Genomic DNA, 102389 nt, shown 5'->3' on the forward strand with positions numbered 1-102389 from the left:
TTGAGTCGGTTGTTCTTCACCACGCGGCGGGTAATCGAGATGCTGCGCCCGGAGGCCTTGAGTCGGTTGTTCTTCACCACGCGGCGGGTAATCGAGATGCTGCGCCCGGAGGCCCGCGTGATCAGCACAGAACCGGCGTAGGTCCTTCAGCGAACGGGCGTCGGTGAACCGCTCGCGGTCGTCGCCGATCTCGCCGAGCACCCGAGCGCCGGAGAGGTCAGCCAGGCCAGGAAAACTGGTGATCACCGCGTAGTCGGGGTACTGCTGGAATGCCTCGGTAGTGGCCTCGGTGAGCTGATCCACGGCGGCGCATTCAGCATCGACGCCACCCAGCAGCGCGAGGGCCTGGCGGCCGAAGGCATCCGCTGATCTACAGATCGAGAGTCAGGGTGGCGGTGCGCGCTCGAGATACGCACGGGTAGATGACTCCGGTGACGAGCGCTACTGACACGAGTGACGAATCCCCAGGTCGCCAACTGACATCCAAATGACGGATCTCAGGCCACGTGTTGCATCTGATGCAATATGCAGGGGCTTACTTGACATAAGGTACATTATCGGCACTGAAGCAGCCAAGGTGCCGGCTCTCCGCTGAACCTCGAAGCTGCGACGCGACCCATGTCGTCGTCCGACGAACGCATCGGCAACGACCTTGCCTCACGTTCCGATGAGTTCCTACTTTTACAGCGCAGCGGGCCGGCGTGATGAACATCCAGACGTCTCGTGCGCCGTCCAGTCGGCCGACAGGCGTGACGAACAATTTGGCGTCTTGTCCGCCGAACCCGACGCTAGCCGCTCTTAGGCCGATTCCTTGCCTATGTCGTCAACATGACCGCATGTTGTCTTTCGTCACGTGTGACGAAACGGATGTGTGGCCGCGCGTTGCGGCGAACCACCCGACAGGCTTTGTCGAAGTACAGCATCCGGAGTCTGTCGAGCGATGTGACAGTCGGCGACCAGGATGACCTACCATGCCTGTGGTCGGTCTGGTTCACCGTTCGTCCTCGTCCGCCGGCCGTGTGTCCGCACACGAACCCGAATTCCGTTGAAATCAAAAGACTGCTGCCGTCAGCACTCGCCAGCGCTACCGGTTTCGACGGTGAGCTTTCGCTGCCGAACACACACATGGAGGGTAATTCCTATGCCGCACAATGAGTCACGGTCCGAACGGTCGCCGATGGCCGACAGGGTCGCCCAGACCACCGGGGAAGCCATCCGCGCGGCGCGCGCCCACGACTCCGAGGCGTTCGGTGCCGCGACCGACCTTCTCGCGTTGCACCCCGAGTCGCGGGAGGTGCATGCACTCATGATGCGCGAACTCCTCGAGACAGTGTTCCCCGATGGTCTGACCGGCGATGATGTGTCCGAGGTGATAACCAGCACCAGCCGTGCCGCCGCCTCGTGGACTTCCGCCGTCAGTCCCGCAGCGGTAGCCCTCGTGCTGACCGGCGCGTTGGGAGTGGGCGACACCGCCGACCCCGATGCGCTGCCGTCCGCCGGCCTACTGGACGCCGAGACCACCGCCGCTGCCCTCGTGGTCATCACCGACCTCACGGCACGTGCCGATGTCGACCCGATGGAGTACGTGACCCGAGCTGTGGACGAGATTCGTCGCACCCAGACAATGGAGATGCCTTGATCGGTGGTCACACGGTGACCGCGAGCCGCCTGTCGTGTTGGATGACGACCTGCACACGGGACCGACTGCGAGGGCCCAGCGGGGTCGAACGCACCTACGTGCAGAGGCGAACCTCGACTAGATGACCTGTGCTGTCATCAGCTCGCGACGCGTATGACGACCTTGCCGCGCACGTGACCGGACTGGCTCCGCTCGTGCGCGTCGGAGGCATCAGCGAGATCGAACACCTCCGCGATCTCCGGCGTGAGATCGCCTGCGTCGGCGAGTCGGGCGAGTTCGGCAAGATCCGCGGGGTCGGGACGCACCCAGACGTAGTGGCCGCCGAACTCGTCGCGCGCCCGCGCGTCGGTGATCGAGGCGACCGTGCCGCCGTCGCGCAACACGTCCTCGACCGAGTCGAGTGCGTCGCCGCCCACGTAGTCGAGGATGACGTCGACACCCTGGGGCTCGAGTGCCCGTACCCGGTCGGTGAGGCCCTCGCCATACGTCGTGGGCTCGGCGCCCAGACTGCGGAGATAGTCGTGGTTCGACTCCGAGGCCGTCCCGATCACGCGTGCGCCCAGGGACCGGGCGATCTGCACGGCGAACGTTCCGACTCCGCCCGCGGCGGCGTGAACCAGCACGGTGTTTCCGGACTGAACTCCTGCCCGGCGGATGGTCTGCAGAGCGGTGAGACCGGCCAGCGGGAGCGCCGCAGCCTCTTCGAAGGACCAGTTCGACGGCTTGTGTGCCAGGGTGCGCACCGGGGCGGCGACGAACTCGGCGAACGTCCCGCCCGCCACTTCCCCACCGACGACGTCCTTACGGACGTAACCGAACACTTCGTCRCCGACCTGGAACTCAGGTGTGTCCAGGCCGACCTGCTCGACCACTCCCGCGACGTCCCAGCCCGGGACCACCGGGAAGACGGTGTCCATGATCTCGGCGAGATAGCCCTCGCGAACCTTCCAGTCCACGGGATTCACACTGGAGGCGCGGACGCGCACCAGCACGGAGTCGGGTCCGACTTTGGGCGTGGGCAGGTCGGTCAGTTCCAGGACGTCGGGACCCCCGAAGCGGTCATAAGTGATTGCTCGCATGGTGGCACCAACGGGACGCTCGTCGGAATGATTCCAACAGCTCGGCGATGTCTGCTGACGTCCCATCGTCGTGATGCGTACCGAATGCGCCCGTTATCCGGCAGGCCGGGACGTGGTCCATCGCGGGAGCAACCAGCGCAATCCCGGCCCGAGCCTGCTGGACGAAGCCCGGTCGCAGCATGAAAAACATTGTGCCGTAGTGTTTTCACCCGTGAATTTCGCTGCTGCCGACGCCATCGTGACCGACTCCACTACCCACGCCTGCGTGTGGTGCTCATCCAGCGACGACATCGCCGAACTCCGCGGCGAACCGCGGTGCGGGCGCTGCCGCGCGGCAGAACAGACCATAGCGGCGGCCCGCGAGTTCGTCGGCTTCTATGGTCTGCGACCCTTGGGCGCGTCAATGACCTCGGACGACGACGAAGAACGCGAACACCGGGTGGCGGCCCGTGACGCCTGGGCAGTGCTGAATCGGACCCGCACACAGCCCCCACCGCGCGTCCGGTCCAGCCGGCGCGGTGTCACACGATCCGCGTCCACCACCACAAACAAGGACGGCAGCACAACGGCTCGCAAAGCCAAGAACGTCGGGGCCGGAAGCGCCCGCCCTGCGGACGTCTCCCGACCCGACCACGAGGAGCTCATGAGCCGTGCGCAGTCCTTGCTGGCGCAGCTCGCCGAGATCGAGGAACGGCTGGCAGTCGCGCAGGCGGACTCGGGCCTGAGTGGCAAGGCGAAGGTCTCCGACTTGACCGCCAAGCGCGATTCGGTGCTGCGTACGCTCGCCGCTCTGGAAAAGGCCAAGCGGGCCCTGGAGCCGGCCTGAGTTCTCACGTGCCAGGACGGTTGTGATCCGAAAGGCGATGAACCGTCACCCGATCCTCCTCACGGAGTAGCGAACGGGGATTGTGCGGTCCACAGCGATTCCACCGTCACCGCCACAGCGACACGATCAGGACGAGGGTGAGCAGCTTCAGGGCCCAATCCCCGAGGTGTACAGCTGCCGCGGACAGGGCCGTTCCCTCGTGGAAGACCGCGCCCGCGAACAGTACCAACGGGATGAGGAACAGCCCCGCGGCGAGCAGAAGTGCACCGGTGGCATCCGGATCGAGTTGCGCGACCAGACCGGCGACGAGGAGTACGAGCAGTGCGTTGCGGATGAGTTCGACAACCGGCGTCGCCCAGGTCGGTCGGTGTACTTCCGCCGCGGCGGGTGCACCCACGACGCCGTAGTACACACCGCTCACCAGGAACGCGGCGACCGCTGCGGCCACGCACGCCAGTACGTTCACGCTGCCCAATGTCTCATCCGATCGGTAGGTGCAGGGTCTGACACCACCCCGATACAACACTCATCGGTGGTAGAAGTGTTGCCCCGACCCAAAGCCCACGCGTGCGTCGGCTTCTCAGTCGGCACCGACTCCGGAGAAGAACGTCCGGACGGCGACATCGGCGGCGCGGCGACGCGACATCACCCCGCCGGCGATCGAGACCGCACCGACAAAACAGAGTGAATAGAACACCCCGGCCAGCCATCTCGTTTCGAGATCACCGGCGATGGCACCGTCTTTCTGCGCCCGAGAAAGGACCTCCGGAAGCATCTGGTCCTCTTCCTCAGCCCACTCCGGGTGGCCGTCGAACCGGTGTGGGTCGGCGAACAGGAACACGATGACGTCGTCGATGCCGATGATCACCCGCATCAGCGATTCGAGTGCTGCGCGAGCCGATTCGCACCCGTCGACCGCTTCGCTCGCCTGCCGCTCGAGAACGCTCCTCGCCTCGACGAGCGCCGCATCGACGAGAGACTGACGGTCGGGGAAGTGGCGGTGCAAGGTGCTGCGGCTGACGTCCGCCCGGTCGGCGATGTCGCCCAGGGACGTCGAGAAATCAGTTGCCCACGCCGCGATGGCGGCTGACACTATGGCCTGTCGGGTGCGCAGGCGCACGCCCGAGACGGCAGCCGGTTCCGGCGCATCGTTCACCTGGCCGAGACTATCCACCACACTCGGGTCTCTGCAACACACTTGATTGAAAATGGGACATCAATGTGTCATTGTAGAGCTTGCATGTTCCGCTCGGGAGGGCTCACACCATGACGACTTCGACAACCGCGGCCGATCCCGGGCAGACCCCGGATATGCCCATGCGCGCCAAACTCGTGATCCTCTGGGACTACATACGCCCCTACCGGGGCGTCCTTGCCGTGGGCGTCGTCCTCGGGTTGCTCGGCACCGCTGCCGAACTCGCGACCCCGCTGGTCACGAAGTGGGTGCTCGACGGTCTTGCCGTGTCGGAATCTCTGGCGGCGCCGATCACCGTGTTGGCCGTGTTGCTCGTCGCCAGGTCGGTGATCGGTCTGATCCAGACGATCATGCTGGGGACCCTGGCCGAACGCATCATCCTCGCCACCCGCACCGGACTGATCGGTCACCTGCTCCGCGTCGAGGTCCCCGAGCTCGCCCGTAGGTCGAGCGGCGAGATGGTCGCGCGCGTCACCTCCGACACCCTGCTGATCCGCGAAGCGACGACGTCGAGCATTGTCAACGGTGTCAACGGTTTCGTCGGTATGGTCGGCGCGCTGGTACTGATGGCGTTTCTGGACCTCCCGCTGTTCGCGACCACGATGGTCGTCGTGGTCATGGTCGGGATCGCCGCCGCCGTACTGATGCCGGGGTTGGCGAAGGCGCAGCAGGACGCGCAGGCCGAGATCGGTTTCCTGGGTGGCCGATTGGAGGGGATTCTTCGATCGATTCGCACCGTCAAGGCGAGTCGGGCCGAGGCGCGGGAATCCGACCGGATCGGAGAGTTTGCGCACCGGTCGGCGAGCAAGGGAATCCGGGCCGTGCGTATCGAAGCATGGGCCTGGACGATCACCGGGTCCGGGATCAATCTGGCGGTGATGGTCGTCCTGGCGTTCGGGGCCTGGCGCGTCGCCGACGGTTCGATGGCCGTCAGTACTCTGATCGCATTCCTGCTCTACGGATTCCAACTGATGATGCCTGTCTCGCTGCTCACCCAGAGTGTCACGGCCTTACAGTCGGGATTGGCCGCGGCTGCGCGGATTGCCGAGATCTCCGACCTGCGAACCGAATCCGACGACGAGGTGGTGGCGAATCGCACGTCGGCTCGGGTCGACCGGACCGCGTCCGCACTCGAACTGCGCGACGTGGTGTACCGATACGCACCAGACTCCCCCGCTGCGCTCAACGGCATTGACCTGACGATCCCGCGCCGCGGACACACTGCCATCGTCGGACCGTCGGGTGCCGGGAAGACGACCATCTTCTCCCTCTTCCTGAAGTTCCTACGACCGGATCGCGGCGAGATCGTGCTCGACGGCCGGGCGCTCGACCAGTGGACACTCCACGACCTGCGAGCACGCATCGCCTACGTGGAGCAGGACACCCCTCTGGTCCCCGGAACGGTCCGCGACAACCTCGTCTACGCGGCGCCCGAGGCGACAGACGACGAGGTGTGGCGTGCCCTGTCGGCCGTACGGATGGATGAGCGTGTCCATTCCATGCCCGACGGCCTACTCACCGACGTGACCACGTCAACGCTGTCGGGCGGGGAACGGCAACGGATCGCGCTCGCCCGCGCGCTGGTGGTCGACCCAGAACTCCTCCTGCTCGACGAGGTGACCGCGCAACTCGACGGGTTGACCGAGGCGGCTGTGGCCGAGGGCATCCGTCGACAGGCCACTCGCGGAGCCGTCGTCACCATCGCGCATCGGCTCTCGACGATCATGGACGCCGACCAGATCGTCGTCCTCGAAGCCGGTCGGGTGCGGGCGGTCGGCAACCATCGGAGCCTGCTCGCCACCGATGAGCTCTACCGAGAACTGGTGGCCGCCATGCGTATCGACACCGACGTGGACGCTGCCGAGCTGACTTGATCCGACACCCGCCCACCCGGCACAGGCCGGGTGGGCGGGTGTCGGGCCGGCGGGTCGGGTCAGAACCGCCCGACGACCACGTTGGTGGTCTGGACCCGTGCCCGGCAGTCGCCGTCGGTGAATCGGACCCGGGTGAACACCTCGTCAGCACCGTCCCGGTCCTCGTTGAGAACCGAGCTCGGAACGACGAACTCCCGGAGATACTCGAGCCCGCGGTCGGAAGCCCGGAGGAACCCTTCGGTCCCGACCGAGGTGCCCGGGAAGTTGCGGTCGTAGAGGTACTGCTCCCGGCCGTCGTCGCCCAGCACGATGTAGTGCATTCCACCGCAACCCCGATCGTTGATGTGGGTGACGAATCCGACCGCGTCCGCTCGTGTCATCGGATACAGGCCCTGGATGATGATGCGGTTCTTGCCGGCACCGGTGATGTTCTGGTCGACGATCGTCAGCGTCGCGCCCGGTGTGCGCGCGGGTGCTGCCGAAGCCGTCGTCGCAAGCGGCGCGGCGACGCCGATGACCGCGGCGATCGACAGTGTCGCGCCGAGGCGAGCGATGACCTTGCCACGACTCCGGGGCGCGCTCATGACCGCACCGCCTCGACGACGCGGTACTCCCAGTCGATGGAGATCCCGCCGGGGACCGGTTGCTGCCGAGACTCGGCGAGGGAGATCAGATCGGCACGCAGTGCGTGCTTGCCGCCCTCGTCGAGCTTCGACGCCGCGGAGAACGTCGGACCGTAGTAGCCGAGGAACAGGTCCGCGAAAGCGGCCGCGTCGACGAACCGAACGGTCAGCACGGCGGTGTGCGAATCGACCGAGTGCACACGATCGCCGAACAGCGATGCGACGTACTGCTGATCGCCCCACCGGGTGGCGGGACGCGCGCCCGGCGGCGGCGTCACGTGGCGGCCGACCGCGGCGAGCATTCCACCGACGAAACCGTCTGCGGTCCAACTCGTGACCACGATCTTTCCGGCCGGGCGGACGACTCGGGTCAGTTCGCGCGCGGCCTGCTCGTGATCGGCGGCGAACATGATGCCGATCGACGAGATACCGGYGTCGAACGCGGCGTTGCCGAACGGCAGGACCTCGGCCGGGGCTTCCACGAAGTCGACGTCGAGATGTTCTGCGGCTGCCCGACCCCGGGCGATGTCGAGTAGTGCCGGCACGTAGTCGATCGCGGTGACGTCGCCACCCTGGCGGGCAGCGGCGAGCGCGGAGTGGCCGGTGCCGGTCGCGACGTCGAGGACGCGTTCGCCGGGGATGACCGATGCCGCGACCACGGTCGCTTCATTGACCGGCACGGTCAGCGCGGCGATACGGTTGTAATCGCCGCTGCGCCAGACCTTCTGCTGCTTCTCCCGCAGCGATACCAGGTCTGGTGAGAGAGATGTCGTCATCGGATTGTCCATTTCTGTGTGGTGGGACGACTGGCCGTCGGTGACCGTTGTCGGTACCGGCGCACCACAACAGTCGGTCACCGGGCATACGGACGGCATCGGTGAGGACCTCCCATCTTTCGCCGAACGTCCTTCCCATGAATGGGTAGACCCACCTATTCGAGCGACGGGCGGCCTACACTCGGACGGTGCGATTGTTGGAGAGAACCGAGCAGTTGTCGCAGATCAGCGCGGCATTTGACCGGTTGCCGGTGGGTTCGGCATTCTCCATCGCCGGCGAGAGCGGTGCAGGCAAGACGACGCTGATCGCGCAGGTGTGTGCGACCGCCCGGGACGTGCGTGTGCTGCGGGTGGCCTGCGATCCACTCGACACACCACGTCCACTGGGTCCCGTCAAAGACCTGGGCATCGGTGTGCAACCGATGATGCTCGCCGACGTCTGCGAAGCCGCTTTCGCTCATCTGGGGGCTGAACCGACGCTTCTCGTGGTCGAGGATCTGCACTGGGTCGACGCCGCGTCGACCGATGTACTGAGGTTCCTGTGTCGACGCATCGAGTCGATGCCGCTCGTTCTGCTCCTGACTCATCGAGAGCTCGAGCCCCAGGCGGCAGCGCGTGCCCTGCTCGCCGAGGGCGTGTGCCGGATCGAGCTGCCGCCGCTCAGTGTCGAGGCGATCGCGGAATTGGTCGAGGTACGGGTCTCGATCCCGTGCGGGTCCATGCCGCGACCGGAGGTAACCCCTACTTCGCGACCGAGGTCTCCCGCGAACCCGGCCTGCCGATCCCGTCGTCGGTGCGCGATGCGGTCCTGGCGCGGACGACCAAGGTCAGCGCGGCCGATTTCGAAGCCCTTCAACTGATTGCGGCGTCGCCGGAACGGGTGTCGGATACCGCGCTGCCGGTCCTGCGGATCGGTTACCCCACTCTGCAGCGTCTCGCCGACACGGGACTTCTGGAATGGGGGCCCGACGGCACTCTTTTCCGACACGAATTGGCCCGTCGGGCAATCGAATCCACGATTCCGCCGGGTGGGGTGGCCCATCTGCACGCGCAGCTCCTGGACGCACTCGAGCAGCTGGGCACCGTGCACCCGTCGGTGTTGACCCACCACGCCGTCGCCGCCCGGGACTCCGACCGCGCCGTCCGTCATGCCTGCGCCGCAGCCGAGGACGCCATCCGCGGCGGAGCGCACACCGAGGCCGTCGCGTACTACGAGATCGCCAAGCAGCACCAAGTCAATGCTCCGGCTCGCGAGCGTGCCGAACTGTTGTTGGCGCTGGCCAACGAGCAGTACATGGTCAGCCGACTGCGCGATGCGATAGCCAGTGTGAACGAGACCTTCCCGTTGTGGACCGAACTGGGTGACGACACCGGGTTGGCCACGGCACATGTGGCCGTCGGGGTCTACGAGTACTACAGCGCGCATCGGCAGAGCGCGGAATCGCACCTGGGTCGTGCAGCGGAGATCGCCAACGGGACGGGGGCGTCGGCGGTGTACAGCGAGGCGCAGATCCACCGCGCGTTTCTCGCGTTCATGCGGGGCGACGTGTCGGGAACGGCGTCCCTGCTGGCCGACACCGCGTCGGCATCCGACGAGGAACTGCGGCTGTGGAACAAGGTCGTCTCGGACTCGGCTGCGCTGTCCACCGGCGAAGTCGACTCTCGCAGAAGACTTCTCGATCACATGGAAACCGCCCGCACCCTCGGCTTCGACGAACTCGCATCAACCGTCTATTCACAGGTGGCCAGTCTCGATGTCGAACAGGGAAGGTACCGGGCTGCCGACCGGATCCTCGACGCGGGTCTCCCGTTCACGGTGGAGCGCGACATCCAGATCTGTCGCCACTGGCAGACCGCGGTGCGGAGTCGCCTGCATCTGACCCGCGGACACTGGAACGGAGCCCTCGAGGACGCCGGGGCGGTCATCGACGCCGACGGGATGCCGATCGCCACGCTGTGGCCGCTCCTGGTCACCGTGCTGGTGCCGCTCCGATGCGGCGCGTCGTTCGACATCGACGAGATCGAGAACGCCTGGACCCTCGCCAACCAGATCGATGAACCCCTCCGACGGCTCGCGGTCCTGACCGCCCTGGCGGAGATCAGTTGGATGACCGGGACCGAGGACGCCCGGGTCACCGCGGCGCACACCCTCGACGATGACGGAACAGAGTGGGGCTCAGGGAGTCTCGCCGTCTGGCGTGCGAGGCTCGGGTTGTCGACGCAGACCGGGCCGATCGCGGCGCCGTACCGATTGTCGCTCGACTGTCGGCACGCCGATGCCGCGCGTTGGTGGTCGGACGCGGGTGATCCGTTCGCATCGGCGATGTGCTGGTTGGATTCCGACGACCCAGCCCGTGGTGTGACGATGCTCGACGGACTCGGCGCCGCGGGTACCGCCGATCGTGCGCGTGCGTTGATGCGCGAACGGGGTTGCGCCACCGTCCCGCAGCGCCCTCGGTCCACGACACGAGTGAACCCCGGTGGCCTGACGAACAGGCAACTCGAGGTCGCCCGCCTGGTGGCGGAGGGACTGTCGAATTCGGAAATAGCCAAGCGGCTGTACATCTCGTCGAAAACCGCGGACCATCACGTGTCCGCGGTCCTGGCGAAGCTGGGTATGACCTCGCGTCGTGAGGTGCTCGCGCAGGGCGTCGAGTTGGGGCTCCGGTAGCGCGAACCCGCGGAACGAAAAAGAAGTGGTGGGCATCGCCCGGCGGTGTTAGCGTGAGCCGCGCTGTCCGGTGGGGGCAGCACGAGACCTGGAGGTGAGTCGATGGTTGCCGTCGAGATCGCTGGCATCGTCAGCATCCGAACCATCCCTGTTCCTCCAGCCCGTTGCTGATCCTCGAACACCGTTCTCGCACAACCGACTGAGCTGCGAGTCGGATGACTCCTGGGGTCGCGGGCTTTCCTCGAAAGTCCCCAACAGTGAATTCTGCAAGTAATTCGTCTTTTCCCGTCGAGCTCGCCGCTCTCGGCTGGGACAAGCATTTCTCGACCCTGTACACCGACCGCGCGTCCGACGACGAGCTACCAGCTCGCGTCGTGCGGGTGGATCGCGGCGGGTGCGACACCATCACCGCATCAGGTCCGGTCCGCGCCATCCGCGGTGTCGGGCGCACTGCGGAGCGCGAACAGTCCGTGTGCACCGGCGATTGGGTGGTGCTGCGCCGAGACGACGGGCAGGCCCGGATCGTGCACCTGTTGCCGCGCCGGACGGCGATCGCGCGCGCGAGTTCGGATCGGACATCGGAACGGCAGGTACTCGCCGCCAACGTCGACACGGTGATCATCGCGGTGTCGGTCGCGAACAGGGTGAATGTCGGTCGCATCGAACGCCTGCTGACGTTGGCCTACGACGCCGGCACCCGGCCGATCATCGCGTTGACCAAGTCGGATCTGGTTGACGATCCTCTTCCGGGTGAGGCGATGGTCGCCGCGGTCGCTCCGGGCGCCGACATCGTGACGACGAGTACGATCACCGGCGCAGGCGTCGACCTCCTCGAGTCCACCATGACCGGTACCGCCGTCCTGCTGGGCTCGTCCGGCGCCGGCAAGTCGAGCCTGGCCAACGCATTACTCGGTCGTGAACAGATGGCGGCCAACGAGATTCGGGCGGTCGACGGAAAGGGTCGGCACACGACGGCGCACCGCGAGCTGCTGCTCCTGCCGGGAGGCAAGGTACTCATCGACACACCTGGCCTGCGTGGGATCGGGGTGCAGGATGTCGCCGAGGCGGCCGGCCGTACGTTCGCCGACATCGAAGAGCTGGCTCGTGAGTGCGCGTTTCGCGATTGCGAACACCGCAGCGAGCCGAGATGCGCGGTGCAGGAGGCGATCCGGGACCGCCGACTCGACGCCGGCCGGCTGGAACGCTATCGCAAGCTGCTGAGGGAAAGTGAGTGGTCGGCCGCTCGGGGCGACGCCCGACAGGCGAGCAAACGGAGCAAGCGGGACAAAGCGATCACGCGAGACATTCGCGCGATGTACCGGTTCCGGGACCGGCAGGCCTGACGGGGCCCTTCGTGACGCGCCCTCCGCAAGCTCCGGGCGCTCCTCAGGGAGCAGAGGGGCGCCCTTGCAAGCTCCGGGCGCTCCTCAGGGAGCAGGGGGTCGCCCTTGCAAGCTCCGGGCGCTCCTCAGGGAGCAGGGGGTCGCCCTCGCGAGCTCCGGGCGCTCCTCAGCGAGCGAGGCCGCGCTGGTCGTCGACGGACCCGTCGAGGTTGGCCAGCGCGGCCCGCGCGGCTTCGAGTTCCTGACTGAGTTCGTCGATGCGGCGTTGCGCGGCCGTTCGGGCCGATTCGATGACGGCGTCGACCGCGGCGATCGCGGTCTCGTCATCGAGCTCCCGCATCGCCCGGGCCACCCGGTCGGCGGTGATCTCGACGGGTTTCGCCAGCTTTCTGGTCCCGACCGCAACCGACAGCGTCCACGTGCTCTCCCCTGCCGCGGTGATGGTGACCGTGGTCGGCGCGGTCGGCGTCTTGGCCTTTCGCGACGACCTGGTCGTCGCAGGCGCCGACTCCGCCGCCCTCGGCGGGGCATCCGTCGCAGGACGCGCCTTTCGGGACGGGCGGGCGGAATTCGATTCCTCGACATCTGTTTTCGATGACGACGTCGGTTGTGGCTTCGGGGGCGCCGGTTCCGGTGTGCGTCGACGAACCGCAGCGGTCGCAGTGGTGGCGGCCGCCGGTCGGTGACGTCGCAGTTCGTCGGCTTCGAAGGGCAACTGGTCGTCGACGCCCCTCGGGCTCACCGTCACTGTCGTACCGTCGATCGACACGACTCGCGCCGAGGCGCCGGCCTCCAGGTTCAGCGATGGCATCGCATCGCGCAGATAGACCGTGGCTCGCTTACCGGCCGCGAGTGCCGCGGACAGCGACTCCAGGTCGTCGGGACTCAAGCCGGCCCTCGTCTGTGAACTCACCGCGCCATTGTCGCACATGCGTGCGAATCAACGTTACCCATCCCTGCGTCGCGCCATTGGCGCTTCGCCGTTTGCGCAGTTCAAACCTAGTAGCTATGACCGTTATCGTTTCGTGACCCTTCGCATCGGTGTGGCCTCGAACGTCGCCGCCGGGTCTCTGCGAAACGTTCGCGGCCCTAATGTTCTCGGGGAAGGTAACGGGTCTTCGGAGGGACAACTTGTGACAGAGGCCAGCACCCCGACACGCACATCGTCGGTCAAGGCACGCGAGACCCCGATTGCCGATCACGCGTATGCAGGCGTCACGATCGCGGCGCTGCTGTGCGCGACCTCGGCAGCGACATTCCTGACGCTCTTCTCCTGAACCTGCCGTCCCTCAGACCTCAAGTGGAAAGCACCACAAGTGCTCATTGCCGGTGTGTCACCTGCGTCGACTTCGGTCCGCAGGTGGCACACACCACTTGACGATCGCACATCGGCGCCGGGAGGCCCGTCTTCAGCCCGCTGTCACCCGGGTGAGCTGTTCAGACACCGCCCACAGACGCGATGCCGCTTCGCGATCACGGAACGGTTGCCAGGGTTGCCGTACTCCGGGCGGCCCGCCGGCGTCACCGGGCCACCGTGGTCCGAAGAACGCATCATCGGGCGTCTCCGGCTGCGTCGCCGCCATCAGTGCTGGGAGGGCAGCGGTTTCGACGGTGCCCACACCGACGCCGTGCCGCGACATCCACTCGATCACCCGCCGGCCGCTCGTCGGCGCGGTCCTGCCGACCTCAGGACGAGCGGCGAGAAGGCTGGTCGGGGCGACGCCCGGATGGGAGATCACGCTCGTCACATCCCAACCGGCAGCGCGACTTCGGCGTCCGAGTTCGAGTCCGAACAGCGCGCACGCGATCTTGGACTGGCGGTAGGCCTTCATTGCGTCGTAGTGGCGCTCCCAGTTCAGATCATCCCAATTGATCGAGCCTCGTTTTGCCGCGATGCTCGTCTGCGAGACCACCCGTGCCTTCCCGGACCGGAGCAGCGGAAGCACCGCGACGGTCAGGGCGAAGTGTCCTAGGTGGTTGGTGCCGAACTGGACCTCGAATCCATCGCCTGTGGTCAGGCGTTTCGGCGGAGTCATGATCCCGGCGTTGTTGATCAGGATGTCGATCGGTGTGCCGTCCGCCCGGAGCCTGCCGGCAAGCGCCTCGACCGATGCCATCGATGACAGGTCGACTTCCTCCATCGTGAGTGTGGCGGCGGGGTGACGATCACGAATGCGCTCGACCGCCCTCGCCCCCTTGTTCGGATCACGCACCGGCACGACCACTTCCGCACCGGCGCCGGCGAGCGCATTCGCGATCTCCCACCCGATGCCGTCACTCGCGCCGGTCACGACCGCTCGACGGCCCGTGAGATCGGGGATGGACAGGCTGTATCTGCTGTTTCGTGTCATGCGGAGCTCCTGACGGACTCGGAATGTTCTCGCTTCCAGTCTTGTGGCGGGTCGCACCGTTATCCACGGCCTGTCGATCCGTGGCTCCGCGGTTCCGGGCGCGCAAGAATGGCCGAATGATCGATCGACCCGGTCTCGCTGGCTTCCTTCGGGTGAGGCGTGCCGCCCTTCAGCCCGAAGACGTCGGACTGCCTCGCGGGCAGCGCCGTCGCACAGGTGGACTCCGTCGCGAAGAGGTGGCTGCCCTGTGTCACATGTCCGCCGACTACTACTCACGACTCGAACGCGAGCGCGGCCCGCAACCGTCGCCACAGATGGTGGCCGCCATCGCTCAGGGCCTCCACCTCTCCGTCGAGGAGCGAGACCACCTGTTCCACCTCGCCGGCCACCGGCCGCCCATGCGCGGACCCGACCGCGAGCACATCTCCCCGGGCATGATGCGGATCTTCGACAGGCTCGCCGACACCCCGGCCGAGATCGTCACCGAACTCGGCGAGACGTTGCGCCAGAACCGACTCGGGGCGGCACTGGTCGGCGACCTCATGCGGTTCGACGGGCCGGCGCGGAGCATCGGCTATCGGTGGTTCACCGATCCGCGGGCTCGCCAATTGCACCCGTCCGACGACCACGACTTCTACTCACGTATGTACGTATCCGGACTACGAGGAGTGGCTGCGCTACGAGGCCCGCAGTCGTATGCGGCGTCGCTCGCGGAACGGCTCACAGGCGAGAGCGAAGAGTTCCGCGAGATCTGGGCACGGCACGAAGTGGGTATAGCGCCTCGCGAGATCAAGAGGTACGTGCACCCCGACGTGGGTTTGCTCGAGCTGAATTGCCAGATCTTGGTCGACCCGCGGTGTTCGCATTCGCTGCTCGTCTACACCGCGACCCCGGGCAGTGCGAGTGTCGAGAAGCTCCGGTTGCTGTCCGTCGTCGCGGCACCCACGGCGACCTGACACCCGGCAAGCGAAGCCGAGTCACGCGGAGGGCGGCCGCTCAGAACCCCCCGAAGTCGCCACCGCCGAAGTCGCCTCCCCCGCCGAAGTCCCCGCCACCGAAATCTCCGCCGCCGAAGTCGCCGGAGTCACCACCGCCGAAGTCGCCGGAGTCACCGCCTTCCAAGGCGCCACCGTCGGAACCGTCGCCGGCGCCACTCTCGAAGGACTGCGCGTCATAGGGGACGCCCGCCATGCCGGAGAACATCGCCGAGAACAGGAACATCGATCCGAGTCCCCAGGCGCCGGCGACCAGAGCCGGTTTCCACCACGGCTCGGAGTACCAGCCGGCGGGCACCGGCCTGCCGGCGACGCGGCCGCCGGGATAGTAGTTGGGCGTCTGCTCCGACGGGTTGGGCGATGCGGCGACCTTTCGTCCCTCGAACTCCACGGTCCGGTCCTCGGTGACCGCACCGGCACTCTTCTGCCCGTCGAGCTCGGGGATCGCCGGACCGGGGTCGAGGTCCATGGCGGCCCGAGCCGCACGGATGTAGTAGAGCCCCTCGATCGCAGTCTGTTTGGCCAGCCGCGCCTGCACCGGCGAATTGGCCTGCTCGATCTGAGACCCCGCCGCGGTGTATCGCTCCCCCGCGTCGGCCAGCGCCTGTTTCGATGCCGGGCCGTCGCCGACCAGCATGAATACCTGGCCGCCCAGACGTTCGATCACCTGTCGTGCGTCGGCTTTCGCGTCCTCGAGGGTGCGGGCCGCGTTGGCGCCGGAACGCTGTTGGGCGAACACCACCACCCCGACGACGATCACGACGATGACGGCGATCAGGATCAGTGCTTCCATGCTTCCCTCCGGTTTCGCGAGTCCGCAGCCCGGTGGCGGTGACGTCAGGCCGACAAAACGGACACCACCGAGCGTACCGATGCCCGCCGACCCGATGCGTCTCGACAGATGGCGAGCACCTCCGGCCTCGTCCATTCTCCGCGAGGCCGGCGGTGGTCGCGGAGTTTCTGCGGTGCCGCACGCGCAGCCGCCGACCGTCATCGGTCACCCTGGGTGGGTGACCGGTCGACACGCGGTACGAATTCAACCTTCGCAGAACTCCCACCTTGTGGCCGAGCTCCGCTGGGAGTGGGCGTACGAAGACGATCGCTCCGTCGGGCCGTGGCTTGGCGATACCGCCTTCGCCGCCGCGGTTGCGAGTTGGTTGGACGATGAGCGACGAACGGTCTGGACCGCGGGCACGGACGACATGACCGTGGGAATGGTGTGCTTGACCGAACACGCCCGGATGCCGAGTCCCCGGCAGGGCGCCGGCGGCCGATGGGGTTATCTCGGTCATCTGTACGTCCGCCCGGCGTTCCGCGGTTCCGGGATCGGACGTGAGCTGGTCCGGCATACCGTCGCGACCGCGGACGGCCGTGGATACGCGAAGGTGGTGCTCAACCCGACCGAAGCATCGACAGACCTGTACAAGCAATGCGGTTTCACAGCCGAGAACGACCTCTTGGTCCGCCGCCCGTGATCGACTACCGCGGCGCGTGACCGGCCGCCGCGAGCCGCGAACTCTACGATGGCGGCGTGTTCTTCTTGTTCGGATATGGCCGTAGGCAGAAGCCTCTCGGTGCGGGTCAGACCCGCACCTGTCCCCGCTGCCACAACACCACCCAGTGGGCGCGGATGCGTGAATACAGCCAGTTCAGCGTGTTCTTCATCCCGATCGCCCGGTGGAATCGGCGCAACTTCGAGGCCTGCGGCATCTGCGGCGCGGCGCTGGCGGCCTGATCGCCGTCCGAGGCGAGTGAGGTGGACACTCCTCCCTCGCCCCTTCTGCGCAGCCGGTTTGCCGGTCCGGAAACTGGTTACCCTCGAGGGGTGTCCGTCTCTCCCGATACTCCCGCCCGCACGAGCGCCGCGATCACCGGCTTCGAGCGCACCTTCGTCGACGAGCTGACGCCTTTCACCGTGCCGTGGCAGGGTGCCGAGACGCCTGACCCCCGACTGCTCGTCGTCAACGAGTCACTCGCCGACGACCTGGGCCTCGACATCCCGGCACTGACATCCGACGACGGTGTCGCACTTCTGTCGGGTGCGGCCGCGCCCGCCGATGCCGTCCCTGTCGCCACCGCCTACTCGGGGCATCAATTCGGCGGTTACACACCGCTCCTCGGGGACGGCCGGGCGTTGCTGCTCGGGGAGCTGATCGACCGCGGCGGTCGACGAGTCGACCTACAGCTCAAGGGTTCTGGGCGTACTCCGTTCTCCCGAGGTGGCGACGGATTCGCGGTGGTCGGGCCGATGCTGCGCGAGTATCTGATCAGCGAGGCCATGCACGCCCTGGGGATCCCGACCACGCGTTCGCTGTCGGTCGTGGCCACCGGGCGGGACATCCAACGCACCGGGGCCGAGCCCGGCGCGGTGTTGGCGCGGATCGCCGCCAGCCATCTCCGTGTCGGCACCTTCGAGTACGCAATCCGGAACACCGACCTGACGCAACAACTCGCCGACTACGCGATCAGCCGCCACTACCCGGAGCTCGCGAAAGCGTCGGAGGCCGGCGGCGGCAACCGGTATCTCGCGTTCTTCGAAGCCGTACTCGAACGTCAGGCCGCACTGGTGGCCCAGTGGATGCTGGTGGGGTTCGTGCACGGCGTGATGAACACCGACAACACGACGATCTCGGGTGAGACCATCGACTACGGGCCCTGCGCCTTCCTCGACGCCTTCGACCCGTCGGCGGTGTTCAGCTCGATCGACCACGCGGGCCGATACGCCTATGGGAATCAGCCCGCCGTCCTGAAGTGGAATCTGGCGCGGTTCGCCGAAACCCTGCTCAGGCTCATGGCCCCGACACCCGATGAGGCGATCGCTGCGGCGTCGGACGTGCTCGCCACGTACGAGGCGCGGTACGAACACCATTTCGCCACCGGCATGGTGTCGAAGATCGGTCTGACAGAAGCGCTTTCCGAACCCGAACTGGTCGCCGACCTGTTGACCCTGATGCGTGATCATCGCGCGGACTGGACAGGCACCTTCCGGGCACTGGCCGACGAACTCCGCGGAGATCAGGTCCCGATCATCAGCCTCATGCCGCGCGCGCAGATCGGTCCGTGGCTGGAACGATGGCGCCGTGAACTCGCCCGTCTCGGGCGCGAGCCCGCTGCGGTCGCCGAGACGATGGACACCGTGAACCCGGTGTACATCCCGCGCAACCATCAGGTCGACGCCGCTCTGCGCGCCGCGACCGACGGCGATCTGGAACCGTTCACGCGGCTGATGGATCCCGTCACGCATCCGTTCGAACGCCGCTCCGAATGGGCTCACTACGCGGCGCCGGCCCCGCAGGCGTTCAGCGACAGCTTCCAGACCTTCTGCGGCACCTGAGCGAGACGACTTCGGTGGGCCCACGGTGACCTCGAGCCAGGACGACGAGTCGCGAGATGCGCTGCTCGCAGAACGGGAACGAACCGCCGCGCTGATCGAATCGTTGTCGTCCCGGCTGGCCGCGGTGCTCGAGGCGACGAGCGACGCGGCGGCCGACGACGAGCACGATCCGGAGGGTTCGACTCTCGCGGTGGAACGCGGCCATCTGGTTGCGCAGCTGGAACGGTCGCGAGTCCGGCTCGACGAGATCGGTGCCGCCCTGGACCGGGTCGGCGCGGGTGCCTACGGCCGGTGCGAGGACTGTGGCGAACCCATCGGTGCCGAGCGCCTCGAAGTCCTGCCGGCCACCCGGCAGTGTGTGCGGTGCGCCGCGCGGAATCAGTCGCGACGATGGTGACCCGGAGTCGCAGCGTTGTCCGGTCCACCCGTACTCCAGAGTGCATCCGGTCCTCTTCCGACTCCGGCTGTCGTCTCGGCTGATTGACTCTGCCCCAAGGGGTTTGATGCACCCGACACGCCGCGACATCGAACTCCGTGGTCCGTCCCGGCTTCTGATCGGCTTGTCCACCTGTGCCGCGGTTCAGCAGGAATTCGCGTCTCATTTCCCGCCGACGTATGCGCGTACAGCCATACGCGGGTAGACCGGAAGGCGGGAGAGCACGCAAACGACTCGAACCGAGAGGTGTCCGGCATGAAAGCCATCCAGATCGTCAAGCCAGGAAGTCCGCCCGAGCTCCGCGAGGTCGACAAGCCGACACCCGGCCCCGGCCAGGTGTTGTTGAAGGTGACTGCAGCCGGTGCGTGCCACTCTGACGATTTCGTGCTCAACATGCCCGCCGAGGGTTTTCCCTATCCGTTACCCATGACGCTCGGGCACGAGGGAGCCGGTGTGGTCGCCGAGATCGGAAGCGGTGTGACGTCGCTGACCGAGGGAACCGCGGTGGCGGTCTACGGCCCCTGGGGTTGCGGGGTCTGTCACTTCTGCTCGCGTGGGTTCGAGAACTACTGCAGTCGTGCGGCCGAGCTCGGCATCACTCCACCCGGGCTCGGCAACGAAGGCGCGATGGCCGACTACATGATCGTCGACGACGCCCGGCACCTCGTTCCGCTCGGTGATCTCGACCCGATTGCCGCGGTACCGCTCACCGACGCGGGGCTCACGCCGTATCACGCGATCAAACCATCGCTACCGAAGCTCGTCGGCGGCACCACGGCAGTCGTCATCGGTGCGGGCGGACTGGGGCACATCGGGATTCAGCTGTTACGCCATCTGACCCCGGCGCGCATCATCGCCCTCGACCTCAGCGAGGACAAGCTTGCGTTCGCACGCGAGGTGGGTGCCCACGAGACCGTTCTCAGCGATGCCGACGCCGTGGCGAATGTCCGGAAGATCACCGGAAACGACGGCGCCACCGCGGTATTCGACTTCGTCGGCTTGCAGCCGACCATCGACACCGCGATGGGAATCGTCGGCACATTGGGCGACGTCGTGATCGTCGGCATCGGTGACGGTGTCGCCGCTGCGAAGGTCGGCTTCTTCACCCAGCCCTACGAGGTGTCCGTTCGGGCGCCGTACTGGGGTGCGCGGCACGAACTGATCGAGGTCCTCGACCTCGCGCGCGACGGTGTCCTGGAGGTCGCCGTCGAGAAGTTCTCCCTCGACGACGGGCTCGAGGCCTACCGTCGGTTGGCCTCGAACGAACTGCGTGGCCGGGCGGTCGTCGTCCCCGATTGACCTCGGAGCTGTACCCGGGCTGTCATGTGTAGTCCCGTTGCGGCACCGCGGGGCCGCAACCTACGGTACCGTAACTTAGGTGAAGGTCGAGCTGTCCGAGGCACAGGCGGTATACGAGCACTACCTGACCCATCAGCAGGACCGCGCCCGGGCGCGAATGATGTACGCGGTGCTCGCCGCCCGAATCCGGCCGGTCGTGCGCTTTCGTTCGCGGGAGGCGATCGTCCGCGCCGTGCGCAGCGGGGCTCCGCTGCTCATTGCGGCGAATCATGTCTCCGAGCGCGACCCGTTGGTCCTCGCAGCTGCAGGCTTCCGGTCACCGCTGCGGCACCGGATAGGCAGCCTGCGTGTCCTCGCGAAAGACGAACTGTTCCAGGATCCGGAACAGCGAAAGAAGATCGACACTCTGGGCGGGATCCCGGTGTTTCGCAGCAAGGACCACGGAGTGCGAGCTGCGGCCGACGCCGGGCGTCAGATGATCGCCGTCTGCGTCGAACGAATGGCGCGCGGGGACAGCATCGCGGTGTTTCCGGAGGGGACCTGCAACGAGGGCGACCCGACGGAGGTTCAGCGGCTCGGCACCGGGATCGGCCACATCGCCCATCGAGCCCTGCGTGACGGTGTCGGACTGTGGTTGGTCTCCGCCGGGATCGCCTACCCGGCCGGTGGTGGCCGGCCCGTTGTCGCTCTGGGCGAACTGGTGGACCTCGGCGCCCGTCGAGACGACACACCCGCCGCCGTGACCCGCTGGATCCAGCGAGATCTGCAGGGCGCGGTCGACGACGCCTGCGGCCACGTGCGCTGACCCACAGGTGACGGGTGCGCCGACGTCGGCCGGGTTTGGCTTGCGCGTTCGCCGGTTAAGCGTAGGGGATGAAACGAGATGACGCCGCTGAACGAGCTGACAAGGAACCCGCCTCAGCTGAACCGGACGTTCGCGACGACCCCGGATCCGCCGACCCCGATGACCCGCGCAAGCCGGACTCCCCCACGGACCTGACCAAGCCGTCGCTCCTCTTCGTGCTGAAGAAGACCGCGCGGGAGTTCTCGCGCGATCAGTGCACCGATCTGGCAGCGGCGCTCACCTACTACTCCGTGCTCTCACTGTTCCCGGCGCTCCTCGCGCTGGTCTCGCTGCTCGGTGTGTTCGGTCAGGGCGAGAAGACGACCGACGCCGTCCTGCAGATGGTCGACGACCTCGGACCGTCGTCGGCCGTGGACACGTTGCGGGGCCCTGTCGAACAACTCGTGGCCGCCCCCAGCGCCGGTTTCGCGCTCGTACTCGGTCTGCTCGGCGCGCTCTGGTCCGCGTCGGGTTATGTGGGGGCGTTCGGACGCGCGATGAACCGGATGTACGAGATCGACGAAGGTCGTCCCCTCTGGAAGCTGCGGCCGATCATGCTGCTCGTCACGCTCGTAGCACTTGTCCTTGCCGCCGCGGTGGCACTCATGCTGGCAGTCAGCGGACCGATCGCGAAATCGATCGGAGACGCCATCGGTTTCGGCGAGACCGCGCTGACCGTGTGGAACATCGTCCGTTGGCCGATCCTCCTGCTGTTCGTCATCCTGATCGTCGCCATTCTCTACTGGGCAACCCCGAACGTGCAGCAGCCGAAGTTCCGGTGGATCAGCGCCGGTGCGGTGCTGGCCATCGTCACATGGATCGTCGCGTCGGCGGCATTTGCGCTGTACGTCTCGAACTTCGGCAGTTACAACAAGACCTACGGCGCACTCGCGGGAGTCATCGTCTTCCTGCTGTGGCTGTGGCTGACGAACCTCGCGCTGCTGTTCGGGGCCGAGTTCGACTCCGAACTCGAACGTGGCCGACAGCTACAGGCGGGGATGCCGGCCGAAGAGCACCTGCAACTGCCGCCTCGGGACACCACGGCGTCGGACAAGAACGACGAGAAGGACCAGAAGTACATCGAACAGGCTCGGGCCCTGCGTAACTCGCACGGGAAGTGAGCGACCGGCCGGCACCCCGTAACGTCAGTGGAACCGGCCGGGCACCAGATCGGTCGAACGGCGGAAGGAACGTGGCGCGATGAGCCGCAATCAAGTGACCGGCGCGGTCGACCGCGCCACCGACAGCCCTTGGTTCGAACGCTTGGCGCGTGCCGGCCACGCCGTCAGCGGCCTGCTCCATCTGCTGATCGCCTACATCATCCTGCGCCTCGCGTTCGGTGGGGGCGGGAACGCCGACCAGTCGGGTGCGTTGGGGATCTTCGCCGACTCGTCCGGCGGCCGCGTCGTCCTGTGGGTGGCCGCGGTCGCGTTCGCAGCACTCGCGCTGTGGCGACTCGCCGAGGCCGTCGTCGGACCCCACGCCACCGAACCGGGCGAGGACAGTGATGGCGCCGAGCAGTGGTTCGATCGCGGAAAAGCGTTGTCGCTCGCCGTGGTCTACGTCGGGTTCGCTTGGTCGGCAATACGTTTCGCGACTGGCCAGGGCAAGTCGAGCGGTCAGGAGAACGCCGGACTGACAGCGCGACTCCTGCAGTCCGGTGGCGGCAAGTTCGTCCTCGTCGCGGTCGGCCTGATCATCATCGGCGTCGGCGTCTACCACGTCTACAAGGGAGCCAGCCGGTCGTTCCTCGACGATCTCAAGATCTCCGACGACAAGGCGGCGACAATCGCGGGCGTGATCGGTTACTGCGGCAAGGGTGTCGTTCTGGCCGGCACCGGCATCCTGGTCATCGTGGCTGTTGCCTCTGCCGATCCGTCGAAGGCCACGGGGATCGACGGCGCGGTCAAGACACTGGCCGGCCTGCCCGCCGGGCAGGTGCTGATGATCCTGGCCGCGGTGGGTATCGCCGCCTACGGCGTCTACTGCTACTGGCTGGTGCGGTTCGCGCGGATGTGACTCAGCCCGCCGTCCGGCGAGTCGTCACCGCTACCCGACCGTCGACCGCACCCGCTCCCCCGCCCGCGCGAATCGGACGTTGTCGTCGGCGACGTCACCACGGAACAACTTGCGGTCGGCGTAGTAGCTCATCGACATCACCCAGGGCTCCTCAGCTCCCTGCTTGGGCAGGGTGTCGAGGGCTCGTTGGACGTAGCCGGCCCCGAAGTCGAGCAGTGGCCGAGTCGGCATATCGGGGTCCGCGACCGCCCACACACTGTCGTATCCGTGAGAATCCATGTGCGCCAGAAGTTTGCAGAAGTATTCGCACAACAGTCCGATCTTGAGGGTCCACGACGCATTGGTGTAACCGATCGCCAGCGCGAAGTTCGGGACACCGGACAGCATCATCCCGCGGTAGACGACGGTGTCGGGAAGGGACACCGGTTCACCGTCGACGCTCAGCTCGATGCCGCCGATGATCTTGATGTTGAGCCCGGTGGCGGTGACGACGATGTCGGCCTCGAGTTCCTCCCCGCCCACTGTCCGGATGCCGTTCTCGGTGAAGGTGTCGACCCGGTCGGTGACGATCGAGGCCTTCCCGGAGCGGATGACACGGAACAGGTCGGCGTCGGGCACCACACACAGCCGCTGGTCCCACGGGTTGTACGGGGGGTTGAAATGCGTGTCCACCGGATAGTCCTCGGGCAGCTGAGATTCGTTGATCTTGCGGATCACCCGACGGGCGACCGATGGGAATCGCTGGCACAGTTCGAAGAGCACCCGCTGCTGCGCGACGTTCTTGTGTCGGGTCAGTGCGTATCCGCGTTCGGTGCCGAACACTTTCTTGAGGGTGTTGGCGATGGCGTCCTCACGGGGCAGCGGGAGGATGTAGGTCGGTGTGCGCTGGAGCATGGTCACGTGCGCGGCCTGTTCCGCCATCGCGGGAAGCAGCGTGACCGCCGTTGCGCCGCTGCCGATGACCACGACCCGCTTGCCCGTGTAATCGAGGTCCTCGGGCCAGTGCTGCGGATGCACGATCTCGCCACGGAACGTCTTGGTGCCGGTGAACTCCGGCGCGAACCCCGCGTCGTAGTCGTAGTAACCCGAGCCACAGAAGATCCATCGCGCACTGATCTGGCTTCGCGTTCCGGTGTCAGTGTGTTCGACGTCGACCGTCCACCGCGCGGCGTCCGACGACCACGCGGCCGCCACCACCCGATGCCCATACCGGACCAGCGGAGCGAGATCGTTCTCGTCGATCGTCTCGTGGAGGTAATCGAGGATTCGCGGGGCGTCGGCGATCGCCTGTCGATCGGTCCAGGGCTTGAAGTCGTACCCGAAGGTGTGCAGGTCCGAGTCGGACCGAATCCCCGGGTAGCGGAACAGGTCCCACGTACCGCCGGCGGTATTCCGGGCCTCGAGAATCGCGATCGACTTGCCAGGGTGTTCGGTTCGCACCCAGCGGGCCGCACCGATGCCGGAGATCCCGGCACCGACGATGAGGACATCGACTTCGTCTGGGATCGTTGTCACCCGGCACTCCTTCGGTCGGTCTGTCGGTGATCGGCATCCAGGATGCCTCGCCGGTCGTTGTCGGCGCCAGACCGGGTGGCGACACTACCCGTCGACGCGTCGCGCGGTGCGTTCGGTTGTCGGTCGCGCAGCTGCTGCGTCGTTTGCGACCGCTGCACCGAGCAGTTGTCCACCGCTGGTCAGCAACGCTCGACGCCACGGCGCCACGCCCTCGATCTCGATCTGGATGGACATCGACAACACGGTACGGATGAGCACGATGAGCCCGAGGATGAGCGCATCCTCGATCGACGGTTTGGACGTGATGGTGCGGATGAGATCCGCCGCGACCAGGACTTCCAGCCCCAGGAGAATGGCTGCTCCGAGTGTGTTGCGCAGTACCGAGAAGGCAGTGTTGCCACCCTCTCCCCGACGGAGCGAACGTGCGCCCAGCACGCACGCGATGATCGCTCCCACGATCATCGCGAAGGCTCCGACTGCCTCGAACCCGACCGCTACCGCTGTGAAGAGTTCCTCACCGCTCATGCGGTGGAGAGTACGGGACCGGGGCGCAGCCGGTGTCCCGTGTAGTCAGTCGTTGTCGGACTGCCGTCCGGGTAGGAACTGGCGGATTCCCTGTCTGGCTGCGTTCTTGGCGACGGCCCATGCATCGTCGTCACCCTTGACCAGCGCCTCGCCGAGGGCGAGGACCTGCTCGCGGGTCGCGTGCGGCGGGACGGGAGGCACCGTCGGGTCGCAACGCACGTCGAGCAACGCCGGTCGATCGGCGGCCAGGGCGGTGTCCCATGCGGTACCGAGACCATCCGGGTCGTCGACGTTGATCCCGACGAGTCCGATCCCCCGCGCGAAGGCCGCGTAGTCGACGTCGGGGAGTTCCTGTGAGGCAGCGAATTTCGGCGATCCTGACATCGCGCGCTGTTCCCACGTGACCTGGTTCAGGTCGTTGTTGTGCAACACCACGACGACGAGCCGCGGATCCGTCCACTGCTGCCAGTAGTGCGCCACGGTGATCATCTCGGCCAGGCCGTTCATCTGCATCGCACCGTCGCCCTCGAAGGCCACCGCGGGCCGGTCGGGGTGCGCCCACTTGGCGCCGATGGCATAGGGCACCGCCGGCCCCATCGTGGCCAGCGTCCCGGACAGCGACCCCCTCATCTCGGCGCGGAAGACGATGTGCCGTGCGTACCAGTTGGCGGCACTGCCCGAATCCGCGGTGATGATGCAATTCGACGGGGCGCGTGGCGAGAACTCGTGAAAGATGCGCATCGGATTGACCGGATCCGCGTCGGTCATCGCCTGGCCGGCCGCATTCGTCCACCAGCGCTCGACGTCGGCTTCGACCTTGTCGCGCCACGAGCGGTCGGTCTTGGGTTCGAGCAGCGGGATGAGAGCTTGCAGCGTGGCGCGTGCGTCGCCGACGACATTGAGCTCATTCGGGTAGCGCATGCCGATCATCTCGGGTGAATGGTCGATCTGCACTCCCCTGGCCTGTCCGAACGACGGAAGGAACTGCGAGTACGGGAAATTCGATCCGACGGTCAGCAGGGTGTCGCAGCCGGTCATCAATCGATGGCTGGCCGTCGTGCCGAGCAGGCCGATGGATCCCGTGACCCACGGCAGCGTGTCGGGGAGGACATCTCGCCCGAGAAGGGCTTTCGCGCAACCGGCGCCGAGGATGTCCGCAACCGTGATGAGCTCGGGCGCACATCCCCGTGCGCCCTGGCCGACCAGCATCGCGACCCGCTCCCCGGAGTTGAGAATCTCGGCGGCACGCGAGACCGCGTCTGGGTCCGGCGCGGGAGTCGCCGACGTGACCCCGAGGCTGGACGGGACCTGCTTGAAGGCCTGCCGTGGCGGCTCGTAGGTCAGGTCGAGAACATCCGAGGGAAAGATCAGGGCCGTCGGCGCGCGTTCGGCGAGCGCGATCCGGATCGCCCGGTCGATGAGATTCGGAAGCTGTTCGGGCACCATGCACACCTGCACGAAGTCGCTGCAGACGTCCTTGTACAGCGCCAACATGTCGATTTCCTGCTGATACGCACCACCCATCGCGGATCGCTCGGTCTGACCCACCAGCGCGAAGACCGGTACGTGGTCGAGTTTGGCGTCGTAGAGCCCGTTGAGGAGGTGGATACCGCCGGGACCACTGGTCGCGGCACATACGCCGACCTCACCGGAGAATTTCGCGTACCCGACGGCTTGGAACGCGCTCATCTCCTCGTGGCGCGATTGGACGAATTGCGGATCGTTCTCCGCGCGAACCCAGGCCGACAGCAGGCCGTTGATGCCGTCGCCGGGGTAGCCGAAAACCTGCCGGACCCCCCACTCCCGAAGGCGTTGCAGCACGATGTCGGCGACGGTCTCGGACATGGGTTCTCCTCGGGACGACGTCCCGGACGGTGACGGTGACCGCCGGGCTGTCGCTCGACTACCCGGGGAGAAGCCCGGCGACACCGGACGGGCTGGGCCGACCGAGCACTCGCCCGTGGGTCACCTCGATTCGTGCCACACGGCGTCGAACGGTGCGTTCGAGGCGAGACGGCCGACGATGCCGTCGTGGGTGAACTGCTTGGCGGTCCGGATGGCGTCGAGGACCCCTGCGCCCTTGGTGAGTTCGGCGGTGGTGGCGGCCGCGAACACGCAGCCGGCTCCGGAGACCCGCTCGTCGCCCACCTTCGGGGCACGCAGGACGGTGACCTCGGAGCCGTCGAAGACGACGTCGATCGCCTCCTCGCCGGGGAGTCCGACCCCGCCCTTCACGACGACGACCTTCGGCCCGAGATCATGGATTCGCCGCGCCGCCTCGGCGAGGTCGTCTGTGCACGTCAGTTCGTCCATGCCGGCCAAGGTCGCGGCCTCGAACAGATTGGGGGTCACCACGGTGGCGAGTGGCAAGATCTCGGAGCGGAGGGCGTTGTCGGTGTCGAGTGCGGCGCCGGGTTCCTGACCCTTGCAGATCAGCACCGGATCGACGACGACGTCGCGCCACTGTCGGGAGCCGAGCGCCTGCGCGACGGTGGAGATGGTGGCCGGGGTGCCCAGCATGCCGATCTTCACGACCTCGGGTTCGTGCGCGGCGGTGGCCACCTCGATCTGATCGGCGATCACCCCGGAGTCGATCGGTACGAACCGATGGGACCACTCGTTGTTCGGGTCGAAGGACACGATGCAGGTGATGGTCCCGACACCGTAGGTACCCAGCTGCGCGAAGGTGCGCAGGTCGGCCTGGATGCCCGCTCCCCCGCTGGCCTCCGAACCGGCGATCACATAAGACACCACTGACATCGACGATCTCCTCCCGCGGCCTGTCCTGGATTCGGGTTCCTTTTCTACACCCCCGCGCGTGACACCAGTCTGCGCCCATTGCGCCGTCGCCGCGGTTGGTACGGCACCCGTGGGGGTATCCGAGCGCGCATGAGTCCAGACACCATGCGCGCAATGGTCTACCGCGGCCCCTACAAAGTCCGCGTGGAGTCCAAGCCCGTCCCCGCCATCGAACATCCCAACGACGCCATCGTGCGGGTGACGCACGCCGCCATCTGTGGGTCGGATCTGCACCTGTACCACGGCATGATGCCCGACACCCGGCCCGGCATGACCTTCGGACACGAGTTCATCGGCGTGGTCGAGGCAGTCGGGGGCTCGGTCCAGAACCTGCGCGTCGGCGACCGCGTGATGGTGCCCTTCAACGTCTACTGCGGAACGTGCTACTTCTGCGCGCGCGGCCTCTATTCCAACTGCCACAACGTCAATCCGAACGCCACCGCCGTCGGCGGGATCTACGGCTATTCGCACACCTGCGGTGGATACGACGGCGGCCAGGCCGAATTCGTGCGGGACCCGTTCGCCGACGTCGGCCCCGCTGTCATTCCCGACTGGATGGACCCCGAGGACGCACTCCTACTGACCGACGCCCTCGCGACCGGCTACTTCGGAGCCCAGCTCGCCGACATCCGTCAGGGCGAGACCGTCATCGTGTTCGGTGCCGGACCGGTCGGTCTGTACGCCGCGCGGTCGGCCTGGTTCATGGGTGCCGGACGGGTCATCGTCATCGACCATCTGCAGTATCGCCTGGACAAGGCGGCTCAGTTCGCTCACGCCGAGACCTACAACTTCGCCGAATACGACGACATCATCGTCCATCTCAAGAACATCACCGACAACATCGGTGCGGATCGGGTGATCGACGCCGTCGGCGCCGAGGCCGACGGCAATTTCCTCCAGCACGTGACCGCGTCCAAGTTCAAGTTGCAGGGCGGGTCACCGATCGCCCTCAACTGGGCCATCGATGCGGTCCGCAAAGGCGGCACCGTTTCGGTCATGGGGGCGTACGGGCCGATGTTCAGCGCGGTCAAGTTCGGCGACGCCATGAACAAGGGACTCACCCTGAACATGAATCAGTGCCCGGTCAAACGGCAGTGGCCGAGACTGTTCGACCACATCCGCAACGGCTATTTCAAACCGAATGACATTGTCACACATCGAATTCCGCTCGAGCGCATCACTGAGGGCTACCGTATCTTCTCCGCGAAGCTCGACGACTGCATCAAGCCCATCATCGTCGCCGACGCCGCCTGAGGAGGACGCCATGCCCGCTTATCCCGCTGACCGACCCAACGATCCCGACACCACCGCTCTCGTCGACCGCATACCCGGCTGGGGAGTCGATCTGGACACCGCGAACCGCCCATCGGTGCCCCGTGAACTACCCGTCGAACCGGCGCCCGGTGTCCACTGGACCGTCCCGGACGACCAGCCCGAACGCTGGCCGCGCGAACGATCGAATGAACACGCTTTTCTCCCAACGGTTTTCGGCACGTCTACCCCGCCACGCGGGCTCTCCGGAGCGATTCGGAAGTTCGCTTATCGCTACAGCGAGGGCCGCGCGGCACACTGGCTGATCCTTCTCTACGCCGACCGAGTGGCGTCGGTCGAGGCGCACCTTACATCCTTCGCCAGTGCGCGCCCCGACAACCCGATCACCGAAACCGGGATCGCGTCCGAGTTCAGTCACAACGGGTGGTCGTCCCGTCGTGGCAGCGCCCGAGTCGACACCAACCACACCTGAATCGATCCGCTGATCGTGGGCGGTCCGTGGGTGATCACCGGGGCCCTGGCAGGCGTCGCGATCCGGAGGCTGTTCGGACTGGCTCGACGATCCCGTCGGTGAGCGAGCCCGGCGAACGACACTCTCACCGAGAGTGGTGCGGATGGCCCACATAGGAGCAGAGCGGTTCGTGCCCGATTCGCGCGACCTCGACAAGCTGTCGACGGCGACCCGCGTTTGCCGCGGTTGTGACCTGTATCGCGATGCCGACCAGACGGTCTTCGGGGCGGGCTCGCCCGGTTCGACGATCATGTTCGTCGGCGAGCAGCCCGGTGACCAGGAGGATCGTGCTGGCGAACCGTTCGTCGGTCCGGCCGGCCGCTTGTTCGACCGCGCACTCGACGCCGCCGACATCGACCGGGAGACCACCTACGTCACGAATGCGGTCAAGCACTTCAAGTTCACCCGTGCGGCGGGCCAGAAGAGGCGCATCCACGAGAAGCCGAACCGCGGCGAGGTCATCGCGTGCCGGCCGTGGTTGCTGGCCGAACTCGGTGCGATCTCGCCGCGCATCGTCGTGTGTCTGGGCGCCACGGCCGCACAGGCCCTGCTGGGCACCGGCTTCCGGCTCACCCGGCACCGTGGCGAACGCTTCGATCTCGGCGCCGACGGAGACCTCGGCCCCGACCATTCCGAGTCCGTGGTGGCGACCGTTCACCCGTCGTCGATTCTCCGCGGACCCACTGATCAGCGCGAGCGGGCCTTCGACGCCTTCGTTGAAGATCTCCGCGTCGTCCGGGATCTGGCGAGCGAAGCCGGCTCGGAGGCGTCTCACTAGTACCGGCTCGGTGGAGTGGCACCAGCGCCTCCGCGGCGCGCATCAACGGTCGCTCCGCATGACGCCACCCACCAGCGCGTCGACCGCTGCTGACTCCTGCTCGGGTGGCATCGGCCATGTCGCCAGGGCCATGAAGCCACGAATGATCCACTGAGCTTGTGCGATGTCACGCTCGGCGAGTCCCAACAGCGTGATCGCGGCTTCGGTTATGGCCGGGGATGCCAACGCTTCCGGGGCAGTGCTGAAGAACCGTTGTGATGCCAGGAGCTGCTGGATCACTCTGTCACGGCGCACCTCTTGCAGGGCCACAGTGATGGCAGCTACCGAGCGCTCCGCGCCTTGCAAGCGCGCCGTACGCGCGGCGACGGTGGTGGTGATCCGTATCGACGACGCGGCAAGCACTGCGTCGATGATCGCCTTCTTGCCGCCAACATGTCGGTAGACGGTCGCGCGTGAACAGTGCGCACCGCGGGCCAGCTCGTTGATGTCGAAGTTGTCGACACCGTTACGGCGAATCAGTACCGCCGCTGCGGCAATGAGACGGTCTCGAGCCCGGTCGGATCGGTGCTCGTCCAGCAGCCAGTCGTGCGCCATATTCTCATCCTGAGACATTTGGCGGATATGTCGCAACCGATCGATGCAGTTGCCGACAGTGCGATGAGAAGTACGCGCGCCGATCTCGACGCGCTGCCGTATCGATCTTCTGAGAAGCGTTGCGCTGCCGGTTTCGCGGCGTGCACCCTTGTGCCGTGCTTGATCTCGATGATCCGTATCCCACACTCGCCAGACTGACCCGGGCAGAACCGGTCAGCCGCATCGCGGACTCATCCTTCTATTTGGTGACGAGCTGGGACGCGATCGCAGAGGCGGTGGCGCGGACCGACGACTTCTCCTCGAATCTCACCGCGACCATGGTGTGGAAAGGCGACGGAACCGTCGAGCGACACCCGATCGCCGAGCTCGGATCCCCGCTCCACGTGCTGGCCACGGCCGACGACCCCGACCACAAACGCCACCGCGCGATGGTCATGCCCTCGCTGGTGGCCAAACGGGTTCGCGATCTGGAACCGTTCATCGACCGCACCGTCCAGCAACTGTGGGACGACGGTGTGGTCGACGGGCAGATCGACTGGGTGAGCCGGGTCGCCCAGCGTCTGCCGATGGCCGTCGTCGCGGAGTTGCTCGGGTTTCCCGTCGTCGACATCGACGACCTCGTTCGGTGGTCGTTCGCAGCGACCATCCTGCTCGACGGGGTGGTCACGACCGCCCAACTCGAGACAGCGAGCGAGGCTGTCGGTGAACTGAGCGAGTACCTGTCGAGCTCGTTCGACAGCTCGCTGAGTCAACCGCGAGAGAACGTGATGGGCGACCTGGCACGACTGGTCGAGGTCGGCACTCTGGACCGCGACACCGCCGTCATGATCAGTCTCCAACTGGTGGCGGCCGGCGCGGAATCGACAGTGAGCCTGCTGGGTAGCGCGGTCTACCTACTCGGCCGCAACCCGCACATCGTCGACAGGCTACGCGGGGACCGTGAGCTCATCCCGCGGTTCATCGAAGAGGCCCTGCGCTTGGAATCGCCATTTCGCGGCCACTATCGGCACGTCGTCGCGGACACCGAGCTTCATGACGTCGACCTGCCCGCGGGGTCACACCTCTACCTGATGTGGGGAGCGGCCAACCGCGACCCGGACACCTTTGATGATCCCGACGAGGTCGACCTGAACAGCTCCGCGCGGCGTACACACATGGCTTTCGGAAAGGGCCTTCACCTGTGCGTGGGAGCGGCGCTGGCACGGCTCGAAGGCCGGGTGGCCATCGAGTGTCTTCTCGACAGAACGCCACGCGGCTTCACCGTCGACACTGCAAATCCCGCGTGGGAGCACAGTCTTCTCGTGCGACGTCTGCGGAGCTTGCCGATGCGGATCTTCGCGTGACGCTCTCGGCAGAAGCGGCGATCACACATCTGCTCCAGCGTTATGCACGACTACTCGATGCCGGCGAGCTGACGGCCGTCGCTGAACTGTTCGACCGTGCGGACATACTCGTTTCGGGCACGCAGATAGGCGCCGGAAGCGACTTCGTCGAGCAACTGTTACGAGACACGGTGATCATCCACGCGGACGGTACGCCCGGCACGCGTCACATCGTGACGCCCCGGTCGTTCGACTTCGAAGGCGACGGTCGCGTGACCGTGCACTCTGACTACACGGTTCTACAACCTGTCCTCCGGCCGGGAGAAGTGGTCATGGTCGGCCGTCATCACGACACGCTTGTTCTCGATGCCGGAGGATGGCACTTCGGCAGCCGCGATTACGGTGACATCACCTACGTGGGTGACACTTCGGCGCATTTGCGACCGTGACGCCATACCGGCGCAGTGATCCAGGCTCACGGCGAAGAGCCGGCGAGTCGCTACGGCCCCCGCGAAAGTCCGACGTGCGTCCGGGTCGGTGTCTATAGTCGGCGAGGCGGTGCTCGGCCGTGCGAAACACCGCGTCGCGGCGTGCTGGACCGCAGATCGACGGACTGGAGAACGATGGACCTGCAGGAGATCAGCGACCGGTTCGGCATCGCGGACACGTTGTACCGGTACTCACGTGCGGTCGACACCAAGAACTGGGAACTCTGGCGCTCGGTGTTCACCCCGGAGGCGGTGGTCGACTACTCGTCGACGCCCTACGGTCAGGCGGGCTCCCGGGACGAGATCGCCGCGTGGCTGGAAGAGAGTTTCGCGTTCGTGTCGGTGAGTCAGCACTTCATCACCAACATCGAGTACACATTCGACGGAGACCGGGCCGACGTGCGCGCCATGTTCTACAACCCGATGCGTTTCGTCGGCATGCCCGAACTCAGCACCTGCGGCGGCAACTACCACCATTCGATGGTCCGGACCGCGGATGGCTGGAAGAGCGCGGGCCTCCTGGAGGAGTGCCTGTGGTTCGAGAATTCGCCCGTTCCGTCCGGTGACGAATGACGCGCCCGCAGCGGCGGTTCCGGGCACCGAGCGGCCGTCCTGCAGACTTAAACCTGTAGAGGTTTTAACCGGTCGCGCCTCTTGACGATGTCGGTCGAGAGATCTCCGGCGCCCCGTCATCGCCGCCCGCGCCCGGCGATGTCCCAGTTCGCCGGCCCCGGACCGGTACTCGACGCCCCTGTCTGCGGGTCCTCGTCCCGTGGTCCGATCAGAGATCGTCGTCACGACTCGCGCTGAACGATCGAGTCGTGTCCGGCGCTGGGTAGTTTGTGCCCACGACCCCATCGGCCCCTGCGCCACATCTCGACAGGATCTGCGATGACCCAGACATCTCGAGCGATTCCGCTCAGCGCTTTCGGACCCGACGCCCGTAGCGTCGACACCCCGGTACTCGACTCCCACATCCACCACATCGAGCACGGTGACGGCGATCCCATCGTCTTTCTCCACGGCAGCCCCACGAGTTCCTACCTGTGGCGTCACGTGTTCACCCGCCTGGCCGGGCGCGGGCGTCTCATCGCGGCCGACCTCATCGGATTCGGCGACTCCGGCCGGCCGGACATCGCCTACGAGCTCGACGACCACGTGCGCTACCTCGACGCCTGGTTCGAGGCCCTCGACCTGCGTCGCGTGACCCTCGTCCTCCAAGACTACGGGGCTGCGTTCGGAATCGACTGGGCGGCAAAGCATCCTGATCGCGTCAAAGCGGTTCTGCTCGCCGAGCCGGTGCTTCGCGACATCGCCTCTGCCGACCTGCCGGAACCGTTCGTGCAAGCGCAGCAACTCATCCGGACCCCGGGGGACGGTGAGAAGTTCGTGGTGGACGACAACCTCTTCCTCACTCAGGTCCTCCCCGGCGCGTTTCTCGAGCCTCCGGCCCAGGAAGACCTCGATGTCTATCTCGCGCCCTTCCCCACCGCCGAGGGCCGTGGACACCTCATCCGGTTCCCCCGCAACCTCCCCATCGACGGCGATCCCGCCGGCACCGTGGAGTTCCTCGATCGCAGCGTCGAATGGCTGGGGAACAGCACCGACGTGCCCAAGCTGCTGTTGACCTTCGAGCCGGGATTCCTTCTCACGCCCGAGATCCTGGCCTGGGCGACCACGCACATCGCCGATCTCGAGGTCCGGGCCGCCGGTCCCGGGGTGCACTTCGTCCAGGAAGAACAACCGCAGGCCATCGCCGACGGTGTCGTCGACCTCCTGGCCCGGGCGGGAGATGCTCGGTGACGATCTCCGCAGAACCGACTCTGTCCCCGGTGCGCCCGGGCTCGGCCGAGCTGGACGCCCTGTTGGACCGCATCGCCGCCGGCAGTTTCGAGCGTGAGCGCACCGAGACGGCTCCCCACGAACAGGTCCGCTGGCTGAAGGCGGCCAGCGTCGGTGCCTACCGGCTCTAGCCGCCGACGGGGGCGCCGGCGCCAGTATCCGCGAACTCTTCGATCTCGTCATTCGCCTCAGTCGCGCGGATTCCAACCTCGGCCATTTGCTCCGAGCGCATTTCGGCACCGTCGAGGACATCCTGCTGTGGCCGCAGTCCCCCCGTCGCGAGCTGTGGTTGCGGCGCGTCGCAGCCGGCGAGCTGATCGGCAACGGGAACAACGAACTGAACAACCGGCATGCCGGGGACTTCAACAAGGCGACCACGTTCACGCCCGACGGCGACGGCTATCGGCTCGACGGCGTCAAGTACTACTCGACCGGAACCCTGTACTCCGAGCACACCTTTGTCACCGGGGTCACGCCTGACGGGCTACCCGTGCAGGCCCTGGTTCCGCTGGAGCGGTCCGGAATCACCGTGGAGGATGACTGGGACGGGTTCGGTCAGACCCTGACCGGTACGGGCACAACACGTTTCGACGGGGTCCGGGTTCTCGTCGATGAGGTGACCTTCCCACCCGAGGATCTGACCTCGATCCCGCGCTGGCACCTCGGGCCGTTCTATCAGCACTACCTCAACGCCGTCGTAGCCGGCAACGCTCTCGCAGTCGTCGACGATGCAGTGGATCTTCTCCGGAATCGCAAGCGCAGCTTCACCCACGGGTCCGCGGACCTCCCGCGAGAAGACCCGGTACTGCTCGAGGTCGTCGGCGAGATCGAGTCCCTGGCACAGGCGACGCGGTCGGTGGTTCTCGACACCGCCGATACGCTGGCGCGTATCCCCGACACGGTCGTCGACGGCCGAACCGACGACACGGTGGTCCACGAGGCAGCGTTGCGTGCCTCACAGGCACAGGTCGTCGTCGACGACCTGGCGCTCCGTGCGGCCACCCTGTTGTTCGACGTGGGCCGCGCGTCCGCGGTCAAGCGGTCGGCCAATCTCGATCGGCACTGGCGCAACATCCGAACGGTTGTGTCGCACAACCCTACTCGGTTCAAGAACCGTGCCATCGACGATCTGCTGGTCAACGGTGCGACGCTGCCCGACAACACCTATTTCTGACCCCGCTCACCCCTTCGGTAAGGAACACCGCGTCACCCATGGTTGATCGTCGCCAACTCCATCTGAACCTGTTCATCCTGTCCTCGGGACACCACGAGGCGGCGTGGCGGCACCCGAACTCGACGCCTGAGCGAATGTTCGACCCGGCTTTCTACACGGAACTGGCTCGGGCCGCCGAGGCGGCAGCTCTGGACGCGGTGTTCCTTGCCGACATCCCGAAGCTCGATGCGAACATCGAGTTCAACGCCGCAGGACGGCTCGATCCGTTGCTGACGTTGGCGACGATCGCCGGTGCGACCGACCGGATCGGTCTCGTCGCCACCGCCTCGACCACGTACTCATACGCATGGCATCTTGCCCGGGCCCTGTCGAGCCTGGACCATCTGTCTCGCGGGCGCGCGGCGTGGAACATCGTGACCACCGATTCTCCCGACGCCGCACGCAATTTCGGGTTGCCGGGCAACCCCGATGCCGCGCTGCGTTACGAACGAGCGGAGGCGTTCGTCCAAGCGGTGCTCGCACTGTGGGATTCGTGGGATGACGACGCGATCCGCCTGGACCGGGATGCCGGACAATACGTCGATCCCAGCCGGATCACCGCACCCGGCATCAGCGGCCCCCACGTCAACGTGGCAGGGGCGCTGACCACTCCGCGTCCGCCCCAGGGTCATCCCGTACTGGTACAAGCCGGCTCCTCCAACCACGGCAGGGACTTCGCGGCTCGCCACGCCGAGGCGATCTTCACCGCCCAACAACGCATCGACGATGCCCGGTCTTTCTACGCCGACGTGAAGAGCAAGGCGACCGCGTTGGGTCGCGACCCCGAGCACATCAAGATCCTCCCCGGCCTCAGCCCGTTCATCGGTGGGACCGAAGCCGAGGCGCGCAGACTCGAGCACGAGTTCAACGAGCTCACCATCCCGGCCTTCGGGCTCATGCAGTTGAAGGACTTCGCCTATGTCGATCTCGACGGCCTCGACCTCGACGCGCCGGTACCGATCGATGCCTTCGGAGATGCCGGCGACGTCACGAACAACAAGAAGTCCCGGACGCAGGTGTACGCCGATATCGTCCGGCGCGAACGCCCGACTCTGCGCGAACTGTTGCATCGGCTCGCCGGTGCACGTGGGCACCGGGTGGTGGCGGGCACCCCCGAGCAGATCGCGGACACGATGGCGGAGTGGCTGAACACCGGTGCGGCGGACGGATTCAACATCATGCCCCCGTATCTGCCCGGCGGGTTCGACACCTTCGCCGACACGGTGGTCCCGATCCTGCGCGAACGAGGACTGTTCCGCGAGGGGTATGGGGGGCGTACCTTGCGGGACCATCTCGGACTGCCTCGTCCCGGCAGGGTTCGCGACTGGACGCGCAGCGCCGACTGAGGGTGATGACCACGAGCGGGACCATCGCGTCGTTATCGAATCGTGGCCACGGAGAACGATCCGGCACCGACCGCGCCGAGGCGACGGCGCCGAGCGGCTTCGCTGCATAGCCTGGGAGGCACACCCAAGAGCGGAGGAGTCAGGTGGACGAGTCGCGAACCTGTCTGGTCACCGGAGCGACCGGTTACGTCGGCGGCCGATTGGCGCCCCGGTTGTTGGCACGCGGGCACCGTGTGCGCGCACTGGCGCGGACACCGGAGAAGCTCGCCGACGCACCGTGGTTGTCTGATCCGACGGCCGAGGTGGTCCGGGGTGATCTGTCGGATCGCGATTCTCTGGTCAAGGCCTTCGCGGGTGTGGACGTCGTCTACCACCTGGTCCACTCGATGAGCACCGACGCGGACTTCGCGGCCGAAGAGCGGCGTGCCGCGGAGAATGTGGTGGCCGCGGCTCAGCAGAACGGCGTGTCGCGCATCGTCTACCTCGGCGGTCTCCATCCGTCGGGCACCGACCTGTCCGAACATCTGGCCTCACGCGCCGAAGTCGGCGACATCCTCATCGACTCACCCATCGAGACCGTCGCCTTGCAGGCCGGGACGCTGATCGGCTCGGGGTCGGCGTCGTTCGAACTCATCCGGCACCTCACCGAGCGACTGCCCGCGATGACCACGCCGCGGTGGGTGCACAACAAGATCCAACCGATCGCGGTCGACGACGCCCTGCACTACCTCGTGGAAGCCGCCACCGCCGCCGTCCCGTCGTCGAGGACCTGGGACATCGGCGGTCCCGACGTTCTCGAATACGGCGACATGATGCAGGTATATGCCGAGGTCGCCGGTCTTCGACCTCGAGTCATGGTGGTACTGCCGTATCTCACGCCTGCGCTGGCGAGCCGCTGGGTAAGGTTCGTCACGCCGATCCGCGGCAAGATCGCTCGACCGCTGATCGAGTCCCTCGAATGCGACGCCGTCTGTCGCGACCGGGCCGTCGACGCGATCATCGATCGTCCGAAAGGGGGGTTGACCTCCTACTCGGAGGCGGTTGCCCACACGCTCGAACGCTCGGCGCGCGGCGATGGCCGTGCCTCGTGGGCCAACGCGTCCGTAGACGTGTCGCCGGCCGAACCTCTTCCCACCGATCCACGGTGGGCCGGTGAGGAGATGTTCGAATCGGAGACCCGGGTCAGTGAGCGCGCGAGTGGTGCGACGGTCTGGGAGCGGCTCGAGCGGGATGCGCGGCACCGCGGTGAGATCGTGCTCGCGCAACGACCGGATCGACTTCGTATTCGTCTGCGCGACAACCGATTCGGCAGATCGTATCGCGACTACCGCCTCCAGGCCGCGGACGACGCGGACGGGTCGGTGACGGTCACGACCACCGAACGCTACTTCCCGCGCGGGCTGGCGGGGCTGGCCTATTGGCGTCTGGGAACACCCTTCCGCGCCCTCGGCATCCCGGGTTTCGATCCGTTCCGGTGAACCCCCGATCCGATGACGTGTCCCGAATCGACTCGTGCTCGGGTTAAAGTCGGCACCACCGTGGTAACTCCCGGTGAACGACTCGTGCAACGGAACGGGGAACAGGCACGGGCCGGCGAGGAGAAGGATGATCGGGTGTCGTTGACCGAGAGGGTCGACCGTTTTCAGCGGCGTCATCCGGCGACCGGCTTCCCGCTTGCCGTCATCTACAAGTTCGTCGACGATCAGGGCGCCTACCTGGCCGCGCTCTGTGCCTATTACGCGTTCATCTCGTTGTTTCCGCTGTTACTGCTGTTCGCGACCGTGCTGGGGATCGTCCTGGCCGACAACCCCGACCTCCAAGACCGCATCTTGGACTCGGCGATGAGCCAGATCCCGGTGATCGGTGGGCAGTTGGGCGAACCCGAGAAGCTCAGCGGCGGGGCCACCGCCATCATCATCGGGGTTGTCGTGTCGCTGTACGGAGGCCTCGGAGTGGCCGTCGCCGCCCAGAACGCGATGAACACGATCTGGGCAGTGCCGCGCAACGAGCGTCCCGACCCGATCTTCGCCCGTTTGCGTGGCCTCCTGTTGTTGTCCACGATCGGTGTTGCGGTCATCGGCCTGACCGTCGTCAACGGCGTCTCGGCCGCCTTCGAACTCGGCATCGTCGGACGCTGGCTGGCGATCCTCGGATCGGTGGCGTTGAGCACGCTGGTGTTCACCGTGGCTTTTCGGATCGGCACGGCGCGCGACGTGTCGATCCGGGACGTACTGCCGGGCGCCTTCGGGGCGGCGGTCTGCTGGCAGGTCATCCAGACCTTCGGCGCGGTCTATGTGCAGCACGTCATCGGTAACGCCAGCTCCACCAACGGCGTCTTCGCGATCGTGTTGGGCCTGCTCGCCTTCCTCTACGTGTCGTCGATCGTGATCGTCATCTGTCTCGAGACCAACGCGGTTCGCGTCGACCGGCTCTATCCACGTTCGCTGCTCACCCCGTTCACCGACAACGTCAGTCTGACGAAGGGCGACGAGGCGGCGTACTCGGCGCAGGTTCTCGCGCAGCGCAACAAGGGTTTTCAGGAGATCGACGTCTCCTTCGACAACCCGCGTGACGTCGAGTCCGGCGCTGAGGTGGACCAGCGCTCCCCCGGTCCAGAACGCGGCTGACAGTCGGCGCTCGCGGCGCGACATCAGCGACGCCGGAACTCAGTGCAGCGCGCCCAATTCGACGAGCAGCACACCGACGATGATCACCCCGATGCCGGCGACCATGCGTCGGTTGAGGCGTTCGCGGAACAGGAAGTGTGCGGCGACGGCCGTGGCTGCGACCCCGGCCGCCGCCCAGATGCCGTACGCCACACCGAGGGGCACGCCGTGCCGCAGCCCGAGGGTCAACGCGACGAACGCCGTCAGATACCCGAGGACGACGACTCTGTAGAAGGTCGGTCGACCGGTCGCGGCGGCACGCAGCGCGAGGGTCCCGGTGACCTCGGCGACGATGGCGGCGACGATGAAGACATATCCCACGGTCAGACCCCCGAAGCGGCGGAGTCGGCGCCCTCGTCGACGGGTGGCCGGTGGCCGGTCTCGACGAGGAGAACCCCGATCATGATGCACACGATGCCGATTCCCATCAGGAATCCGAAGGGCTCGTCGAATATCCAGGTCGCCAGTACCGCGGTGAGTGCGACGCCCGACGCCGACCAGATGCCGTAGGCCACGCCGATGCCCATGCCGCGCTTCAGGACTGCGGCCAGGAGTATGAACGCGAACGTGTAACCGACGGCGACCACCGCGTACAGCATCGGTTCGGTCTGTGAACCCTTGAGTGACAACGTCGCCGCGACCTCCGAGGCGATCGCCGCGATCAGCATCAGCCAGGTCATATCTCTCATTCCACTCGACGCTCTACTGGGACTGTAGGCGAGGACCGCGGACAGCGAACGCCCCGGTCCGCAGGGTGGGCGGACCGGGGCGCATGAACCGGGCGCCGGTAGCGGAGCGGGGTCAGCGCGAGGTGCCGACCAGGTCGCGCGACCGGGTGTCGTCGGCGGCGAGCCAGCGGACCTTCGACCCCAGCACGGCGTCCACGCTGAAACGTCCGGCGCCGATCACGGCCAGCAGCAGTGCGCCGGCACCGAGGGCGAGCACGAACTCGTAACCACCGTCGGAGACCCAGATGCCGTTGTCGACGTGTGCGATGAACAGCGCGCCGATCATGTCCAGCGTGAACAGGGCGGCGACGACCGGGGTCAGCAGCCCGACGATCAGGGCGATGCCACCGAGGATTTCGAGCCACGTGACGACGAACGCCGAGAAGGACGCGGCCGGAACACCCATCATGTCGAACCCGGTCTGCGGTCCCGTCCAGCCGTTCTGCTGGAACTTCTGCAGGCCGTGGGCCAGGAAGATGACGCCGAGAGCGACGCGTCCGATGAGGATGCCCGCACTGCGGACGATGGGGTTGGTCATGACTGAGCCGCCTCACTAGATGGTTGTGACTTGAAGTATCAAGTGAAGGCTAGGTGTTGACACTTGATGCGTCAACCTGATCACGGAAGTGTTCACTTCGTATACACTGCGCAGATGTCCACTGCCCCAGAGCCGAACTGGCTCGACGACGAGGAAATGGACGCCTGGATCCAGGTGGCAACCGCGCTCGCCCGTCTCCCCCACGCCCTCGACGCCCAGCTTCTCCGTGACGCCCAGATCACCCACTTCGAGTACGAGGTGATGGCAGCGCTGTCCGAGGCCCCTGACCGCACCCTGCGGATGAGCCAGCTCGCCGAACTGTCCTACGGTTCGCTGTCCCGGCTCTCGCATGTGGTCGGCAGACTCGAGAAGAGGGGATGGGTTCGGCGCCATCCGTGCCCCGAGAACGGTCGATTCACGAATGCCGTTCTCACCGAGTCGGGTTGGGAGAAAGTGGTGGCCACCGCTCCCGGGTATGTGACCAACGTGCGTGAGCTCGTCATCGACCGCCTCACGCGTGCGCAGCTTCGCCAGGTGTCCGCGATCGGGAGGCGGATCAACGCTCGTGAGACCGGGTCGACGTAATCCCCCGGCGCCAGACGGTCAACGTGGATCGAGTCCTAGCTCTTGTGTGCCGAGCACGTTGAGCAATTCGATCTTTCCCGCTGCGTCCGTTCGCGGCGCTGCCGTCAGCACGAGCAACACCTGGGTTTCGTCCTCGGTGAAGAGCGCCTGACAGTCGACCTCGATCGCGCCGACCTCGGGATGGATCAGGATCTTGTGGTCCTCGAAGCGTCGGCTCACGATGTGGGTGTCCCAGAGTGTGGCGAACTCGCTGCTGCGGCGTCGAAGTTCCGTGACCATTGCTCCGGCACGGGAATCGGCGCCCATGATGCCGTATGCGGCACGGAGCGAGGAGACCTGCGCATGGCTCTGCCGCTCGTGATCATCAGCCGGGTAGCGGCCACGTTCCTCGGCGGGATACACGAACCACCGGTAGATGGCACTGCGGTCCATTCCGACGAGATGGTCGGTGTCACCGAACAGCGCTCGCGCGCAATGATTCTGGACCAAGGCCTCCCCCAGTGCCGAGAGGATGAGGGCGGGGGTGTCGGTGAGCCGGTCGAGTACTCGCAGGAGTCCGGGCGCAATGTGGTCCGAGGCCGCCATCCGGTCGGGCGCGCTGTGTCCGGCTACCCGGAACAGGTAGTCCCGCTCGTCGGCCGTGAGGCGGAGTGCGCGAGCGAGCGCCGCCAGCATCTGGGTGCTCGGTTGTGTGCCGCGTCGCTGTTCGAGTCGGGTGTAGTAATCGGTCGACATCGTGGCGAGCTGCGCCACCTCTTCGCGTCGAAGACCCGTCGTGCGTCGCCGGGCGCCCCCCGGCAGACCGACATCCGATGGTTGCAGACTGTTGCGTCGGCTCACGAGGAACCCGGCCAGCGCATCACGATCCATGAGGCCAGTATCACGGCGTCGGTACCGCGTTGCCAGGGATCGGCGATCCCCCGATGGTTGCGCTCTGGATGACTCGCCCGCCGGATCCGAGACTCGATGACATGAACCTCACCGGAAACACCATCTTCATCCCCGGAGCGACCAGCGGGATCGGCTTGGCGCTGGCGACCCGCCTGCACGACAAGGGCAACACCGTCATCGTCGGCGGGCGGCGCACCGAACTCCTCGACCGTATCCGTTCGGAACACCCCGGGTTGCACACCGTCGCGATCGATGTCGCCGACCCGGCCAGTGTCGAGTCCGCCGCACGGAAGATCATCGCCGAACACCCGAACCTCGACGTGCTCGTCGCGATGGCCGGCATCATGCGGGTAGAGGATTGGTCGTCCCCGGAAGGCTTCCTCGACGCTGCGGAGGCAATGGTCACCACCAATCTCCTCGGTCCGATCCGTCTGATCGGCGCGTTCATCGACCACCTGCGGTCTCGACCGTCCGCCACGATCATGACCGTGTCCTCGGGTCTGGCATTCGCCCCGCTCCGGGTGGCGCCGACCTACAACGCCACGAAAGCGGCGATCCACATGCTGAGCGAATCGTTGCGCCTACAGTTCGCCGATACCGCAGTCGACGTCGTCGAACTCGTGCCGCCGGCGGTTCGCACCGACCTGCTGCCGGGACAACGGGACAGCGACTTCGCCATGCCCCTCGACGAATTCGTCGATGAGGTCGTCCATCTCATCGGCACGCAACCCGCCGCCACCGAACTGCTCGTCGAGCGGGTGAAGTTCCTGCGGTGGGGTGAGGCGCGCGGCGACTACGCCGACGTCGTGGCGACGCTGAACGAGCAGGACCCGCACTGAGGTGGCAGGAGCGCGACCCCTTCGCTCCCTGATTCGAAAGAAGCCCACCACCCCTGCTCCCTGAGGTGCGAGGAGCGATAGCGACGAGCCTCGAAGGGTCCTGGCGAGATGCGTGGCAGACCCTTCGTGACGCGCCCTCCGCAAGCTCCGGGCGCTCCTCAGGGAACAGAGATCTCCTCGATCACCCGAGCCGGGCGATGGTATCGACGGCCGACTCCTCGACGGCGTCGCGGTATCCGCTCCCGGCCCAGAGGTTGATCCCGTCGGGGTCGTTGCTGGCGGCGCGTCGGATGCCACCGGTCAACGTGTTGACGGCCGGGTACTCGGCCACCGCGGCGTCGGAGAACCTGTCGGTGAACAGGTTTCGCAGGGCGCGTGCCGGTCGGCCGCTGAACGCCCAGGTGACCACGGTGTCGGTTCGGTCCGGATCGGCGAGAGCCGCCCCGTGCGCGGGTTTGGTGCCGGCCTCGGTGGTCCGCAACAAAACCGTACCCACCTGCACCGCAACGGGTCCCGCGGATCGGACCTCGTCGGCCCGGGCCGACGTGGAGATCCCACCCGCCGCCACGATCGGCAGCGGCACCCGGTCGGCGACCGCGCGGATCAAGTCGTCGAGCGGCTCTGTGGGAGGAGTGGTCCGGCGGTCGAAGACCGATCGATGGCCACCGGCGTCGGGACCCTGCACGCACAGCCAGTCAGCACCGGCTCGACCGGCGATCTCGGCGTCCGTGGCCGTGGTGACCGTGACCCCGACACTGCACCCGTGCCGGTGCAATTCGGCGACGACCTCGGGTGCGGGACACCCGAACGCGAAAGACACGAGCGGGATCCGCTCGTCGCACACCAGCCGGATCTTGTCGTCGAAGTGGTCATCGTCCTCGCCCAGGTCCTCGACCTCGGGAAGCGTCACGCCCAGACTTCGCGCATACGGGACGAGTTCGGCGCGGTAGCGGGCGAGGTCGTCGCGGTTCACCGGCTCCGCCTCGGGAACGAAGATGTTGACACCGAAGACCTCGGTACCGGCCGTCCGCACGGCCGCGATGTCGGCGCGCACCTTGTCGGGAGTCTGGTACCCGGCGGCGAGCTGGCCGACACCGCCGGCCGATGCCGCGGCCACCACCAGTTCCGGGGTGCTCGGACCACCGGCCATGGGGGCGGCGACGACGCGGCTGGAGAGCTCACGCAGATCGAACATTCAGGCTTTGTCCTTCGCCGCACGGACCGCAGTGAACTGCGACAGTCGCGCCTCTGCCACCGAATCCATCTGCTCGAGCTCCATCCCCTTGGTCTCCTCGACCTTCCGGAGGACGTAGAAGAACGAGGCCGCGGCGCAGAAGGCGAAGAAGCCGTAGATGATTCCGAGTCCGACGGCTTCGGTCATCGGCGGGAACAGCATCGAGATGGTGAAGTTCGCGACCCAGTTCACGGCCGTGCAGACGCCCAGGGCGACACCGCGGATGCGGTTGGGGAACATCTCCCCCAGCATCACCCACATCACCGGGCCCCACGTCGCGGCGAAGGCGACCACGAACAGGTTGGCGCCGATCAGTGCGACCACACCCCACGGGTCGGGCAGCGTGATGTTCTCGCCCTCGCCGATCTGCTGGGTGAACGCGATACACGCCATGAGCAGGCCGATGAACATGCCCACCGAACCGCCGAGCAGCAGTTTCCGCCGCCCGATGCGGTCGACGAACAGGATCGCCACGAAGGTCATGACGACGTTGATGACGGCGGTGATCACCGATGTCTTGAACGAGTCGGCCTCGGAGAAGCCGACGGACTGCCACAGCGTCGTCGAGTAGTAGAAGATCGCGTTGATACCGACGAACTGCTGGAAGACTGCCAGCCAGATGCCGACCCAGACGAGCGGGTGCAGCCCGAATGACGGTCCGGCGATGTCCCTGATCGACGACTTCGCCTCGCGCTTGACCGTCAGCTTGATCTCTTTGACCCGCTCGAGGGGGTTCTCCTCGCCCGTCACCTCCTGCAGGATCCGGGCCGCCTCGGCATCACGGTTGCGGCCCACCAGGTATCGCGGCGACTCCGGGATCAGCAGCGCCAGCACACCGTAGACGACGGCGGGCACGACACCGACGAGGAACATCCACCGCCACGCCTCGAGGCCCCACCAGAAGTCGTTCGACGCGCCGCCCGCGCTGTCCGCGAGGAGAGCGTCGGACAGCAACGCCGCGAAGATGCCCATCGTGATCGCCAACTGCTGCAGAGACCCCAGGGCGCCGCGGAAGCGGGCCGGAGCGATCTCGGCGATGTATGCGGGAGCGATCACCGATGCGATACCGATGCCGATACCGCCGAGCACACGCCACAAGAGCAGGTCCGGGATGGTCTGTGTGAAACCGGTGCCGATCGAGTTGATGATGAAAAGCGCGGAGCCGAGCAGCATCACGCGCTTGCGGCCCCACACGTCGGCCAATCGGCCCGCGAACCATGCGCCGAGCGCACAGCCGAGCAACGCGATCGCGACGGCGAAGCCGGTCATCAGCTTGCCGAGGCCGAAGTCCGCTTCGATCGAGTCGACGGCGCCGTTGACGACCGAGCTGTCGAAACCGAACAGGAAGCCACCGACCGCCGCGGCGACCGTGACACCGATGACCTTCGCCGTGTGTTGCTCGGCGACTTGCCGCTCCGCGTCGGTCATGACGCCGTCCAGAGCGTTGCAGGAGTCCACCGCAGAATGTGTGTCATGTCCGTGACCTCGCTGTCCGGTTGCATGGACGCCGGGTGATCGACGTGGCGATCAATCTACTCGCGTGCATCGCCGAGTCTGACGGTAACGGACACAGTCGCATGCATAGCGCAGATACGCCCCACGGTATGGCGTGGGACGCCTCGGTGACAGTGTTGGTCTGGCGCGGACAGGTCAGCCGGTCTCCCAGACACCGGGATTCGCCCGGATCCGGACTCCGGACCCGATCACGTCGGCCAGCGGGGCGGGACGCCCGAAGTGATAGCCCTGCGCGAGGTCGCAACCGACCTCGGCGACCGTGGCGGCCTGCGACTCCGTCTCCACTCCCTCGGCGACCACCCGCATCCCGGCCGCGTGCGCCATGGTGACGATGCCGGCGAGGATCGATGTGGCGCTCGGGTGCTCGTCGAGAGCGTCGACGAAGGACTTCGTGGTCTTCAGGACACTGACCGGCAGGCGGTAGAACTCGCTCAACGACGACGCACCGGTCCCGAAATCGTCGAGCGACACGTGTGTTCCGAGTTCGCGCACGTTGCGCAACAGGGTGAGCAGGTCTCCGTCGAGCGGGTCCAGTGCACTCTCGGTGATCTCCAGGCAGAACGCGGCGGGGTCCATGCCCGAGCGGGTGATCGTGTCCCGGAGCCGGTCGGGGAACTGGCCATTGGTGAGCTCCCGTCGGGAGACGTTGACGCACAGCATCACCCGACGGAGTTCGGCGACAGCGGCCACCTCGGCGGCCGCTGTCTCCAGCACATAGTTGCCCACCCGGTCGATGAGATTGGATCCTTCTGCGAGCGGGATGAACTCGGTGGGCGAGATCGACCCCAGTTCCGGGTGACGCCAGCGTAGAAGGCTTTCCAGGCCCACCAGGGCGCCGTCGACGGTCGACACGATCGGCTGATAGTGGATCTCGAGTTGATCGGTGTCGGTGTCGAGAACGCGCCGCAGTTCCTCTTCGATGCGCTGCCGGCGCTGCAGTTCCTCCCGATGCTGCGTCTGGAAGCGGACGTAGCGCGCACGAGAAGCCTTGCGTGCTTGATACAGCGCGATGTCGGCATCGCGCAGCAGGTCGGTGGCGGTGTAGTCGTCACCGGCCTTGACCGTCGCCACGCCGATGCTCGCCTCCACCTTGAGCGGTTCGGTGCGGGTGCTCACCGCGATCGGCTCGTACACCGTCCCCCGGATCTTGTCGATCTGCTGCTCGATCTCGTCGGCCGAACAGGCGATCCCCAGGGTGGCGACGAGAACGAATTCGTCCCCACCAATCCGGCCGACCGAGGCCTCGTCGGGCGTTGCCGCCGCCAATCGCTGTGCGACGGTGTGCAGCACCTCGTCACCCACGGCATGGCCGAGCGAATCGTTGACCAGCTTGAAATTGTCGAGATCGATGTAGAAGATCGCGACGCAGCAGGCGTTGTTTCCGTCGTCGAGTCCGGCCATGTGCGACTCGAGTTCGCGGATGATCCCCGAGCGGTTGTACAGACCGGTCAGCGGATCGTGTACGGCTTCCCACGCCAGCTGGGTGCGTTCGCGGTAACGGTCGGTGATGTCGGCGAACGACACCAGGACGACCACCTCGGCGCCGTCGTCGTCGATCGGCCGGCAACTGCACGAGAGCCAACGCTCGCCGGCGGGCGTGGTGATCGTCGCGGTCGCGTCGGTGACCGCCTCACGGGTGCGCAGGCAACGTGCGATCGGTGATTCGTCGCCGTCGAAGTCCAGCGGCAGTTCGTGGACCCGGGCACCCGGGACCGCCTCGGAACCGAGCATTGTCCCCGCGGCCGGGTTGGCGAGTTCGATGTCGCCGTCCTCGCGAACGACGATGACCGCCTGGTGCAGCGCGGCGAGGATCGTCCCCAGCCGCTCGATGAGGGGACGACGGGTGGGTTCGGCGACGATGAGGAAACCGTCATCCATCGTCGTCACCGAGGTGTGGGCGAGAAACGATCGCCCGGTGTCGGAACGGCGGTGCAACTGATCGACGGTGCCGCCCAACGACACCGCCGCGTGCGGGTCCACGTGCGCTCCGACGACGTCGTCGATATTTTGTCCGATCGCCTCGGACGCCCGCAGGCCGTACATCTGCTCAGCGGCCGGGTTCCAGGAACTGACCGTCATGTGGTCGTCGACGGCGATCACCGCGTTGCTGACGTGGTCGAGGAGCGCCGCCTGTCGTCGCAGGGCCGATTCGATCGCTTTCTGAGCTGCGATGTCCCGCAAGATCACCTGATACGCAGGCTTGTCCTGCCAGACGGTGCGCACCGACGTCACCTCCATGGGGCGGGTGACCCCGTGCGCGTCGACCATCACCACTTCTTCGGGCACGGTCGACGCGCCGGCCTCCTCCCCCATGCCGATGATCCGATCGAGCATCTGTGGCAGTTCGTCGGGATGGACGAAGTCGGCGATGGACCGTCCGAGCATGGCGTCGCGTTCGTCGACGCGAGCGAACGCCAGCGCTGCCGAGTTCACGTAGACGATCAGGCCGTCTTGATGGACCGCGATGGCGTCCGGGCTCAACTCGAGGAGTAGGCGATACCGCTCGGCGACGGCGGCGTCACTGGGACGGGCCATGGGTTCGGCATCCGGCGCGACGAGTCCGGGCCGGTCATCGCCGTCAGCCCTCGGTCGTCCCACCGCGCCGCCCCCTCCGATCGTCATCCCCCCGACGCCCATCCTCCCCCACGCGGCTTCGAAATATGGGCGCTGCGTGATGCAAGTGTGCGCCAACTGGGTATTTGAGCGTCGAATACCTGCGTGAACTGGTCAAATGTCGGGTTTGCGCGGGATCCTGAGGGCGGGTCGCCCACGAGGGCTGCCGCGATGGATCTCACTACATCGCATATCGCACAGAAAGTTCACGATCATGACGATTCAGCGCTCGACCATTTCAGGCCTGGGAGCCGTGAGCGGCTACGGATGGGGCCGCGATGCACTGTGGAACGGTCTCACGTCCGGGAAGTCGGCAGCCGCGTTGCACCACGGTTTCGGCTTCGTCGGCGGGCAGCCTTCCGAGACGCGCGAGGGCGTCGGCGAATCCGGTCGGGATGAGCCCGGGTGGATCGTGCGGGTACCCGACGGCGGCGACCCGTCCGACGGACGCACGCGCTTCTCACGCGCGATGCGTGCTGCCGCACGAGAGGCCATCGAGGACGCCATGGCTCGGGGCTGGAAGCCGGGTGCGCGGGTGGGACTCGTACACGCCTGCGTGCTCGGCGATCTCGACATGTATCCGATGGTGACCTCGGGCGTCGGTCGGTACACCGGACGGCAGTACCTCTCGGTGACCCCGTCGACGCCGGTCTCCCTGCTCATGCAGGAGTACGGATTTCACGGACCCGCGATCAACGTGTCGGCGATGTGCACCTCGGGCTCGGCAGCGGTCGTCACCGCGAAGTCGTGGCTGGACTCCGATCTCGTCGACGAAGTCGTCGTGGTGGCCACCGATTTGTCGGCCAAGCCCGAGGTGGTCGCGATGTTCGTGCAACTCGGCGTGGCGATCACCGACACCGATGCGCTCAGCGCCTGCCGCCCGTTCCAGGAGGGCAGCCGCGGATTCACCTTCGGTGAGGCCGCCATCGCGTTCACGATGACGAACCGGTCCGGTGACGGATACGCCGACGTGCTGGGCGGCGCGATGTCCCATGACGCTTTCCACGTCACATCCATCGACCCGGAGCTGACCAACGTGCGGTCGTGCGTGGAGCAGGCGCTGTCGATGTCCGGTGTCGACGGCGCGAGCATCCGCTACCTCAACGCGCACGGCCCGGGGACCCGCCAGTGCGATCACGCCGAGGCCACCATCGCCGAGACCATGCTGCCCAACGCCGAGGTGTTCTCGGTGAAGCCGCTGGCCGGGCACTGTCAAGGCGCTGCCGGGGCCGTCGAACTCGCTGCTTCGCTGCTCGGATACGAGCGGGGTGAGGTACCGGCGACCCCGCGCACCGCCGACGCGATCATCCCGCAATTACTCGACGGGCGTACCGATCTCGACCATGGGATGACCTTGAAGACCTCCCTCGGCATGGGGGGACACAACGCGGCGGTTGTTCTCGCGCCCCGTGGGTGAGGGCCGCGACCCACCTGCCCTGCCGCGATGCGGCCCGGCCCATCCGGGCCGCATTTCACCGGCGGGACGTACCGCGTCAAACGGGCGAAACAGTCCCGATAGTCGGACTTCGCTGCGGATTGTCGCCTCGCACCCCACAATTCAGCCATGAGCAATGACCCGAATCCTCCGGTGGCCGACTCGACGAGGACCGACCCGCCGCCGACGTCGGGCGCTCGTCGGGCACTGACCCTGTTCCTCAACTCGCCGTTCGCGGGTATGTCCCCGTGGATCCTGATGGCGCTGCTCGCCGGACCCGGTAGGTTCGAGGAAGCTGCGGCGACGGCATTCGTGCTGTCGCTGTTGCTGGTGATCGGCGGCCACAAACGGGGTTCGAGCGTCAAACTGCTCGAGGTCTTCGACGTCACGTACTTCGGTTCGATGGCGCTCATCGCGTTGTTCGCCTCCGACGGCGTCATCAACTGGCTGGAGCGGTGGGGCGGGGAGATGACGAACATCGCCCTCGTCGCGTTCGCGTTCGGCTCGATCGTGATCCGTCAGCCCTTCACGCTGCAGTACGCGCGGGAGAGCACCGAGAAGGAGTTCTGGGACAGCCCGCTGTTCATCCACATCAACTACGTCATCACCTGGGCGTGGGTCGTCGGCTTCGGCGTCGCCGCGATCTCGGGCGCATTCGGCGATCTGGTGCTCGACGACCCGAACAACTTCTGGACCGGATGGATAATTCAGATCGGCGGCACGATCTTCGCGATCGCCTTCACCGAGTTCTATCCCGACTACGCGACCTACCGGGCTGCGGTTCGTGAGGGTTGGGCCACCGACGAGAAGCCCGAGAGCATCATGCATCTGTTCGGTTGGGTGCCGATCTACGTTCTCGCGATCGGCATCTCCGGACTGGTCACCGACTCCCTCGGGACAGTTGCCGGCGTCGTCCTCATCGTCGCGGGCGTCGTCGCGATCAACGTGTTCAAGCGGATGACGGCCGCCATGGACGCACGACTGGAGGCGACGGCGGGACGACCGACACAGAGCTGACTCGGGTCGGACGCTTCGGCGCGGCCCGATCGCTCGATCGGTAGTGTCGACGGCATGAAACTCGACGGCGTAGGAATCTGGAGTTCACCGCTACGGTACGGAGACACCGGGGAGGCCGCCGAAGCGGCTGCCGAGCTCGACGACCTGGGATTCACGGCCCTCTGGATCCCCGATGTGGGGGGTCCGGTGCTCGACTCGGTCGAGAACCTGCTCGGCGCGACGCGGAAGGCCGTCGTCGCCACCGGCATCCTCAACATGTGGATGCACGAGCCGCACGATGTCGCGGCCGCGCATGCGCGCCTCACCGAGCAGTTCGGTCCTCGCTTCCTCCTGGGCCTCGGGATCAGCCACGCGCCGTTGATCGACGCCCAGGAAGCCGGTCGCTACCAGAAGCCGCTCGCGACCACCAAGGCGTTCCTCGACGGTCTGGACGACGCACCGCAGCCGGTGCCGGCCGATGCACGAGTACTGGCCGCCCTCGGGCCGAAGATGTTGCAACTCTCGGCCGACCGGACCGCCGGTGCCCACCCCTACCTGGTGACCCCGGACCACACCAAAGTCGCCCGGGAGACCCTCGGCGACGGTCCGCTGCTCGCACCGGAACAGACGGCGATCTTCGCCACCGACCGCGACGAGGCGCGCGCCGTCGGCACCAAGTGGCTGAAGGGCTACCTCGCGATGCCTAACTACGCGAACAACCTTCGACGCCTCGGGTTCTCCGAGGACGACCTGAGCTCGGTGAGCGACCGCCTGTTCGACGCTCTGATCGTCTGGGGCGACGACGCGGCGATCCTCAAGCGGATCGACGAGCATCGGTCCGCCGGCGCCGACCACGTGTGCGTCCAGGTGCTCCAAGCCGACCACCGGGGCTTCCCGCGCGAGCAGTGGCGCCGCCTCGCGGCGGCGCTGGGCTGATGCGTACGGTCCTTGCGGTGCGAGCCACCCTCTGCTCCCTCATCCGAAGGAACGACATAACCTTTGCTCCCTGAGGTGCGGCCACCCTCCTGCTCCCTGAGGTGCGAGGAGCGTTAGCGACGAGCCACGAAGGGCCTGGTGAGACAGGTTGCGGAGCCCTTCGTGGCTCGCTTCGCTCGCACCTCAGGGACCAGTTATTGGGCTCGCACTTCAGGGAGCGGGGTCGGGCTCGCACATGAGTAAGGTGCGACGCCGTCACGGGATGTCCCGCCGGCGGAAGCCGGCGAACCCCAGCGCGACGAGCAGCACCACGACGACCCCCACCCAGACCAGTCCCCACCAATCCGGCTGGGCAGCAGACACATCCGGTACGTGATGAAACGGGCTGAAGCCCAGCGCCCAGTCCGGGAGTTTGAAGCTCGGGCCCAGGATCGTGAGCACGAAGGACACCAGGACGCCCAGCCAGATCGCGGGCCGCACGCGGGGTCGGGCGCCGATGACGGCGACGGCGATGCCGACGACCGCCCACACGGCGGGGATCGTGGCGATGGACTGGAGGAACACGTCGCCGAAGCCGAGGCCGAGATCGGCCGTGGCGGCGAAGACGCCGACGACCAGCCCGGCAATGGTCACGAGCGCGGCGGGGACAACGAGGGCGACACCGGTGACGGCGCCGAAGTACCTCGGACGGCTGACGCCGGTCGCGAGCACCGCTTCCGCGCGGTCGTCGAGCTCCTCGGTCCGGATGCGATTGACGATCTGGACCCCGGCCACGGATGCGATGATCCCGACCAGGCCGAGAATCGTTGTGACGAAGGCCGATACCAGGTCCGCGGGCGACGCCGCGCCGGAGGCGAAGATCTGGGCCATGGCGGGATTCGCGGTCAGCAGGCCGCGGACCGACCGGGTGAAGTAGCCGAAGATGACGCCGAGTCCGACGAACGCGACCGTCCACGCGACGATCGGCGCCCGGTTGAGGCGGATCGCCAGCGCCAGTGGCGAGCCGATGCGGCCCCGTGCCGGGCCCGGCCGGGCCGGTATGAGTCCCTGACCGAAATCCCGTGCACGCTGCAATGCGAAAGCCGCTGCGCCGACGACGACCGCGAACGCGACGCCGATCAGCAACGGCCACCAGTGATCGCCGGTCGCGGGTCTGGTCTCCTGAATCCATCCCAGCGGATTGACCCATGTGGTCCACGTCGGTGCGTCCACCGAGAACAGAAACCCGCGCAGCACGAACAGGACGCCGAGCAACGACACGGCGATCGTGGTGGCGGCCCTGGCGTCGGAACCCACCTGGGCGCTGACCGCGGCGATCGCGCCGAACATCCAACCGGTGACCGTGAACCCGGCGCCCAGCAGGAACGACGACCCCCAGGCCCCACCGCACAGCGACGTCGCCAGACCCGCCAGGATGCCGATGGCGATCGAGCACACGCCGGCCATGATCAACGCGGTCGACAGTCGGGCGGCACGTCCGAGCACCCCCGCGGCGAGAAGTTCGGCCTGGCCGGAGTCCTCCTGTCCACGTGCGGCTTTCACCACGATCAAGATCGCGCCGAGCGCGGCGATGAACCCGCCGAGTGCGAGGCTGCGCCACGCGACGAATCCGTCGACCGTTGCCAGGTCGTAGGCGGGTCCGAAGATCAGCCCGAGTGCGGGATTCGAGCCGATCGTCGTGGCGAATGCGGCGCGTTCCGCCGCGTCGGGAAACAGCAACGGGTAGGCGATGACCGACGACACGGCCAGTGCGGTGGGCAAGACGATCCACGGCGCGAAGCTGCGACCTTCATGGTGCAGGGAGGCTCGCAGCAGTGGAGCGGTGCCGATCGTCGACGCCGTCATGGCCTCACCGTTCTCCGGCGGACACGTCGTTCTTCTCATACAGCGACAGGAATAAGCTCTCCAGTGAAGGCGGCTCGACCGTCAGCGACCGCAGGCCGCAGGCGGTCAGCGCTGACATCACCGGACCGATCTGATCCGAGTCCACGGTCGCGCTCAGTCGGAGCCCGCCGGAGTCGTGGTCGTGCGAATCGATATCGTGTACCTCGGCGTTGTGCAGCTGGGCCACGAGGTCCGGGCTGGGCGCCGAATCCAGCTCGGCCCGAACGGAAGTGCGGGTGTGCCCACGCAGCTCGGCCAAGGAGCCGGTCGCCACGACGGCCCCGTCGCGGATGATGCTGAGCCGGTCCGCCAGGGTCTCCGCCTCGGCGAGGATGTGACTCGACAGCAGCACGGTGGTACCGCGAGCGGTGGCCTCCCCCACGACCTCCTGGAAGACGTTCTCCATCAACGGGTCCAGGCCCGACGTCGGCTCGTCGAGGATGAGCAGCTCTACGTCCGACGCCAGCGCCGCCACGATCGCGACCTTCTGCCGGTTTCCCTTGGAGTACTGCCGTCCACGTTTGGACGTGTCGAGCTCGAACCTGGAGACCAGGTCGGCCCGGCGCCCCTCGTCGAGTCCGCCGCGCATCGAGCCGAGCAGATCGATCATCTCCCCGCCGGTCATCGTCGGCCACAACGCGACGTCGCCGGGTACGTACGCCAGCCGGCGGTGCAGCTCGACGACGTCACGCCAGGGGTCGCCGCCGAGGAGTCGGACCTCGCCCCCGTCCGCGCGCAACAGACCCAGCAGGACCCGGATCGTCGTCGACTTGCCCGCGCCATTGGGCCCGAGGAAGCCGTGGACCTCCCCTCGCGCGACTTCGAGGTCGAGTCCGCGAAGCGCCTCGAACCTACCGAACGACTTACGCAGACCCCGGACGTCGATGGCGGGCTCGGTTCTCTGAGAGTTCTCGGAACGTTCGACGCTCATGCGTACCTCCGGCTCGACACGACGTGATGATCGTTCCACAGCCACTGTTGCAGCGGAGAAGGTTTGACCGTCGTCGCCGGCGGGGCACACTGCCGCCATGGCGATCAAGAAGAACGACACCGTCCGCTGGAACACCTCTCAGGGCGAGACCGAGGGCACTGCGGAAGAGAAGCGCACCAAGGAATTCACCTTCGAGGGACAGAAGTTCAAGGCCAGCGAAGACGAGCCCTACTGGATCGTCAAGTCGTCGAAGACGGGCTCGAAGGCCGCCCACAAGGAGTCGTCCCTGTCGAAGAAGTAGGCCGGCACACGCAGGTCCGAACACCCCTATACCTAGAACTGCTATGCTCCTAGCAGTTCTAGGTATAGGAGTGCTATGTATATCGAGAAGGACTTGGTGGCGGCGTCCGCGACCCCGCTGGTGCTGGGGATCCTCGCCGAGGGCGAGTCCTACGGGTACGCCATCTTGAAGCGCGTGCGAGAGATGTCCGGTGGTCGGATGGAGTGGACCGACGGCATGCTGTATCCCCTTCTGCACCGTTTGGAGCGCGCCGGCCACGTCGAGGCGAGCTGGGGTGCAGCCGACACCGGGCGGCGTCGCAAGCACTACTCGATCACTGCATCGGGGTTGGCCGCGCTCGCCGAGCGGAGGTCGCAGTGGGAGGTCGTGGCCGACGCGCTCGACCAGGTGTGGCGGACGGTCGCCCTGCCGCCGGCCGCGGAGGGCCTGGCATGACCGCGGAGACCGAGCTCGAGAGCCAGATCGACCGATGGCGCGGATACGTTCTCCGACACCAAGCCATCGCCACCACCGACGCCGACGAGATGGAAGACCACCTCCGCGGGCAGATCGCCGACCTCGCCGCCGGCGGCCTCGACGACGACGAAGCGTTCCTGGTCGCCGTCAAGCGTATGGGCCGCGTCGATGCGCTGTCGCGTGAGTTCGCCCGCGAGCACTCCGACCGGTTGTGGAAGCAGCTGGTGCTGACCGCGGAACCATCCGGCGATCTGGGCCGACGACGTCATGAACTCGGAGTCGTGATCGGCCTCGTCGTCGCGGCCGCCACGACCGTCCGCGTCGCCGTCGAGGTCATGCCGGAATGGGTGCTCGTCCGCAATGCCGCGTTGCTCGTACTTCCTTTCATGGCACTGTATTTCGGTTGGAAGCGCCGCATCTCGGCGCGAACCGCGCTCACGGCGATCGGTGCATTCGTCGTGACCGGAATCGTCGTCAACGTCTACCCGTTCGTCGACGACGGCACCACCCAGGCCATCGTCGCGATCCACGCGCCGATCGTCCTGTGGTTCCTCATGGGGGTGACCTACGTCGGCGGCCGCTGGACGTCCGGACCGCGTCGGATGGACTTCATCCGGTTCACCGGCGAATGGGTCGTGTATGCAACGCTTCTCGGCCTCGGTGCGGGAGTCCTCACCGGCCTGACCGCGGGGGCATTCGGTGCGCTCGACATCGACGTCGACACCGTGATCTCCCAGTGGCTGGCGCCCATCGCCGCGCCCGGCATCGTGCTGCTGGCGGCATGGCTGGTGGAGGCGAAGCAGAGCGTGGTCGAGAACATCGCACCGGTGTTGACGAAGGTCTTCACGCCCGTCACCGCGGTGATGCTCGTCGTGCTGCTGATCGCGATGGTGACCAGTGGCGACGTCGTGGACGTCGACCGCGAACTGTTGATCCTCGTGGACCTGATCCTCGTCGTCGTGCTCGGCTTGCTGCTGTACGCGATCTCGGCGCGCGATCCGCATCTGCGCCCGGAACTCTTCGACCGCTTGCAGCTGATTCTGGTCGTGACCGCACTCGCGGTCGACGCGGTGATGCTGACGATCATGGCGTCGCGGATCGCGGAGTTCGGGTTCACGGCCAACAAGACGGTGGCGCTCGGTCTCAATCTCGTCCTGCTGGTGAACTTGTCGTGGGCGGCGTACCTGCTCTTCGGTTTCGTCCGCCGCCGCCGCGGGTTCGATGCGACAGAGCGGTGGCAGACCGACTACCTGCCGGTGTTCGCACTCTGGGCGGCCGCGGTCGTCGTAGTGGTGCCGATGCTGTTCGATTTCGCCTGACCGCACCAAGATGCCGCGCCGACTAGGCGGCGCCGGGAGCGAAGCGGGCGGGCCGAATACATGCGAGCCGCGTAGACTCCGCGACCATGGCGATCGTCAACCGAGGGTTCGTGGGGCGCCGCGACCGCGACGCGCGGCGTCTCCCTCCCGGTCAGTACACGACACTCGATTTCCCGGTCCTGTCCGCGGAGCCGACACCCGCGATCGTTCCGAACGACTGGATGCTGGCCGTGCAATCCGCGGACCACCGGGCCGCCACGTTCGCATGGGACCAGTTCCAGGAACTGCCGCACGACGACATCACCACCGACATCCACTGCGTCACACGGTGGTCGAAATTCGACACCCGGTGGCGCGGGGTCTCGTTCGACACCTTGCTGCAGGCGCTGCCGTGGGAACCGGCCCCGTTCGTGATGGCGCACTGTCACGGCGGGTACACCACCAACGTGCCGCTCGCCGATCTCGTCGACGGCCGCGGCTGGATCGCCGACACCTACGACGGCGAACCCCTGTCCGCCGAGCACGGCGGCCCGGCTCGCCTCCTCGTGCCACACCTGTACTTCTGGAAGAGCGCCAAATGGGTTCGGCGACTTCGTTTCATGGCCGAAAACGCGCCTGGATTCTGGGAGGAACGCGGGTACCACATGTATGGCGACCCCTGGCGCGAACAGCGCTACTCGTGACGACCTGGCATCTCACGACGGTCACCGCGGTCGTCGACCTCACCCCCACCGCGCGAGCCCTGCGCCTCGCTCTCCCCGAAGCAGTGCATGCGCTGCCCGGCCAGCACGTCGACATCCGGTTGACCGCCGAGGACGGCTACTCCACCGCGCGCGCCTACTCGCTGTCCGACGTCCGCGAGACCCGGTCGATCGAGGTGACCGTCGAACGACTCGAGGACGGTGAGGTGTCGCCCTACCTCGTCGACATGGTGGAGGTCGGCGACCCGTTGGAGATCAGCGATCCGCACGGATACTGGTTCACCTGGCCGTCCGGCGACGACCGTCCCGTCCAATTGATCGGCGGTGGCTCCGGGATCGCGCCACTCATGTCGATGATCCGCAGCCGCGAGGTCGAGGCGCCGCAGACCCCCTTCTCCCTCGTGTACTCGGTCCGCAGTCCCGAACGCGTCTACTACCGCGATGAGATCCGGCAGTTGATCGCGCACCGCCGCATGGATGTTCACCTGATCCACACCCGGGTGGCACCCGACGACGCGACGCGGCCCGCGGGACGTCTCACCGCCGACGAACTCGCCGCGCTGACCATGGATCCGGCCACTTCGCCGACCGTGTTCATCTGCGGTCCGAACCGGTTCGTCGAGAACTGCGCACAGTGGATGGTCGAGGCCGGACACGACCGCACCCGCATCCGGACCGAGCGATTCGGTGAGTGACCCCGCGACGCTTCGACGATTTTCCCAAGCAAGTGCTTGATCGGCACGTAGCGTAGCGGCATGACCTCTGTGTACGACTTCACCGCCACCGGCATCGACGGCGATCCCGTCGAACTCTCGCAGTTCCAGGGCTCTCCCCTGCTCATCGTGAACACCGCCTCGCAGTGCGGGTTCACCCCGCAGTACCGCGGTCTGGAGGCACTGCACCGGGATTACGCCGACAAGGGTCTGCGAGTGCTCGGCTTCCCGTGCGATCAGTTCGGGCACCAGGAGCCGGGCGATGAGGAGGAGATCAAGAACTTCTGCTCGCTGACCTACGACGTGACCTTCCCGATGTTCGCGAAGGTCGATGTGAACGGACCCGACGCCCACCCGCTGTTCGCGTGGTTGCGGGACCAGAAATCCGGCGTGCTCGGCGGCCGGATCAAATGGAACTTCACCAAGTTCCTCATCGGACGGGACGGGTCCGTCGTCGCGCGATACTCGCCGACGACCAAGCCGCAGAAACTCGCCGGATCCATCGAAGAACAGCTGTGATGGAGACGCCCGTGAGCACCGACAGCACCATCAGCCGAAGCGGTTCGTTCGTCCGCGTGACGATCGCCTACGTGCTGGCCTTCGCGGTCGCCGCCGCCTGGCTAGTCTGGGGTCCGGCCACCGCCTACCTCTGGCTCGACACCTTGATCGCCGATCTGCTCGCCACCCTCGTGATCTTCGCGTTCAGCCGGTTCTACGGGAATTCGAGCTTCTACGACGCCTATTGGAGCGTCGTGCCGCCCGCGCTGTTCATCTACTGGTGGGCCGCCGGTGACGTCGGGATCGACGCGGTGCACTGCTGGGTCATCGCGATCGTCATCGGCGCCTGGGCGATCCGTCTGACTGCGAACTGGGCGATCGGCTGGCCGGGTCTCCACCACGAGGACTGGCGCTACCCGATGCTGAAGGCCGGTGCCGGCCGGGCGGAACTGCCCCTGGACCTGATGGCGATCCACGTCTTCCCCACGATCCAGGTGTTCCTCGGAATGATCCCGATCTACGTCGCGGTCACCCACACCGGCGGCGTGCTGGCCTGGCTGACCGCGGTTGCGGCCGTCGTCGGACTCGCCGCGACGGCGCTCGAGTACGTCGCCGACGGGCAGCTGCGACGGTTCGCCGCTCACCGAACACCGGGCGCCGTCCTCGACACCGGAGTGTGGGCCTGGTCGAGACACCCGAACTACTTCGGCGAGGTCCTGTTCTGGGTGTCGATGGCCCTGTTCGGGCTCGCCGCCTCGCCCGGTGACTGGTGGTGGCTGTTCGTGGGCGCGGTCTTGATGCTGGCGATGTTCCTCGGCGCGAGCATCCCCATGATGGAGAAGCGCAGTCTGGAGCGGCGCCCCGGTTACCAGGACGTCATCGACCGGGTGCCTCGCTTCGTCCCCCGACCCCCGCGCTCGGCCGCACATCCGCCGGATCAGGTCACTGCGTGAGCCGACCACGCGTCGTCGTCGCCGGCCTCGGTGATTCCGGGGTACTGACCGCGATTCATCTCGCCCGGCATGCCGACGTCGTGGGCATCTCGTCGAAGCCGGGGCTGGTCAGCGGGCAGGAACTCGGGCTGCGGATCAGCCGGCCCGATGCGTGGTCGCGCGACTACCGGATTCCGTTCGGGCGCTTCCGGAAACTCGACGGCATCCGGACCGTCCACGGCACACTGACGGGTGTCGACCTCGGTGACCGCACCGTCACCGTCGTCGACGCCAACGGCACCGAGAGGGTCGAGCGTTTCGACGCGCTGGTCATCTCCACCGGCGTGCGGAACGGGTTCTGGCGACATCCGGAACTGCAGTCGGAAGCCGACGTCGACGCCGAGTTGCGCTCGGCTCATGCGCGGTTCGCCGATGCCGAGACCATCGCGGTGATCGGTGGCGGTGCGGCAGCGGTGAGTGCCGCCGCCAACCTGGCGCAGACCTGGCCGGGCAAGCGAATCGACCTGTATCACCCGGGCGAACGTGCTCTGCCGCAGCATCATCCGCGGACATGGGCGACCGTCTTGGCGCGGTTGCGCCGGCTCGGCGTCGGCGTGCACGGCGGCCATCGTGCGGTCGTGCCCGACGGATTCGCCTGCGACGAGATCATTTCGGGGCCGGTGAGGTTCTCGACGGGGCAGCCGCCGGTGGAGGCCGATGCAGTGCTCTGGGCCATCGGCCGGGTGAGACCGAACACGGAGTGGCTTCCGCGAGAGGTGCTGGATCCGTCGGGCTTCGTGCGCGTGACGGCCGAACTGCGCGTACCCGGTGCGGATCTCGTCTACGCGATCGGCGACGTCGCGGCGACCGACGACCTCCGCAGTTCCGCTCGGAATCGTGCCGATCGTCTGCTCGCACACAACATCCGGTCCGACCTCACCGGGCGGCCGGGCCGTGCGCGGCGCTACGCTCCCCCACGGCGGCGTTGGGGTTCGGTGCTCGGTGTCCAGGCCGACGGTCTGCAGGTGTTCGCGCCCAACGGGCGCCCGTTCCGATTCCCGGCGTGGTCGGTCGACACGATCCTGCAACCGTGGATCGTCCGTCGCGGAATCTACGGCGGCATCCGGAAGCGGTGAGTGCACGGGTGCTTTTCCGGGCGGGCGGGCGGCGGTCCGCGCATACACTCGGCCCATGAGCAACGAACCGTTCTCTGCCAATCCATCCGGACAGCCGCCGAACCCGGGCGGGCCCGGACAGACGCCCTCCGGTGCGTACCCGACGGGAGCGGTGCCTCCCGCCGCGCCGCCACCGGAAGCCTCCCAGTATTCCGCCGGAGCCACGCCCGGCGTCGCGCCGACCGACTCGACGACCGATGGGACGACCCCGGTCAAGCCGACCGCCGCCGAACGCGCGAACTCCGTGGTGAAGAAGGTGGTGATCGGGCTCGTCATCGCCGCGCTGCTGGTCGTCACCTACTTCATCCTCGAGGCGTTCCTGCCGCGCTGGTGGGCCGGTCAGATCGGGCAGCGCGTCGAAGGATCGTTCAGCCGCGGCATCGGCACCGGCCTGGTTCTCGGCATCGTGTGCACCTTTTTGCCCGTGCTGTTCTTCACGTTGGCGTTCGTCAACCGCAGCCGCATGAAGAACGTCCCGACGATCATGTTCGCCGTTCTCGGCGTGGTCCTCGCGATCCCCAACCTGCTGACCCTCACTGTGGTCGCCGGCGGTGGGAACGGCGCACACGCCGGCGAGCGCATCTTCGACGTCGAAGCGCCCGGCTTTCGCGCCGCCACCGCGTGGGGCGTGATCATCGGTGTCGTTCTGGCGATCGGCGTCGGCTACTTCATCTGGCGCTACCAGCGCCGCGGACGTCAGCTCCGCGAGATCAAACACCCACCCACAACAGATCGGAAGTAGATACATGACCGAGCAGCGGATCGTCGTGGACATCGACGACGCCGGTGTCGCCACGGCGACGCTCAACCGGGCCGACAAACACAACGCGCTCGATCCGGCGATGTTCAATGCGCTTATCGACGTGACGGGCACCCTCGCCGAGGACAACCGCGTCCGGGCTGTGGTGGTACACGGTGCGGGCAAGAGTTTCTGTTCCGGCCTGGACGTGTCGAGCCTGGGTCAGGGTGGCGGGGTGAACTCGCTGCTGGAGCGCGAACCGGGCGTGCTCGGCAATCACGCGCAGCGGGTGTCACTGGACTGGGGCCGCATCCCGGCACCGGTGATCGCGGCCATCACCGGCAACTGTTTCGGCGGTGGCCTGCAGATCGCGCTGGGCGCCGACATCCGCTATTCGACCCCCGACGCGCGCCTGTCCATCATGGAGGTCAAGTGGGGACTGGTGCCCGACATGGGCATCACCCAGACCCTCCCGCGACTCGTGTCCGCCGATGTGGCAAAGGAACTCACGTTCACCGGACGCATCGTCGACGGCGCCGAGGCCCAACGACTCGGGCTGGTCACCCGCGTCGTCGACGATCCGCTCACCGCCGCACTCGAACTCGCGCACGAGATCGCGTCGAAATCGCCGCACGCGGTCCGCGCCGCCAAGCGCCTGTACGACGAGTCGTGGGCGGGCACGGATCCGGCCGCGGCGCTGATGCTGGAGAGCGAACTCCAGGTCGGACTGATGGGATCCCCCAATCAGATGGAGGCGGTACACGCCGGGATGGCGCGACGCGAAGCGCGCTTCGCCGACCCGGAGTGACCGGATGCCCTTGGTGCTCGTCGCTTTCGCTCATGCGCCCCCTCTGCTCCCTGATCCGAATGAACCACGAACCGCTGGACTGTGGGGTGGAAGCGATGCCCTCCCTCTGCTCCCTGAGGTGCGAGGAGCGTTAGCGACGAGCCTCGAAGGGTCCTGGTGAGATGCGTCGCCAAACCCTTCGTGGCTCGCTTCGCTCGCACCTCAGGGAGCATAGAAATCGGACGCCCACCTCAGGGAGCGGGGGTGATCAGTTCGACAGGCCGGCGTCCTTGCTGCCGTAGGCATCTCGGAGCCGTGGCTTGACGACCTTCCCCCCGGCGTTGCGTGGGAGTTCGTCGATGATCACCAGGTCCTTGGGGTGCTTGAACCGCGCGAGGTTCTCGTTGAGGTGCGGCTCGAGATCGGCGAGGGTGAGGTCCTCGACGCCTTCGGCGAGCACGACCACGGCGACCGGCACCTCGCCCCACTTCTCATCTGCGCGACCGATGATCGCGGCCTCGGTGATGCTCGGATGGCTGAACAGGACGTTCTCGACTTCGGCGCAGTAGATGTTCTCTCCGCCCGAGATGATCATGTCCTTGGCCCGGTCGACGACGTACAGAAAACCCTCCTCGTCCTGACGCACGAGGTCACCTGAGTGAAACCAGCCGCCGCGGAACGCTTCTGCGGTTGCCTCGGGCTTGTTCCAGTAGCCGATCATCATGTTGGGCCCGCGATACACGATCTCGCCGACCTCACCGGGCTTCACGTCGTTCATGAGCGGATCGACGATGCGCGCGGTGACCGCCGGGACAACCTTGCCGATGGAGCCGAGCTTGCGCAGTGCGTCCTTGCCCTCGAGGATCGTCGTCACCGGCGACATCTCGGTCTGACCGAACGCGGTCATGTTGGCGGCCTCCGGGAAGGATTCGTTCATCGCGTTCAGCACGGTGTCCGACGCCGGGGCCGCGCCCCAACTCATCGTGCGCAGCTTGAGCTTCCGGGGACGCGCCTTCTGCGCCGCACACACCGCCTGCCACTGAGCCGGGACCATGAAGACCGACGTGACGCCTTCGCGCTCCAGCGTGTCGAGCATGGTGTCGGGATCGAACGCGCCGAGCGGGTGGAGCACCGCGCGGATCCCGCGGTAGAAGATCGGTGCGAAGCCGCCGATCCCCGCGATGTGGAACAGCGGCGGCACGATCGAGGCGACGTCATCGGAACCGGACTGTGCCCCGGCCGTGGCGATCGTCGTCACCGCCTGCGCCTGGATGTTCTGATGGGTGAGCATGGCGCCCTTGGGTTTTCCGGTGGTGCCCGAGGTGTACATGATGGCGGCGACGGTGTCCTCGGGCACGTCGACCTCCGGCGGGTCCGACGCACCCTCGGCCAGCAGGGTCTCGAAGTCGAGATGGTCGGCGTTGTCGCTGCCGTCGACGACGATGATGGTCTCGATCTGACCGGTCGACCCGGCGACCGCGTCCGCGATCGGCGCGAGGAGGGTCTCGGTGACGACGACCTTCGCACCGCTGTCGGTGACGAGATAGGCAACCTCGGCGGGGCTCATGCGGATGTTGACCGGTACCGGGATGGCGCCGATGAGAGTGGCCCCGAGAATCGCCTCGATGTACTCGGTGCGGTTGAGCAGGGCCATCAGAACCCGATCACCGAACTGGACACCCCGCCGATGGAGTGCGGCTCCGAAGGCGCGCGACCGGTCGTCGAGTTCCTTCCAGGTCGTGTTCTTGTCGAGGTAGGTGATCGCCGTGTTGTCCGGGGTCATCATGGCGTGCCGGCGGACCTGGTTGTTCCAGTGATTGCGGCGCGAGCGGTACGGCTCGGTGGTCAGATCATTCGTGACCTCGGCACTTGCAGTCATGACTGCCTCCATTCGTCGAGCGAGGCTCGACCCGTTGTGAAGCCCTCGGTGAGGGTCCGGCACTGTTGTGTCCCGAGTCACACATTAGGTCGTCGGTGTTGCCAGAATCAGGCATTCCCGCCGTTTGGTTACACCCGGCCGACGCCACCCTCGACCGTGCGTCGTTTTCCGTCGGGCTCGCGACGATGCCTACTCAACCTCGCGCCCACGTCGTCGCAGATACTTTCGCGCTCGCTCGTCGCCGGTGAGCTCGGCGGCCCGCTCGAAGTGCTCACGCGCCACGTCGGAGTGCCCGACCCGAACCAGCAGATCTGCCTTCGCCGCGTGGAACGGGCCGAAACCCGCGGCGTCACCGCCCAACTCGTCAAGCAGGGATAGTCCATCTGCGGGAGAACTCGCCCGCCCGACGATCGCAGCGTGGGCGATCCGCGCACCAAGCGTCGGCGCCACGGCCATGAGCGCGGACGACAGCGACTGTAAAGCGGCCCAGTCGACGACACCGGTGCGTGCGCGGTCGGCATGGACGGACTGCATCGCGGCCTCGAGCTGGAACCGCCCGTGCGGCCGGCCGAACGCCGATGCGCGTCGAAGCATCGCTTCCCCGTCCCGGATGAGCGCGACATCCCAGGTGGCCGGATCCTGCTCCTCGAGCGGGATGAACGGGCCGGTCCGTGCCGGCGCCCGCGACAACGACAGCGCGATCAGCGCAGCGAGACCCCACGCCTCAGGATCGTCGAGCAGCGCGGCGAGCGTGACGGCCAGGTGCAGCGACTCCCCCGCCATCGATTCGACGGTGTCGGGATCGGTCCCGTCGGCGTCGTTCCACGCGATCGCGAAACACCCATAGACCGCTTCCAGCACAGCGGGAAGTCGCTCCGGCATCGCCGCGCGGTCGGGAACGACGAACGGTATCCGGGCGTCGCGGATCCGGCGCTTGGCTCGCACGAGGCGCTGCGACATCGTTGCCGGGGCGACCGCGAAGGCGATGGCGATGTCGGCGGCCTCGAAGCCGAGCGCCGACTGCAACATGAGCGGCGTGCGGGTGGCGGCGTCGATGGCCGGATGGGCGCAGGTGAACAGCAACTCGAGCCGCTTGTCGGGAATGGCGTCGGGGTCCACATCGTCGAAGGGGGTCACTGTGGTTGCTCCGGGAGAGATGGTGTCGTCGAGGATCTTCGACGTACGGTGCGCCGCCGACTTCCAGACGTCGCGCAGCTGATTGCGTGCGACCGTGAGCAGCCAGCCTTCCGGGTTCGCGGGCACCCCATCTGACGGCCACGAGGTGAGCGCACGTTCGAAGGCGGTTGCCAGGGCATCCTCCGCGAGCGCGAGATCCCCTGACGCGACGGCGAGAAGCGCCACCAACCGCGAATATGACTCGCGGGCAGCATGTTCGGCGGCGGTGTGCGCTTCTCGTCGGGTCATGCGTTGGGTGTCCACGCACCATCGACGGTGTAGGTCGCGCCGGGCCTGATCTCCACGACACCCCACTCGATCGGCGGTGCCTGACGCGCCCACTCGATGGCGGCGTCGAGATCGTCGACATCGATGACGACGGTTCCGCCGAGCTGTTCTTTGGTGTCGGCGAAGGGACCGTCCTGAACGACGAGCCGGCCGTCGACCTTGCGCAGCGTCGTCGTGACGTCCGAGTGCTGTAGGACTTCGGCACTCACGAGCACGCCGGCGTCCTGGAGGGCCGTCGTGTAGGCGGCGAAGGCGGCCTGACCCTGGGCGATGGCCTCCTCACCAAGGGTTGACGCGTCCATCTCCGGGTAGTGCAGCAGCAGCGAGTAATGCATGATCTGGCCTCTCGTTCAGCGGGCCGCTCGTCGGTCCGTGTGCAGTGATGACGAGCGTGCCGGACGCCATTCGACACATTCGGCACATCGTTCTTCGATTACCGCTGCCCCTAATCAGAAGGAGCGCATAACCCTTGCTCCCTGAGGTGCGAGGAGCGCAAGCGACGAGCCACGAAGGGCCCGGCGAGACAAGTTGCCACACCCTTCGTGGCTCGCTTCGCTCGCACCTCAGGGAGCATTCCTTTGGGACGTTCACGACTGTTTTATTGGTCACGATGGCCGCCAGGCCGCAGATATTGAGGAGGCCCGGAGCTTGCGGAGGGCCGTCTCCCCCCGTTCCCTGAGGAGGCCCGGAGCTTGCGGAGGGCCGTGTCCCCCCGCTCCCTGAGGAGCCCGCAGTTTGCGGAAGCAGTCCCCCTTCGCTCCCTGAGGAGGCCCGGAGCTTGCGGAGGGCCGTCACGAATGGTCATCGAACAGGGCCATCACGAACGGCCAAGCCGGTCAGCGCGGGCCGCGGCATCGGGCCACATCGCAGGGCACGGAAGACCGGGTACCGTCGCGAGCTCGAAGTGCCACCACTCGTTGGCGAAGGTTCGGCAAAGACCCCAGCGGTAACCGGTTCGTTCGAGCCAAGCGGCGCCTTCCCGAGGGCCGACGTCGATGGCGTGGCCGCTCACATGTGGCGACTCCTCCGCCGGCAGGACCCACCGCCGAGCAGCTTCCGGGCTGCCATAGGTCGCGATCGCATCGCGCCACATCTGACGCTGCTCCGCGTCTGTCCGCTTACCGGACGTGATCCACAACGAGACCCCCTGTGCGCGTGCGCTGTTAGACGCCTGCTGGTAGGCCGTCGCCAGCGCAGGATCGAGGCCGGCGGTGGGCGGCGCGGCATTCGCCGGCACGCCGCCGAGTCCGGATAGCAGCAGGGCCCCGAGTACGGCGGTACAGATGACCGTGATTCGACGGGCCGCGATGTCGATGAACCTCATGACCGCAGTAAACCGTACGACCGCCGCCTATCGCATCGAACCATCGGAGCTACTACCGTTTACTGCGGGTGGGCCGCGTGCGAGCCTGTGGAGGGTCGGAAAAATGAAGAAGCGTCTGGTGGTGTGCTGCGACGGCACGTGGAAGTCGTCGAAGGACCCCCGAATTTCGAATGTCGAGAAGATCGCCCGAGCCGTCACCACCGATGCCGACGACGGCGCTGTCCAGTTGGTCCATTACGTCAACGGCGTGGGAACCGGGTCGGGCTGGTCCGACCGCGTCATCGGCGGGGCGTTCGGTCGCGGCCTCGATGCCAACCTGATCGATGCCTACCGATTCCTCGCCCTGAACTACGAGCCCGGCGATGAGATCTTCGTCTTCGGGTTCAGTCGCGGCGCGTACACCGCGAGGAGTCTCGGGGGCATGATCTGGCACATCGGCCTTGTCACCCCGCTCGAACTCGCGCAGCACCCGACCGAGAACCTGTTCGAAACAGTCCTGCGGTACTACCGGATGAAGCGGAAGGATCGTCCGGCGAAGACCCCAGGCGCCCCGGTGCCGGTCAAGTTCATCGGGGTCTTCGACACCGTCGGCGCCCTCGGCGTTCCCGGCATCACCCGCGTCAAGCACAAGTTCCACGACGTGAAGCTCGGCAAGAACGTCGCGGTGGCCAGGCAGGCGCTCGCCATCGACGAACGTCGGCTGACATTCGATCCCTGTGTCTGGGAAGTCGACAAGGCAGATGAGGGCGAGATCGACGTCAAACAGGTGTGGTTCGAGGGGGTCCACTCCGACATCGGCGGTGGTCTGGCGGTCACTGAACCCTCGGAACTGAGTCTGTCCTGGATGGTGCGCGAGGCGGAACTTGCGGGCCTGCAGTTCTGCTACAAGCGATTCACGCCTATCAGCTTCCCCATCGACCCGTCGAACGAGAAGTACGCGACCAACAAGTCGATGAACGCTGCGTACCGCATCGTCAACATCTTCAAGCTCGCGTTCGGCCCGCTGCGGATGCGCGGAGAAACCGTGCGTCACAAGGGTCAGTCGCGATTGCTCGAGGCGAACAAGAATGATCCAGCAAGGCCGCTGTACATAGCCGCGCCCGCGCTCACTCGGTGGACTGACGACATCGGGTCACGCAAGAAGAGGGCGACGAACATCGGCGCGTGGGAAGAGCTGATCAAGGACCTATCGGTCCGCGCGGTCGACATTCCTCCGCTCGAGGCGCCGGTGACTACCCGACAACCGGCATCCCCCGCGTCTGAGTCGCTACTTCCACAGCAATAGTCACTGCGGGGCAACGTCTTTCGTCGCAGCGATCTGGATGAGGTTTCCACACGTGTCGTCGAAGACCGCGACGACCGCAGGTCCGATATCGGTCGGTTCCTGGGTGAACTCCACGCCGAGGCCGCGTAGCCGCTCGTACTCGGCCTGCACATCGTCGACGGCGAACTGCGCCAACGGGATTCCGTCTTCGATGAGCGCGTCCCGGTAGGGCTTGACTGCGGGGTGGCCAGACGGTTCGAGAAGGAGTTCCATCCCCTCGGGATCGTGCGGGGAGACCACCGTCAACCACCACGTGTTCTCGCCCATCGGAATGTCATGGCGGGTCGTGAATCCGAGTATCTCGGTGTAGAACTCGTGTGCCTTGCGCTGGTCGTCGACGAAGACGGACATCAGTGTCATTCTCATGGCAGGTCCTTTCGAGAGGCAGGCCACCGCTCGGCGATCTCGCCGAGCGGTGTGGGGTCGAAGTAGTGGAATTTGGAGCGTCCGCGTTTCTTGGTGTGGATTAGCCCGGCCGTCTCCAGCACACCCAGATGCTGCGAAATCGCTTGTCGGCTCAGGTTGAGCCCACGCCGAGACGTGAGGCGACCGCAGATCTCGAACAGCGTCTGGCCGTCCCGTTCGACCAGCTCGTCGAGGATTGCTCGCCTCGTCGAGTCATCGAGTGCATGGAACACGTCGGCCACACCTGACAATAGGCAAGTGGCTGCTTGCATGTCAACGCCGGCCACCGCGCTTGCCCTAGTGCCCTGAGGTGCCCACCCATTGCTCCTAGAGGTGCCGATTCTCTGTTCCCTGAGGTGCGAGGAGCGCAAGCGACGAGCCTCGAAGGGCCTGGTGAGGTATCGCGCGACGCCCTTCGTGGTTCGTCGCTATCGCTCCTCACACCTCAGGGAGCAATGGCAGCACGGTCGGCGGGCGTCACCATGAGGTCAGGCCCGAGCGCTCCCGAGGTACGCCTCCTCGACCCGTCCGATGTCATTTGCGAGGGCGGCCGCGGAGTCCGTCAGAGCGATCTCGCCGTGGACCAGCACCACCGCCCGATCCGCGATGCCAAGCGCCAGGCGAACATGCTGTTCGACGAGAACCACTGCGGTGCCCTCGGTGTCGGCGACATCCCGCAGGACCGGCAGGATCGATTCGACGACGATGGGTGCGAGTCCCATGCTCAGTTCGTCGATCAGCAGCACTTTCGGCTGCTGCAACAGGGCGCGTCCGATCGCCAGCATCTGCTGCTCTCCCCCGGACAGCTCGCCCGCGGCGACCTTGAGCCGCGCACGGAGAGCCGGGAAGTGGTCGAGCACCCGGTCGACCGCCTCGGTCCGAGCCGCCCCGCGTCGTCGAATAGCCAGTTGGAGGTTCTGCCGTGTCGTCAGCTGTTTGAACAGCGACCGGTCGTCCGGAACCAGGACGAGTCCGGCACGCACGGCCGCACGCGCATCCCCTGACCGAACTGCGTGACCGCCGACGCTGACCTCGCCGTCGAGTCGCGGCAGCAGACCGGCAAGGGTGGTGAGCAGCGTCGTCTTTCCTGCCCCGTTCGGTCCGAGGAGAGCGACGATCTCCCCTGCTTCGACGGACAGATCGAGGCCGTGGGCGCAGGCTTTGCCGCGCGAGTACCCGGCGTCGAGACCGCGGCATTCGAGGACTGTCACGGTGTCATCTCCTTGGTCGTCGAATGTGTCTCGGAGACAGCGCTGTCCGGTGGCGAAGAATCCTCCGACCCCGCCACCGCCGACGACGGCGTACCGAGGTAGGCGTTGACGACTGCCGGTGAGCGTCGAATCTCGTCCGGGGTGCCTTCGGCGATGACGGATCCGAGGTCGAGGACGATGACCCGGTCGCACAGGCTCAGTACGAGATCCATGTCGTGGTCGACGAGGACCATGGAAACCCCGTGTGCCCGTGCGGCGCGCAACCTGTCGCCCAGCCATCGACTCTCGGTGCTGTCGAGTCCGGCGGCCGGCTCGTCGAGCAACGCAACTTCGGGCTGACCGGCGAGAACGCGAGCCACCGCGACAAGCTGACGCTGACCTTGCGAGAGATCAGCGGCCACAACATCACTGAGGTGGCTGATCTCCAGCATCCGCAGGACGTTCCGGACGTTCTCGGCAGTATCCCCCGGCGCACGGCGCGCGGCGATCGCCAGGTTCTCGGCGACCGACAGCTCACCGTAGAGCTCGATGTCCTGGAAAGTTCTGCCGAGCCCAGCGCGGCTGCGTCGATGCGGTGCAAGGCCGTTGAGGGTGGTGCCGCCGAGAGTCACCGTTCCGGACGCGGTCGCGAACCCGCTGATGGCGTCGATGAGCGTCGTCTTGCCTGCGCCGTTTGGTCCGATCAGGCCAACGATCTCGCCGGAACGGAGGTCGAAGCTGACGCCATCGACGGCGGTCACCGCCCCGTAGCGCACCGTGACGTCGCGAGCCGAGAGCAGGACCTTGCCGCTGGGCGGTGTGACCGGTGGAGTCGGTGCTGCCGGAGCGACGTCGTGCGCCGATTGTGGTGCACGACGTCGAGCCGGCATCGGGATCTTGTGCAGATACCCGATCACGCCGTCGGGACTCGTGACGACGGTGAGCACCAGCAGGACTCCGCTGACCAGCATGTAGTAGTCGCCGAACGACGCGTACTTGTCCGCAGCGAAGTACATCAGCCCGCCGGGCGCGATGATGCCGGCGAGGACGGCTCCGGAGATCGAGGTGACGCCGGCGATGTAGAACACCGCGAAGAGTCCGATCCCGGCGAAGACGGCGTAGCTGCCTGCGGTCGCGAGGGTCTGCTGGTACGCCAGCAGCGATCCGCCCAGTCCGGCGAGGAACGACGCGATCGCGAAGGCGATGAGTTTGGTTGCGCCGACGTTGATCCCGGCCGCGGCTGCGGACCGTTCGTTGGCGCGCACGGCCAGCATCGACGCGCCGAGCCCACTACGACGCAGAGCCGCCACCCCGTACGCCACCAGAGTCAGAACCACGAGGCACAGGATGGCGAAGGCGATCCGCGGATATCCCTCGCCCGCACCAATTCCCAGGTCGATGCCGAAGATCGACGGGGATTCGACGGGCGCACCCTGCAATCCGCCGTTGAGCGACGGGTTGCGGAACCAGAACGCCTCGCAGAACACGGCGAGAGCGAGCGTCGCGACCATGAGCGGTAACCCGCGCACCCGAAGAGCGGGCAGACCGACGATCACGCCGATGACCATCGCCGCGCAGGCTGCGAGCAGCGGGGCGAGCGGGAACGGGATGTTGAGGTCGTTGGTGAGTCGGCTGAGCGCGTAGGCGCCGACGCCGGCGAGCGTCAGTTGCGCCAGTGACACCTGGCCCGCGTACCCGGTGACGACGACCTGGGACAGCGCGATGATGGCGTAGATCATCGTGGCGATCACGGCGAGCCGGAGACTGCCGGAGGTGGTGACGAGTGCCAGGACCGCGACGACGACACCGACGATCCCCGGGATCACCAGACGGTTCGGACGCGGTGACCGGCCGAGGTCGTTGCGAGTGACCGCGCCACGGCCCGGCAATGGACGCCCGCGGATGAGGAGAAAGCCGATGATGAGGATCAACGGGACCGCCTCGGCGACACCGGCGTCGGGCATCCAATCCCAGGTGGTCTGGAGTTTGGTGGCCTCAGACTGCAGCATGCCGATGACGAGCCCGGCGCCGACGGTGATCGATATCGCGGTGAAGTTGCCGACCAGCGCCGCCGCGAGGGCCGGCACGATGAACATCGTGTAGGCCACGGGATTGAGTGGAACGATCGGGGCGATGAGCACGCCGCCGAGTCCGGCGGTGGCCGACGACAACGCCCAGTTGGCGACCGCGATGCGGTCCGGCGAGAGTCCGGTAACCAGCGCACCCTTCTCGGATTCGGCGGCGGCCTCGGTCGCCACGCCGAAGCGGGTGTAGCGCAGCACGAGTCCCGCACAGATGGCGAGTCCGACGATGACCACGGCCAGCATCAGACGGTCCGTCGGAACTGCGCTGGATCCGATCGTGAACGTGTCGACCTTGAAGATGGGTCCGACGCTGGGCGCGTTCTCGCCGACCCGCAGCGCGATGAGTGCCTGAATGACGAGCATCAGACCGATCGCAGCGACCGCCTTGGCCAGCGCCGGGGCGGCCCGCATCGGGCGGAACACCAGTAGGTACAGGATGACGCCGAGGATCGCGGCGACGACCACGGAGATGAGTAGCGCTGCAGCGACTCCCAGTTCGGAGCCGAGTGAGATGGTCGCCGGAAAGCCGGGGATGGGGTTGAGGAGTTCCCCCTGGCGCAGAAAGGCGTACGTGTAGGCGGCGTACAGCGCCACCGCGCCGGTGGCGAAGTTGACGACGCCGGAACTCTTGAACGTCATCACCAGGGCCAGGCCGAGAGCGGCGAAGACGGCTCCGTTGCCGAGGCCGAGGACCAGGAAGGCGAGATGGTCGGTCATGGAACTCCCACTGGGAAGTGCGGGGATCGGGGGCCGCGCGGCCGCGACCCCCGATCTGGAGCGCTAGTTGTTGGTGACGACGGTGTTCTCGAGCTTGGCGTCGGCGGTTACGTCACTGACCAGGATCGCCTTGCTGCACAGCGACGTCAGCGGCGGGAAGGCCTTGCCGTCGCAGGTGAAGGTGATGCCGGGGGCGGCCGGGAGCGGGACGTTCTTGGCCTGTGACAGTGCGATGGTGAACGTCTGAGCGTCGACGGTGCCCTCGAGACCGTTCAGCTCGCCGAGCGCAGTCATGACCTGGTAGCCGATGTAGGCGAGGCCGGCCGGGTCGGTGTCGGGCGCGTATTGCGCCATGACGCTGCGGTATTGGGTGACGCTCGGGTCGTCCGAGCTGAGGTTGACCGTGGTGAACGCCTTGGCGCCGGAGACCGCGTCGTTGCCGACGGCGTCGAGGACGGGCTTGTCGAGGCAGCTGGCGATCAGGTACTTCGAGGCGTCGGGTGCGACGGTCTGCAGCGTCTTGAGGACCGAGATGCACTGGCGGGTGTCGCCGAGGATGCTGACCGCATCCGGGTTGTCGGCGAGACCGGCGGTGATCTGCGGTGTCAGGTCGGCGGCGCCGACCGGCACGGTGACGACGTTCAGCGCGACGCCGGCACGCTGGAACATCGGATCGCCCAGCGCTTTCACCGACGCAGCTGCATCACCGGAGTCGCCGATGATCAGGGTGACCTTCTTGAGTCCGTCCTTGGCGGCGGTGGCAGCCTGTCCCGCGAGGACGGCGACGATGCCGCCGGAGAGCATGAACGAGCCGGGGGTCGCCATCTCCGCTTGTGACACTGGAGCCTGTGCGACGAACGGGATCTTGGCGCCGGCGATGATCGGCAGCATGACCGCACCCTGCGCGCCCAGCGGCGAGACCACGACCGAAACCTGCTGCTCCACCATCTGATTCGCGCACTTGGTGGCCGAGGCGGGTTCTTCCTGCTGCTTGCACACGACCAGTTCGATCTGGTGACCGCCGATGCCGCCGCCGTTGTTGTTCAGGTATTCGACGGCGGCTTCGCTGCCCTCGCGCACCATCGGCGTCGTCACCGCACCGCCCTCGGGCACGATCAGGCCGACCTTGACCGGGTCGCCGGTGGCCGGGTTGCTGGGGAGCTGGCTGGTCTCGCCGGCGGTGGAGCTCTCCGAGCTGTCGTCGGCGCAGGCCGTCAGCGCTCCGAGCGCGAGCACCCCGGAACAGCCGATCACCGTCGCGGTCCGAAGCACACGCCTGAGTGCACTGGGTGATTTCATGCGATCCCCTTCGATCGTGATTCGACAAGTCGCCGCCCCGCTGCGGAGACGGACGAAATGTCGGATTTGCTGACTCGGTGGCGACTGTAACCCGCAGGTCGCGGTCGTCGGTTGGATTCGAAATATTCTGTCCTGCAATGAGTCTCGGCTCGGTTGACGGCCGGTGCGCATGGCAGCACAAGTCGTCGGTCCGGCGCCGGAAGATCCCCCCGCGGTCGACTCGCGTGACGTCGTCTGATGGCTCGACGACCTCACACTGGACTCAGAGCAAAAAGTTAGACGCCCATCCAAACTTTGGGGGCGGAATGCAAGAATTGGTCGGTCGGGGTCGCCCCGCCCACACGGAAGGCACCACTTTGACCGAAGCTCCGGCCATGGGCCGGCGGGAACGCAACAAGCAGCAGACGCGCGAACGCCTGCTGATCGCTGCGCGCGAACTGCTCGCCTCCGAGGGGAGCGCCGCGACGGTCGAGTCGATCGCCGAGCGTGCCGAGGTGTCGCGGGCGACGTTCTTCAACTACTTCCCCAGCAAGGATGACCTGCTCACCGATCTGTACGCCCAGCTGATGGGCACGTTCTCGCACGTCGTCGACGCGATGCTCAACAAGCCGCTGAGTACGTACGAGCGCGTGGTCGGTGTGTTCGTCGACTTTGCGCGATCGTCGGTCGCCGACCCGGACTACATGCGGACGGTGACGAGCGAGATCGAACGGATTTCGTCGATGTCGGGGACGCTCGGTGAACGCAGCCACGTGTTCACGTCGGAGGTGCTGCGGCTCATCGAGCGCGGCGTCGAACAGCAGGATGTGCGGACCGATCATCCGCCGGAGTTCCTCGCCCAGATGGTCGCGGCGATCTACGTGTCGAGCATGCGGTACTGGCAGATCGATCCCGGCTTCGAGGTGAGCGAGAGCTTCGAGCGCGCCGGCCGCTATGCCGCGGAGTCGCTGCTGCCGCGGTAGGGCTGGTCAGCCTTCCTCGTCGGGTCGCGCGACCTCGGTCTCCCACCGCTCCCGGCGCTCGTCCTCCGTCTGCTCCCACCACGGGGTCCCGCGCTCCCCCAGCGCGACCTTCGCCGCCTGGACGCCCTGGCGAGACTCGGGTGCGCCCTTGGTTCGCTTCACGTCACGACGCCACGCCATGAGGATCGAATGCAGTTCGGACCGCCGCTCGTCCGGGATCAACGGATCTGTCGCCCGCCACTTACGGCCGTTGACGATGATGTGGTGACCGTCGGGGGTGTGCTCGGGCTCGGGCATGGATTCCACGGTGCCACGCGGTTTCGACCCCGTGTGTGACCGGGATCTCGTTTGGCGTCTCACCTGGGGCTTTGCGGGAGTCCTGGGCCGACTCTCAGTCTCTGCTTATGCCAGGGAAGGTAACTTCGCCGTGTCCTTGCCGATACCGAACTGTTACCCAATCTGAGATGGACAACGCTTTGCCTCTTCACCGACTGAACGCCGACTCTTCGACGCGCCCCGCCACCCGCGCCCTGCTCGACACGACGTCGAGCACCCGGCGCCCTGGCCGTCATCGTGCCACGTCGCACTCCACCACCCGCACGGCGCTGCGTACGGGCGCGTTCGCCGCGTTCGTCGGCGCGGTCGGCTTGAGTGCGGGCACCGCTGCGCAGGCAGCGGCGCAGCCCGCTCCCCCGCCTGCGCCGAAGATCGCGCTCCCCGAGAACGTGAAGCTGCCGGCCGGCGTGGTCCTGCCGCCCGAGATCGACGACCTCGCTCGCGACGTCCTGCCGCCGTCGGTGTTCGGCCCGGGCAGCTCCGACCTCCCCGGTATCAAGAAGGCAGTGAAGCCGGTCAGCGGCACCGTGACCTCGGGCTACGGCCCGCGCTGGGGCACCCACCACAACGGAGTCGACATCGCCAACAAGATCGGAACGCCCATCTACGCCGTGACCGACGGCGTCGTCCTCGAGTCCGGTCCGGCTTCGGGCTTTGGCCAGTGGGTCCGCGTGAAGCAGGACGACGGCACGGTCGGCGTCTTCGGACATGTCAACGAGAGCTTCGTTCATCCCGGCCAGCATGTGCGCGCCGGCCAGAAAATCGCGACCGTCGGCAACCGCGGTCAATCCACTGGCCCTCACCTGCACTACGAGGTCTGGGATGCCAACGGCACCAAGATCAACCCCCAGGCCTGGCTCAACAAGCGTGGCGTTCACCCGTGATGGAAGTGCGCCTGGTTTGACATCGATCCCCACCGACAGTGTCGGTGGGGATCGTTTTATGTGCTGGGGCGATTGTCGACCAAGTTTGCTACCGGATCTCACGCAACGCCCTTGCCTGCCTCCGGGCACGGCTATACCCTGTAGCTATGGCTACGGGGTATAGCATTAGTCGGCGAACCGAGCGTCGTCAGATCACCATCGACGAGGCCATCCGGCATGCCCGCGACATCATGGCCGAGAACGGGGCCGGCGCGGTGTCCATCTCCGAGGTGGCTCGTCGGATGCACCTGCGACCTCCCTCGCTGTACAAATACTTTCCGTCGCTGAATGCGTTGTACGACAGCCTTTTCGAGACCGGCAATCGTGAGCTGTCCCGCTATGTCGACGCGGCCCGCGAGAACCATGCCCCGGGGCTCGACCGACTCCTCGAGCAGTCGCGTGCGATCGTCCGTTGGTCCATGCTCGAGCCAGGCCTCGCTGCGCTGCTGTTCTGGCGCCCGGTGCCGGGTTTCGAGCCGAGCGACGCTGCGTTCGCGCCCGCCCTCGCGATCGTGGACCAGGCTAGCGAGGATCTCGCGACCGCCGTCGCACAACGTGAGCTGAGCCCGGCGGCCGATTCGATAGAAGCCTTCAGATTGCTGACCGCTGTCGTATCGGGCATCGGTTCTCAGCAAATGTCGAACGAGCCGGGTGCCACTTACGAGTCAGGCACCTTCACGCAGCTACTCGACGACGCCCTGCAGATGTGGGTGCGCCACTACTCGCCCTGAGGCGGCCTCGGGGCACTCAGGAAAGGAATTGTCATGCGGCAAGAACTCACGAGCGACTCGGTGTCGCGGCACATCGACGCGAGTCCCGATGAGCTTTACGACATCGTCTCCGACGTCACGCGGACGCCCGAGCTGTCTTCGGAAATCGCCCATGTCGAGTGGCTGGACGGCGCCACCGGACCCGCTGTGGGTGCCCGATTCCGAGCCCGGAACAGCGTTGGCCGTGGACCCGATTGGCACAACAAGCCCGTTGTCACGGTGGCAGACCGCGGGCGCGAGTTCACCTTCGAACGCACGGAGAAGATTGCCGGCACGCTTCGGTGGAGCTACCGATTCGAGCCTGAGCAAGGCGGCACCTTGGTCACCGAGTCGTACGAGGTGACCCGGCCGCTGAGCTTATTCGGGTGGTTCGTGATCGGGCCCGTCTACGGACTCAAGGACCGCAAGTCTGATCTGCGAGCAGGCATGACGGACACGTTGGAAAGACTCGCGAATGTTGTTCATCAACAGCGGGTTTGTAAGAGAGTTATCTGAAACGGGTTCGGCTCACGTCCAAGCACACGACCGCATTTAACCTCCCCTCAAACTGACTCGCCCACGATGGCGCTCCTGTGCGGTTATTGCGAACGAACCACGGCGCTCGTCCACCGTCCGAATTGACGGCGATCTGCTGGCCCCCTCGTCGATCGGCGTCCTGGCGCCCATCGTGCCGGTGCCGGCTGTTACGCCCTGGGATTTTCCGCCGTGAGGCTGGCGTATCGCTTTCCTGCTCGCACTTCCGCTCGCCTCGGTCTGTCTCCGCGTGCGCGTGAAGCTCGAGGACGCCGGAATTCGAGGAGATGGCCGAGAAGTAAGGTCGCCACGAGCCCACTGTCCGACGTCGTGCGCAATAACCCGAAGTCGGTGCTCAAGGTGGTCGGCATCGCGATCGCTATGAACGGCTCGGGCTACATCGGATTGACGTACTTCAACGCCTACCTGATCAACGACCTCGGCTTCGGCAGGGTCGCCGTCTACTGGACGTCGGCGATCGCCATTGCTCTGGCGTGTGCCACGATCCCGATCAGCGGGATGATGACCGACCGCGTCGGACGACGACCCGTTCTGTTCTTCGGGTAGCTCGCCTACATCTTGATCGCATTCCCGGCCTTCATCATCTTTGGTGCCACCGACAGCATTGTGGTTGTCGGACTGGTCTGCTTCGTGTACATGACGCTCAACGGCGTCGTGCCGGTGCTCGCGTTCCCGCTGTTCACCGAACTGTTCCCCGGGCCACCCGCTACGCGGGCGTCTCGCTGGGGTTCAACATCGGCACCATCGCCGCGGGCGGGACCGCGCCTTATGTGGCGGCTCAGCTCGTCGAATCGACCGGCAACGCCATGTCACCGGCCTACTGGGTCGTCGGTGTCTGCCTGATTGGAACGGTCACGTTGGTCGCCATTCGGGAGACCAGCAAGTCTGCGCTTCCTTGCGTAGGCGGGGCCTTGGCTCAAAGTTGCAGCCGGCGAGGTAGGTTCGTTAGGACCTGCCTCGCCGGTTGGTGTGCGGAACGGTACTGAGACACCAGGGTCACAAGGAAAGATCTGCGAGCAAGCTTCGTAATCTGACTTCGCCGCTTTCACGTGCGCGCTTCGTTATGGACGTATCGGGAATGACAAAGAATCGAATATTTCCTTGCTCATAGAAGCGTCGCATGCTGGAGGAACCGAACTCTAAGTCGTCCCCTTTAATTGTTAGTGCGAATAGGTCGTCACTGAGCATCACGCTGGTTGGATTAACCGTGAAGTACACGGTATATCCGAGGTCGGCATAGATTCCTGTTCCCTCGCGCACTTCAACGGAATCGAGCGAGAAGTAACTATCGAGGGCCCTACCACGAGGGAGGTCTGGCAACTCGATGTAAATTACAGTCGATGTCGAGTAGGCTTCGAAGAATTCCGTCAAGGCACGACGGGCTTGGTCGGCATAGTGTCCAATCACTTTTACTCCCAGTTTTTTCGGCAGTATCCGGCGTAGCCGACCTATGTGTTCTGACACTCCCCCGGCATTCCGCTACTTCAAGTCAAGTTCGGAGAGGCCGAGGTTTTTGAAGTCCCAATGGCACTACGGGTAATCAAGAAGAAGATTGCGTACATTGTGCAAGCGAGTTCTCGGCGCAATGACGAACCCACTCATCTTCGTCACGTGTGAGTCGCTGCAACAACGCTTGACTGAGCTTAGGGTTCTTTGCTAGCGCCGCACGGACGCCCGCGTCGGAGTCGGAGGCCAATAAGTCGGCAATCGCTTCGTCCTTCGCCGCAGAGCGTCGCATCGCAACTGTGAAACGTACGTCACGATCTACGTCCTGCGCGAGGATTCTGAGAACGTCAAGCGGAAGGGTCTTGTTCTGCACAACGAAGGCCCGGTACTCGGGCACTTCGGAGATGATCCTGAGCCACACCTCCGCTGGTGCCGAGTCACGAGCCAGACGGTGCTGATCCTCGAGGTCGTCGCTGTTGAGGAGTGACTCATACTCACTAAGTGAGGTGATCAATGCAGGTCCTTTCTGGGTATGAAGACTCCGGCATCGCCTTTGTGTTTGCCCACGATGAAATCTCCGTACTCGTCGGCGTCTCTGATCCAATGCAGTCCGCGCTTGTCTTCTGTGTACACCTTCCACACCGAGTTCCCGTGACCAGCGTCATCCTTTGACCACCAGAGGCCGTCCGATCTGCTCTTGTAGTACTTTCTAGAGCCCCAGGACTTCGTCTCTGAGGTGCCGTCCTTGGTGATCTCCCATAGCCTCCGCTCGGGCGACTGTTTGTCGTCCCGTTCCAGCGAGTCGCCGTCACCCGAGCGGGAGTCACCGCAGCCCTTCGTAGGGGCCAGACCACGCGGGTCAGCCGCCAACGTGGGGTTTGTCGGGTATGTATGAGGGTTGGGTGCGGGCCGGAGTCCCAGCGGATCCGGACTCAGGTAGCGCCCTGAGCCTGGGTGGTAGTACCTATGTCGGTTGTAATGGAGACCGCTCTCGGGGTCCGCGTACTGACCAGGGAACGCCCACGGCGTCCAGGAACCAACCCACGTGTGCTCGCCGTAGAGAGTTCTCGCTGAGTGCCCGGCGACTTCGCCGGTGTGCGGGTCGACGAGTGCTGTTGGTGTCGCGATCTGATCAGTGACGATCGCGAAGAACTCTCGATCGACTTCGGTCTGGGTCCACTTGACGGGCCTCGACGGCGCGACCCCAGGTGAGCCGAGGTTGAGGCTCACGTCCGCGTCGGGTGCGCTATTCCTTGAGTCAGCATCGTCCGTCGCAAAAATCGATTCTGTACTGCGCGTCTGAGCCAGAGGTGTGTACGCATAGGGCGCGAACGTCCAGGTAGTCGCCGTAAGGCCAGCGTTGGAGTCGGCGTCCGGCACACAAGGAGTCGACTCCGTCTGCTCGACCATCTGCTCGCCGTGCCAGTGGAACCGAGTGACTGCCCCGGTTGCCGTGTTGGTCTTGCGGAGTCTTCGCCCGAGGTGGTCGTAGGTGTACGTCCACGTCGTCCCGTCGGGAGTCGTCACGCTGCGCAGTCGATCGTGAGCGTCCCAGACGTAATGCCACGCATCGGGTTTGCGAGATAGTCGCCTACGACTCATCGAGGTGAGGCGACCGGCGGGATCGTATCGGTACGACGTCCGGCCGTCGTCGACAAGCAGGGTGCCGGAGTATCGCCAGCGGGGGCCCTTCGAGACTCGGCTAGCGCCTCGCACCTCAGGGAACGGAGACTGGCTCGCGCCTCGCACCTCAGGGAGCTGGGGCTGACCTACGCCTCGCACCTCGGGGAGCGGAGGCTCGCCGCTGTCGTGCGGGTCAGGCGGCCGCGTGGTCTCAGCCCGCGAGTCAGCTATTGCGTAGTTGGTGATGTTGCCGGTCGCGTCGTAGGTCAGTTGCTCCGTGCCGGCCGGACTGACCGCCGCAGTGATCCGCCCAAGTACATCGACCTGGTAGTCGGTCCGGCCGCGATCAGCGAGCGTCGTCGTCGCAGTGGTTAGGATGCCGTCGGCGCGATAGGTGTACTCGGCTCGTGCGACAGTCCGTTCCGGTCCCCCGCCACCTCTACCATTCGAGCCAAGGTTCAGCGTCGCCGGATTCGCAGAGACCGTCGCAACCGATCGGCCGACGAGCCGTCCGACCGGATCCCACGACGAGTCGATAGCTGTGCCGTCGAAGCGTCGACGCTGCTCGCGACCAGACGCGTCGGTGGTGATGTCGCAGGTACGTCCCGCCGTCGAAATGAAGTCGAGCACGCCACGCGGGTCATACCCGTAACTCGTGTGCACCGCCGTCGGCGTCGTCACCGATGCCGAACGGCCCGCGCCCGTCCAACCCGACTCGATCACCCAGTCGGCAGATCCGTCGTTCACGCCGGTCAGTAGCGGCATGCCCGCCGCCGTATACGTCGCGTGCCACCGCCCGAACGCACCATTGACACTCTCCGGCCGCCCAGCGAAGTCGTAGCTGTACTCGGTGACCTCCCCGTCGAAGCCGGGGTTGACCGGGTCCGAACTGCGTTCAGCGACAACACGACCGGCTGCGTCGTACTCGAAGGCTACAGTCTGCCCGGCCGCGTTCGTCCGCGTAGCGAGCCGTCCGCCCGCGTCGTACGTGTAGGTCGTTGTCGCGTTGTTGAAGTCGATCTCGGACTGCAACGACCCGTCCGGGTTGTACGAGTAACTCCACACCAGACCGTCGGGGTTGGTGACAGCGACTAGCCGGCGTGCGGTGTCGTAGGTGAACGCGGTTCGCGAACCATCCGCATCGATCCGCGCGACCGGCAGGTCGTAGTGGCCGTACTCCCAACGAGTGGTCGCGCCGACGGGATCGACGTAGGCGACGCAGTTGCCCTCGCCGTCGTACTCCCACCGCGACTGTCCACCATCGGGAGCGACGAGACTGGTCCGATTCCCCATCGCGTCGTACCCGACGGTGGTTCTGGCGCCCTCGGCGGCGACGACCTCGACCGGCCGCCCGAACGCGTCGTATCTGATCCGCGTCGTGTTGCCGAGCATGTCGATGATCTCGGTGGGGAGTCCGGCCGCGTTGTTGCGGTAGCGAACCATCACGCCGTCGGGATCCGTGAGCGACGTCAGTGCGCCGTTTTCGTCGTAGGTATACGACGTGACCGCGCCGGCATTGTCGGTCACCGTCAGCGGACTTCCACTGTCGGTGTACGCGATACGCGTGGTGACCGGGCCCGGTTCGACGATCCGATCCGGCCGTCCCGGACCCGCGTAACTCACTTCCGTCGCTGCGCCGTCGGGTCCGACGATCCGCTCGACATCACCGAAAGCGTTGTAGTGCAGTCGTGTCGAGAGTCCATCTGCACCGGTGAGCACCATAGGTTGTCGACTGTCGTTGTAGTCGATCCTAGTGATCCGACCCAGCGCGTCGATCTCCTGCCGCACCCGATTGTCTGCATCGATGCCGTACAGCGTCATCGCGCCGACGGCGTCGGTGTAGGTCGTCATCGACCCGGGGCCCGCCGTCCGGAGCTGGTAGTCGAACCGCCCGGACCACACTCCGTTCATGCCGGACTGGATGGTCACACGGCCCAGGTCGTCGTACCGGTTCCAGTACTCCATCCCGATCGAGTCGCGCCACCAGGTCATCCGCCCGGCGTCGTCGTAGCCGAAACGCGTTGTGGCACCGACGGCGTTGGTCGACGCGGCGAGGTGGCCGCGGTGGTAGGTGAACATGCACAGTTGCTGGTCGGCCGGAACGCCGTCCACCCCGGCAACTAGGCGGTACCCCAGGATCCGAGCACCGTCGCACTGCACATCGATGCGGTAGCCGGCGGAATGCTCGACCGCCGAGGGGCTTCCGTGCTCGTCAAAGACGAAGCGGATGCGGTTGTGATGCCGGTCGGTCATGGCGGAGACAGCGATGCTCCCGGCCGTGACGTCGACGCCGTCCAGTTCTGGGATCGGGATGAAGAACCAGCTGACGAGCGTGCGGACATGGGTCAGCTGGTACCCATCCGTCGCTGTTGCTCGCAGTTCCCAGTCGGTGTCGTTCACGCTTCGCGACACGGAGTCATCTTGCGGTTTCGGGAAATTCGTCATCGTGCCGTCGGCGTCGACGATGGTCACCAGGTCGTCGGAGACGATGGCGCGGGCGTCGAAGGTCGACGGGGTCGTCGGTCCGAGCCATCGACCCCACCGATACCGCGACCGATGTCGATGGGTCAGTCGGAGCGGCAGGACGCCGGGAAGGTCGACGTCGGTCAGGGGAAGGAAGTACTCGCCGGTCGCGACGTTGACGGGTTCGCCGTTGCTGCGACACTGCTCGGGTGCCTCATTGCCCTCGCTGGTGTCCGCGCGCTCCGTCGTGCCCGCGTCGGTGCGTTTGGGGTTGGGCGGGGTCGATCGGATCGCCGGTGTCGTTGTCCGGGGCGGAATTGTCGACGTCCGGGTTGTCACCGTCGGGTCGATTGACAGGTGCGGAGTCGCGCGGCGACGACGGCACATCGGGGCTCGCCGGACGTGGGCCGGCCGGTGACGGGCGTTCCGGTGTGAACGGGCGGTCGGGAATCACTGTCGGCGGGATCGGCCGGTCGTCAGGCCCGGTGCGCGGCGGGCTAGGTGTTGTGTCCGGCATGATCCGCACGGTGGGTTCGGGCACGTGATGGGTGTTCGACGGAACCGGACGGCCGCGGTCTGCATCGCGCGGTGTAGTCGATTCCGGTGTGGTGCGCGCAGACGGCGTGCGGTCCAGGGCGTGGTCAGGTGCGCGCGGAGGCGTCGCAGGAGCATCCGCACGCGCCGGCGCGCCGGGACCAGCCGGCGTCGGAGCGGGTTTCGATTGTGCCGGATCAGGTGTGGCATGTGGCGTCGACACCGGATGATGACCGGCCACCGGCCCGACGGGTCCGGCTGCGGGCGTGTCGGTGTGCTCAGGTATTCGCGTTGGTGTTTCGACGACGTCGGGTCGAGTTGTCGGCGCGTCGGGATGGATCGAGGCCGGCGTGGGTCGTGGACCAGGCGCGTCTGGGTCGGGTCGCGTGTGAGGTGTTGTGGGACGTGCTGATTCGTCGGCTTTGGGTGGGTGCCCGCCGATCGGTTCGTCGTGCCGGGCCGGGTTCCGGTCGACGACGGGCTCGTCGGGCTTGGGCGCCGACGGTTCATGGTGCGTCGGGTTCGGTGCGCCGTCGCGGTCGACGGCGTTGTGTCCGGGAGCGGACTGGCCCGGTGAATGGTCGGCACCAGGTGCGATTGCGGGAGTGGTGGTGTCGCCGCGGTTGGGCCCGGGCGGGTCGTCGTCCCCCAGATTCCGTGGTCCAGTTGGATTGTCCGCGGGTCCCGGCGTCGGCGATCCCGGCCCGTCGGAAGCGGGCGAGGGAGTGGGCTCGGGATTCGGAGTGGGCGCGGGGGTCTCGGGACCGGGTGTGTGCGGGCCGGTGCTGCCGACAGGTCCGCCGGCGACGGGCTGATCCGGCGACGCAGAGTCAGGGCGTGGCGCGGGTGGTTCGAGTGCTCCCCCGCTGGACGGAGTGTCGACCGCGTCGGGAGTGGGAGCCGGATTCGGTGGGCCGGCGGGCGCCGGTGACTCCGGGGCCGTAGCGTCCGGCGAGGGACCGTCAGCTCTGGGGACCGGAGGCGCATTGTGGTCGACAGCGAGGTCGGGACCTTGTCGTCCAGGCAGGTCGGCACTGGGGCTGGCGCCAGGCGTGTCTGGCGACGATCCGTGTGGCGCGGGCGTCGGGTGTGGTGACGCGGGCGGGGCGCCTGGGTGACGTGGTGTCGGGTTGATGTGTGGAGTTGGTGGCGTCGACGGGATGTTGCGACCGGCCTTCATGAAGCCGGTCAACATACCGCCGCCCTTTGGACCCGGGGCAATCATCATGGCCGTGTTGCCGATGACGTTGCCGAGTGCCTGGGACGGATCGGTCGACCATCCGGATCCGGCGAAGTTCCGGACGAACTCGTCGGGATGGGCGACCTGGTGCACGATCCCGGTGACCATGGTCGCCGAGTTGCGCATGTAGTTGTGGGGATTGGCAACGTTGTACGGGTTCTGCGGGAGCATCGTGTTCAGCCCCCTCACCACCTCGGTGACCGACCCGATGAGACCTGCCTCGAAGTGGTTGAAGCCGGTGACGGCGGCGGTCCCGACATCGGTAGCGGTCATGCGCGCCTGATCGAACGCGGACGGCATCGGCGGTGCCATGTTCGCGGCGCCGCTCAGTTCGGCCTTGACGCCCGGGGCCGACGAGTTGCGGTGGTCGCGGCCGACTTTGAGGACTCGCTCCGCCTCGGCCTTGTATCCGGGCCAGGGATCGGGTCCGGGATGGGTGGGCGGGGTGTCGCGTCGATCGTTCTTGTAGTCGTCGAGTTCGTCGTTGTAGATGTTGGCCTTGGTGACCCATTCGTCCCGTTTGCGCTCGCCCTCTTCCCAGATGCGCACGGCCTCGGCGGCTTTCTGCTGCGCAAAGGTAACGACGCCGGCCCAACCTGTGAGTGCGGCAGCGGCTTTAGCCGCGGCGTCGCCGGCGGCGAACCATGGTGGAACCTGGCGGCCGATCGCATCGGCAAACTCTTGTCCGCCGTCGCCCGACCAGTCGTCCACCGAAATGGCGCGCAAGCCCTCGCCGGCGGTGACGAAGTTCCCGGCGAAACCCGTGAACTTCTCAGCGAGAGAGTTGATTCCGGACGGATCACCAAGGATCAACTCCCTGGGGTCTTTGGTCTCGTCGAGATTCTTCTCGTCGGGCATGGCGCCCAGCGAGTTGGCGACGTCGTCACCGAAGTCTTCGACGTTTGTGGCGATGCTGTCAAGGCCGACGGCGCGCAAACCGCCGCCGAGGAGCTCCGTGGCGCCGTCGATGAGTCCGCCGACGACCTCCTTGCCGCCTTCGAGGGCGTCGAACAGCCCCACTTACTTCGTCTCCGGCGTGCCGGCTGGTTCGCTCTCGGCGGTGCTCGGTGAGTCGGCGGTGAACCCGTCACGCTCGAAGCCGTCGATCGTGTCGGTTACGAGCGATGACGGATCGACCTGGTGGCGTGCGATGGTCTCGAGGTCCTCGACCACCGTCCCTCGGAGTTGTTCACCGAGCTCCTGGTGTTTCCGTATCTCTTCCGGCGTCAGGGCCCACTGCGGATCGGTGATGGCGTTCTTGTTGTGCTCCCACAGATCGCCCCACGACATTCCTTTGATCTCGTCTGGGGTGAGGCTCGGGTCGCCGAACACGTCCATCGCATAGTTCTTGAGCTGGTCGCCCGCCCATTTCTCTTCACGCTCGTAATGGCTGGCACCGAGCCCGAGTCCTCTCGACAACTCAGCGGCCCCGGTCACCAAGGCTCGAACACCCCACTCCCAGCGGTCGCAGTACTCCTCGAGTCCGCTCTTCGGGTCGGCATGTCCGATAGTTCCGCCGTCGAGGTCGAGGTCCCCGTATCCGCGACCGAGCGCCGCGCTGTAGTCCGATCCGACGCCGGTGTCGGCGAGTCCGTCGATCACGCCGTTGATCCCGGCGCTGGCCTTGTCGAGGGCCGAGGGCTCAACGTGCAGGTTTTCAGTCATCGGACTACCCTGCCCTCGTCGTCGTAGTAGCAGTGCGGTGTCAGCTCGCGGGATGGCGGGAACGTCATCGTCGACGGCGTCGCGGGATCGACGACGAGGCCGGTGGGTTCGGGGGCTTGGTCGAGGACTCGGTCGATCAGCGCATGACCGGGAACGTCGAGGTAGCGGACCTCGTCCAGGTCGCGGTCGGTGAGCTCGGCGAAGTCGCGCAGGCGTTCCGGCGTCGTGAACGCCAGCATCCACGGGATACCGGCCTCCACCAGCGTGAACAGGCGTCCGTGGAGGTCCAGAGGAACAGCGAGGGTGGCATCGCGGAGGGCATCGTAGAGCCGAGGTGGATCGCCGAAACCGGACAAATACGCCCGCACCTCATCGACATATGTCGTCATCACCGGACTCCCCGCAGTCATCACCGTGTGCCGGTTGATGCTAGATCATGAAGCTCGAGTTCTCGCGGTGGTGTCCACAGGTCGGCTGAACCCGTATTCGCGGTGACACGCCAGGTTGCGTGCCGTCCCATTTCCGCCCGGCGAAGACTCCGGAATGTCGTTTCTGCTTCAAGCCCCCGTGTTGGGTGGAATCAGAATCCGCCACTACGCACATGTCGCGAGTTCGTCCACAACTCGGCGGCCCCCGTCACAATGACCCCGCGTCGTACTAGTCTGTTCGACGAGTCGGCCCCAGCACGGGTCCGTCACCGGGAGGGGGACCCATGAGCACGCCATTCGCCGACGACTCACTGCTGCCCCAGGCCGTCCCGGAAATGCCGGTCAGCCCGCACGGTCGCGCAACGGTACTGCGATCTGAGCGCGCTGATTGGGAGCGAAGGGCTGCTGCGGCGAATTCAGCGGCATCGCAGCTAGCGGAGGCGGCGAGATCCTTGGATCCCGCCGCTCGAGCAAATTGGTTCGGCGACTGCGTCGAGGGTCGTTCTTTTCACGAAGCCTTAAGAGGGTCGCTTGAGCGCCTGTCAGAGACTCTCACTGAGCAAGTGAACCGAACAATCAGCCTAAGTGAGCAGTGCCGACTGGCGGCCGACAGGATCGAGGGTGTTGATAACGAGGGTGCGGTAGGCCTTGGTGCGTGACATCGCGAGGGCTGTAGGTCGCTTCTCGATTTGTGTCGTTGCGGCCAGCCTGGCCAGTGGATGCTCTACCAATGGCGATCCGGCAGCCATCACATCGTCACCTAGTTCTTCGACTCCGATACAGACCATTCGGCAGACGGACGATGCAGGACTGAGGCTTCCGTTCGATACCGACTTCCCAAATCGCTGGAGTATCAACAACGATGGAAGTCCATATGAGCCGTGCACTCAAGTACCGACGGAAGTGCTCCGCAACTTTGGCCTTAACCCATCATCTGTCAGTGACGCTGCTGCGTCTGACTTCCAGACAGCTCGCGGTTGTGAATGGACTTTTGTCGACGATAACCTGTCAGCTATCTCGCAGTACGTCGGCGACATTGTGCACCCACAGGATGGGTTGGACGGACATAAGGCCCTGAACAGCTCAGGAACGGAATGGTTTTCAGATCTGGTAATGCAGGGCCGTAGAGTACTTGTTGGTTCGATAGCACCGTCCGACTGCGCAGTCTATGTGCGTTCCGGAGATGCAGTCGTAGTCACATCAGTTATCAAGTTTGGCGGCGACGCCCCCTCTACGGCTCAGATTTGTCGCGAGGCTGCAGACTTCTTGAAGAGTACGATCAGCCGGATCCCGGAGTAGATTTCCAAACCTGTTTATGGGCAATTGATCAACGACGTGGGTGTGATCGGACCCGAAGTGCAAAGCTAGCCTGCGCGATCACGCGTGCACACTTTGCCTTCCGTAGCCCGAGGATCTCGTGTCTGTTCAGTAGGAGTGGGTTCTGTCCCCCGTTCAGACGAACTGCGATTGTGTCCGCCTTGTCCGCTACATTCGTTTGGTCACCACGCAGATGGAGGTTCGATGGCCAAGGAGCTCGTAGAGGTGCCGGTGTGGACGCTGGCAACGGATGAGGCGGACATCCCCGCTGTTCTGAGCGACACAGCGCTAACTCCTGATCGACTCGCGGGGCTTCGACGCGCGCTCGCCGAGTTAAGCGAGACGCCCCTGACGACGCTGGAGGCTCATACGGCACCCGAGTCCCTCGATCGGTCGAAGGGTATCCACCTGCACGGTGTGAGTCCGTTGGCGCAGCAGCTCTCACAGCTTGTAAAGAACACGCCGCAGGTCTTCACCGACGGTGGCGAAACGCTCTACCGAATGCAGGTACCGGCAAAGTTTGCGGCACAGGTCGCAGGCGGGATGGTTAAGCCGATGGCGGCGTCGACTGCTTCGGGCGGAGTGCACACTGCGCTGACCAACGGATCAAAGATCGTGGGTCAAGCAACGATGGTTCCTGTGACCGCGGGAAAGGCAGCCGCTGCCGGTGCCGGCGCCGCGGCACTGACTGTCGCGGCGCCCTTGGTCCTAATGGCCGTGGCCGTTGGCGTAAGCGCACACGCCGACCAGCAGCGTCAGAAAACCCTCGAGAGGATCACTGAACWACTCGAGAAGCTTGTTGCTGACAACCTGGAGTCCGAACAGCACGCGCTGGAGGCATGCCGGGGTGCTATTCAGAAGGCGACCTCCATCGTCCTGGACGAGGGGCGAATAGGGGTGTCCCTGGGACTTGACTCCGCAGTGTTTGCGATCGACAGCGCCGTGTCCAAAGCGTCGTCCCGAATCGTTAAGTGGGAGAAGGCACTGCAGACGTTCGACAGCGACAAGGTCGAACTCAACAAACTAGTCGGGGCGATCCCGGGTGTAGAGGCCGAAGGCAGCGAGTTCTACGTGCACGTCCAGCTAGCCCGGCTTGCTATCGCGATGAAGCGGCGAGTCATCGTGCTGCAAGCGGTTGAGCACGCGCAACTGTCGGAAGGGAACCCGTTCGAACGCTTCGCTGCGGTGCTGCATAAGGAGCAACAAGATATCGAAGCAATCGATCGCCGCCTTGACGGCGTCTTGCTTCGCCTGTCAGCGCTGCAACTTGACCGGTCTCACGGCATCCGCGACATCATGTTCTCCTCCGGCGAGGTGGACAAACTGCTGAACACAACGCGTCGACTGCGCGATCTCGGGCAGGCGGTGCAGATTGCCGGACGGCAGTCGGAGGTCACCATCGACATGGTCCAGGAGAAGGACGGTTCGGTGATCGTCTTTCCTGCGATCGCCTCGTAGAGGTCAACGATGGGGCCGGCGAACGGACGCAACGCGGACCCCAACGTGGTCGCGGCGAAGCTGGCGCGGATTCGTGAACCCCACGTTGCGCCACTCAACGAACTCGCCGATCGGGTCGCCGATGCCGAAGGACTACACCGAGGTGAGGTGCCCTACGTCGACCCCGACACCGGCGGTGTCAACGCTCGGATGCTCGTGCTACTGGACAACCCGTCGACCAAGGCCGAATCGACCAGCGGCTCGGGCCTTTTGAGTTTGGACAACAACGACCGGACCGCGCGGAACTGCCGCGAGGCGTATGCCCGCCACGGAGTCGACTGGGTCGATGTCGTGCACTGGAATGTGGTGCCGTTCCCGGTTGCCGGTGTGAAGAACGGCGGATCGACCCCGGCGGAGCGGGCGCGCGGGGCCCGTTGGACCCGGGAAGTGGTAAGTCTGCTCCCAAATCTCGAGATCGTCCTGCTTCTCGGTGGTTCCGCTCGCGATGGCTGGCGTCGTGCATCCATCACGCGCGCCGGCATCTACGTGCCGGCAGGCAAGATTCCGCACTGTTCGATGCGCGGCTTGAACACCGCGGGCGGGCGCGAGCGGTTCGAAGCCGCGATAGCCGACGTATCGACGAGACTCATGCTGGCCTGAGCAACCACCTGGGACAGATGAGGACTGCGGTGACGTTCTGCCACCGGCGTGCAGTCGTAGCTTCGGGACGCCCACACGGTTCCGACGAGCATGGCCAACGCGCTGTGCAGCAGAATCTCTCGCTGCCGCCGGACCGCCCTACTGTCATCGCATGACGACTGACACGCATGGTGCGCAGCGAGTGCTGCGAACACGCTCCGCGTCCGCACCGTCCACGGTGTGGCTAGCCACCGCACTGATGATCACCGGCGCGAGCATCCAGCTCATCGGCATGTTCCACGCGCTCTCGTTGGTCGACGCAGTCAGGGAAGAAGCACGTCTGCGGCAGTCCGTTCGCCTCGGTGACGGATCAACTTATCGGAGCTCTGACGCACTAGATGTCGCGAGCGAGACCGGGACCAACGTCGCGACCGGTTTGATCGTCGCGTCGTGCCTCGCACTTGCCGGACTCTGGCTACTGCTTGCGTACGCCAACCTGCGCGGTTTCCGCTGGGCACGCGTGGCGGCCAGCGTCATCGGCGCGGTAGGCATCGTCTCCGGGATCACGTCCGTAGCAACCTATGACAGGTCAGTGACCAGCACGCTCGACGTCCTGCTGTTGGTCATCGAAGTCGCCGTACTGAGTCTCCTTTGGCATCCGTGTTCAGCGCCCCACTTCCGCCAGAAGTGACCTGACAGTCGGCCAACGCCCCGCTGCGTTTCGGCACGGTCGATGATTCCGGCGCGTTTGGCAGAATGCGGGCATGGTCGAACAGAGCATCTGGATGCAGAAGTCCGCCGAAGATCCCAACCACTCGAGCTGGTACGTCGAGCGCTTCCGCGCCCTCGCTCGTGAGGGCAACGACCTGGTCGGCGAGGCTCGGCTCATCGACACGATGGCGTCGCGCGGGTCCCGCATCCTCGACGCCGGGTGTGGCCCGGGGCGCGTGGGCGGGTACCTCGCCGAGGTCGGACACGATGTCGTCGGCGTCGACGTCGACCCGGTCCTCATCCAAGCCGCTGAAGAAGACCATCCAGGCCCGCGATGGCTGGTGAACGACCTCGCCGAACTCGACCTCCCCGCCCGCGGCATCGACGAACCGTTCGACCTGATCGTCTCGGCCGGCAACGTGATGGCGTTCCTCGCGCCGAGCACCCGTGTCACCGTCCTCGAGCGATTGCGCGCACATCTGCGCGACGACGGCCGCGCGGTGATCGGGTTCGGCGCAGGCCGGGACTACGCGTTCGACGAGTTCCTCGAGAACGCAGCCACCGCGGGCTTCGCTCAAGATCTTCTTCTGGAGTCGTGGGACGTCCGCCCGTTCACACAGAAGTCGGAGTTCCTCGTAGCGGTCCTGCGGCCCGCGTAGAACGCAACTACATGTCGGCATCTGAGCCCAACCGTCAAGAGCCCTGAACGGCAGGCGAATCAGCCGTCGGCGGTCCCGAACGTCCCCTCAGTGATCTCGACGTTCGGCGATAGTGGCTGCCGCATCCGCCAGCGTTCAGTCAGCTTCGACACGGCGATCTTCCACTCGCCGTCTTCGACGACGTACTCGTCGTCGTACTCCCCCAGCATGACCGTCTCGGTCCGGTCGAGCAGGTTCACCTGTCGGAAGCGCAACGACCACCGCCCCGTCGCAGTCGTCTCGCTGGTGAGGGTGATGTCCGGATGCATGCCGTGGTGCATGTCGAGGATGGCGAACCGGCCGTCGACCTTGTGCAGTGCGACCCGCCGAAAGATGTCCGTCAGGGCGTCGGCATCGTCGAAGGTGCCCATCGGCCCGTAGTCGATCCGCGCGCCGGCGCGGACGAAGCAGCCGCGAAATGCGTCCGCGTCTTTGGCATCCGACGCTCGCCAGTAGCGGTATTTGAGTCGCTCGATCGCAGCGACCTGGTCGTCCGCTGAATCTGCAGTCATCGTCATCGGTTCCCGTCGAATCGTGGCTGTGCCCGTGACTCCATAACGTCACGGGCAGCCTAGATCCGCCCGCTCCCCTGCCGAGTGGAATCGCGGCCAGCCGACGGAACGAACTGCATCGGGTTAGCTGTTCGCCGTTAGACACCACTGCGCCACTGATCGTCACGCACGCGCAACCCACGTGGGGTGCACAACGGTTTGCCCTCGCCAGCAACCGTTCTGCCGATCGGAATTGTCAGTGGTCGATGCGATCATCTGGTGGTCATGAGGGGCTGACCAGGCAGGGCATACTCACAGACCCGCACCCACCCGCTACGGCCGATCCCTCGAAGGCGCTGAGGTCGCCGCGATGGACGAAGCCCTCGTGGTACTGGCTGCATCCGTTAGTCGCTCGAACAGATGAAGTCCGCAACGGGAGCCCTAAGCACGCCATCGCTGTCAGAACCGTGCGCTAGGGTCACCCGCACAAGATATTCGAAGCCTGTGAGGACCCAATTGAGCCTGGCAAGTGACAAGCGTCGAGCATCAACGCCCCCGACGCTTTCGGGGACGCCAAAGCAACGTTGGATTCGCTATCTCGAATGGAACGCTGCCGTCGCCGAGGTCGTCTACCCCGAGACCGACGAGGCTGTACCTGCGTACATGGACCTCGAGCAGGACCTGCTGAGCCGAGTCGCGGCTGCCGCCGGCGACCAGTCGTCATCGCCACGCACCGCCCTCGCTGAGGTTGTCCGTGGCGTTACCATCGAAGACATTGGGGCCTTCTCACTAGCGAAGGTTGCAGCAGAGACCAGAAAGTGGTCGCGCCGCTCGATCATCGAGCCTCCTTGCTTGGCATTCCTAGCGCTGACCGTCGTGGCGGCTGAGGAGATGGGCAACACCGAGGAGGGACTCGCCTCTCACGCGTACTACGCGCGTCTGGCTCGACTCCTGGGCCTGGCCGATAACAATGCCGCGCTGAGACGTGAGTACCCCAAGCACGCGGAGTTCATGTGGAAGCGCGTGAATACGTGGCTTGAGAACCTGGAAGGCGAACGCGGCGTACCGACCGCATTCGCGCTGACGCACCGCTATGTTGGGCTACCGATGTCGCAAGCCTTGGTCCGCGAAGCGGACCGGCGCCGACTGCCATCGATGTTCGCGCAGTTCGGTCTCAGCCCCGGCATGCGCCTCGCACCTGAGGACCTCAGCGTGTACCTCGGCATGTGGCTGTCCACTGAAGGTTCATCGGCGACAGGAAACCTTCGCCGACTATGGAAGCGCACCGACTCTCGCGAACGCATCGCCACGATCGCAGCGGTCGAACTCGCTAGCTGGGACGGCGTTCAAAGTGACTCATCAGCAACAGCCACAACAGGGCGGGCGATGATCGTTGCCAGCATGCGCAGCGGTTTCATGGGGTCTTCCCTCGATCTGTCACTTGGCTTGCGTCCGATTGGCGACAGCATGGACGGCCACATGGAGGTACTCGAGACGGCCGGACGATGGTCAGCACTTGGGTTCACGCCCGGAACAGCGGGACTCTGGCGTACCGGCTACACAGAGGAATTCGACTTCGGTTCAGTCCTCGAAGGCGTGGTCCGGGTGCGGCACGCGGGTAGCGAGAACGGGCTCGAGTACAAACGGTATCCGCGCAATGTGGTGGCGCTCATTTACGACGACCTGCAGTCAGCCTACGTACAGACCGACCGCCTCCAGCTGGGAGTTGACTCGCTGCTGCTGGTTCAGTCAGCCGGAACAACGCGCGCTGCCGCCACGGCGGTCGAAGACGTTCAAAAGGTACTCGAGGCCTGTGCGCGTCCTGGGTTCACCTCGACCACCACGCTCGAAGGTCTACCCGAGGGCTGGACTCTGTTTAGTGGCGTACAGCTCTTCGCCGCCCCGGATGCCGGCACAACCCGTTTCAATGAATTGGTTCCGCTGGCTCGCAATCAGCTTACCGTCGCAGGCGGCCTCCAGATCCCGTCACGTATCCGAAAGTGGTCAAGCATTAGTCCGCCGGAGATCCGGGCAACGGTCCAGACTGCGGAGAAGCTTCGCGTCACGGTAGCAGAATCAGAGTCGGACGCACCGATCAGGAGTTGGGAGTCTGACACCGGATCTCTGGTAGCTCCGCTTTCCGAACTGGCCCTACCCGATGGCGACTACCAGGTTTCACTGTTCACTGGCTCGAAATCGTCACCAACCCAGCAACTCTCCATTCGCCTTCGTTCTGGCGACTCGATAGACGACCTCACGTGGGCCCGTGCGCCACGACTTATCTACAACCTCGATTCCCCGGTGGGCGTACTGTCCGCGTTGGAGGGCGAGGCCGTCGAAATCGTTGTCGATGGACTCGCACATGACGGCACAGCCGACATCGCTGCCACCAAGACCGCGACGGGCTCCATTTTCTGGAACAAGCCGCGACAGAAGCAGCAATCTAGTCGCGTGAGGATCGGCACCCCAGACCCGAAGTCCTGCGTTGCGACAGGCGCCCACCACATCCAGCTCCCCACGTGGTACGGCGGGCAAGACACGAAAGTCATCGTGGGCGAGTGCACTTCATGTGGACTCGTGAAGCGCTACCCAGGGTGGCTGCCCAGGAACCGAGCGCGGGGCAGCGGCAATTACGGCCAGGCGGCAACGGAGGCGACGATAGTGGTCTCCGATCTTCCAGATGTGGCAGACTCCGGCATCAACTGGGACGCCGCTCTCGACGTCCTTGTCCATCTCGGTGGAGGCAGCTTCAGCACCCTCGAGAACGTCGCCCGGCAACTCGAGGGCTCCGCACTTTTCTCCGACACGTTTACCCGATCCCTAGAAGCACTTGGCCACATTGCGATTGAGCGTGATCAGCGAGCCCGGCCGATCAGATGGGAGCTTTCGCCGTCATGTCTCGCCCAGGTCGCGGCTGGACCGTATCGCCTCACCGGAAGGTGGTCACGGCCGACTGTCTCAGCGATTGTTGCGGATTACGGGTCACGGTCACTGACTACAAGTAGACCGAAGACTGGCCCAGCAGAAGTCATCCTCAAGCTCAATGACACCGGCTGCCTGGAGTCGATTGCCGAATTGGAAGCGGCGACCGTCGTACCGGCCGCCGGTGCAGGTATCCTCCAGTCGCTCCCCGCGCTGTCCGACGTCGGAGTCACCCTGGAGCGATCAGTCTTACCCGGCTTCGAATCAGCTGAAAGATTCGATCTCGGTTCAGCAACGTGGGTTCCAACAGGTGACGTGTCAAGCCCGGGTGCCTACCGCATCAAGCGAGGGTTCGAAACCCTTTACCTGTACCGAGATTATCGTGACGTCGCGAACAATACGGCTGCGGTTACTGGGGTCCATCTTGCGAAACATCTCGCTGCGAATGCGATTGGGAGGACGTTCGCGTTCTACATCGAGAAGCGGGAAACCGTTCTCACGCCGCGTGGCTGTGAGCTTCCGGGCCTGTACGACAGAGCAGCGGTCGCATTCGCTGGGCATCTTCCTGCATCGAAGACCGTGACGATCGCGGGGCAGAGGCGCAAGTGCCTCGAGTACTCATCGATCGACAGAGCTAATGCTGATCTCTTGACAACACTGTTGACTACGTAAGGGTTTTCATGGGTCCGATCACACCGGTAACTCTCGCGGACACACTCCGCGATACGTACCTCCGCTATTTTGATACAGCCTTCTGGCTCAATGACGACGCTGTCATGGCCGAACGCCGTGAAATACTTGCCAAGCCCGGTGCACTCATCGGACAGGTCATGATCGAGCCCGTTATGCCTTATCTCAACACCGCGAAGCTCGATGAGGTGGCCGCGGAGAGCGGCCTGCCCGCGTCCATAGCGCGACGGGTTGCGACAGCACTGTTCGCAGGAGCGCAGTCAGAGCAGATTTCACTGCGCGAGCATCAGGCAAACTCGATCCGGCATCACTTCTTGCCTGGGACCTCAACCGAGCGCAACGTAGTCGTTACTTCCGGGACTGGTTCGGGTAAGACCGAATCCTTCCTGCTACCGCTGCTGCTACGCCTCGTGCGCGAATCGTCGTCGTGGCGACCGCAAACGCAATCTGCACCATGGTGGAAATCAGCAAATGCCACATGGTCTCCGATCCGGAGCAGCGAGGATCGCTCGCCGGGTGTGCGGAGCCTCATTCTGTATCCGACCAACGCTTTGGTTGAGGATCAGATGACCCGATTGCGCCGGGCCGTCCGGAAACTACGGGATGACGATCCGCTGCACCCGATCTGGTTCGGGCGATACACCGGCAACACCACCGGCTCAGGGGCCGTGTCCAAGCCGAAGGCAGCCGAGGTTGCACAAGAACTTCGCGCCTACGCAAAAGAGTACGACTCCCTCGTCGAGGCCCAGCGGAACGGGCGCACCGACGTAGACCTGAGCCAGTTCCCAGACCCCCGCTCGGGTGAAATGCTGACACGCTGGGACATGATTGCGCACGCGCCAGACATCCTGGTGACGAACTACTCGATGCTCAACACCATGATGATGCGACATCGCGAAGATCAGATCTTCGCACAAACAGCTGCATGGCTGGCCGAGAGCATCGACAACGTGTTCACGATCGTCGTCGACGAGCTCCATCTCTATAGGGGCACGCAGGGCAGCGAAGTCGCGATGATTTTGCGAGCTCTGCTCAGGAGGCTGGGACTCGCTACCGACAGCCCCCAGCTGCGCATCATCGCGACGTCGGCCTCTCTCAACGAATCAGACGAGGGCCGTACGTACCTTGAGGAATTCTTCGGTGTCGATCCTGAAAGTTTCACCATCGAAGCCGGTCAGCAAATCACTGTGACGCCACCAAAGCAATTGGACCCTGACCTGGTGGAGTCTGGGTCCGTCGACGTCGGCGAACTCACGCACGCGATTGCCGCAGCATGTCACGGCGGTGATGACGGTCGCATCCGGGCAACGTCACTGGAGACACTTTCGGCTCGGCTATTTCCCGACGATGCAGACGGCAAACTCATCACCGCCGCATTCCAGCTGCTGGCTAGCGCCGACCTCGCTGCTGCCCAGAAAACACCAATTCCTGTGCGAGCACACGTCTTTGTCCGCGTGCCTCGCGGAATGTGGGCTTGTTCAAACCCGGAATGTCCGGGTGTCCCTGTCCACTCGGAGGAGCGCAGGGTCGGCAGGCTGTTCAGCACTCCGTTGGGAGCATGCTCGGAATGCGGTTCGCGTGTCCTTGAGCTGCTGTACTGCTATGAATGCGGTGACATCAGTCTGGGTGGGTACATCCTGGAAGCGCACGGATCACAGACCCTGCTGTCACCGACACCGGTTGACGAAAGCCAGAGCGCAAAGCCAGTCTTCTTGCGTCCGGCGAAAGAGTTCTTCTGGTACCGGCCCGGTACCCTGGACACCTATCCAGACTGGAACAAAGACGGCCTCAAGCTCGCTTTCCAGCCCACGTCATGGAATCCCGCGCTCGGCATCGCAGACAGCGTCGGCCAGCCTTCGACCGGCGTGCGACTGGTTTTCACGGGAGACAACCCGGAAGATCGCGTACCCGCGCTCCCCGACCGATGCCCGTCGTGCGGATACAAGCCTGGTGGGCGCGTCGAGAGAGGAAAGTTCCGGGCCGGCGAGGTGACGTCAGCAATTCGAGCACACACGTCAGGCGCCGCTGCGGCGACGCAGCTCTATTTGTCGCAGCTCATTCGTTCCCTCGACGAAGGCCAGGACCCCGGGGCTGCTGACCGATCGAAAACAATTGTCTTCACTGATAGTCGTGACGACGCTGCGCGCACCGCCGCTGGTGTCGCGCGCAACCATCACCGCGACCTCACCCGGCAGGTGCTTCGCCAGCAGCTTGCACAGGGTGCCGACCCGCTGGCCTCACTCGATGCGATTGTCGCCGATCCAAGCCAGCTTCATGCCCACCCCGAGCTACTCAACGGCGCGCTCGCCCGGATGAAGCAACAGGCCGGAGCCGTACTCTCGAGTGACGATGAGTCTGCACTCGCAGAAGCGCTGCGGCAGCTCGGCACAGTTGCGACGGTTACTTTTGGCGAGATGTGCGAGCGCGTAACCGATGTCCTGATCACCCTCGGTGCGAACCCTGGGGGCAGCGACCCGTGGAACCAGCAGCTCGAAGACGACCTCGACGGCGAAACCCCTTGGTATCGCGCATTTCGACCGCCGCAGCCAGGCCTGTGGAAAGAACCGCCGATCACCAACGGGCAAGCTAAGCTCAAATCAGCACTCCGATCTGCTGTCGTCGACGCGACGTTTGATCGCGCTCGCCGCGACCTCGAGTCTGTTGCTATCGCGCGCATCGATGTCACCGGTTGGGCGCCGGTACCCGGCCCGCTGAACGAGATTCAGCAGGGAGAGGTGCTCAGCACAACTCTTCGAATCCTCGGCCTCATGGGTCGAACCGAAGGGAGCAGCCGCGGCGGCGTGGAGGAAGTAGCGATAGCTCCCAAACCAATCCGCAGCTACCTTGCGGCGCTCGCAAGCACTAGCGGGCTCGATGAAGAGCTGCTCAACGATCAGCTCGTGACTCTCATGGGTGATCAGGCTGTCTCCCGCGCGGTCAGCGGATGGCTCCTCAAGACCACATCGGCTGACTCGACCCTCAGGTTCCAGCCGCCGGGTCAATCGGTGTGGCGATGCACTCGATGCAATTTCACGCATCTCCAGCCCAGCCTTGGAGTGTGCGCCAACCGGCAGTGCTTCGCTGCAGGCCTCGAAGAGGAGCCCATTCCCACTGAGGCCGACGACTACTACTCGTGGCTCGCACATCGCGAACCACGGCGCCTTGCGATCGCGGAACTAACCGGACAGACAAAGCCGCTTGCAGTCCAGCGTGATCGCCAGCGTTGGTTTAAAGGTGCGTTTACACAGTCAGAGAATCACCTTGCCGACGGGCTCGATGTTCTTTCAGTTACAACGACGATGGAGGTCGGCGTCGACATCGGCTCCCTCCGTTCAACACTGATGGCGAACATGCCTCCGCAGCGATTCAACTATCAACAGCGCGTCGGCCGTGCGGGCCGGTCCGGGCAGGCGTTGAGCTTCGCGCTCACGATTTGCCGTGATCGGACGCACGACGAGTACTACTTCAACCGGCCCGAGCGGATTACCGGAGATGTACCTCCACAGCCCTTTCTAGATCTCGCTCGACCACGGATCGTTCAGCGCGTTGTGACCAGCGAATGTTTGTACGAGGCGTTCGCCGCCCAATCGCCTGCTCCGACCTGGACACCCAACAGTAACCACGGATCATTTGGGCAGATCGACGAGTGGACTCCGCTGTTCCGCGAGGGGGTCGCCGAGTGGCTTCGGACTTCGCCCACCGTCGACGTAATCGTCAAACAGCTAGCGGCGCACACCCCCCTAGCACCAGGTGAACGCGACAGCGTGAGGGACTTCGTCAAGACCGGGCTTGCAGCACGGATCGATGACGTCGTCTCCGCCGAAGCGGGTGCCGCCGATACAGAGCTGAGCACCGCGCTCGCGAGGCACGGTGTCGTGCCGATGTTCGGATTCCCAACTCGGGTCCGCWCCCTGTGGGGCCGCCAGGTCCGCACGAAGAACGATCTGAATCGGCACGCCGTAAGTGACAGAGCGCTCGAGCTTGCAGTCCGGAGCTTCGCACCGGGCGCTGAGGTAGTTAAGGATGGGCTCGTCCATACTGCAAACGGCTTTGCTGCCTACACCGTGAAAGGCAACAGCGTTTCCGCCGTCGACCCTCTGGGCAGCCCCCGGCCGGTCAGCTCGTGTGACGCGTGCGGACAGACCACACTGTCTTCAGTACTCACCTGCAATGCCTGTGGGAGCACCATGACGCAGATGAGCCTGTACCAGCCCCGCGGGTTCCGTACAACCTACTATCCGCGAGCGTTCAATGATGACCAGGAAGTCCTCAACACGACGTCATCGCCTGCCCTGATTCCAGGCGATTCGCCAACCAGGACAGCACAGCTCGACCACCTCAAGCTCGACTTATACGAACAAGCACAACTTGTCACGATCAATGACAACTTCGGGCGTGGGTACGAGTTCCAGAGACGCGCTGACCGATCCGTGATCGCGGACACGCCACGTGGTGGCGCGGGCACCATGAACACGATCGGCGAGGTTCGTGTCACCGATGCGCTTCTCGTCACTCCTGGTCCACTTGACATCGGATCTGGAACCATCGCCCTGTATGGCCTTCCCTCCGGCAAGGCTGCCTACACTTCGTTCGCGGAAGTGCTTCGACGCGCGGCACAGGTCCTGCTTGACCTGGATTCGGTCGAGATCGCAGCAGGTCTCGTCCCTATGAGACTGTCGGCGGCCGCGAACAATGGGCAGGTGACGGACCAAGTGGGTGCCGGTGTCTTCCTCGCCGACACCGCCGAAAACGGCGCGGGCTATGCACTTGAGCTCGGCGAGCCGCAGGCCTTCCAGCGACTCCTCACCGATGCGCTTCACGAACTCCGCAGACTCTGGGAAGACCCCCATCATGCAGACACGTGCGATACGTCGTGTCCTGACTGCCTGCGGTCGTACAACAACGCTCGCCGACATCCACTCCTCGACTGGCGACTTGCACTCGACATGCTGGAGCTCACGACGGGCTCGCCGGTCGAGGCCTCGCGTTCGCTGCCCTCCGCAGCAAGATGGATGGATACTGCCGCCGCGGGTTTGAACGGCTCCAAGATGTGCGTCCTGAATTCACTCCCAGCAGTGACCAGGAGCGACAAGTGTGTCCTTCTCACCCATCCGCTTTGGCGCGTAGAAGATGACTACCTCGGTCAGCAACTCCGGTGTGCAATCGAGTCAGCCCAGCTTGAGTATCGAGCCGTGGGGACTCACGACGTGCGTGACTTCCGGCGGAATCCCATCGCGATTTGGAAGTATCTTCAATGACCAGTCGCCGATGGGCGACCCAAGAATCCTGAGACCGTCGCCTCCGAAGCGGGAGGTGGCTAAACCAGGACTCCATCCGGTCCAGGACGGTTCATCCTGAGAGGTCAGACACCAGGTAGCCAAGTACCCGACCTCTCAGGACAGCACAGTCATAGCTGTAGGGCTTCTTGAATCAGAATGTGACGAATACGAGGATCTGTACATGCGAGCTATAGAGTTCGCGAGGCTACAGTCTCACGTCGACCGCTCGACCGAACTCACTGCCGGCCCCGGCCCCGGCACCTCTGGTCGAGCTTTGCCATGCTGATGCAATGGTCGATCATCTCAGCAAGGACGGTCGTTCACGAAACATGGCCGCGATCCGGAGTAAGAACACCAAGCCTGAACTCGCACTCCGAGCGGCACTAAGGAATGAGGGGGTCACTGGATATCGCATACACAAGGCGGACCTCCCTGTGGCGTGTCCCCCGTGAACCGGTCCGGGTGGTTCTAGAGTCCTGATTGCCCTGTTGAGGGCGGAGAAGGGACGATAGGGATCATGGCGGGACGGAAGCGTCACTCGGCTGAGGACATCGTGCGCAAGTTGCGCCGAGCCGATGAACTGGCGGCCGAGGGCAAGAACGGCGAGGAGATCGCCGCCGACCTCGAGGTGTCGGCGGCCACCTTGTACAACTGGCGCCGCCAGTACGGCGGTA

94 protein-coding genes and 4 pseudogenes are annotated in these 102389 nt (G+C 65.7%); 58 read left to right on the forward strand and 40 right to left on the reverse strand.

Annotation, left to right across the window (positions count from 1 at the left end; all coding sequences use genetic code 11):
* A pseudogene (locus A9310_RS06950) lies at nt 1-363 on the reverse strand (transposase); the annotation flags it as partial.
* An 814-nt stretch (nt 364-1177) separates the two neighbouring features.
* Here A9310_RS06950 and A9310_RS06955 point away from each other — a divergent pair.
* Entirely contained in the window at nt 1178-1639 is a 462-nt protein-coding gene (locus tag A9310_RS06955; RefSeq protein ID WP_254661190.1) for a hypothetical protein, read from the forward strand.
* A gap of 137 nt (nt 1640-1776) precedes the next feature.
* Here the strand turns inward: A9310_RS06955 and A9310_RS06960 are convergent, their stop codons facing one another.
* On the reverse strand, nt 1777-2718 hold the full coding sequence (locus A9310_RS06960) for an NADP-dependent oxidoreductase (RefSeq protein ID WP_065629966.1): 942 nt from the start codon (nt 2716-2718) through the stop codon (nt 1777-1779).
* Between the two features lie 238 nt (nt 2719-2956).
* Here A9310_RS06960 and A9310_RS06965 point away from each other — a divergent pair, with 238 nt between their 5' ends.
* Nucleotides 2957-3544, forward strand: a complete 588-nt coding sequence (locus tag A9310_RS06965; RefSeq protein ID WP_175401093.1) for a hypothetical protein — start codon at nt 2957-2959, stop codon at nt 3542-3544.
* A gap of 106 nt (nt 3545-3650) precedes the next feature.
* Here the strand turns inward: A9310_RS06965 and A9310_RS06970 are convergent, their stop codons facing one another.
* Together A9310_RS06970 and A9310_RS06975 are read right to left on the reverse strand one after the other, a co-directional pair.
* Nucleotides 3651-4010, reverse strand: coding sequence for a hypothetical protein (locus tag A9310_RS06970; RefSeq protein ID WP_223258902.1), 360 nt, complete (start codon nt 4008-4010; stop codon nt 3651-3653).
* Between the two features lie 114 nt (nt 4011-4124).
* Nucleotides 4125-4700, reverse strand: coding sequence for a TetR/AcrR family transcriptional regulator (locus A9310_RS06975; protein ID WP_058250550.1), 576 nt, complete (start codon nt 4698-4700; stop codon nt 4125-4127).
* A gap of 110 nt (nt 4701-4810) precedes the next feature.
* Here A9310_RS06975 and A9310_RS06980 point away from each other — a divergent pair, with 110 nt between their 5' ends.
* Entirely contained in the window at nt 4811-6613 is a 1803-nt protein-coding gene (locus tag A9310_RS06980) for an ABC transporter ATP-binding protein (RefSeq protein ID WP_065629968.1), read from the forward strand.
* Nucleotides 6614-6672: 59 nt separating this feature from the next.
* Here the strand turns inward: A9310_RS06980 and A9310_RS06985 are convergent, their stop codons facing one another.
* Nucleotides 6673-7197 (reverse strand): hypothetical protein, encoded by a 525-nt coding sequence (locus tag A9310_RS06985; protein WP_065629969.1) that lies wholly within the window; start codon nt 7195-7197, stop codon nt 6673-6675.
* Nucleotides 7194-8012 (reverse strand): class I SAM-dependent methyltransferase, encoded by an 819-nt coding sequence (locus A9310_RS06990; protein ID WP_065630027.1) that lies wholly within the window; start codon nt 8010-8012, stop codon nt 7194-7196. The genes A9310_RS06985 and A9310_RS06990 overlap by 4 nt, the downstream gene beginning before the upstream one ends.
* A gap of 251 nt (nt 8013-8263) precedes the next feature.
* On the opposite strand from A9310_RS06990, the pseudogene A9310_RS26555 reads away from it, so the two are divergent.
* From A9310_RS26555 to rsgA, 3 genes and pseudogenes are all read left to right on the forward strand, one after another.
* A pseudogene (locus A9310_RS26555) lies at nt 8264-8326 on the forward strand (hypothetical protein); the annotation flags it as partial.
* 395 nt (nt 8327-8721) lie between these two features.
* Nucleotides 8722-10683, forward strand: a complete 1962-nt coding sequence (locus tag A9310_RS06995) for a helix-turn-helix transcriptional regulator (protein ID WP_254661191.1) — start codon at nt 8722-8724, stop codon at nt 10681-10683.
* A 257-nt stretch (nt 10684-10940) separates the two neighbouring features.
* On the forward strand, nt 10941-12026 hold the full coding sequence (rsgA, locus tag A9310_RS07000; RefSeq protein ID WP_065629970.1) for a ribosome small subunit-dependent GTPase A: 1086 nt from the start codon (nt 10941-10943) through the stop codon (nt 12024-12026).
* A 166-nt stretch (nt 12027-12192) separates the two neighbouring features.
* On the opposite strand, the gene A9310_RS07005 is transcribed toward rsgA, so the two are convergent.
* Entirely contained in the window at nt 12193-12957 is a 765-nt protein-coding gene (locus A9310_RS07005) for a DUF6319 family protein (protein ID WP_065629971.1), read from the reverse strand.
* A 202-nt stretch (nt 12958-13159) separates the two neighbouring features.
* On the opposite strand from A9310_RS07005, the gene A9310_RS25835 reads away from it, so the two are divergent.
* Nucleotides 13160-13303 (forward strand): hypothetical protein, encoded by a 144-nt coding sequence (locus tag A9310_RS25835; protein WP_165630011.1) that lies wholly within the window; start codon nt 13160-13162, stop codon nt 13301-13303.
* Between the two features lie 132 nt (nt 13304-13435).
* Here the strand turns inward: A9310_RS25835 and A9310_RS07010 are convergent, their stop codons facing one another.
* The gene (locus tag A9310_RS07010) at nt 13436-14377 is read right to left on the reverse strand and encodes an SDR family oxidoreductase (protein WP_065629972.1); all 942 of its coding nucleotides are present in this window, start codon (nt 14375-14377) and stop codon (nt 13436-13438) included.
* Nucleotides 14378-14493: 116 nt separating this feature from the next.
* On the opposite strand from A9310_RS07010, the gene A9310_RS07015 reads away from it, so the two are divergent.
* A complete protein-coding gene (locus A9310_RS07015; protein ID WP_065629973.1) occupies nt 14494-15333 on the forward strand; it encodes a helix-turn-helix transcriptional regulator in 840 nt (279 codons plus the stop codon).
* A gap of 40 nt (nt 15334-15373) precedes the next feature.
* Here A9310_RS07015 and A9310_RS07020 read toward each other — a convergent pair whose 3' ends face one another.
* Nucleotides 15374-16165, reverse strand: a complete 792-nt coding sequence (locus A9310_RS07020) for a hypothetical protein (protein WP_058250604.1) — start codon at nt 16163-16165, stop codon at nt 15374-15376.
* 94 nt (nt 16166-16259) lie between these two features.
* On the opposite strand from A9310_RS07020, the gene A9310_RS07025 reads away from it, so the two are divergent.
* From A9310_RS07025 to A9310_RS07060, 8 genes are all read left to right on the forward strand, one after another.
* Nucleotides 16260-16847: a GNAT family N-acetyltransferase gene (locus A9310_RS07025; protein ID WP_078113872.1), complete on the forward strand. Its 588-nt coding sequence runs from the start codon at nt 16260-16262 to the stop codon at nt 16845-16847.
* 56 nt (nt 16848-16903) lie between these two features.
* Nucleotides 16904-17107, forward strand: coding sequence for a zinc-ribbon domain-containing protein (locus tag A9310_RS25025; protein ID WP_078113866.1), 204 nt, complete (start codon nt 16904-16906; stop codon nt 17105-17107).
* Between the two features lie 90 nt (nt 17108-17197).
* The gene (locus A9310_RS07035) at nt 17198-18706 is read left to right on the forward strand and encodes a YdiU family protein (protein WP_065629975.1); all 1509 of its coding nucleotides are present in this window, start codon (nt 17198-17200) and stop codon (nt 18704-18706) included.
* 25 nt (nt 18707-18731) lie between these two features.
* Nucleotides 18732-19103: a TraR/DksA C4-type zinc finger protein gene (locus tag A9310_RS07040; RefSeq protein WP_058250540.1), complete on the forward strand. Its 372-nt coding sequence runs from the start codon at nt 18732-18734 to the stop codon at nt 19101-19103.
* A 294-nt stretch (nt 19104-19397) separates the two neighbouring features.
* Nucleotides 19398-20441, forward strand: a complete 1044-nt coding sequence (locus A9310_RS07045; RefSeq protein WP_058250539.1) for an NAD(P)-dependent alcohol dehydrogenase — start codon at nt 19398-19400, stop codon at nt 20439-20441.
* Between the two features lie 79 nt (nt 20442-20520).
* Complete coding sequence (locus A9310_RS07050) at nt 20521-21246, forward strand: 1-acyl-sn-glycerol-3-phosphate acyltransferase (protein ID WP_065629976.1); 726 nt, start codon at nt 20521-20523, stop codon at nt 21244-21246.
* A gap of 68 nt (nt 21247-21314) precedes the next feature.
* The gene (locus tag A9310_RS07055; protein WP_058250537.1) at nt 21315-22406 is read left to right on the forward strand and encodes a YihY/virulence factor BrkB family protein; all 1092 of its coding nucleotides are present in this window, start codon (nt 21315-21317) and stop codon (nt 22404-22406) included.
* A gap of 79 nt (nt 22407-22485) precedes the next feature.
* Nucleotides 22486-23304: a DUF1206 domain-containing protein gene (locus tag A9310_RS07060; RefSeq protein WP_058250536.1), complete on the forward strand. Its 819-nt coding sequence runs from the start codon at nt 22486-22488 to the stop codon at nt 23302-23304.
* 30 nt (nt 23305-23334) lie between these two features.
* Here the strand turns inward: A9310_RS07060 and A9310_RS07065 are convergent, their stop codons facing one another.
* The 4 genes from A9310_RS07065 to A9310_RS07080 form a co-directional block, all read right to left on the reverse strand.
* Entirely contained in the window at nt 23335-24819 is a 1485-nt protein-coding gene (locus tag A9310_RS07065; protein ID WP_058250535.1) for an NAD(P)/FAD-dependent oxidoreductase, read from the reverse strand.
* An 84-nt stretch (nt 24820-24903) separates the two neighbouring features.
* Entirely contained in the window at nt 24904-25344 is a 441-nt protein-coding gene (locus A9310_RS07070) for a DUF1622 domain-containing protein (protein ID WP_065629977.1), read from the reverse strand.
* A gap of 45 nt (nt 25345-25389) precedes the next feature.
* The gene (locus A9310_RS07075) at nt 25390-27189 is read right to left on the reverse strand and encodes a thiamine pyrophosphate-requiring protein (protein WP_065629978.1); all 1800 of its coding nucleotides are present in this window, start codon (nt 27187-27189) and stop codon (nt 25390-25392) included.
* Between the two features lie 120 nt (nt 27190-27309).
* Nucleotides 27310-28104 carry a PfkB family carbohydrate kinase gene (locus A9310_RS07080; RefSeq protein WP_065629979.1) on the reverse strand — a complete coding sequence of 265 codons (795 nt, stop codon included), beginning with the start codon at nt 28102-28104 and terminating at the stop codon, nt 27310-27312.
* Between the two features lie 144 nt (nt 28105-28248).
* Between A9310_RS07080 and A9310_RS07085 the strand changes: the two genes are divergently transcribed.
* The 3 genes and pseudogenes from A9310_RS07085 (at nt 28249) to A9310_RS07095 (ending at nt 30704) form a co-directional block, all read left to right on the forward strand.
* Nucleotides 28249-29397, forward strand: coding sequence for a zinc-dependent alcohol dehydrogenase (locus A9310_RS07085; RefSeq protein WP_065629980.1), 1149 nt, complete (start codon nt 28249-28251; stop codon nt 29395-29397).
* Between the two features lie 10 nt (nt 29398-29407).
* A pseudogene (locus tag A9310_RS07090) lies at nt 29408-29884 on the forward strand (hypothetical protein); the annotation flags it as partial.
* Between the two features lie 145 nt (nt 29885-30029).
* The gene (locus A9310_RS07095) at nt 30030-30704 is read left to right on the forward strand and encodes a UdgX family uracil-DNA binding protein (protein WP_065629981.1); all 675 of its coding nucleotides are present in this window, start codon (nt 30030-30032) and stop codon (nt 30702-30704) included.
* A gap of 42 nt (nt 30705-30746) precedes the next feature.
* Here A9310_RS07095 and A9310_RS07100 read toward each other — a convergent pair whose 3' ends face one another.
* A complete protein-coding gene (locus tag A9310_RS07100; protein WP_065630029.1) occupies nt 30747-31298 on the reverse strand; it encodes a TetR/AcrR family transcriptional regulator in 552 nt (183 codons plus the stop codon).
* 155 nt (nt 31299-31453) lie between these two features.
* Between A9310_RS07100 and A9310_RS07105 the strand changes: the two genes are divergently transcribed.
* The 9 genes from A9310_RS07105 (at nt 31454) to A9310_RS07140 (ending at nt 40136) form a co-directional block, all read left to right on the forward strand.
* A complete protein-coding gene (locus tag A9310_RS07105) occupies nt 31454-32641 on the forward strand; it encodes a cytochrome P450 (RefSeq protein ID WP_083207291.1) in 1188 nt (395 codons plus the stop codon).
* Nucleotides 32638-33069: a nuclear transport factor 2 family protein gene (locus tag A9310_RS07110; RefSeq protein ID WP_065629983.1), complete on the forward strand. Its 432-nt coding sequence runs from the start codon at nt 32638-32640 to the stop codon at nt 33067-33069. The genes A9310_RS07105 and A9310_RS07110 overlap by 4 nt, the downstream gene beginning before the upstream one ends.
* Nucleotides 33070-33243: 174 nt before the next feature.
* Nucleotides 33244-33681, forward strand: a complete 438-nt coding sequence (locus A9310_RS07115; protein ID WP_065629984.1) for a nuclear transport factor 2 family protein — start codon at nt 33244-33246, stop codon at nt 33679-33681.
* Between the two features lie 318 nt (nt 33682-33999).
* On the forward strand, nt 34000-34911 hold the full coding sequence (locus A9310_RS07120) for a haloalkane dehalogenase (protein WP_065629985.1): 912 nt from the start codon (nt 34000-34002) through the stop codon (nt 34909-34911).
* A complete protein-coding gene (locus A9310_RS26235) occupies nt 34908-35081 on the forward strand; it encodes a hypothetical protein (protein ID WP_254661192.1) in 174 nt (57 codons plus the stop codon). Before A9310_RS07120 ends, A9310_RS26235 begins: the two co-directional genes overlap by 4 nt.
* 86 nt (nt 35082-35167) lie before the next feature.
* On the forward strand, nt 35168-36124 hold the full coding sequence (locus tag A9310_RS07125) for an oxidoreductase (protein WP_254661193.1): 957 nt from the start codon (nt 35168-35170) through the stop codon (nt 36122-36124).
* Between the two features lie 38 nt (nt 36125-36162).
* Nucleotides 36163-37509 carry an LLM class flavin-dependent oxidoreductase gene (locus tag A9310_RS07130; protein WP_065629986.1) on the forward strand — a complete coding sequence of 449 codons (1347 nt, stop codon included), beginning with the start codon at nt 36163-36165 and terminating at the stop codon, nt 37507-37509.
* A 143-nt stretch (nt 37510-37652) separates the two neighbouring features.
* The gene (locus A9310_RS07135) at nt 37653-38987 is read left to right on the forward strand and encodes an NAD(P)H-binding protein (RefSeq protein WP_065629987.1); all 1335 of its coding nucleotides are present in this window, start codon (nt 37653-37655) and stop codon (nt 38985-38987) included.
* A gap of 135 nt (nt 38988-39122) precedes the next feature.
* The gene (locus A9310_RS07140) at nt 39123-40136 is read left to right on the forward strand and encodes a YihY/virulence factor BrkB family protein (RefSeq protein ID WP_065630030.1); all 1014 of its coding nucleotides are present in this window, start codon (nt 39123-39125) and stop codon (nt 40134-40136) included.
* A 39-nt stretch (nt 40137-40175) separates the two neighbouring features.
* Here A9310_RS07140 and A9310_RS07145 read toward each other — a convergent pair whose 3' ends face one another.
* From A9310_RS07145 to A9310_RS07155, 3 genes are all read right to left on the reverse strand, one after another.
* Nucleotides 40176-40496: a multidrug efflux SMR transporter gene (locus A9310_RS07145; protein WP_065629988.1), complete on the reverse strand. Its 321-nt coding sequence runs from the start codon at nt 40494-40496 to the stop codon at nt 40176-40178.
* Nucleotides 40497-40498: 2 nt separating this feature from the next.
* The gene (locus A9310_RS07150; RefSeq protein WP_065629989.1) at nt 40499-40855 is read right to left on the reverse strand and encodes a multidrug efflux SMR transporter; all 357 of its coding nucleotides are present in this window, start codon (nt 40853-40855) and stop codon (nt 40499-40501) included.
* Nucleotides 40856-40976: 121 nt separating this feature from the next.
* A complete protein-coding gene (locus tag A9310_RS07155) occupies nt 40977-41441 on the reverse strand; it encodes a DoxX family protein (protein WP_065629990.1) in 465 nt (154 codons plus the stop codon).
* Nucleotides 41442-41555: 114 nt separating this feature from the next.
* Here A9310_RS07155 and A9310_RS07160 point away from each other — a divergent pair, with 114 nt between their 5' ends.
* Nucleotides 41556-42026, forward strand: coding sequence for a MarR family winged helix-turn-helix transcriptional regulator (locus tag A9310_RS07160; protein ID WP_065629991.1), 471 nt, complete (start codon nt 41556-41558; stop codon nt 42024-42026).
* Nucleotides 42027-42044: 18 nt separating this feature from the next.
* Here A9310_RS07160 and A9310_RS07165 read toward each other — a convergent pair whose 3' ends face one another.
* Nucleotides 42045-42896 (reverse strand): helix-turn-helix transcriptional regulator, encoded by an 852-nt coding sequence (locus A9310_RS07165; RefSeq protein ID WP_065629992.1) that lies wholly within the window; start codon nt 42894-42896, stop codon nt 42045-42047.
* A gap of 101 nt (nt 42897-42997) precedes the next feature.
* Here A9310_RS07165 and A9310_RS07170 point away from each other — a divergent pair, with 101 nt between their 5' ends.
* The gene (locus tag A9310_RS07170) at nt 42998-43756 is read left to right on the forward strand and encodes an SDR family oxidoreductase (protein ID WP_065629993.1); all 759 of its coding nucleotides are present in this window, start codon (nt 42998-43000) and stop codon (nt 43754-43756) included.
* A gap of 181 nt (nt 43757-43937) precedes the next feature.
* Here A9310_RS07170 and A9310_RS07175 read toward each other — a convergent pair whose 3' ends face one another.
* The 3 genes from A9310_RS07175 to A9310_RS07185 all read right to left on the reverse strand — a co-directional run bounded on the left by A9310_RS07175 (nt 43938) and on the right by A9310_RS07185 (nt 49040).
* Complete coding sequence (locus A9310_RS07175; RefSeq protein ID WP_065629994.1) at nt 43938-44951, reverse strand: nitronate monooxygenase family protein; 1014 nt, start codon at nt 44949-44951, stop codon at nt 43938-43940.
* Complete coding sequence (locus tag A9310_RS07180) at nt 44952-46418, reverse strand: sugar porter family MFS transporter (protein WP_065630031.1); 1467 nt, start codon at nt 46416-46418, stop codon at nt 44952-44954. It abuts the gene before it with no gap.
* Nucleotides 46419-46640: 222 nt separating this feature from the next.
* A complete protein-coding gene (locus tag A9310_RS07185; RefSeq protein WP_254661196.1) occupies nt 46641-49040 on the reverse strand; it encodes an EAL domain-containing protein in 2400 nt (799 codons plus the stop codon).
* A 292-nt stretch (nt 49041-49332) separates the two neighbouring features.
* Here A9310_RS07185 and A9310_RS07190 point away from each other — a divergent pair, with 292 nt between their 5' ends.
* The 3 genes from A9310_RS07190 to A9310_RS07200 all read left to right on the forward strand — a co-directional run bounded on the left by A9310_RS07190 (nt 49333) and on the right by A9310_RS07200 (nt 52485).
* Nucleotides 49333-50535, forward strand: a complete 1203-nt coding sequence (locus A9310_RS07190; RefSeq protein ID WP_065629995.1) for a beta-ketoacyl synthase N-terminal-like domain-containing protein — start codon at nt 49333-49335, stop codon at nt 50533-50535.
* A gap of 147 nt (nt 50536-50682) precedes the next feature.
* A complete protein-coding gene (locus A9310_RS07195) occupies nt 50683-51570 on the forward strand; it encodes a hypothetical protein (protein ID WP_175401092.1) in 888 nt (295 codons plus the stop codon).
* Between the two features lie 54 nt (nt 51571-51624).
* Complete coding sequence (locus tag A9310_RS07200; RefSeq protein ID WP_065629996.1) at nt 51625-52485, forward strand: LLM class F420-dependent oxidoreductase; 861 nt, start codon at nt 51625-51627, stop codon at nt 52483-52485.
* A gap of 255 nt (nt 52486-52740) precedes the next feature.
* On the opposite strand, the gene A9310_RS07205 is transcribed toward A9310_RS07200, so the two are convergent.
* Entirely contained in the window at nt 52741-54330 is a 1590-nt protein-coding gene (locus tag A9310_RS07205) for an ABC transporter permease (protein ID WP_065629997.1), read from the reverse strand.
* 4 nt (nt 54331-54334) lie between these two features.
* Nucleotides 54335-55300 carry an ABC transporter ATP-binding protein gene (locus A9310_RS07210; protein ID WP_065629998.1) on the reverse strand — a complete coding sequence of 322 codons (966 nt, stop codon included), beginning with the start codon at nt 55298-55300 and terminating at the stop codon, nt 54335-54337.
* A gap of 97 nt (nt 55301-55397) precedes the next feature.
* Here A9310_RS07210 and A9310_RS07215 point away from each other — a divergent pair, with 97 nt between their 5' ends.
* The 10 genes from A9310_RS07215 (at nt 55398) to A9310_RS07260 (ending at nt 62942) form a co-directional block, all read left to right on the forward strand.
* Nucleotides 55398-55601, forward strand: coding sequence for a DUF2945 domain-containing protein (locus A9310_RS07215; RefSeq protein ID WP_004018570.1), 204 nt, complete (start codon nt 55398-55400; stop codon nt 55599-55601).
* Nucleotides 55602-55676: 75 nt separating this feature from the next.
* Complete coding sequence (locus tag A9310_RS07220) at nt 55677-56036, forward strand: PadR family transcriptional regulator (protein ID WP_065629999.1); 360 nt, start codon at nt 55677-55679, stop codon at nt 56034-56036.
* A complete protein-coding gene (locus A9310_RS07225; RefSeq protein WP_065630000.1) occupies nt 56033-57376 on the forward strand; it encodes a permease prefix domain 1-containing protein in 1344 nt (447 codons plus the stop codon). The genes A9310_RS07220 and A9310_RS07225 overlap by 4 nt, the downstream gene beginning before the upstream one ends.
* Before the next feature lie 86 nt (nt 57377-57462).
* On the forward strand, nt 57463-58059 hold the full coding sequence (locus tag A9310_RS07230) for a sulfite oxidase-like oxidoreductase (RefSeq protein WP_065630001.1): 597 nt from the start codon (nt 57463-57465) through the stop codon (nt 58057-58059).
* Nucleotides 58056-58772, forward strand: a complete 717-nt coding sequence (locus A9310_RS07235; RefSeq protein WP_058250514.1) for a ferredoxin reductase — start codon at nt 58056-58058, stop codon at nt 58770-58772. The genes A9310_RS07230 and A9310_RS07235 overlap by 4 nt, the downstream gene beginning before the upstream one ends.
* 60 nt (nt 58773-58832) lie before the next feature.
* Nucleotides 58833-59309 carry a glutathione peroxidase gene (locus tag A9310_RS07240; RefSeq protein ID WP_065630002.1) on the forward strand — a complete coding sequence of 159 codons (477 nt, stop codon included), beginning with the start codon at nt 58833-58835 and terminating at the stop codon, nt 59307-59309.
* A complete protein-coding gene (locus A9310_RS07245) occupies nt 59309-60241 on the forward strand; it encodes a DUF1295 domain-containing protein (protein ID WP_083207285.1) in 933 nt (310 codons plus the stop codon). Before A9310_RS07240 ends, A9310_RS07245 begins: the two co-directional genes overlap by 1 nt.
* The gene (locus A9310_RS07250) at nt 60238-61356 is read left to right on the forward strand and encodes an FAD-dependent oxidoreductase (RefSeq protein WP_065630003.1); all 1119 of its coding nucleotides are present in this window, start codon (nt 60238-60240) and stop codon (nt 61354-61356) included. The genes A9310_RS07245 and A9310_RS07250 overlap by 4 nt, the downstream gene beginning before the upstream one ends.
* Nucleotides 61357-61411: 55 nt before the next feature.
* Nucleotides 61412-62137, forward strand: coding sequence for a hypothetical protein (locus A9310_RS07255; RefSeq protein WP_065630004.1), 726 nt, complete (start codon nt 61412-61414; stop codon nt 62135-62137).
* Nucleotides 62138-62141: 4 nt separating this feature from the next.
* Entirely contained in the window at nt 62142-62942 is an 801-nt protein-coding gene (locus A9310_RS07260) for a crotonase/enoyl-CoA hydratase family protein (RefSeq protein ID WP_065630005.1), read from the forward strand.
* A 247-nt stretch (nt 62943-63189) separates the two neighbouring features.
* Here A9310_RS07260 and fadD5 read toward each other — a convergent pair whose 3' ends face one another.
* The 4 genes from fadD5 to A9310_RS07280 all read right to left on the reverse strand — a co-directional run bounded on the left by fadD5 (nt 63190) and on the right by A9310_RS07280 (nt 67588).
* Nucleotides 63190-64800, reverse strand: coding sequence for a fatty-acid--CoA ligase FadD5 (gene fadD5 / locus A9310_RS07265; RefSeq protein WP_065630035.1), 1611 nt, complete (start codon nt 64798-64800; stop codon nt 63190-63192).
* A gap of 189 nt (nt 64801-64989) precedes the next feature.
* Nucleotides 64990-66225, reverse strand: coding sequence for an RNA polymerase sigma factor (locus tag A9310_RS07270; RefSeq protein WP_065630006.1), 1236 nt, complete (start codon nt 66223-66225; stop codon nt 64990-64992).
* Complete coding sequence (locus A9310_RS07275) at nt 66222-66599, reverse strand: YciI family protein (RefSeq protein WP_065630007.1); 378 nt, start codon at nt 66597-66599, stop codon at nt 66222-66224. The genes A9310_RS07270 and A9310_RS07275 overlap by 4 nt, the downstream gene beginning before the upstream one ends.
* 482 nt (nt 66600-67081) lie before the next feature.
* Entirely contained in the window at nt 67082-67588 is a 507-nt protein-coding gene (locus A9310_RS07280) for a M15 family metallopeptidase (protein WP_065630008.1), read from the reverse strand.
* A 103-nt stretch (nt 67589-67691) separates the two neighbouring features.
* On the opposite strand from A9310_RS07280, the gene A9310_RS07285 reads away from it, so the two are divergent.
* Nucleotides 67692-68873, forward strand: coding sequence for a DUF2235 domain-containing protein (locus A9310_RS07285; RefSeq protein ID WP_065630009.1), 1182 nt, complete (start codon nt 67692-67694; stop codon nt 68871-68873).
* Here the strand turns inward: A9310_RS07285 and A9310_RS07290 are convergent, their stop codons facing one another.
* The 5 genes from A9310_RS07290 to A9310_RS07310 all read right to left on the reverse strand — a co-directional run bounded on the left by A9310_RS07290 (nt 68874) and on the right by A9310_RS07310 (nt 74607).
* Entirely contained in the window at nt 68874-69278 is a 405-nt protein-coding gene (locus A9310_RS07290) for a VOC family protein (RefSeq protein ID WP_058250505.1), read from the reverse strand.
* Nucleotides 69275-69589: a helix-turn-helix transcriptional regulator gene (locus A9310_RS07295; protein ID WP_175401095.1), complete on the reverse strand. Its 315-nt coding sequence runs from the start codon at nt 69587-69589 to the stop codon at nt 69275-69277. Before A9310_RS07295 ends, A9310_RS07290 begins: the two co-directional genes overlap by 4 nt.
* Before the next feature lie 216 nt (nt 69590-69805).
* A complete protein-coding gene (locus A9310_RS07300) occupies nt 69806-70528 on the reverse strand; it encodes an ABC transporter ATP-binding protein (RefSeq protein ID WP_065630011.1) in 723 nt (240 codons plus the stop codon).
* On the reverse strand, nt 70525-73308 hold the full coding sequence (locus tag A9310_RS07305) for a branched-chain amino acid ABC transporter permease/ATP-binding protein (protein ID WP_065630012.1): 2784 nt from the start codon (nt 73306-73308) through the stop codon (nt 70525-70527). The genes A9310_RS07300 and A9310_RS07305 overlap by 4 nt, the downstream gene beginning before the upstream one ends.
* 63 nt (nt 73309-73371) lie before the next feature.
* Nucleotides 73372-74607 carry an ABC transporter substrate-binding protein gene (locus tag A9310_RS07310; RefSeq protein WP_065630013.1) on the reverse strand — a complete coding sequence of 412 codons (1236 nt, stop codon included), beginning with the start codon at nt 74605-74607 and terminating at the stop codon, nt 73372-73374.
* A 356-nt stretch (nt 74608-74963) separates the two neighbouring features.
* Here A9310_RS07310 and A9310_RS07315 point away from each other — a divergent pair, with 356 nt between their 5' ends.
* Nucleotides 74964-75569: a TetR/AcrR family transcriptional regulator gene (locus A9310_RS07315; protein ID WP_065630014.1), complete on the forward strand. Its 606-nt coding sequence runs from the start codon at nt 74964-74966 to the stop codon at nt 75567-75569.
* A 6-nt stretch (nt 75570-75575) separates the two neighbouring features.
* Here A9310_RS07315 and A9310_RS07320 read toward each other — a convergent pair whose 3' ends face one another.
* Nucleotides 75576-75866, reverse strand: a complete 291-nt coding sequence (locus A9310_RS07320; protein WP_065630015.1) for a hypothetical protein — start codon at nt 75864-75866, stop codon at nt 75576-75578.
* Between the two features lie 167 nt (nt 75867-76033).
* Between A9310_RS07320 and A9310_RS07325 the strand changes: the two genes are divergently transcribed.
* The 4 genes and pseudogenes from A9310_RS07325 to A9310_RS07340 form a co-directional block, all read left to right on the forward strand.
* Entirely contained in the window at nt 76034-76789 is a 756-nt protein-coding gene (locus A9310_RS07325) for a M23 family metallopeptidase (protein ID WP_065630016.1), read from the forward strand.
* Nucleotides 76790-76935: 146 nt separating this feature from the next.
* On the forward strand, nt 76936-77559 hold the full coding sequence (locus A9310_RS07330) for a TetR/AcrR family transcriptional regulator (protein ID WP_083207286.1): 624 nt from the start codon (nt 76936-76938) through the stop codon (nt 77557-77559).
* A gap of 33 nt (nt 77560-77592) precedes the next feature.
* Nucleotides 77593-78093 carry an SRPBCC family protein gene (locus tag A9310_RS07335; protein WP_065630017.1) on the forward strand — a complete coding sequence of 167 codons (501 nt, stop codon included), beginning with the start codon at nt 77593-77595 and terminating at the stop codon, nt 78091-78093.
* 214 nt (nt 78094-78307) lie between these two features.
* Nucleotides 78308-79028 (forward strand): annotated as a pseudogene (locus A9310_RS07340) (MFS transporter); the annotation flags it as partial.
* A gap of 100 nt (nt 79029-79128) precedes the next feature.
* Here A9310_RS07340 and A9310_RS25030 read toward each other — a convergent pair.
* The 6 genes from A9310_RS25030 to A9310_RS07355 all read right to left on the reverse strand — a co-directional run bounded on the left by A9310_RS25030 (nt 79129) and on the right by A9310_RS07355 (nt 87492).
* Complete coding sequence (locus A9310_RS25030) at nt 79129-79596, reverse strand: S24 family peptidase (protein ID WP_254661194.1); 468 nt, start codon at nt 79594-79596, stop codon at nt 79129-79131.
* A 76-nt stretch (nt 79597-79672) separates the two neighbouring features.
* Entirely contained in the window at nt 79673-80092 is a 420-nt protein-coding gene (locus A9310_RS25035) for a HEAT repeat domain-containing protein (RefSeq protein ID WP_083207288.1), read from the reverse strand.
* Nucleotides 80089-83982, reverse strand: a complete 3894-nt coding sequence (locus A9310_RS26240) for an RHS repeat-associated core domain-containing protein (RefSeq protein WP_254661197.1) — start codon at nt 83980-83982, stop codon at nt 80089-80091. Before A9310_RS26240 ends, A9310_RS25035 begins: the two co-directional genes overlap by 4 nt.
* Nucleotides 83879-86458, reverse strand: a complete 2580-nt coding sequence (locus tag A9310_RS26245; RefSeq protein ID WP_254661195.1) for a putative T7SS-secreted protein — start codon at nt 86456-86458, stop codon at nt 83879-83881. The genes A9310_RS26240 and A9310_RS26245 overlap by 104 nt, the downstream gene beginning before the upstream one ends.
* Nucleotides 86459-87103 (reverse strand): hypothetical protein, encoded by a 645-nt coding sequence (locus A9310_RS07350; protein ID WP_065630018.1) that lies wholly within the window; start codon nt 87101-87103, stop codon nt 86459-86461.
* On the reverse strand, nt 87100-87492 hold the full coding sequence (locus tag A9310_RS07355; protein WP_065630037.1) for an SseB family protein: 393 nt from the start codon (nt 87490-87492) through the stop codon (nt 87100-87102). Before A9310_RS07355 ends, A9310_RS07350 begins: the two co-directional genes overlap by 4 nt.
* Before the next feature lie 690 nt (nt 87493-88182).
* Here A9310_RS07355 and A9310_RS25040 point away from each other — a divergent pair.
* The 5 genes from A9310_RS25040 to A9310_RS07375 all read left to right on the forward strand — a co-directional run bounded on the left by A9310_RS25040 (nt 88183) and on the right by A9310_RS07375 (nt 92294).
* Complete coding sequence (locus tag A9310_RS25040; RefSeq protein WP_238994889.1) at nt 88183-88830, forward strand: DUF3558 family protein; 648 nt, start codon at nt 88183-88185, stop codon at nt 88828-88830.
* Between the two features lie 222 nt (nt 88831-89052).
* The gene (locus tag A9310_RS07360) at nt 89053-90306 is read left to right on the forward strand and encodes a hypothetical protein (protein WP_065630019.1); all 1254 of its coding nucleotides are present in this window, start codon (nt 89053-89055) and stop codon (nt 90304-90306) included.
* Nucleotides 90307-90315: 9 nt separating this feature from the next.
* Nucleotides 90316-90945, forward strand: coding sequence for a uracil-DNA glycosylase (locus tag A9310_RS07365; RefSeq protein WP_065630020.1), 630 nt, complete (start codon nt 90316-90318; stop codon nt 90943-90945).
* A gap of 238 nt (nt 90946-91183) precedes the next feature.
* Complete coding sequence (locus A9310_RS07370; protein WP_139104555.1) at nt 91184-91615, forward strand: hypothetical protein; 432 nt, start codon at nt 91184-91186, stop codon at nt 91613-91615.
* A gap of 73 nt (nt 91616-91688) precedes the next feature.
* Entirely contained in the window at nt 91689-92294 is a 606-nt protein-coding gene (locus A9310_RS07375) for a trans-aconitate 2-methyltransferase (protein ID WP_065630022.1), read from the forward strand.
* Nucleotides 92295-92353: 59 nt separating this feature from the next.
* On the opposite strand, the gene A9310_RS07380 is transcribed toward A9310_RS07375, so the two are convergent.
* Nucleotides 92354-92845 (reverse strand): nuclear transport factor 2 family protein, encoded by a 492-nt coding sequence (locus A9310_RS07380; RefSeq protein ID WP_139104556.1) that lies wholly within the window; start codon nt 92843-92845, stop codon nt 92354-92356.
* 495 nt (nt 92846-93340) lie between these two features.
* Between A9310_RS07380 and A9310_RS07385 the strand changes: the two genes are divergently transcribed.
* The 4 genes from A9310_RS07385 to A9310_RS07395 form a co-directional block, all read left to right on the forward strand.
* Nucleotides 93341-96418, forward strand: coding sequence for a hypothetical protein (locus tag A9310_RS07385; protein WP_139104557.1), 3078 nt, complete (start codon nt 93341-93343; stop codon nt 96416-96418).
* An 8-nt stretch (nt 96419-96426) separates the two neighbouring features.
* Nucleotides 96427-101694 (forward strand): DEAD/DEAH box helicase, encoded by a 5268-nt coding sequence (locus A9310_RS07390; protein ID WP_065630025.1) that lies wholly within the window; start codon nt 96427-96429, stop codon nt 101692-101694.
* A 311-nt stretch (nt 101695-102005) separates the two neighbouring features.
* A complete protein-coding gene (locus tag A9310_RS26560; protein WP_083207289.1) occupies nt 102006-102167 on the forward strand; it encodes a hypothetical protein in 162 nt (53 codons plus the stop codon).
* A gap of 65 nt (nt 102168-102232) precedes the next feature.
* Nucleotides 102233-102389 (forward strand): transposase (locus tag A9310_RS07395; protein WP_083207290.1); only part of this gene is annotated, 157 nt, incomplete at its 3' end.

It is taken from the genome of Gordonia sp. UCD-TK1 (assembly GCF_001691435.1).
Lineage (GTDB): Bacteria > Actinomycetota > Actinomycetes > Mycobacteriales > Mycobacteriaceae > Gordonia > Gordonia hongkongensis.

Coding starts and splice junctions, on each gene's coding strand:
- A9310_RS06955 (WP_254661190.1), top strand. CDS start 1,178: ATGGCCGACAGGGTCGCCCAGACCACCGGGGAAGCCATCCGCGCGGCG.
- A9310_RS06980 (WP_065629968.1), top strand. CDS start 4,811: ATGACGACTTCGACAACCGCGGCCGATCCCGGGCAGACCCCGGATATG.
- A9310_RS06985 (WP_065629969.1), bottom strand. CDS start 7,197: ATGAGCGCGCCCCGGAGTCGTGGCAAGGTCATCGCTCGCCTCGGCGCG.
- A9310_RS07005 (WP_065629971.1), bottom strand. CDS start 12,957: ATGTGCGACAATGGCGCGGTGAGTTCACAGACGAGGGCCGGCTTGAGT.
- A9310_RS07010 (WP_065629972.1), bottom strand. CDS start 14,377: ATGACACGAAACAGCAGATACAGCCTGTCCATCCCCGATCTCACGGGC.
- A9310_RS07015 (WP_065629973.1), top strand. CDS start 14,494: ATGATCGATCGACCCGGTCTCGCTGGCTTCCTTCGGGTGAGGCGTGCC.
- A9310_RS07020 (WP_058250604.1), bottom strand. CDS start 16,165: ATGGAAGCACTGATCCTGATCGCCGTCATCGTCGTGATCGTCGTCGGG.
- A9310_RS07025 (WP_078113872.1), top strand. CDS start 16,260: ATGCGTCTCGACAGATGGCGAGCACCTCCGGCCTCGTCCATTCTCCGC.
- A9310_RS07045 (WP_058250539.1), top strand. CDS start 19,398: ATGAAAGCCATCCAGATCGTCAAGCCAGGAAGTCCGCCCGAGCTCCGC.
- A9310_RS07055 (WP_058250537.1), top strand. CDS start 21,315: ATGAAACGAGATGACGCCGCTGAACGAGCTGACAAGGAACCCGCCTCA.
- A9310_RS07060 (WP_058250536.1), top strand. CDS start 22,486: ATGAGCCGCAATCAAGTGACCGGCGCGGTCGACCGCGCCACCGACAGC.
- A9310_RS07070 (WP_065629977.1), bottom strand. CDS start 25,344: ATGAGCGGTGAGGAACTCTTCACAGCGGTAGCGGTCGGGTTCGAGGCA.
- A9310_RS07075 (WP_065629978.1), bottom strand. CDS start 27,189: ATGTCCGAGACCGTCGCCGACATCGTGCTGCAACGCCTTCGGGAGTGG.
- A9310_RS07080 (WP_065629979.1), bottom strand. CDS start 28,104: ATGTCAGTGGTGTCTTATGTGATCGCCGGTTCGGAGGCCAGCGGGGGA.
- A9310_RS07085 (WP_065629980.1), top strand. CDS start 28,249: ATGCGCGCAATGGTCTACCGCGGCCCCTACAAAGTCCGCGTGGAGTCC.
- A9310_RS07095 (WP_065629981.1), top strand. CDS start 30,030: ATGGCCCACATAGGAGCAGAGCGGTTCGTGCCCGATTCGCGCGACCTC.
- A9310_RS07100 (WP_065630029.1), bottom strand. CDS start 31,298: ATGGCGCACGACTGGCTGCTGGACGAGCACCGATCCGACCGGGCTCGA.
- A9310_RS07115 (WP_065629984.1), top strand. CDS start 33,244: ATGGACCTGCAGGAGATCAGCGACCGGTTCGGCATCGCGGACACGTTG.
- A9310_RS07120 (WP_065629985.1), top strand. CDS start 34,000: ATGACCCAGACATCTCGAGCGATTCCGCTCAGCGCTTTCGGACCCGAC.
- A9310_RS07130 (WP_065629986.1), top strand. CDS start 36,163: ATGGTTGATCGTCGCCAACTCCATCTGAACCTGTTCATCCTGTCCTCG.
- A9310_RS07150 (WP_065629989.1), bottom strand. CDS start 40,855: ATGACCTGGCTGATGCTGATCGCGGCGATCGCCTCGGAGGTCGCGGCG.
- A9310_RS07155 (WP_065629990.1), bottom strand. CDS start 41,441: ATGACCAACCCCATCGTCCGCAGTGCGGGCATCCTCATCGGACGCGTC.
- A9310_RS07160 (WP_065629991.1), top strand. CDS start 41,556: ATGTCCACTGCCCCAGAGCCGAACTGGCTCGACGACGAGGAAATGGAC.
- A9310_RS07165 (WP_065629992.1), bottom strand. CDS start 42,896: ATGGATCGTGATGCGCTGGCCGGGTTCCTCGTGAGCCGACGCAACAGT.
- A9310_RS07170 (WP_065629993.1), top strand. CDS start 42,998: ATGAACCTCACCGGAAACACCATCTTCATCCCCGGAGCGACCAGCGGG.
- A9310_RS07175 (WP_065629994.1), bottom strand. CDS start 44,951: ATGTTCGATCTGCGTGAGCTCTCCAGCCGCGTCGTCGCCGCCCCCATG.
- A9310_RS07180 (WP_065630031.1), bottom strand. CDS start 46,418: ATGACCGACGCGGAGCGGCAAGTCGCCGAGCAACACACGGCGAAGGTC.
- A9310_RS07185 (WP_254661196.1), bottom strand. CDS start 49,040: ATGGCCCGTCCCAGTGACGCCGCCGTCGCCGAGCGGTATCGCCTACTC.
- A9310_RS07190 (WP_065629995.1), top strand. CDS start 49,333: ATGACGATTCAGCGCTCGACCATTTCAGGCCTGGGAGCCGTGAGCGGC.
- A9310_RS07195 (WP_175401092.1), top strand. CDS start 50,683: ATGAGCAATGACCCGAATCCTCCGGTGGCCGACTCGACGAGGACCGAC.
- A9310_RS07200 (WP_065629996.1), top strand. CDS start 51,625: ATGAAACTCGACGGCGTAGGAATCTGGAGTTCACCGCTACGGTACGGA.
- A9310_RS07205 (WP_065629997.1), bottom strand. CDS start 54,330: ATGACGGCGTCGACGATCGGCACCGCTCCACTGCTGCGAGCCTCCCTG.
- A9310_RS07210 (WP_065629998.1), bottom strand. CDS start 55,300: ATGAGCGTCGAACGTTCCGAGAACTCTCAGAGAACCGAGCCCGCCATC.
- A9310_RS07215 (WP_004018570.1), top strand. CDS start 55,398: ATGGCGATCAAGAAGAACGACACCGTCCGCTGGAACACCTCTCAGGGC.
- A9310_RS07220 (WP_065629999.1), top strand. CDS start 55,677: ATGTATATCGAGAAGGACTTGGTGGCGGCGTCCGCGACCCCGCTGGTG.
- A9310_RS07225 (WP_065630000.1), top strand. CDS start 56,033: ATGACCGCGGAGACCGAGCTCGAGAGCCAGATCGACCGATGGCGCGGA.
- A9310_RS07230 (WP_065630001.1), top strand. CDS start 57,463: ATGGCGATCGTCAACCGAGGGTTCGTGGGGCGCCGCGACCGCGACGCG.
- A9310_RS07240 (WP_065630002.1), top strand. CDS start 58,833: ATGACCTCTGTGTACGACTTCACCGCCACCGGCATCGACGGCGATCCC.
- A9310_RS07245 (WP_083207285.1), top strand. CDS start 59,309: ATGGAGACGCCCGTGAGCACCGACAGCACCATCAGCCGAAGCGGTTCG.
- A9310_RS07255 (WP_065630004.1), top strand. CDS start 61,412: ATGAGCAACGAACCGTTCTCTGCCAATCCATCCGGACAGCCGCCGAAC.
- A9310_RS07260 (WP_065630005.1), top strand. CDS start 62,142: ATGACCGAGCAGCGGATCGTCGTGGACATCGACGACGCCGGTGTCGCC.
- fadD5 (WP_065630035.1), bottom strand. CDS start 64,800: ATGACTGCAAGTGCCGAGGTCACGAATGATCTGACCACCGAGCCGTAC.
- A9310_RS07270 (WP_065630006.1), bottom strand. CDS start 66,225: ATGACCCGACGAGAAGCGCACACCGCCGCCGAACATGCTGCCCGCGAG.
- A9310_RS07275 (WP_065630007.1), bottom strand. CDS start 66,599: ATGCATTACTCGCTGCTGCTGCACTACCCGGAGATGGACGCGTCAACC.
- A9310_RS07280 (WP_065630008.1), bottom strand. CDS start 67,588: ATGAGGTTCATCGACATCGCGGCCCGTCGAATCACGGTCATCTGTACC.
- A9310_RS07285 (WP_065630009.1), top strand. CDS start 67,692: ATGAAGAAGCGTCTGGTGGTGTGCTGCGACGGCACGTGGAAGTCGTCG.
- A9310_RS07290 (WP_058250505.1), bottom strand. CDS start 69,278: ATGAGAATGACACTGATGTCCGTCTTCGTCGACGACCAGCGCAAGGCA.
- A9310_RS07295 (WP_175401095.1), bottom strand. CDS start 69,589: ATGCAAGCAGCCACTTGCCTATTGTCAGGTGTGGCCGACGTGTTCCAT.
- A9310_RS07305 (WP_065630012.1), bottom strand. CDS start 73,308: ATGACCGACCATCTCGCCTTCCTGGTCCTCGGCCTCGGCAACGGAGCC.
- A9310_RS07310 (WP_065630013.1), bottom strand. CDS start 74,607: ATGAAATCACCCAGTGCACTCAGGCGTGTGCTTCGGACCGCGACGGTG.
- A9310_RS07320 (WP_065630015.1), bottom strand. CDS start 75,866: ATGCCCGAGCCCGAGCACACCCCCGACGGTCACCACATCATCGTCAAC.
- A9310_RS07325 (WP_065630016.1), top strand. CDS start 76,034: ATGGACAACGCTTTGCCTCTTCACCGACTGAACGCCGACTCTTCGACG.
- A9310_RS07330 (WP_083207286.1), top strand. CDS start 76,936: ATGGCTACGGGGTATAGCATTAGTCGGCGAACCGAGCGTCGTCAGATC.
- A9310_RS07335 (WP_065630017.1), top strand. CDS start 77,593: ATGCGGCAAGAACTCACGAGCGACTCGGTGTCGCGGCACATCGACGCG.
- A9310_RS07350 (WP_065630018.1), bottom strand. CDS start 87,103: ATGACTGAAAACCTGCACGTTGAGCCCTCGGCCCTCGACAAGGCCAGC.
- A9310_RS07355 (WP_065630037.1), bottom strand. CDS start 87,492: ATGACGACATATGTCGATGAGGTGCGGGCGTATTTGTCCGGTTTCGGC.
- A9310_RS07365 (WP_065630020.1), top strand. CDS start 90,316: ATGGGGCCGGCGAACGGACGCAACGCGGACCCCAACGTGGTCGCGGCG.
- A9310_RS07370 (WP_139104555.1), top strand. CDS start 91,184: ATGATCACCGGCGCGAGCATCCAGCTCATCGGCATGTTCCACGCGCTC.
- A9310_RS07375 (WP_065630022.1), top strand. CDS start 91,689: ATGGTCGAACAGAGCATCTGGATGCAGAAGTCCGCCGAAGATCCCAAC.
- A9310_RS07380 (WP_139104556.1), bottom strand. CDS start 92,845: ATGACTGCAGATTCAGCGGACGACCAGGTCGCTGCGATCGAGCGACTC.
- A9310_RS26560 (WP_083207289.1), top strand. CDS start 102,006: ATGGTCGATCATCTCAGCAAGGACGGTCGTTCACGAAACATGGCCGCG.